At 67.8% G+C, this 113,858-nt stretch carries 106 protein-coding genes and 2 tRNA genes (1 of these 108 running past the window's edge); 67 read left to right on the top strand and 41 right to left on the bottom strand.

Annotated features, from left to right (window positions below; genetic code table 11):
* Positions 1-257 precede the first annotated feature (257 nt).
* Together A9977_RS18960 and A9977_RS18955 are read left to right on the top strand one after the other, a co-directional pair.
* Positions 258-3,155 (top strand): DNA methyltransferase, encoded by a 2,898-nt coding sequence (locus A9977_RS18960; RefSeq protein ID WP_220811907.1) that lies wholly within the window; start codon positions 258-260, stop codon positions 3,153-3,155.
* A gap of 27 nt (positions 3,156-3,182) precedes the next feature.
* Positions 3,183-4,364 carry a hypothetical protein gene (locus A9977_RS18955; protein ID WP_183026422.1) on the top strand — a complete coding sequence of 394 codons (1,182 nt, stop codon included), beginning with the start codon at positions 3,183-3,185 and terminating at the stop codon, positions 4,362-4,364.
* Between the two features lie 327 nt (positions 4,365-4,691).
* Here A9977_RS18955 and A9977_RS18950 read toward each other — a convergent pair whose 3' ends face one another.
* Together A9977_RS18950 and A9977_RS18945 are read right to left on the bottom strand one after the other, a co-directional pair.
* Positions 4,692-5,852 carry an IS30 family transposase gene (locus A9977_RS18950; RefSeq protein WP_183026508.1) on the bottom strand — a complete coding sequence of 387 codons (1,161 nt, stop codon included), beginning with the start codon at positions 5,850-5,852 and terminating at the stop codon, positions 4,692-4,694.
* Positions 5,853-6,447: 595 nt separating this feature from the next.
* Complete coding sequence (locus tag A9977_RS18945) at positions 6,448-13,020, bottom strand: NACHT domain-containing protein (RefSeq protein ID WP_183026421.1); 6,573 nt, start codon at positions 13,018-13,020, stop codon at positions 6,448-6,450.
* 1,217 nt (positions 13,021-14,237) lie between these two features.
* Here A9977_RS18945 and A9977_RS18940 point away from each other — a divergent pair.
* Positions 14,238-14,933, top strand: coding sequence for a competence protein CoiA family protein (locus A9977_RS18940; RefSeq protein ID WP_183026420.1), 696 nt, complete (start codon positions 14,238-14,240; stop codon positions 14,931-14,933).
* An 11-nt stretch (positions 14,934-14,944) separates the two neighbouring features.
* On the opposite strand, the gene A9977_RS18935 is transcribed toward A9977_RS18940, so the two are convergent.
* On the bottom strand, positions 14,945-15,490 hold the full coding sequence (locus A9977_RS18935) for a hypothetical protein (RefSeq protein ID WP_183026419.1): 546 nt from the start codon (positions 15,488-15,490) through the stop codon (positions 14,945-14,947).
* Between the two features lie 557 nt (positions 15,491-16,047).
* On the opposite strand from A9977_RS18935, the gene A9977_RS18930 reads away from it, so the two are divergent.
* Complete coding sequence (locus A9977_RS18930) at positions 16,048-16,242, top strand: hypothetical protein (RefSeq protein ID WP_220811905.1); 195 nt, start codon at positions 16,048-16,050, stop codon at positions 16,240-16,242.
* Between the two features lie 313 nt (positions 16,243-16,555).
* On the opposite strand, the gene A9977_RS18925 is transcribed toward A9977_RS18930, so the two are convergent.
* From A9977_RS18925 to A9977_RS18910, 4 genes are all read right to left on the bottom strand, one after another.
* On the bottom strand, positions 16,556-17,218 hold the full coding sequence (locus A9977_RS18925) for a hypothetical protein (protein ID WP_183026417.1): 663 nt from the start codon (positions 17,216-17,218) through the stop codon (positions 16,556-16,558).
* On the bottom strand, positions 17,208-17,462 hold the full coding sequence (locus A9977_RS18920) for a hypothetical protein (protein ID WP_183026416.1): 255 nt from the start codon (positions 17,460-17,462) through the stop codon (positions 17,208-17,210). The genes A9977_RS18925 and A9977_RS18920 overlap by 11 nt, the downstream gene beginning before the upstream one ends.
* The gene (locus A9977_RS18915; protein WP_183026415.1) at positions 17,459-18,610 is read right to left on the bottom strand and encodes a hypothetical protein; all 1,152 of its coding nucleotides are present in this window, start codon (positions 18,608-18,610) and stop codon (positions 17,459-17,461) included. Before A9977_RS18915 ends, A9977_RS18920 begins: the two co-directional genes overlap by 4 nt.
* Before the next feature lie 94 nt (positions 18,611-18,704).
* The gene (locus tag A9977_RS18910) at positions 18,705-19,187 is read right to left on the bottom strand and encodes a phage regulatory CII family protein (protein ID WP_183026414.1); all 483 of its coding nucleotides are present in this window, start codon (positions 19,185-19,187) and stop codon (positions 18,705-18,707) included.
* A gap of 639 nt (positions 19,188-19,826) precedes the next feature.
* Between A9977_RS18910 and A9977_RS18905 the strand changes: the two genes are divergently transcribed.
* From A9977_RS18905 to A9977_RS18840, 14 genes are all read left to right on the top strand, one after another.
* The gene (locus A9977_RS18905) at positions 19,827-20,246 is read left to right on the top strand and encodes a hypothetical protein (protein WP_183026413.1); all 420 of its coding nucleotides are present in this window, start codon (positions 19,827-19,829) and stop codon (positions 20,244-20,246) included.
* A gap of 373 nt (positions 20,247-20,619) precedes the next feature.
* Positions 20,620-20,931, top strand: a complete 312-nt coding sequence (locus A9977_RS18900) for a hypothetical protein (protein WP_183026412.1) — start codon at positions 20,620-20,622, stop codon at positions 20,929-20,931.
* Positions 20,928-21,749: a hypothetical protein gene (locus tag A9977_RS18895; RefSeq protein WP_183026411.1), complete on the top strand. Its 822-nt coding sequence runs from the start codon at positions 20,928-20,930 to the stop codon at positions 21,747-21,749. The genes A9977_RS18900 and A9977_RS18895 overlap by 4 nt, the downstream gene beginning before the upstream one ends.
* 298 nt (positions 21,750-22,047) lie before the next feature.
* Positions 22,048-22,206: a hypothetical protein gene (locus tag A9977_RS18890; protein WP_183026410.1), complete on the top strand. Its 159-nt coding sequence runs from the start codon at positions 22,048-22,050 to the stop codon at positions 22,204-22,206.
* Positions 22,203-22,379 (top strand): hypothetical protein, encoded by a 177-nt coding sequence (locus tag A9977_RS18885; RefSeq protein WP_183026409.1) that lies wholly within the window; start codon positions 22,203-22,205, stop codon positions 22,377-22,379. The genes A9977_RS18890 and A9977_RS18885 overlap by 4 nt, the downstream gene beginning before the upstream one ends.
* Positions 22,380-22,450: 71 nt before the next feature.
* Positions 22,451-22,597: a hypothetical protein gene (locus tag A9977_RS18880; protein ID WP_183026408.1), complete on the top strand. Its 147-nt coding sequence runs from the start codon at positions 22,451-22,453 to the stop codon at positions 22,595-22,597.
* A gap of 2 nt (positions 22,598-22,599) precedes the next feature.
* Positions 22,600-22,998 (top strand): hypothetical protein, encoded by a 399-nt coding sequence (locus A9977_RS18875; protein ID WP_183026407.1) that lies wholly within the window; start codon positions 22,600-22,602, stop codon positions 22,996-22,998.
* Positions 22,999-23,138: 140 nt separating this feature from the next.
* Positions 23,139-23,372 carry a hypothetical protein gene (locus A9977_RS18870; protein WP_183026406.1) on the top strand — a complete coding sequence of 78 codons (234 nt, stop codon included), beginning with the start codon at positions 23,139-23,141 and terminating at the stop codon, positions 23,370-23,372.
* On the top strand, positions 23,360-24,043 hold the full coding sequence (locus A9977_RS18865) for an HD domain-containing protein (RefSeq protein ID WP_183026405.1): 684 nt from the start codon (positions 23,360-23,362) through the stop codon (positions 24,041-24,043). Before A9977_RS18870 ends, A9977_RS18865 begins: the two co-directional genes overlap by 13 nt.
* Entirely contained in the window at positions 24,040-25,059 is a 1,020-nt protein-coding gene (locus A9977_RS18860; protein WP_183026404.1) for a phage Gp37/Gp68 family protein, read from the top strand. The genes A9977_RS18865 and A9977_RS18860 overlap by 4 nt, the downstream gene beginning before the upstream one ends.
* A complete protein-coding gene (locus tag A9977_RS18855) occupies positions 25,056-25,625 on the top strand; it encodes a hypothetical protein (protein ID WP_183026403.1) in 570 nt (189 codons plus the stop codon). The genes A9977_RS18860 and A9977_RS18855 overlap by 4 nt, the downstream gene beginning before the upstream one ends.
* A gap of 185 nt (positions 25,626-25,810) precedes the next feature.
* Entirely contained in the window at positions 25,811-26,095 is a 285-nt protein-coding gene (locus tag A9977_RS18850) for a KTSC domain-containing protein (protein ID WP_183026402.1), read from the top strand.
* Positions 26,092-26,910 carry a hypothetical protein gene (locus tag A9977_RS18845; protein ID WP_183026401.1) on the top strand — a complete coding sequence of 273 codons (819 nt, stop codon included), beginning with the start codon at positions 26,092-26,094 and terminating at the stop codon, positions 26,908-26,910. Before A9977_RS18850 ends, A9977_RS18845 begins: the two co-directional genes overlap by 4 nt.
* Positions 26,911-26,915: 5 nt before the next feature.
* Complete coding sequence (locus A9977_RS18840) at positions 26,916-27,080, top strand: hypothetical protein (protein WP_183026400.1); 165 nt, start codon at positions 26,916-26,918, stop codon at positions 27,078-27,080.
* Between the two features lie 41 nt (positions 27,081-27,121).
* Here A9977_RS18840 and A9977_RS18835 read toward each other — a convergent pair whose 3' ends face one another.
* Both A9977_RS18835 and A9977_RS18830 read right to left on the bottom strand, forming a co-directional pair.
* Positions 27,122-27,391, bottom strand: a complete 270-nt coding sequence (locus A9977_RS18835) for a hypothetical protein (protein ID WP_183026399.1) — start codon at positions 27,389-27,391, stop codon at positions 27,122-27,124.
* A 131-nt stretch (positions 27,392-27,522) separates the two neighbouring features.
* Positions 27,523-28,482: an HNH endonuclease gene (locus A9977_RS18830; protein ID WP_220811903.1), complete on the bottom strand. Its 960-nt coding sequence runs from the start codon at positions 28,480-28,482 to the stop codon at positions 27,523-27,525.
* A gap of 541 nt (positions 28,483-29,023) precedes the next feature.
* Between A9977_RS18830 and A9977_RS18825 the strand changes: the two genes are divergently transcribed.
* Positions 29,024-29,281, top strand: a complete 258-nt coding sequence (locus tag A9977_RS18825) for a hypothetical protein (protein WP_183026398.1) — start codon at positions 29,024-29,026, stop codon at positions 29,279-29,281.
* 10 nt (positions 29,282-29,291) lie between these two features.
* On the opposite strand, the gene A9977_RS18820 is transcribed toward A9977_RS18825, so the two are convergent.
* Positions 29,292-30,104: a hypothetical protein gene (locus A9977_RS18820; protein ID WP_183026397.1), complete on the bottom strand. Its 813-nt coding sequence runs from the start codon at positions 30,102-30,104 to the stop codon at positions 29,292-29,294.
* A 270-nt stretch (positions 30,105-30,374) separates the two neighbouring features.
* On the opposite strand from A9977_RS18820, the gene A9977_RS18815 reads away from it, so the two are divergent.
* On the top strand, positions 30,375-31,724 hold the full coding sequence (locus A9977_RS18815) for a cytosine permease (protein ID WP_183026396.1): 1,350 nt from the start codon (positions 30,375-30,377) through the stop codon (positions 31,722-31,724).
* Here the strand turns inward: A9977_RS18815 and thiD are convergent.
* Positions 31,663-32,535, bottom strand: a complete 873-nt coding sequence (gene thiD / locus A9977_RS18810) for a bifunctional hydroxymethylpyrimidine kinase/phosphomethylpyrimidine kinase (protein WP_183026395.1) — start codon at positions 32,533-32,535, stop codon at positions 31,663-31,665. The genes A9977_RS18815 and thiD overlap by 62 nt on opposite strands.
* A gap of 47 nt (positions 32,536-32,582) precedes the next feature.
* On the opposite strand from thiD, the gene A9977_RS18805 reads away from it, so the two are divergent.
* From A9977_RS18805 to A9977_RS18775, 7 genes are all read left to right on the top strand, one after another.
* Complete coding sequence (locus A9977_RS18805; RefSeq protein ID WP_183026394.1) at positions 32,583-33,674, top strand: FAD-dependent oxidoreductase; 1,092 nt, start codon at positions 32,583-32,585, stop codon at positions 33,672-33,674.
* A complete protein-coding gene (thiS, locus tag A9977_RS18800) occupies positions 33,671-33,868 on the top strand; it encodes a sulfur carrier protein ThiS (RefSeq protein WP_183026393.1) in 198 nt (65 codons plus the stop codon). Before A9977_RS18805 ends, thiS begins: the two co-directional genes overlap by 4 nt.
* A 4-nt stretch (positions 33,869-33,872) precedes the next feature.
* Entirely contained in the window at positions 33,873-34,691 is an 819-nt protein-coding gene (locus A9977_RS18795; protein WP_183026392.1) for a thiazole synthase, read from the top strand.
* Between the two features lie 4 nt (positions 34,692-34,695).
* Positions 34,696-35,613 (top strand): thiamine phosphate synthase, encoded by a 918-nt coding sequence (locus tag A9977_RS18790; RefSeq protein WP_183026391.1) that lies wholly within the window; start codon positions 34,696-34,698, stop codon positions 35,611-35,613.
* A gap of 37 nt (positions 35,614-35,650) precedes the next feature.
* Complete coding sequence (locus A9977_RS18785; protein WP_183026390.1) at positions 35,651-37,804, top strand: TonB-dependent siderophore receptor; 2,154 nt, start codon at positions 35,651-35,653, stop codon at positions 37,802-37,804.
* Between the two features lie 60 nt (positions 37,805-37,864).
* Positions 37,865-37,940, top strand: a tRNA-Asn gene (locus A9977_RS18780).
* Positions 37,941-38,081: 141 nt separating this feature from the next.
* Positions 38,082-38,157: transfer RNA gene (locus A9977_RS18775), tRNA-Asn, on the top strand.
* A 93-nt stretch (positions 38,158-38,250) separates the two neighbouring features.
* Here A9977_RS18775 and A9977_RS18770 read toward each other — a convergent pair.
* The gene (locus tag A9977_RS18770; protein ID WP_183026389.1) at positions 38,251-39,273 is read right to left on the bottom strand and encodes an AraC family transcriptional regulator ligand-binding domain-containing protein; all 1,023 of its coding nucleotides are present in this window, start codon (positions 39,271-39,273) and stop codon (positions 38,251-38,253) included.
* A gap of 114 nt (positions 39,274-39,387) precedes the next feature.
* On the opposite strand from A9977_RS18770, the gene A9977_RS18765 reads away from it, so the two are divergent.
* Positions 39,388-40,866 carry an NAD(P)/FAD-dependent oxidoreductase gene (locus A9977_RS18765; protein ID WP_183026388.1) on the top strand — a complete coding sequence of 493 codons (1,479 nt, stop codon included), beginning with the start codon at positions 39,388-39,390 and terminating at the stop codon, positions 40,864-40,866.
* 26 nt (positions 40,867-40,892) lie between these two features.
* The gene (locus A9977_RS18760) at positions 40,893-41,831 is read left to right on the top strand and encodes an alpha/beta hydrolase (RefSeq protein WP_183026387.1); all 939 of its coding nucleotides are present in this window, start codon (positions 40,893-40,895) and stop codon (positions 41,829-41,831) included.
* On the opposite strand, the gene A9977_RS18755 is transcribed toward A9977_RS18760, so the two are convergent.
* Positions 41,817-42,563 carry an alpha/beta fold hydrolase gene (locus A9977_RS18755; protein WP_183026386.1) on the bottom strand — a complete coding sequence of 249 codons (747 nt, stop codon included), beginning with the start codon at positions 42,561-42,563 and terminating at the stop codon, positions 41,817-41,819. The genes A9977_RS18760 and A9977_RS18755 overlap by 15 nt on opposite strands.
* A gap of 18 nt (positions 42,564-42,581) precedes the next feature.
* Positions 42,582-43,736, bottom strand: coding sequence for a hypothetical protein (locus A9977_RS18750; RefSeq protein WP_183026385.1), 1,155 nt, complete (start codon positions 43,734-43,736; stop codon positions 42,582-42,584).
* A gap of 160 nt (positions 43,737-43,896) precedes the next feature.
* Here A9977_RS18750 and A9977_RS18745 point away from each other — a divergent pair, with 160 nt between their 5' ends.
* Positions 43,897-44,988 (top strand): LacI family DNA-binding transcriptional regulator, encoded by a 1,092-nt coding sequence (locus A9977_RS18745; RefSeq protein WP_183026384.1) that lies wholly within the window; start codon positions 43,897-43,899, stop codon positions 44,986-44,988.
* Here A9977_RS18745 and A9977_RS18740 read toward each other — a convergent pair.
* Genes A9977_RS18740 through A9977_RS18725 form a run of 4 tightly spaced genes read right to left on the bottom strand, consistent with a single transcriptional unit; the run spans position 44,921 to position 49,080 of the window.
* Positions 44,921-45,985, bottom strand: coding sequence for an ABC transporter ATP-binding protein (locus tag A9977_RS18740; RefSeq protein ID WP_183026383.1), 1,065 nt, complete (start codon positions 45,983-45,985; stop codon positions 44,921-44,923). The genes A9977_RS18745 and A9977_RS18740 overlap by 68 nt on opposite strands.
* Positions 45,986-45,999: 14 nt before the next feature.
* Complete coding sequence (locus A9977_RS18735) at positions 46,000-46,866, bottom strand: carbohydrate ABC transporter permease (protein ID WP_183026382.1); 867 nt, start codon at positions 46,864-46,866, stop codon at positions 46,000-46,002.
* Positions 46,863-47,801, bottom strand: a complete 939-nt coding sequence (locus A9977_RS18730; protein ID WP_220811901.1) for a carbohydrate ABC transporter permease — start codon at positions 47,799-47,801, stop codon at positions 46,863-46,865. Before A9977_RS18730 ends, A9977_RS18735 begins: the two co-directional genes overlap by 4 nt.
* Positions 47,746-49,080 carry an ABC transporter substrate-binding protein gene (locus A9977_RS18725; RefSeq protein WP_259652037.1) on the bottom strand — a complete coding sequence of 445 codons (1,335 nt, stop codon included), beginning with the start codon at positions 49,078-49,080 and terminating at the stop codon, positions 47,746-47,748. Before A9977_RS18725 ends, A9977_RS18730 begins: the two co-directional genes overlap by 56 nt.
* A 352-nt stretch (positions 49,081-49,432) precedes the next feature.
* Between A9977_RS18725 and A9977_RS18720 the strand changes: the two genes are divergently transcribed.
* Positions 49,433-50,719 carry a porin gene (locus tag A9977_RS18720; RefSeq protein ID WP_183026381.1) on the top strand — a complete coding sequence of 429 codons (1,287 nt, stop codon included), beginning with the start codon at positions 49,433-49,435 and terminating at the stop codon, positions 50,717-50,719.
* Positions 50,720-50,800: 81 nt separating this feature from the next.
* Here the strand turns inward: A9977_RS18720 and A9977_RS18715 are convergent, their stop codons facing one another.
* Entirely contained in the window at positions 50,801-51,724 is a 924-nt protein-coding gene (locus A9977_RS18715) for a LysR substrate-binding domain-containing protein (protein WP_183026380.1), read from the bottom strand.
* Between the two features lie 121 nt (positions 51,725-51,845).
* Here A9977_RS18715 and A9977_RS18710 point away from each other — a divergent pair, with 121 nt between their 5' ends.
* The 21 genes from A9977_RS18710 (at position 51,846) to A9977_RS18605 (ending at position 74,873) form a co-directional block, all read left to right on the top strand.
* On the top strand, positions 51,846-53,006 hold the full coding sequence (locus A9977_RS18710) for an alpha-hydroxy acid oxidase (protein ID WP_183026379.1): 1,161 nt from the start codon (positions 51,846-51,848) through the stop codon (positions 53,004-53,006).
* A gap of 40 nt (positions 53,007-53,046) precedes the next feature.
* Positions 53,047-53,937 (top strand): SMP-30/gluconolactonase/LRE family protein, encoded by an 891-nt coding sequence (locus tag A9977_RS18705; RefSeq protein WP_183026378.1) that lies wholly within the window; start codon positions 53,047-53,049, stop codon positions 53,935-53,937.
* A gap of 49 nt (positions 53,938-53,986) precedes the next feature.
* Entirely contained in the window at positions 53,987-54,955 is a 969-nt protein-coding gene (locus tag A9977_RS18700; protein WP_183026377.1) for a tripartite tricarboxylate transporter substrate binding protein, read from the top strand.
* An 8-nt stretch (positions 54,956-54,963) separates the two neighbouring features.
* Entirely contained in the window at positions 54,964-56,358 is a 1,395-nt protein-coding gene (locus A9977_RS18695; protein WP_259652036.1) for an FAD-binding oxidoreductase, read from the top strand.
* A 56-nt stretch (positions 56,359-56,414) separates the two neighbouring features.
* Positions 56,415-57,401: a tripartite tricarboxylate transporter substrate binding protein gene (locus tag A9977_RS18690; RefSeq protein WP_183026375.1), complete on the top strand. Its 987-nt coding sequence runs from the start codon at positions 56,415-56,417 to the stop codon at positions 57,399-57,401.
* Positions 57,398-58,402, top strand: a complete 1,005-nt coding sequence (locus tag A9977_RS18685) for a tripartite tricarboxylate transporter substrate binding protein (RefSeq protein WP_183026374.1) — start codon at positions 57,398-57,400, stop codon at positions 58,400-58,402. Before A9977_RS18690 ends, A9977_RS18685 begins: the two co-directional genes overlap by 4 nt.
* Positions 58,403-58,529: 127 nt before the next feature.
* Entirely contained in the window at positions 58,530-59,852 is a 1,323-nt protein-coding gene (gene hisD / locus A9977_RS18680; RefSeq protein WP_183026373.1) for a histidinol dehydrogenase, read from the top strand.
* A gap of 2 nt (positions 59,853-59,854) precedes the next feature.
* Positions 59,855-60,616 (top strand): SDR family NAD(P)-dependent oxidoreductase, encoded by a 762-nt coding sequence (locus A9977_RS18675; protein ID WP_183026372.1) that lies wholly within the window; start codon positions 59,855-59,857, stop codon positions 60,614-60,616.
* Positions 60,613-61,704, top strand: coding sequence for a LacI family DNA-binding transcriptional regulator (locus tag A9977_RS18670; RefSeq protein WP_183026371.1), 1,092 nt, complete (start codon positions 60,613-60,615; stop codon positions 61,702-61,704). The genes A9977_RS18675 and A9977_RS18670 overlap by 4 nt, the downstream gene beginning before the upstream one ends.
* Positions 61,705-61,735: 31 nt before the next feature.
* Entirely contained in the window at positions 61,736-62,734 is a 999-nt protein-coding gene (locus A9977_RS18665) for a tripartite tricarboxylate transporter substrate binding protein (RefSeq protein ID WP_183026370.1), read from the top strand.
* 38 nt (positions 62,735-62,772) lie between these two features.
* Positions 62,773-63,804 (top strand): tripartite tricarboxylate transporter substrate binding protein, encoded by a 1,032-nt coding sequence (locus tag A9977_RS18660; RefSeq protein ID WP_183026369.1) that lies wholly within the window; start codon positions 62,773-62,775, stop codon positions 63,802-63,804.
* Between the two features lie 10 nt (positions 63,805-63,814).
* Positions 63,815-64,513, top strand: coding sequence for an RraA family protein (locus tag A9977_RS18655; RefSeq protein WP_183026368.1), 699 nt, complete (start codon positions 63,815-63,817; stop codon positions 64,511-64,513).
* Positions 64,514-64,556: 43 nt separating this feature from the next.
* Positions 64,557-65,351, top strand: a complete 795-nt coding sequence (locus tag A9977_RS18650) for an HpcH/HpaI aldolase/citrate lyase family protein (protein ID WP_183026367.1) — start codon at positions 64,557-64,559, stop codon at positions 65,349-65,351.
* A 16-nt stretch (positions 65,352-65,367) separates the two neighbouring features.
* A complete protein-coding gene (locus A9977_RS18645) occupies positions 65,368-66,291 on the top strand; it encodes an SMP-30/gluconolactonase/LRE family protein (RefSeq protein ID WP_183026366.1) in 924 nt (307 codons plus the stop codon).
* Positions 66,292-66,299: 8 nt separating this feature from the next.
* Positions 66,300-67,112, top strand: a complete 813-nt coding sequence (locus A9977_RS18640) for an N-acyl homoserine lactonase family protein (protein WP_183026365.1) — start codon at positions 66,300-66,302, stop codon at positions 67,110-67,112.
* 99 nt (positions 67,113-67,211) lie between these two features.
* On the top strand, positions 67,212-68,189 hold the full coding sequence (locus A9977_RS18635) for a tripartite tricarboxylate transporter substrate binding protein (protein WP_183026364.1): 978 nt from the start codon (positions 67,212-67,214) through the stop codon (positions 68,187-68,189).
* Between the two features lie 189 nt (positions 68,190-68,378).
* Complete coding sequence (locus tag A9977_RS18625) at positions 68,379-68,762, top strand: hypothetical protein (RefSeq protein ID WP_183026363.1); 384 nt, start codon at positions 68,379-68,381, stop codon at positions 68,760-68,762.
* Between the two features lie 44 nt (positions 68,763-68,806).
* The gene (locus tag A9977_RS18620; protein ID WP_183026362.1) at positions 68,807-69,388 is read left to right on the top strand and encodes a DUF2760 domain-containing protein; all 582 of its coding nucleotides are present in this window, start codon (positions 68,807-68,809) and stop codon (positions 69,386-69,388) included.
* 58 nt (positions 69,389-69,446) lie between these two features.
* Positions 69,447-71,261: an Hsp70 family protein gene (locus A9977_RS18615; protein WP_183026361.1), complete on the top strand. Its 1,815-nt coding sequence runs from the start codon at positions 69,447-69,449 to the stop codon at positions 71,259-71,261.
* Positions 71,261-73,990: an Hsp70 family protein gene (locus A9977_RS18610; protein WP_183026360.1), complete on the top strand. Its 2,730-nt coding sequence runs from the start codon at positions 71,261-71,263 to the stop codon at positions 73,988-73,990. The genes A9977_RS18615 and A9977_RS18610 overlap by 1 nt, the downstream gene beginning before the upstream one ends.
* 82 nt (positions 73,991-74,072) lie before the next feature.
* Complete coding sequence (locus tag A9977_RS18605; protein ID WP_183026359.1) at positions 74,073-74,873, top strand: aspartate dehydrogenase; 801 nt, start codon at positions 74,073-74,075, stop codon at positions 74,871-74,873.
* Between the two features lie 24 nt (positions 74,874-74,897).
* Here A9977_RS18605 and A9977_RS18600 read toward each other — a convergent pair whose 3' ends face one another.
* Positions 74,898-76,088, bottom strand: a complete 1,191-nt coding sequence (locus tag A9977_RS18600) for an aminotransferase class V-fold PLP-dependent enzyme (RefSeq protein ID WP_183026358.1) — start codon at positions 76,086-76,088, stop codon at positions 74,898-74,900.
* A 255-nt stretch (positions 76,089-76,343) separates the two neighbouring features.
* Between A9977_RS18600 and A9977_RS18595 the strand changes: the two genes are divergently transcribed.
* The 3 genes from A9977_RS18595 to A9977_RS18585 all read left to right on the top strand — a co-directional run bounded on the left by A9977_RS18595 (position 76,344) and on the right by A9977_RS18585 (position 80,363).
* Complete coding sequence (locus A9977_RS18595; protein ID WP_183026357.1) at positions 76,344-77,381, top strand: amino acid ABC transporter substrate-binding protein; 1,038 nt, start codon at positions 76,344-76,346, stop codon at positions 77,379-77,381.
* Positions 77,382-77,528: 147 nt separating this feature from the next.
* Positions 77,529-79,622 carry an ABC transporter permease subunit gene (locus A9977_RS18590; RefSeq protein ID WP_183026356.1) on the top strand — a complete coding sequence of 698 codons (2,094 nt, stop codon included), beginning with the start codon at positions 77,529-77,531 and terminating at the stop codon, positions 79,620-79,622.
* 99 nt (positions 79,623-79,721) lie between these two features.
* A complete protein-coding gene (locus A9977_RS18585; RefSeq protein WP_183026355.1) occupies positions 79,722-80,363 on the top strand; it encodes a hypothetical protein in 642 nt (213 codons plus the stop codon).
* A gap of 28 nt (positions 80,364-80,391) precedes the next feature.
* Here A9977_RS18585 and A9977_RS18580 read toward each other — a convergent pair whose 3' ends face one another.
* Entirely contained in the window at positions 80,392-80,835 is a 444-nt protein-coding gene (locus A9977_RS18580; protein ID WP_405054691.1) for a winged helix-turn-helix transcriptional regulator, read from the bottom strand.
* Between the two features lie 67 nt (positions 80,836-80,902).
* On the opposite strand from A9977_RS18580, the gene A9977_RS18575 reads away from it, so the two are divergent.
* The 5 genes from A9977_RS18575 to A9977_RS18555 all read left to right on the top strand — a co-directional run bounded on the left by A9977_RS18575 (position 80,903) and on the right by A9977_RS18555 (position 84,560).
* Positions 80,903-81,847 carry an aromatic alcohol reductase gene (locus tag A9977_RS18575; protein WP_183026353.1) on the top strand — a complete coding sequence of 315 codons (945 nt, stop codon included), beginning with the start codon at positions 80,903-80,905 and terminating at the stop codon, positions 81,845-81,847.
* A 232-nt stretch (positions 81,848-82,079) separates the two neighbouring features.
* Positions 82,080-82,235, top strand: coding sequence for a hypothetical protein (locus tag A9977_RS18570; RefSeq protein ID WP_183026352.1), 156 nt, complete (start codon positions 82,080-82,082; stop codon positions 82,233-82,235).
* Between the two features lie 134 nt (positions 82,236-82,369).
* Positions 82,370-83,044, top strand: a complete 675-nt coding sequence (locus A9977_RS18565) for a class I SAM-dependent methyltransferase (RefSeq protein ID WP_183026351.1) — start codon at positions 82,370-82,372, stop codon at positions 83,042-83,044.
* 195 nt (positions 83,045-83,239) lie between these two features.
* A complete protein-coding gene (gene xth, locus A9977_RS18560) occupies positions 83,240-84,025 on the top strand; it encodes an exodeoxyribonuclease III (protein WP_183026350.1) in 786 nt (261 codons plus the stop codon).
* A 4-nt stretch (positions 84,026-84,029) separates the two neighbouring features.
* Positions 84,030-84,560, top strand: coding sequence for a hypothetical protein (locus tag A9977_RS18555; RefSeq protein WP_183026349.1), 531 nt, complete (start codon positions 84,030-84,032; stop codon positions 84,558-84,560).
* Between the two features lie 137 nt (positions 84,561-84,697).
* Here the strand turns inward: A9977_RS18555 and ntrC are convergent, their stop codons facing one another.
* From ntrC to A9977_RS18495, 12 genes are all read right to left on the bottom strand, one after another.
* Positions 84,698-86,218: a nitrogen regulation protein NR(I) gene (ntrC, locus tag A9977_RS18550; protein ID WP_183026348.1), complete on the bottom strand. Its 1,521-nt coding sequence runs from the start codon at positions 86,216-86,218 to the stop codon at positions 84,698-84,700.
* 22 nt (positions 86,219-86,240) lie between these two features.
* On the bottom strand, positions 86,241-87,317 hold the full coding sequence (gene glnL, locus A9977_RS18545) for a nitrogen regulation protein NR(II) (RefSeq protein WP_183026347.1): 1,077 nt from the start codon (positions 87,315-87,317) through the stop codon (positions 86,241-86,243).
* 1 nt (position 87,318) lies between these two features.
* Positions 87,319-87,822, bottom strand: a complete 504-nt coding sequence (locus A9977_RS18540) for a hypothetical protein (RefSeq protein ID WP_183026346.1) — start codon at positions 87,820-87,822, stop codon at positions 87,319-87,321.
* A gap of 250 nt (positions 87,823-88,072) precedes the next feature.
* Entirely contained in the window at positions 88,073-89,488 is a 1,416-nt protein-coding gene (gene glnA, locus A9977_RS18535) for a type I glutamate--ammonia ligase (protein ID WP_183026345.1), read from the bottom strand.
* Positions 89,489-89,638: 150 nt separating this feature from the next.
* Positions 89,639-90,439, bottom strand: coding sequence for a molybdopterin-binding protein (locus A9977_RS18530; protein ID WP_183026344.1), 801 nt, complete (start codon positions 90,437-90,439; stop codon positions 89,639-89,641).
* Complete coding sequence (locus A9977_RS18525) at positions 90,436-91,326, bottom strand: EI24 domain-containing protein (protein ID WP_183026343.1); 891 nt, start codon at positions 91,324-91,326, stop codon at positions 90,436-90,438. The genes A9977_RS18530 and A9977_RS18525 overlap by 4 nt, the downstream gene beginning before the upstream one ends.
* 58 nt (positions 91,327-91,384) lie before the next feature.
* Complete coding sequence (locus A9977_RS18520; RefSeq protein WP_183026342.1) at positions 91,385-92,356, bottom strand: sterol desaturase family protein; 972 nt, start codon at positions 92,354-92,356, stop codon at positions 91,385-91,387.
* A gap of 27 nt (positions 92,357-92,383) precedes the next feature.
* The gene (locus tag A9977_RS18515) at positions 92,384-93,181 is read right to left on the bottom strand and encodes a polysaccharide deacetylase family protein (RefSeq protein WP_183026341.1); all 798 of its coding nucleotides are present in this window, start codon (positions 93,179-93,181) and stop codon (positions 92,384-92,386) included.
* Positions 93,168-94,169, bottom strand: a complete 1,002-nt coding sequence (locus A9977_RS18510) for a YncE family protein (protein ID WP_183026340.1) — start codon at positions 94,167-94,169, stop codon at positions 93,168-93,170. Before A9977_RS18510 ends, A9977_RS18515 begins: the two co-directional genes overlap by 14 nt.
* A 96-nt stretch (positions 94,170-94,265) precedes the next feature.
* The gene (locus A9977_RS18505) at positions 94,266-95,006 is read right to left on the bottom strand and encodes a pseudouridine synthase (RefSeq protein ID WP_183026339.1); all 741 of its coding nucleotides are present in this window, start codon (positions 95,004-95,006) and stop codon (positions 94,266-94,268) included.
* 52 nt (positions 95,007-95,058) lie between these two features.
* Positions 95,059-96,678, bottom strand: a complete 1,620-nt coding sequence (gene ggt / locus A9977_RS18500; RefSeq protein WP_259652049.1) for a gamma-glutamyltransferase — start codon at positions 96,676-96,678, stop codon at positions 95,059-95,061.
* Between the two features lie 161 nt (positions 96,679-96,839).
* On the bottom strand, positions 96,840-98,435 hold the full coding sequence (locus A9977_RS18495; RefSeq protein WP_183026337.1) for a methyltransferase regulatory domain-containing protein: 1,596 nt from the start codon (positions 98,433-98,435) through the stop codon (positions 96,840-96,842).
* A gap of 235 nt (positions 98,436-98,670) precedes the next feature.
* On the opposite strand from A9977_RS18495, the gene A9977_RS34345 reads away from it, so the two are divergent.
* Complete coding sequence (locus tag A9977_RS34345; RefSeq protein ID WP_259652035.1) at positions 98,671-99,243, top strand: hypothetical protein; 573 nt, start codon at positions 98,671-98,673, stop codon at positions 99,241-99,243.
* A gap of 19 nt (positions 99,244-99,262) precedes the next feature.
* Here A9977_RS34345 and A9977_RS18485 read toward each other — a convergent pair whose 3' ends face one another.
* On the bottom strand, positions 99,263-100,258 hold the full coding sequence (locus A9977_RS18485) for a tripartite tricarboxylate transporter substrate binding protein (protein WP_183026336.1): 996 nt from the start codon (positions 100,256-100,258) through the stop codon (positions 99,263-99,265).
* 97 nt (positions 100,259-100,355) lie between these two features.
* Between A9977_RS18485 and A9977_RS18480 the strand changes: the two genes are divergently transcribed.
* Entirely contained in the window at positions 100,356-101,441 is a 1,086-nt protein-coding gene (locus A9977_RS18480) for a LacI family DNA-binding transcriptional regulator (RefSeq protein ID WP_183026335.1), read from the top strand.
* Between the two features lie 18 nt (positions 101,442-101,459).
* Here the strand turns inward: A9977_RS18480 and A9977_RS18475 are convergent, their stop codons facing one another.
* The gene (locus A9977_RS18475) at positions 101,460-102,353 is read right to left on the bottom strand and encodes a LysR substrate-binding domain-containing protein (RefSeq protein ID WP_183026334.1); all 894 of its coding nucleotides are present in this window, start codon (positions 102,351-102,353) and stop codon (positions 101,460-101,462) included.
* 155 nt (positions 102,354-102,508) lie between these two features.
* Between A9977_RS18475 and argH the strand changes: the two genes are divergently transcribed.
* From argH to hmpA, 4 genes are all read left to right on the top strand, one after another.
* Positions 102,509-104,053 carry an argininosuccinate lyase gene (argH, locus tag A9977_RS18470; protein ID WP_183026333.1) on the top strand — a complete coding sequence of 515 codons (1,545 nt, stop codon included), beginning with the start codon at positions 102,509-102,511 and terminating at the stop codon, positions 104,051-104,053.
* A gap of 19 nt (positions 104,054-104,072) precedes the next feature.
* Positions 104,073-105,035: a tripartite tricarboxylate transporter substrate binding protein gene (locus A9977_RS18465; protein WP_183026332.1), complete on the top strand. Its 963-nt coding sequence runs from the start codon at positions 104,073-104,075 to the stop codon at positions 105,033-105,035.
* A gap of 96 nt (positions 105,036-105,131) precedes the next feature.
* Positions 105,132-106,265, top strand: a complete 1,134-nt coding sequence (locus A9977_RS18460; protein WP_310936164.1) for a porin — start codon at positions 105,132-105,134, stop codon at positions 106,263-106,265.
* Between the two features lie 177 nt (positions 106,266-106,442).
* Entirely contained in the window at positions 106,443-107,630 is a 1,188-nt protein-coding gene (gene hmpA, locus A9977_RS18455) for an NO-inducible flavohemoprotein (RefSeq protein ID WP_183026330.1), read from the top strand.
* Between the two features lie 17 nt (positions 107,631-107,647).
* Here hmpA and norR read toward each other — a convergent pair whose 3' ends face one another.
* Both norR and A9977_RS18445 read right to left on the bottom strand, forming a co-directional pair.
* Positions 107,648-109,210, bottom strand: a complete 1,563-nt coding sequence (gene norR / locus A9977_RS18450) for a nitric oxide reductase transcriptional regulator NorR (RefSeq protein WP_183026329.1) — start codon at positions 109,208-109,210, stop codon at positions 107,648-107,650.
* Between the two features lie 67 nt (positions 109,211-109,277).
* Positions 109,278-109,727: an ABC transporter substrate-binding protein gene (locus A9977_RS18445; RefSeq protein WP_183026328.1), complete on the bottom strand. Its 450-nt coding sequence runs from the start codon at positions 109,725-109,727 to the stop codon at positions 109,278-109,280.
* A gap of 250 nt (positions 109,728-109,977) precedes the next feature.
* On the opposite strand from A9977_RS18445, the gene A9977_RS18440 reads away from it, so the two are divergent.
* On the top strand, positions 109,978-110,166 hold the full coding sequence (locus tag A9977_RS18440) for a hypothetical protein (RefSeq protein ID WP_183026327.1): 189 nt from the start codon (positions 109,978-109,980) through the stop codon (positions 110,164-110,166).
* A gap of 14 nt (positions 110,167-110,180) precedes the next feature.
* On the opposite strand, the gene A9977_RS18435 is transcribed toward A9977_RS18440, so the two are convergent.
* The 4 genes from A9977_RS18435 to A9977_RS18420 all read right to left on the bottom strand — a co-directional run.
* Positions 110,181-111,308, bottom strand: coding sequence for a sensor histidine kinase KdpD (locus tag A9977_RS18435; RefSeq protein WP_183026326.1), 1,128 nt, complete (start codon positions 111,306-111,308; stop codon positions 110,181-110,183).
* A 149-nt stretch (positions 111,309-111,457) separates the two neighbouring features.
* Positions 111,458-112,612: an iron-containing alcohol dehydrogenase gene (locus A9977_RS18430; RefSeq protein WP_183026325.1), complete on the bottom strand. Its 1,155-nt coding sequence runs from the start codon at positions 112,610-112,612 to the stop codon at positions 111,458-111,460.
* A 63-nt stretch (positions 112,613-112,675) separates the two neighbouring features.
* Complete coding sequence (locus A9977_RS18425) at positions 112,676-113,302, bottom strand: ANTAR domain-containing response regulator (RefSeq protein WP_183026324.1); 627 nt, start codon at positions 113,300-113,302, stop codon at positions 112,676-112,678.
* Positions 113,283-113,858, bottom strand: partial view of a transporter substrate-binding domain-containing protein gene (locus A9977_RS18420; RefSeq protein ID WP_183026323.1) — the 3' portion only. It continues 594 nt past the right edge of the window; 576 of the gene's 1,170 nt are visible here — the last part of the coding sequence; its start codon lies beyond the right edge, outside the window — the gene reads right to left on this strand; its stop codon occupies positions 113,283-113,285. Before A9977_RS18420 ends, A9977_RS18425 begins: the two co-directional genes overlap by 20 nt.

The following is a 113,858-nucleotide window of genomic DNA, read 5'->3' as shown; positions in this document are numbered from 1 at the left end:
GGGTCCCGGTAAGGGTCGGCGTCCAAACACTTCCTGCGCGACCAAGCCGCTCCGGCCAACCACGAGGTTCCACAGATGGGATAAGCCCAGAGCAGCTAGATGGCTTCCACCACCACGCCTCCAGCACTCGGGTTAGTCAAATCGTTCCTGTACAAGCGATTGCGAGCGGCAAGGTCGTAAAGAAATGTTGCATGATCGCCGGGTTAGCGCGCAGAGCGCCAGCCGGATCAAGCCGCATTTCCCAACACATAACTCGAATGACTCCCGCCCAATTCATCGCCCGCTGGCAGAACAACAAGCTCAACGAACGTGCCGGAGCGCAGGGCCATTTCGACGATTTGTGCGATTTGCTCGGCGTCGACAAGCCCCGTGACCACGAAAACTATTGCTTCGAGCGAGGCGCCAAAAAGGCAGGCGGCGGCGACGGTTGGGCCGATGTGTGGAAGCGGAACCACTTCGCATGGGAGAACAAAAAGCCGGGCCGCGACCTCGGCAAGGCGCTCAAACAGCTGACCGACTACTCCCTCCAGCTAGAAAGCCCGCCGCTGTTGGTTGTCTGCGACCGCGAGCGCATCATCATCCACACCGCGTTTACCGGGTACCCAGACGAACCGCGCGAAATCCGAATCGAAGATTTGGCGGATGACGGCAAGCGGCAAATTCTGAAATGGGTCTTTACGGAGCCGCTGAAGCTGCGGCCCGAGAAGTCCACCGCTGCCGTAACCGAGGAAGCCGCCCAGCGCTATGCCGCACTGGCCGACACCATGCGCCAACGCGGACTGGACAGCAATCAGGTAGCGCACTTCCTGGTGCAGTGCCTATTTTGTATGTTCGCCGAGGATGAAGGGTTGCTGCCGGAGAAGATTTTCACCGGCCTCCTCGCCGCCGCCAAGAACGACGTAGTCAAGGCCGCAGACCGCATCACGAAGCTGTTCAAGGCGATGCAGGCGCCGAAGGGCGCTTACGGCAACGACGACATCGCTTGGTTCAACGGCGGCCTGTTCAAGCACATCGCGGTTCCAGCGCTCACAGCCGACGACCTCGAAACGCTACGGTCCGCCTCGGCCGACATGGACTGGCGCGCGATTGATCCCACAATTTTCGGCACGCTGTTCGAGCGTGGCCTCGGTAGCCGCCGCGCGGCTCTAGGCGCGCACTACACCGACACAGACACCATAGCGAAGCTCGTAGAACCTCTCGTGCGCGATCCGCTCTTGCTTGAGTGGAAGGCCGTGCGTGAAAAAATCGCCAAGGCCGCACCCAAGTTCGGCATGGTGAAGGCCGGCAAGAAGTTCCGGCCAAATGCCGCCCTGCAAGAAGGCCAAGGGCTCTATCAAGGCTTCCTACTTCGTCTGGCCGAATTTCGGGTTCTGGACCCGGCCTGCGGCAGCGGCAACTTTCTCTATTTGGCGCTAAAGGCCCTACGCGATGTTGAAAAGCGGTCCCAGGTCGAAGCGCAGGAACTTGATCTTCAGGCCGAGGTCAGTTTGCAGACCGGCCCGCACAACATTTTGGGCCTGGAAATCAACGAGTTCGCAGCCGAACTTGCGCGGGTGACGGTGTGGATTGGCGACATCCAATGGTGCCGGCAGAACGGGTGGCAGCACGCGAGCGACCCAATTCTCCAGTCCCTGGACGGAATCGAGCACCGCGACGCCCTGCTGAACGCCGATGGCAGCGAAGCCGTGTGGCCTAAATCAGATGTGATCGTCGGAAACCCTCCGTTCATCGGCAACAAGAGGATGCGCGGCGAGTTGACTGGGGCGTACGTGGACGCATTGCGCCTAGCCTATCGGGACCACAACCTGGATGGCGTGGACTTGGTTTGCTTCTGGTTTGAAAAGGCACGGAAGCAGATTGAAGCAGGCGCCGTGCAATCGGCAGGCTTGGTTTCCACAAACTCCATTCGAGGTGGTGCGAACCGCGAAGTTCTCAAACGCATCTTGGAGAAGTCGCGCATCTTTCTAGCGTGGAGCGATGAAGAGTGGTGGGATAACGGCGCAGCTGTGCGCGTCTCGATGACCGGATTTGGGCAAAGCGCGATGAAGCCGCGGCTTGATGGCCTTGAAGTGCGGGCCATCCATGCAGACCTCACTTCAGACATTGATGTGACGAAGGCACCTAAGTTGCCCGAAAACTTGAACCGGTCATTTCAGGGCGTGACGCCATCAGCCTCGGTGAGGCCAGCACTGCGGGAAAAACTCGGCCTTGCCAAAGCCAGCTTTAACCTGCCAGGAAACGAAGCAAGAAAAATGCTGCGAGAGCCCGCAACGATGAACGGGGAGCCTATGGCCGCTGTTGTTCGTCCCTATTTGGGTGCGGACGACATCACGTCGCGGCCGCTGGACAGGTTTACAGTCAATTTCGTGGGCCGCGATGAGAAGGCTGCGGCCATGTTCGACAAGCCGTTTGCTGCCATCTCGAATGTCCGCTTGCATCGGCGGCATACTGATCGCTTCAACGACTTCAAGAAGTATCCGTGGTGGCAGTTCGGTTGGCCGCGACCAGAAATGTTCGCAGCGCTCAAAGGACTTTCACGCTACATCTCCATCCCGCGTCACGCCAAACACTACCTCTGCGCATGGACACACCCTGCTGTTACGCCTGGAGATGCGCTTGTCGTTGTCGCTCGCGATGACGACACGAGCATCGGAATCCTTCAATCCCGCATTCACGAAGTCTGGGCGTTAAGGAGGGGTAGCAGCTTGGGAGTAGGCAATGACCCGCGCTACACACACACAACTTGTTTTGAAACCTTTCCGTTTCCTGAAGGCTTGACTCCAAACACCCCTTCTGCCGCATATGCAGGCGATCAAAATGCACATGCAATCGCAATATCGGCGCAGGACCTAATTAGGCAACGCGACCACTACCTAAGCCCGCCTGAGTGGACTGATTGGGACCTCACCCCTGAGGAACAAGCAGCAGGTTTCCCAAAGCGACCTGTCGCCAAGCCGGGGCATGAAGACGACCTGAAGCAGCGCACTCTCACAAACCTCTACAACTCCAGCCCTGCGTGGTTGACGTTGGCACACGAAACCTTGGCCAATGCTGTGGCCGCTGCTTACGGCTGGAGCGACTACACGCCGCAAATGTCCGATGAAGAAATCCTGCGCCGCCTACTTGCGCTGAACGCACAGCGCGGCGGGAAATAATGCCTCAGCCCCAGGGAGAGCGCCACCTTGTTTGAAAGCATCGTACTCAGGAACAGTCGGGACGCCGGCAACATCACGCTAGGCGCCATCGCTGAGGCGCTTCTGTTCTACCAGAACAGTCGCGTCATCTTTAATCACGGGACTCTAGTTACTTTGGCGAAGACAGGCGACCTCGGCCATATCGTGGCGCTAGTAAAAGAAGGACGACTACAGGCAGTGCATTGCGAAGAAACGCTAGGCACGATCACCAACTCTCACGGCATATCTCAAGCGCACGACTTCGGCGCATTCACATTGGTCGGCCACGAGGCAGACAAAGGAAAGAACCGCGCGGAACGTATCGAGATAGGGTTGCGCACCAGCGGCGGCCTCGACCGCGCCAAGGCGAAGGCCTTAGCAAAGTCGTTCGCTGATGCTGTTCCGCTGAAAAGCCTGACGAAAGATGACTATGTGAAAGGCGGCATCCTGAATGCAGCCCGGATAGATGCAAAGGATCACGCAACGCTGAAGGGGCTCTTGCGAGCAGGACTCGCCGCAGTACCAGGCGGATACGACGCGGGAGACAGTCTTGAGGCCGACTATGTTCAAAGCGACCTGGGATACTTTCTTTTTACCAACATTGACTTCGCGGCGGTCAACGAGCGTAGGGCCAGCATGAATCCTACGCTGGAACCGCTGACGCCAGCTTCTTTGTTCAATCTAATCTTGGAATCGCGAGCCGACATGCACTTGGCCGCGTTCTACGGGGGAGATTTCGTTACGACAAGTGCAAATTCGGCGCTAGTTCGGTGGCGGCAAGCATACTTGTTCGAGCGCGCAGACCGCAATAGTGAAGCGCACGAGCAGTTCTCGGAACTTGTTCTGGCCGACTACCCAAGCATCAGGGACGTCATCGACAGCGGCGAACAATCCTTCTTTGAGTTCCTGAAGCTCTTGGAAAAGGCGGAAAAGTTCAAAACTTGGTTGGCGAAGGCCACTCCAGATCAAAAGCTAGTAAGTCAATACATAGAAGCTCTGAAGGCAGACACTTGGGCCGACAAGGCACCGGCTAAATTGCTTCGCTATCTCGTCTCCCTCGGCGCAGGACTCTTCGATCCGACTTCCGGCGTTGTATCTGGAGCCGCCGATGCCTTTCTCGTGGATCGAATTCTCAAAGGCTGGCGCCCGAACCATTTTGTGGATGATCGACTGAAGCCATTCCTGAGTTAGCGCGTGGATTTCCGCGTGAGATTCGTCGCCGCACGCGGCAAGTACCGCGCCGCCTACATCTAGAGGTTCAAGGGATTAACGTCTATTGCGTTTAGGGAAACCACCGCGCCGCCCGCATGTGGAGGTATTGATGGATAACATTTAAGAGCCGGCTCGCTTGCCCGAATAGGTCGGCTCAAGATGACCGCTGCAGCGTTGCTGCAGACATCTAGCCCGCAGATGCCCAATGTCCGCTTCTGGCCGAATCCTGCCACAGGATCGCCGGCGCGTTTGGCCCGAAGCGTTCTGTCGTGAACATTGACCGACTGACCGGTATGCAGGGCGGATTCAACCGGTCGACGCAACACATTCGCTGAACATCTCAGCGGGTGTGTGGAAGCCGAGTGTCTTGCGCGGCCTCTCGTTCAATTGTCGCGCGATCGCGTTGAGTTGGAGCTGTGAGTAGCCGGAGATGTCGATGCCCTTCGGCATGTACTGCCGCAGCAGCCCGTTGGTGTTCTCGTTGCTGCCGCGTTGCCAGGGGCTCTGTGGATCACAGAAGTAGACCTGGATGTCGGTGGCCATTGTGAATCGCTTGTGACCGTGCATCTCCGTGCCTCGATCCCAAGTCAATGACTTGTAGAGCTCCTGCGGCAACTTGCGTGCGTTCTTGATCAGCGCGTTGACGACCGACTGCGAGTCCTTGCCTTCGAGTTTGACCAGCATCACGTATCGCGTTTGCCGCTCGACCAACGTGGCGATTTGGCTGTTGCCACTCCCGAAGACCAAGTCTCCCTCCCAATGGCCAGGCACCGCCCGATCTTCGACAGATGCAGGGCGCTCCCTGATCGACACGGCATCAGCAATCTGCCCATGGATCGCCGTCTTCTGTGTGTAGGAACGAGAGCGTCGCATGCCGCGTGTGCGTCTGAGATGCTCCAGCAGTTCCTTCTTCAACGCGCCACGCGCTTGAATGAACAGGCTGCGGTAGATGGTCTCGTGTGACACATGAAGGCCCGGGTCGTTCGGATAAGTATGCTTGAGCCAACCGCCGATCTGCTCCGGCGACCACCGCATTCGAAGCAGGTCCGCCACGACGCCAGCCAGCGCCCGATTCTTGACCAGTTTGCAGCGCTTCGGCCGCAGGGCTCGGTTCCAGGCTGCTTCGTCGGCGACGCTCGCCCGATAGCATTCTTGCCCTGCGTTGCGACCGATCTCGCGGCTGATGGTCGACGGTGCCCTGCCAAGTCGGGCGGCCACCGAGCGCATCGATTCACCGATCACTAGAGCACGAGAGATCTCTTCTCGCTCCGCCAGGGTCAGCGCCTTCGCGCTGCGCCGCCGGTCCGGTGGTCGAATGCCACCGGTCTTCGACAGGATGGTGTGGATCGAGGTGTGAGGTCGGTCGAACAGATGGCCGATCTGATGCAGAGTCCAGCCTTCCTTCCAGCGCTTCCACATCAATGCCTTCTGGGCGTCCGTGTAGTGGGTTCGCGTCCGATACTTCAACTGCAACACTCCTTCTGCCTCAGCAGTGGTTATTGTGTTGCGTCGACCGGTTGAATCCGCCAGCGGTTTCGGTCTGTCAGTCGTCGCGCCCCTGCTCACGCTGACCAGCACCAAGCGGACTTTCGGGCCGACGAGTGGTACGGAGTAAACGGCTGCGGTAGCAGGCCCGCCGGTTGTAAGACCTCGCGGGACAGGTTACGGTCTCTGATCGCTGCCTCACGGCGCGAACAAGCCAATAGCAGAGAAGCCGGCCATACGTGTAGTCAGCCAGCACCACGTGGCCACTGCGGCGGGGTGCATCACACAGTTGATGTACCCCGACCTGATCGATAGCTAGCCAGGCCATCCCAGTGCCTGAACAATTCGCTCGCCGCCCAACCATGGTGCCGTTCGACCGAGCGGGCGTTAAAGGCGCGACGCGGTTGTGATTCGCACCTGCGCCCGCGGCCCTTTCGCTGCACGAGATGAAGATCATCGCGCATAAACATGACCCGGTGACTTTGCTCATGCTCCCGCGCGGGGGCCAGCGTCCGGCAGCCGTTGCACGAACGCGGCCGTCCCAGCCGCTGACACGCGCTACCGCATCGGAAGCACGCTAGAACTTCGATTCTTCCATTTCATTCGACCGGCCCAACGTATAACTCACCTCGAGCGAGGCACTCATCCGGATGACAGCAGTGGTATGCCAATAGCGGCTGCGCTCTCTGCCGTGGCCTGTGTCGTGGCGGCGCAGGCGCACCAGCCACATCAGGTCGGCGTCGCGAGCCTCCAGGTACGCACGCACGACGTCAGTGCGGCACCACAGACGTGATCCTTCGCTCGCAACTTCCTCATGCCGGGCGGATTCGATCCACGCGTCGGCCCGCACCACCGTCTCGCCAACCGTGTTTTCCCAGGTCCGGTTGAACGGATCGACAGATCGCAGCTTGGCGAACGCGGTGACGTCCTGGCTCAAGCGCGGGCGCTGCATCGCGCCATCGGCGCCCAGGACGTCGGTTTCATCCAGGCGCGCATAGGCTTCCTTCCGCACGATCCACGGCAGGTAGGGCGCATCACGGTTCAATGCCACCCCGTCGTCTTCGTGCATCTGTAACTGCGGTACATAGGCTTGGAAAGGCCCCTGAGCGGCGAGCTCCTCTGCCAGTGCGGCGCTCCGGTCCCGCGGCGCCAGCGCCGACATCACCCGGATCTCGACGTTCTCGTTGGAGTGCCAAGTGCCATCGACGGTGAGCCAGCATCCCACCGAATCGCCGATCCCGAGCAACGACTTCAAGGCGGCCGGATCCGCGGTGAGGTCCATCGCGGTGTCGCCCATGGTCATCAGGGAGACCCAGGCGTCCAGCGGTTGGCGGTCCATTCCGTCCGCGAGCCACAGGCCCGCCGGATGCGTCACGACCTCGCGTGAAAGCCAGTCTGCCCACGGATCTTCCTCCTCGTAGCCGCGCCAGACCACCGAGTGCGTGGCGAGCAGATCGCCGGCCACCGAGAACATGGCGTGCCAGGCCAGCTGCTCGCCGTAAGCCTGGTACTCGGCATCGATGCCGCGCGTGTAGTGGTCACGTCCTGGTCGCGACCGCCCTTTGCGATCGCTCATAAAGGCGATATCGGCGTCGTGTCCACGCACCTTTGCGACGAGGGCATCCACCGTTTTCCGATGCGTCCGTCCGAACAGGCTCGCCAAGTGCGCAACGTCGTCCTTGCTGAAGTCATAGTCCAGATGCAAGTCGGGCTCTGGCTCGGCCATGCCCTTGGGGCGCACGAGAGAGAAGTCGCTCCCGTAGTAGTCCTTCTCCTTCCGGGCAGCGAAGCTCGATCGATTGACGCGCTGCAGCTTCTGGACCCATGCCTTCGACAGGCGCACCTCACCTGCATTCACACAGGCAAGCAGGGCCTGCGCCGCGAAATGCCGTAGAAGCACGTGGCGGTTTACAGCGTGCAACGCGATGGCTTCGAGAAAATCGGCATGCCGAGCGACCACCACGGGTGCCTCCAGTGCGATGCGCGCCATTGTGATCAGCAACCATAGCTGGGCGTGCTGGTAGAAGAATGGCAACTCCGGCGCCTGGAACGGGACCGCGTCGCGGCGCCGATACTTCGCAACGACCCCATCCAGTACCCCGGCACGTCCGAGACGAACCGCCGTACGCAGGCTGTGGGCGGCGAACCATCGCTGCCGGGTGATGGGCGAACCGAGCTGGAACCAGGTGATTGCCGCGACAGCCTCGACCGCATCCCCGGTAAAGGCCATCGCGGTCTGCCATGGCCCGTCCTCCGTGTTGGACGCGAGCTTCGCCGGCCCGCTTTGCAGCAGGCGCGTTAGCGCCGCCTCGCCCACGCCGTGCGACGTCTTTTCGTTGAACTCCGCCGCGAAGTTGAGCCACACCGAGGCCGGCACCGGCATCTTGGGACGGGTGAACTCGCGGATGAGGAGCATCAGCACGTCGCGGCGCGCCAGACCACAGATCTCCTCGAGAGCGCGGACGTGTGAACCAGACAGGTAGTCGAAGGAAATATACTCGAGTGAATTCACCCGCGCGATGACCGGTGCGCAGGCCTTCAGCGCGTCGGCTACCGCGAGCGAGGAGCCGATCCATTGCTCCTTGCAGATGCGCAGCTCCCGCTCTTTCTCGTACAGGTCCAACATCTCGAGCCGCGCGATCAGCGCGAGATAGTCAGGCCATTGTTTGAACGCCACCTTCGCTCGCAGCGCATCGAGGACATCGCCCGAGAATCGCGTGTTCCGGTGCTGCGTGCGAGCAGCATCGAGGATGCGCCCCACCGCAACCTCTTCGAGCGGATCGGTGGCCGCGGCGAGCTGCAGAACGTCCGCCTTCGCCTCGGCCTGCTCGTATTCCCAGGTTCGAGGCGCGACGTCGGCTCCGGGCGCGCGCCAGTTGACGCGCGTGTTCCGGTCGTCGCGCTTGACGTCGATCCGATCCGCGGCCGCGTCCAGATACTGGCGCTGCCAGGCATCCTGGCCCAGCACCGCGCCCGCGAAGCGGGCGAGTGCGCGGGGCGTTTCCGAGCCCAGTGAACCGGGGTTGTTCTGCAGGTATTGCGCGACGAGCTCGGTGACCACGGCGGGCACGCGTGCGGACGGCTTGGATTCGAGCGTGGCGACCAGCTGCGTGGTCCCGCACACGTAGAGCTCGGCGGGATTCGACAGTCGCAAGAGCGTCAGGGCGAGCTCGGCGTCGAGCTTGTCGTCCTCCAGCAAAGCCCGCACGTACGGCAACAGCGTGTAGTCCAACGAGATTCGCTCGCGGTCCTGCCACCGCGCCAGCCTCGCGAGCCCGACCACACCGGCTACCCGGCTCATCGCGGCGCCGTAGGAACCCCAGCCGAACTTCCGCTCCTCGCCCAAGTTGAGCTCGCAGATGTTGGACAAGGTGTGGCTCTCGCGCTGGTCGAGACCTTCGCCGGTCAGTGCGCCGGCGAAGTGCATCAGCCCCTCGACGAAGCGGTAGTCGCCCGAGCCGATCGCGTCCATCTGCTCGAGCCCCATACGGAAGTACGCGACCGCCTCGGCGGGACTGGCCAACGTGACCGCCTGCCCGAGTCGCGCGAAGTGCCCGGCGCGATCGGTGACATCTTGCTCCTTCTCGATGGCCGCGCTCGCCTTCATAGCGAGGGCGCCGGCCATGGCATGGAACGCCGGCCAGGACGCCAGCAAGGCGACAAGCCCGATCAGGTTCGGCACGGGCGTGGTGTCCGGTTCGCTGGCAGCTTCGAGGTGTGCCGTGACTTCGCCCGCAGGAAATGCGTCATTCGCCGTGAGAGCCATAGCTAGCAAGCGCTCACCGACCGTGTTGTGCTGCTGTTGCGCCGAGCGGCCACCCGAGTGGTAATCGTCGGTGTTGCGCAGCGTGATCCACCGGGCTGTCAGTGGCGTCAAGCTAGGTGCCGCGGAGCCGGAACCGACAACAGCCTGTGCGAAGTCACGCGCGATATCGAGCCAGCGCGGCATGCGCTTTTGGAGGAACTGCACGGCAGATGCGTGGTCGCTGTGCTCGTGGCGCGCATCTTCCTTCGCGTCTTGGGCGGCCTTGGCCTTCGCCTTGTAGTCCGCATCCAGTGCCTCCTTGAGCGCGGTGAGGAACTCCGCATCCTTAAGATTCGGCGTCAGAGTAGCAGCGTGCTCAGCCAATTCGCGCGGCAGCAGGTCGCGGGGGCCAATTGGTGCGCCGGACGCGCAGCAGGCGATGACCTGCCGCGCAATGTACGAGGCGATCTCACCAGTCCCGTACGACGAGTCCATGAACACGTGCAGGCTCGGGGGCACCAAGGGCAGCACCGCGAGGATCGCGGTGGCCTGGGCGGGCATCCCCAACCGCAACGCCTTCGCCGCGGCCTCCACTATGCCTTGTATCACCGGGCGTTCGTCGGGTCGGTAGTGATCAAGAAGCTTCACCGGGCCGTTCGCCGTGCATGCCGCCGCGAGCGACACGAGCTGCGCGCGTTGCTGCTCCGGGCTGCCGGCGGTGTGACGAATTGCCGCGGCGATCGGCCCGATCGAGGCCAACGCATCGACACAGGCCCGGATCACCTCGGGCGGGAGCAAAGGCGCGACCTCGGGACGGCGCGCCAGCTGAAACATCGCCTTGGCGATCTCGTACCCGTCCTCGGCGCTGACCCAACCCGATACGTCTTGAGCCGCCGCCTTGCCGTCGCCCTTGAGAAGGTTGCAGAACGGGAGCGCCGCCAAGTCCAGCACCGTTGGGTGCGCGCGGTCATGCGCGCCGCTATCCTGGTCGAAATAGTGCTGCAGCCACTCAGCGACCCACCGGGCGTGCCAGATTGCCTCGGCGGTCTCGCCCATCAATCCATGCGCAATCGCCAGGCGGGCGTGGCGGGAGCCGGGCCACTGGGTTCGTGCCTCAAAGATGCGCCGAAGCGAATCCTGATCGGCCGAGGCGACCACGAGATCGGGGTAGTCCAGCAGATACGTCGTTCCCCGCTGGTCCATCGCGGCGAGGGTCGACAATTCGACCAGCAGCGGCACGAGGTGATCGAGGTCGTTGACGCGAACGGCGTGCGCCACGGCGGCGCGAAGTCGCGCATGGCGAATTGTCTGCTGACCCACGGTGCCGGTGATGCTTGCAGGCAGCCGCTCGTCAAAGGCCAGCTGGAAAAGCTTCTCGCCATCCTCCAGCTGCAGCAGCAGGTCGGGCAGCGTCGTGGCGGCATAGACCGACTCGCTCTGCATGGCGAACAGGTTCGTTGCCAGCTCACGCAGCGGCGCCGCGTCGCTGGCGTAGTTGCGCCGAATGAGGGTTTCGGTGGGCTCGTCACGGAACATCAGGCCATGCTTGGTCTGCTCCAGCAGTGGCGACAGGTCTGCCGCGAAGCTGACGACCGCGCCTTCGGCCATGCCGTTGACTTGCGCGAACTCCTTGAGCGGCACGGGCGGCGGCAAGGTGGCCAGACCCGCTAGGAAGGCGCGAATGCTGCGGGCGGCATTGCCCAGCTTTCGTGCTTCCACCAAGGCTTGATCAATGCGGTGCTGGATCAGATCGTCCAGCGCGATCGGCTTGTCGATCTGGCTCGGCGCCAGCAGGGTAGGTTCCGCGGCCAAGTGTTCCAGCACACGAGCATTGCCCTTGGACCGCGCCTGGCCCACTTGGACCATCGTCTCGGTCAGCTTGCTCACGCGGGCGCGCAGAAACGCACGTGTCTCTCGCTCGACGAACGGCGCCAATTCGAGCTCCTCGGCTGAGATCTCGCCGGTTGCGCTGAGCAACCGGTGCGTTCGGGCACTGACGACCACCTGCAGACCCGCGATCGCTGTGCCGTGCTCCAAGCTCTGCAGCAACAGCCGAGGGAACGAATCCTGATTGCGATCGCGTGCAATCTCGCTGGCGTTATCGATAGCGTCGAGCAGCAGGACCAGTTGCCGGTCCGCGGAACCGCGGCGCAAGGTCGCGACGGCTTGCTCCAAGCGCACTCGGAAGGCGCGAAGGATGTCTTCGCTGTTGCTGGTCGAGGGCAGCATGGGGTCGCACAGACCTCGACAGGAGAGTTCATTGGCGACATGCACTAGACCGCGGCTTGGCAGGTGCCTGCTGTCGTCGGGGGCGCGGTATTGGCCCATGCCGAAGCAGTCGAACAGGATCGTCTCGTGCTCGTGACCCAGGCGGGCTGCCAGCGAGTTCATGAAGACCGTCTTTCCGAACCCGCCTTCGGCATGCACGACCAACGGCCGGGTGAGACGCGGGATGCGGTGTACGGTGTCGTCCAACTGCACGCGATCAATCACTGTTCCGATCGGCGGGAAGCTTGTCGGCGCCGGGAGCAGGTCCCGGTCGTCGGACAGGCCCAATGCAGCCAGCACGTCCGTGCGCACGATGACGTTGCCGTGCTGCTTAATCAGACCGGCCTTGTCGCGTGCCATCTCCCGGATATCCGAGAGACGGCGGCGGGCCATGTGGTCCCGCGCGTCTGACCAGTCCACCAGGGTAAGTGCCAGCTGCTGCTTGTTCTCGCGCAGGTCGCCGGTCAGGCCGATCATTTGCAGCCGTGCGGCGAATTCGGCAAGGTCCTTCCCCGTCAGCTTGCAGGCCTCCGCCACCTGCTTCGCCTGCCTTTTCGCGTCGCCCTTGAGCGGGCTTTGCGCCGCCAGACCTTCGATGGCCTCAAGCAGCGCGGGTTCGATGGGCCGGTTGGTGACCAGCTCGAACCGCAACTTTGCCCGCGCCTTGTCGGTCCCCAGCGACGCCTTGCAGGCGCGATACGTGCGCGCGAACTTATCGATCGTCTTCTTCGCATCCGCCGCCCGGAACGGCTTGTGCTCGGCCGCCTTGGAGTACTTCACCTGGACCACGACAACGCGCTTGGCGTGCTGCAGGTTCGCCCGGCCTCCGAAGTACAGGACCGCATCGGCGATTTCGTTGCCTTCGTTCGAGACGCCGCGCTGGTCTTCGTTGGCGAAACCTTCCACCGCAATGCCGACCAACTCGGCCCCGGGCAGGAGCAAGCCCAGGCTCTTTCGAGCGACCCAGGCTTCGTGGAACTCGTGGCCGTCGCGGGAGGCGCGGACGGTGTCTACCGCCGGGCGCGTTCGGGGGTTGACCATCCTCTTGGACTTGGGCAACGCCTTGGGCGTCGGTATGGCCTTCCGCGGGGTGAGCGTTCTGCGCGTCGTCGTGTACTTCTTCGTCGCCATTGCCATTGCCCGTTCCGCCGAGACATGATCCAAAGATGCCGTGATGGTCTCACATCAAGTTGAAGGGCCTCCGGATCGCAGCGGGCTGCGATGATTGGGGCTCAGGTTCCGGGAACGCGCTTGAACTCACGGTCTCGGCCAACAGCAGCCTTCAGCCACGCTGCAACGAACGACTGCAACCAGTCTGAAGCGGTCGTCTGCCACCTGGCGCCGAATGACCGCTTGTGGCCGAATCCTCCCACGGGGTCGCTGGCGCGTTTGGCCCCAGAGTGGGCGTTCGCCGATCCTAGGGAAGGTTCATTCCGGAGCAAGACCTTCTCTCATTGATGAGCAACCGCTGTCCTCAGCACGCCGCTTAACTCTCTCCTTCTGCCTTGGAGAGGTAGTGGTCGAGTGAAATCGAAGAGGTCGGCATGAGCGTGGAAAAACCTGCCATCACTGGTGCCGTTGACCCCCGGGGGGGTAGTTTTCGTTCCCCATAAAAATACAGATAGGGGCTCGGTTTCCGCTCGAATCTTCCAGACTTTTACCCCACCCCTCCCCACTAATGGCGTTGGTCTAGAGTCCTGCAGAAATGCCGATCTTCGCTGTGCCGCCGATGCCGGAGCAGTGGGCTCAAGGGGCGGAAACCGCCTAGCTGCGCATCTTTTTGCACTGCGGCCTTTTCGACGACGCCGTTTGACGCGCAGCCATCTCGAGTCGGTATCAACGGTACCCTCAGCTACGATGGCTGCTAACGGCCCGCGTCACGAGATGGCCCAGCATAGCCTTCGACTTCGCGCGCGCCATCAGGTGATCGGGTGAACGTATAGTTCGCTCCTCCACTTGAGGCCCACCTGCAGGCAGGGCAGCAGGGGACGCGGGTCTTCCCCCACAGCAGGCGACGCACAACCCAGATCTTCCGGCGATTCGCCATTGCAGAGACTTCCCGTCGAGCGCATATCCGGTCCACGCGAGGCAATCGCCCGCTTCCTCCATGCGCCAGCAGGTTCGCCAATCCGAGTCCGGCAGCTCGGATTGGGCAGGTCCTGCGTGCGCGCTTCACTTTAGGCGCGTCGCTGCTTTGGGGGGCTTGGGACCCTTGCGCTCCTCGGCGCTAGCATTCATATGAAACATGATCTGCACCGGGTGTCTGCAGGGGGAACCAGTACGGGTGAGTGGAATACCACCGGCTAAATTTGACCCCCGCCGCCATGATCGCCGGAAACCCAGGAGGACTCTGCATGCCAGCCTACGCACTAGACCGTTTTGACACCCCTATCGATGCGAGCAGCATCCCTCCCGCTGATTGGGATATGTTCAAGCAGCGGCCCACGGGAGACTTCCGAATGCTGTGCTGCCGAGCGCCCGCAGTTCTGAAGAACAGCCAGCTGAACACCCAGTTCTTTTCGCACCTTAACGACGAATGCGCAACAGCACCCGAAACAGCCTGGCACATTCAGGGCAAGACGATGGTGCTTGAAGGCCTGAGCCAGCTCGGGCTGACTCCGCGAAGTGAAGAACCAGGGCGCTCGGGGACCCAAAAGTGGTGCGCGGACACGTGGGTGCAGTTCGAGGGGCGAAACATAGCGATCGAGCTTCAACGCTCCTATCAATCTCTCACTGAGTTCCGCAGAAGACAGGCCCGGTATCTTGCTGGCGGTGTGGAGTGCTACTGGCTGACCCGGCCTGAAGTTTTCGCGACGCTTGCAAAGTCGTGCGCTCAGTACCGAATCCGCACCGAGTTCGGAGGCAAATTTCCACCTGCTGGCTACCTCTGGCCTCTTCTAGCTGAGCTTCCAGTTTGGGCTTTGGAGAGTGGCGATGAACCGCGAATCTACGGCGCGAAGAAGACGACAGCATCCGTCCCCGAACTCTTGAAAGCTGTGCTGGCGCGCCGCTGCCGATGGGAAGACGGCGTCTGGCTGATCACGTCCTGAAGGCCGTGAAACTACTGCTCTCGAACGAACTCCACCATGCGCTTAAGCGCTTCCTTGTCTATGTCCGGAACGCTAAGTGGCTCGCGCCCCGCTTCAGCCTGGTGGAAGTTCAGCGCGCGCCACGCGGCAAGCACAGATCGATAGAGCCTGTCGCCGGTCAAGCCAGCGTCTTTCCACACGTCTGCCGGCGCCTCCACACTTTCAGCTCCAATGTGGAAATGTGTTCTATCTCGGATCACCTTGAGACCGGCGGCTACGGCGCGGATCTCGTCGACCGGCATGCCCTCGGCGTTCAGCGATGCGGTGACGTGCGGTGAGGCGGCCAGCACGCTCCAGAACGTTGCGACCTTGCGCGTGTCTTCGAAGACCTTCATGCAGTTGGCAAGGTAGTCGTTCTTAAGCGAGGCATGGATCACGTGGATCGCAAAGGGGGCACCCTTGGCCAGCTCGAGCCCACGCATCACCTCGTAGTTGAGGATGGCGCGTTGCAGGTGCGCCAAATTGCGCCGAGTGGTTGCGGCAAGCCGCTCGGGGGTAGGTTCAGGTTTCTTCGCCATGCCCAATTCTGCCGCGCGTCGCTCTCCAGAGATTGCAAGGGGGGCGCATCAACTCTGTCCAGCGCAGGATCTACAGCGGGGCTTCACCGGACAGGTTGCACCACACAATGCGTGCATGGGTCCACTCGCCCAAGAACGTCCGCACGGTGATCCTCGGCGGGTCGACAAGAAAGGTCGATCGCCTCGTCGAGCGCGTCGGCTAGCGGCGGCGCCGCTGATGCGGTCGAGCATGCGCTCGACCCGTCGGTCCCACTTGCGGCTGGCGCCGCATACGGCAGCGACCGGTTGGTCAGCAACGCGCAGACTTCGTAATTCGCGGCGCCCTCGCTCGACATGACGTGTACACCAAATTGTTGGTCGGCTGCACATTGGTGGCCGCCATGGGCGTGCCGCTCGCGGTCGGTTAAGCACGACAAGGTTAGCGCATGGGCTTTCTCCAGCTCGGCCAAGCTACAAGCCAATTTTCGCGAGAACTTGGCGTCCAGATACCCAGCACCACCTAGCTTACGGGCGCGAGCGCAGTCTTGTGAAACGCCGCAACCGTCTTGAAGTCATTGGTGCTGAAGGCCTTGATCAAGGCGCTGACCAGGCGGCCAGTACTGTCGTTGTCCGCGCTCACGTCCGTCATCGCGGTGTTCGGCGGCACCGAGATCAGGGACTCGAGCGCGGGAGGCAGGATCTTCGCGCCGCTCTTCCTGGATGCGGTAGTGCAGCCCGCCTTTCTCGTTCGGCTCGCCCATTGCCAAATCTGAGCTCTCCACTGAAGTCACGAACCGCGCAGAAAAAAGCATGATCAGCGCTGCGATCGCGCCGACGAACAGCTGAAAGCGAAGGCGATCCTTGGTATGACAAACTCGGGCATCACCGCGTTTTCCGTCCGGGAGCAAAAGTTCCCCGCTAAGCGAGCGCCGGGGCTGGCCGAGCTCTTCCCGAAGCAAAACGTCTGTCAGGATCGCTAGTGGCATCGGCGCCAGACCTCCCACTCTCGGAAATTAGCCACTGTACGTTGGACGCTGCCAAGTGCGCTCGATTAGCCCGCCGTCAGCCTCAAGCCAAACCGCGTTGTCAGGCCCGCAAGCGCCGTTGCAACGAGCTTCGCGCGTTCGACACGCAGTCGTCCATGTAGTTGGCGATGCGCCGTCCATCCTGCCCGAGAGGCACCGGCGCGGCCCCGCTGCCACCGCATGCACGGCACGTCTTGGTCGACAACGCCGGCGTGCCCGCCACCCGCAGGAACTTCAGACCGTGGCATTGGTGGCACGTCTGGTCGAGCCAGTAGGCAATGATCGCAGGCACCTTCTCCGCAGCGTCCTCGATGCGCGACTTCGCGACGAATTGGGAGAGTTGCTCGCGAACGCTGGCCAAGCTCAACAGCTTGCCCACCGCCGCCCCCATCTCACCCATGTACCAGGCCTGTGCCTGAGCTCGGGCCATCTCGTGCCGCCTGGACTTCGATAGCTGCTGCACTGTGCCATCCCCCCGCTTGAGGTTCTCGGGCATGGTCGCAGCCAGCGCGTGAATGGCTTCGGTCGTGGGCTTGCGGGGCTTGTTCGCCCGGTCCCATTCGGAGTGCAGACGCAGCAGGGCCATCCCCGTGCGCGACTTGTTCCAGCCTGCGGCGATGATCACATCCGCATCGTTGCGGTACTCAGCTTGAACCCGCAGGTTGGAGGTGTTGCCGGCGGCGAGGTAGTTCTCCTCGACGCAGCGTTGGTCGTCATGCAGCATCTACTGTTTCCCTTTGATTCGTTTCATTCGTGCGCGGTGCACGAGGCGTGTGCGACGCGTTTTGCGAGCACACTCGGTACCACCGCGTGCGTCGGTTGTTGACCCAGGTGATCCGGCCGGCCTCGATCTCGGCGTCGAGCACGCTCTGCACTTCGGCACGCGGCCAGCCGCAGGTTTCCAACAGGTCGGGGGAGCGCAGCTCTCCCAGCGCGAGCAGCTTGCGCATCGCCTCGGCGCGGGTCATGCGGGTACCCCATGGGCCATGCGTGGCGCCTGCTGGGCATGGCCGGTCTGTGCGCCCTGCTCCGCCCTTCCGCCCTGCTCTGCGCGTCCGCCCTCCTCCACCCTGCGGCGCACCCGCTCGGTGTACGCGAGGAAGTTCTCCCTCCCGGGGCTCAGGTCGTGCTCGTTCCACGGCGCCATGCCCAGCTCTCTGGCCTTGGCTTCGATGCTGTCGCGCCCGGCATCCCAGGCCTTCGCCTGGAAGCCCACGGCCGAGGCGATCACTGCGGCCTCGCCGAGCTGGCGCTTCACGATGCCGAGCAGGTACGGCATGCCCTTGGGCGGCCGGGCTTTGGTGCAGGTGTCGGCCGCGGACTCGAAGGTCTCGCGCGTCACGCCCTTGGCGATCAGCGCCGCGAGCTCCGGATTCGATGGATTCGCGTCCGCTACGCCGCGTGCTCGGATCGCGCCGCAGATCTCGTCTGCCGTGCTTGGCGGCGTCGATGCGATCGGCGGTGACGCTCCGTCCGCCTGTGACGTCACACCCTGCGGGGGGTTGGGGGGTGTATTTCTATCTTCTCTATTCTTCTCTTCTCTGTGGTCACGCTGTGACGTCACAGTGACGGCGCGTGACGCGTCACGCTCCAGCCTTTTGCGCTCCCTGTATTCCTTGGTCCGCTCGGCCCCGGTTTTCGCCGAGCTGCCGCGCACCCGGCCCACCGTGTTGTGCTCCTCGAAGTTGGTGAAGCAGACGCCCTCCCCATTGGGAAGAATCTCGATCCAGCCGACCTTGGCAAGCGCCCTTCCGATGCCCGGCACCCCGCAGATCGTGTCGAGCACCAAGGTGTCAGCCCCGGACAGCACGCCATCGGGTGACGCGCACTCGTTGACCATCGACCATAGGGGCAGCAGAGCCCCGACCGTCACGCGTGTGACGACCGGCAAGAGCGCGAGCGTCACGCCCGTGACGGGCTGTGACGCCGCGCCGTGACGCTCCGCGTCACCTGTGACGTCACGCGTGACGTCACGATCTGTGTTCTGCGTGACACGTACACCAGGTGCACCCCAGCCCGACCATGCCAGGAACTCCGCATCCTGCAGCAGCGCTCGTGCCACCCCGATGACCTTAGGGTTCGTCAGCAGCGTGCCGCGCATCTTGATCCAGCTCATGTCGCATCCTCCGTGAACAGACCGCCGAGCGAGTGCCGGTGACGGCGTGTCGTCACCGTCACCGGCGTCACGTGCCCCCGGCGAAGCGAGGCATTCACGTCGGGCCCACCGGGGGCTTGCCGGCCAGGTTGCGCTCGGCCATCACGCGGCGCATACCCTGCAGCGCGGCGACCAGATCGCTGCTGGCGCGGTCGACCGTGCGCAGCTCGTTGTCGCTGACCTTCCCGTCGGCGAGCGACGAGACGGCCGCCGCGATCAGCTCGGCCGACTCCTGGGAGGTCTGCGCGACTGCGCGCAAGCACTCGTCCTCGCTCAATTCCAGGCCCACAGGCAGCGGCACGAGCATGCAGCCCATGTGCGCAGCGACCGCGTTCGCGTACGCGCTGGCGTGCTCAGTGCCCAGCTCCATGCACATGGCCGAGATCTCAGCCGCATCGTCCGCGCCCAGCTTGAAGCCGGACGCGCCGCGCAACTCCTTTTCCAAGGTCGAAGGCGACTTCGCGAGCCGCAAGGCCACGGCTTCGATGCCGCCGGGATAGCTGCGCGCCATGCGGCGCACCGTGTCGAGGATGTTCATATCCGCCTCAAAAACTACGCGCCATGGCGCTGTGACGGCCCCATGCCGACACTCTGCCCATGGCGCAACACAAAGAACCTCGCCGCCCCGGCGCACCAAGGACCACGCACCTGCCCGCGCGTGGTCTTCGAGGAGACAGCAAATGGCAAAGCAGCGCGCCGGTTGGAACGGCGGCGAGGTTGGAAACTCCAGGGCAACCGCACTCGCCAGGGGTGGAGCCCGATGACCGCCTCGAAGGCCTTGCGGAGGGCAAGCATCCTGGCGCCACAACGCAGTACTCGAGCGAAGTCACCCTGCTCCTACGCATGCGTTTTTCTACCCGTCGAACGCGATGCCGCATTGCCGACATCGACGGCGGCAGAGAACTCCGTGACGAGTTCGCCCGCAGTCAATCTGTCGTCAGCGCTCACGAGCTTCGCAAGCAACTCAACGGTGGGCTTCTTTCCTCGCCAACGTGTCGCAAGCTGCCAGAGATATGCGGGCGAGATGTCGCACTTTTTCGCCAAAGCAGTTCTTTCCTGGCGTGGGAGTGATGAATGCAGTTCAGATAGACGCATGCCCAATGATAGCGCCGCGCTAAGATTTATCAATAGCGCCGCGCTACGCCACGCAAGTAGCGGCGCGCTATCCAATGGCTGCATGAAAACTGTCGAGGAAGTCCGTCGCCTGAGGTTGCTGGAGCTCCGCGCGCGGTACGGTTCATTCGCTGCAATCAACAAGGCACTGAATCGCACCGCTACTGACTCAACGCTGAGCCAGATTACGAATCAGTCGGACGGAAGCAAGACGAAGAAGCCTAAGACGATGGGCTCGCTGCAAGCCCGCGCGATCGAACTCGCGCTTGAGCTGGAAGTCGGGTGGATGGACACCGACCCAGAGCTATTGGGAGCTGCGCCTTCCTGGCCTTTCCCCGGGATCGAATTCAGCCGTTTTTCCCGCCTAGAGGATGCCCAGAAGATGGAAATACAGGGAGCTCTGCGCAATCTCATCCTTGAGTACGAGAGAACAAAGCCAGGCAATGGAGGGTCACAGGGAAACGACTCGGCACTGGCAGCGTAAGTGGAGCGACCGTCTATCAATGGCCAAGCAGGTCTCGCAGGACACCGGCTGCTACGAGGCCAAGCTCTTCCGAGGGAGCGGCTGCGGTCATCTACCGCCTCGACTCCATACGCTGTGGCCGGTAGCCTCCAGTCGAGAACTTCTCTGGTGCAAGGCAGCCCCAATCAAGTAGATTAGCGCTGCGCTATTGACATAGCTTAGCGCCGCGCTATTATGCCTTCGTCTCAACGACGGAGGTCGAATGTCAGCACCCTCTCCCGCCGCGCAGCCGGCACCGTCCAGCGGCGGACCCGCTTGCGAGATCTGGATCCGTAGCGTTGGCCATCGCCGCCAAGCGTTCTATCGCGAGCCCCACGTTCGCCAGTGGCGCCCCATGCAGGTCGCACACGCCGACAAGGCGCTGCGCACCGGCGTCCTCGATCTGCGCGGCCTCGGCACCTTCGCCGTTGTTCCACGCGAAACCACTTCCTCCGAGACCCCTGCGGTCCGCGCCTTCGAAGAGATAGCGCAATGGCTTGACCGCCCACAGGCACCGGCACCAAAGATCGATGCGCGCCACATCAAGCGCAGCGAATCGCGGGCGATGTCGAGCCCAGGCGTCACGCGGCGCGCCGTGCGCTCACATCACGGCGCCAAGGTGGTTCTCACGTCCGCCCCTGGGGCAGCTCTCGGAGGTGCGGCATGAGCGCATCGACCCGCCAGCTCGTCACGGCGCAGAACCACTTCTGTCTCGGCGTGGATACCGGCGTCGATACCGGCGACATCGTGGCCACCATCCGCGCATGCGATCTGCCGCTGGTCCTCGTCTCCCTCAGGCTGCGCAAGTCCACAGGCGGGCGGACGTGCCAGCTTTGCGCGCTCAGCGAAGGGCCTCTCATCAGCGTCGACTGCCACGAGAGCCAACGAGTGCGCGAGCGGGCCAAGGCCGAGGCTCTGCGCTACGGACGCAGCAGAGCGCGCGTCATGCCCATGCAGCGCGCACGCTTGATCGAGCGCGTGCAGCGCACGCATGACGTCGCAAGACCCTTCTCACCTGCGGCGCGGGCAGGCGCGCCCTCCTGCAGGAGCCGCGCTACGTGCTCAACGGCGGGAGCGATGCATGAGCACACTCAATACCTTCGCCCTGCTCGCCCTGCCAGTCCTGCTGCCCGTACTGCTCGCCGCAGCGATCGCCTTCGGCTGGAGCGCGCCATGAACGCGGCACTGTCGCGATTTGCCGATGAGCTTCGTCGGCTGTTCGCGCTCAGCACCGTCCAGCGCCGGGCCTGCGCAAAACAACAGCCCGAGCTGGTGGGCGATCGATCTTCCACCAGCGATCTTCGCCAGAGCCCCATCCGAGTCCTGCGGGACATCGGCGCCGCAGGCCTGGAGAGCTCGGTCGCGGGCGCCTGGGACGGCAGTGCGCCGCCGATCACGCTTGTCGGAATGGTCGTGAATGGACTCGCGAGGTCGGTCCCGCATGGTCAGGACTCGACGCGTCTCCACGAAAGGACCGGGGCATGAAGGCGCGGTTTTTTCAGCGGCGCGCGCCCTCGCGTGTCGCATCGCCCGCAAGCGCTACGGCTGTACCCACAGTCCGCGCTCCCATGCTCGAGCCCATGTCCCGAGAGGACTTCGAGCGCAGCGTCTTCGTGCTCGAACTGACGCCCGAAGAAGCCGACCGCGAGTGCGCCCGACTCAAGGTTCAGCCGTTCCATCGGCGCGCTGCCGCCTTGTCGCCTTCGGCGTCTGCGACCTCCGCGTCGCCAGCCCCGTCCGCATCGCGCAAGTCACCCACCGCACCTGAGCACTGGAGTCTCGTATGAGCCCGATGGCCACACGCAACCACCAGCTCACCCGCTTCGCCCACGTCGTCCATGCCGCCGGGCGCACCTTGCGCAACGTGGCGATGCTCGCCGCGCCGGCCGTCCTGGCGATCGCGATCGCCGCCCTTTTCATCTACGGCTGGAGCCTGCCATGAGCCTCGTCGTCATCAAGCCCGCGCGCCTGCGCCGTCCTGTTCCCTCGCAGCCCATCGGCCCGGTCGGCGGGCTGCTCGATCCACGGTTCGTCTATTTGCCTGGCGTGGCGACCAACGTCGCGCGGACCTTCCCGCGCGTGCGCGCCGAGCGCGCCAAGGGGCTTCGGCTGTGAGCGCGCAGGACTGCTCAACGGCTCGGCGAGGTGCGCCCTGCGATACGGCCGACGAGATCGAGGAACGCCTCATGGCGCACCTGCGCAGCACCGAGCGCCTGCAGCACGAGCAGTTCGCCTCTTGCCTTCTCTCGCGACTTCTCGCGCTGCTGTTCTGGCCGCTGTCGACCGCCGCCTGCATCGCCCTGTCCGTCTACATCGTCATCGCGAGGACCTGACCATGCCCACGCTCACCTCCGGCCTCTTCTTCGTCGGGCGCGCGTCCCCTGCGCGTCCTGCGGCCATCGCGCACCGCGAAGACGACGGCACCTTCGCGCTCACCCTGCGCGTCGTCGACAACCAAGGCCCTCGCGCGGTGGAGCCCTATCTGGTGCGCTGGCGCGGCCACGAGGCAGAGGCCTGGTGGAGCACACACGGACCACTTAAGGCGGGCGATGCGCTCCAGCTGGAGCTGGTGAACCCGCGCGCACACGCCGGCCTGCGCATGCCGGAGATCCATGCGCAGGTGCGCACCTGTCGCTTGCTGCCGCCGCGCTCGTTCACGCCCAGCGCTGCGGGCGCATCCCCGGCCGCGCCGGCGCCCCTGCGCGTCCCCGCTGCGATGTCTGCGCGCGCCTGAGCGTGCAGCTGCATCGCTGCCGCCCCTCTTTCCCAACCCATTGGAGCCATATCCCATGAAATTCTTTGCCGTCCGATTGACGGACCTCGCCGACCTGCTGCCAACAGCCAAGGTCGCCGGCTGACCCGGACATCAGAACGATGGATTGCACCGAAGTGATCTCTGTGGCGCGCATCGAGCGCGAGGCCAAGGCTGCAGCCTTTGCCTACGTCTCGCTTGCCGCCGCGTGCCCTTATCCGTTTGCCAGCGACGCCGGCCGGCGCTTCAAGGCGGCCTATCGCCTGGCACTGGTCGAGACCCGGCCCGTGCCGGCCGCCGCTGGCTCCGTTGCCTCGCCCTCCACGCTCCCGAAAGGCGCCCCATGTCATTCATGATCACGGCCACCGGCGCCGAGTACCACCTGTGCGGCCTCGCCATGCTCGACCCGGCCGCCTGCGAGATCCGCATCGAGGACATCGCCCACCACCTGGCGCAGATCAACCGCTTCACCGGCGCCTGCACCCGTCCGTACAGCGTGGCCGAGCACAGCCTGCTGGTCAGCGAGATCGCTCAGCGCGCTGGCGCGAGCGTCTACGTGCAGTTCGCCGCCCTGCTGCATGACGCCCACGAGGCCTTCGTCACCGATGTTTCCAGTCCGGCGAAGGAGGCGGTGAACTACCTCGCCGGCCTGAGCGGCGGGACACGGGCCTGGGCGCAGTTCGAAGGAATCCATGCGCGTCTGGTGCGCCAGCGCTTCAAGCTCACCAGCGTCTTCGCGGGCAACCAGCATGCGCTGCGTCTGTTCGATCTGCAGGCGCTGGCCACCGAACGGCGCGACCTGACCGCCTGGCGCGAGGGCACGCATGCGCCATGGGGTGTACTCGGTGATGGCCAGGACCCCGCAATGCGCATCGCGCCGATCGACTGGATACGCCTGGATGCGCCCGAGCGCGAGCGCATGAGTTGGTCGGACTGGCGCGCGGCCTTCGCCGATCGGTTCGACGAGCTCACCTTCGCGATCGAGCTCGCGCAGGGCGGCGCCGTGCAGGGGGCCGGCCATCCATGAGCGCGAACACCAAGATCGAGTGGGCCGATCACACGTTCAATCCGTGGGAAGGCTGCCAGAAGGTTGGACCCGGTTGTGACCACTGCTACGCCGAGACGCGCAACGCGCGCTTCCACGGTGGCACCGCGATCAACTGGGGACCGGGCGCGGCTCGCCGGCGCACGAGCGCCGCGAACTGGTACCTGCCGACGCGCTGGAACGCCCAGGCCGCAACCTTCCTCGCGCAGCACGGCCGGCGGCAGCGCGTCTTCTGCGCCAGTCTGGCCGACGTGTTCGACAACGCCGTCGAGGACGAATGGCGCGCCGACCTAGCCACGCTCATCAGCGTCACGCCGGATCTCGATTGGTTGCTGCTGACGAAGCGCATCGGTAACGCCGCCTCCATGCTGGCTGAGATGTTCCTCGACGGTCCGCCGCCCAACATTCGCATCGGCGCGACCATCGTGAACCAGGAAGAGGCCGTGTGCGACATCCCGAAGCTGCTGCGCCTGGGCCTGCCGAACTTTCTGAGCCTGGAGCCTCTGCTGGGTCCGGTCTGGATCGAGCAGTTTCTGTCGCGTCGGTGCACCCTCCACGGGAAGATGGCGGCGGATGACCTGTGCGACGTTCGCCATGCGCGAGGAATGTGGGACGACTACGGCCCGCGCGAGATAGGACCGGCGCCGGCAGTGCCTGGCATTAACTGGGTCATCGTCGGCGGTGAGAGCGGCCCCCACGCGCGGCCCATGCATCCCGACTGGGCGCGCGCTCTGCGCAATCAGTGCGAGGCGGCCGGTGTGCCGTTTCTGTTCAAGCAGCATGGCGAGTGGGCTCCGGGCAGCGGTGACCCGGGGCGCGGAGCGTTCAAGACGGCTGCCATCGACTGGAACGGCCGCGTGGTGCGCGGTGGCTACGAGGCACCAGAGTATCCGAAGGGCATCACGTCGGCGGATGGCTGGGCCATGGTGCACCTTGTCGGGAAGAAGGCTGCCGGCCGGCTGCTGGACGGGCACACGCACGATGGGGTGCCGTCTTGAAGCGGTACGGCTCCATCCCCAGCGCAGAGAAGGCATGCGCCAAGATCTACACGGCGCACAACGCGCGCGGCGCTGTGGTCTTCGATGTGGAAGCGACAACGCAGCTTGAGCGCGTGCTGAGGATCGACACCGCCTCCGGGGAGGTCGTATGCGCGCACCAGCCCGCGCGCATCGACCAACGCGGCGAGCTGCAGACCGTCACCCTGCGCTTCCGCGCCATCCATCCGATCTTCGCGGGACAGCTGCAGCCGTGCCTGTTCCATTGCTACGGCCGCATCGAGACACCTTCCGCCCCGGCCGACTCTGCGCACTCGGATGAAAACCCCAGCGAGGCCCAGGCAGAGGATCCATTGCAGGAGAGCTCGATCTGCTACCGCATCGAGTGGCCCGAAGGATGGCCGCAAGCGGCTGAGCGCCCCCGGTTCACAACCAGCTTCGAGGTGGCGAAGACGCGGTGCCGGCAGGGCGCCGTCGTAACGCCGGTGCATGAGCCGTTGGAAGCAGCAGGAGCCTGTAAAGAGAGCGCAAAGCCGGATTCGCGCTTGCGCGAGGAGTGCGTCCAATGATGCGCCACGCCTTCAGCGCCGCATTCCTCTCCGAGCGCGGCTTCGAGCCCGCGCATCGACGGCGCGCGCCGCTTCTACCGCGACAGCGACCTGACGCTCATCGGCCAGGCCATCGCCAACCACCCCCTCCTCGTCAACCAACTGCAGGCCGTCGCCGCCTCACCGCCCCACTTCGAAAGCACGCCATGAGCAAGACCTACACCGCCGCCGCCGCCTTCGCCGACGAGCAGCCGCTCGTGATCAACATGACGCCCGTCGCATCGAACCAGGTGGCGGCCATCGGCTACGACACCGGGACCAAGACGCTGGCCGTGACTTTCGCGCGGGGCGACTCGCTGTACCAGTACCCCCACGTCGAGCCCGAAGTGCACGCCGCCTTCATCGCTGCCGAGTCCATCGGAAAGTACTTCGGCGTGCATATCAAGGCCCTGCACTTCAAGAAGTTCAAGCTCCCCGAGGTGGCAGCATGAGCTCGCTGAACAAGCTGAATGCGGCGAAGGTGATTCGCCGGCCCGACACCGGGCCCGTGATCCGCTTGTCCGCGCTGCGCGTGCAGGACGGCTTCAACGAACGCACGCCCGGCCCAGAACTGGAAGCGCACATCGAGGCGTTGAAGCGCCACAAGCTGGCCGGTGGCACCTGGCCGCCCATCCTGATCTCACTCGAGGAAAAGGGCGGGCTGATCCGCGATGGCCACTGCCGCACCGAAGCGACGCGCCGCGCCCTCGCCGAAGACACCAGCATCGCTGACGCCGATGGCGAGGTCTGGGTGCGGTTTGACGTTTTCGCTGGGAATGATGCGGAGGCAGTCGCCGCGATCGCGCAGACCAACGCCGGCCTCAAGCTGACCCCGTTGGAGCTGGGCCGCGTCTACAAGCGGCTGGCTGCCTTTGACTGGCCGACCTCCCGCATCGCCACCAGCATGCAGAAGAGCGAGGAGCATGTCCGCCAGATGCTCCTCCTGGCCAACGCGAACACCGACGTGCAGCGCATGGTCCAGGCCGGCACGGTGAGCGCGGCCGAAGCCGTGAAGGTGGTCCGCAAGCGTGGTGTCGATGCCGGCCACGAGTTGGCTGCGCGGCTGGAGGAGAGCAAAGCGAAGGGCGGAGCCAAGGTCACGGCGATCAACGACGGTCAGCTGTTCCGCGCGCTGGAGCGCCACATGAAGATCTTGCTGGGTGACGCGACAGGCGGCGTCATGGTGCTGAAGGTCGAGCTGCCAAACGGCGCGCCGGCCGAGAACCTTCGAGCGATCGCGGCTGCACTGGTGGGGGCCGCAGGGTGAACATCGTGGCAAAGCACCGAATCATCAACGAGTACGTGCGGTCGCGAGAACTGGCGCCGAGCCACGAGGCCGCATGCGAGGCCGTGGCCCAGCTCACCGGGCTTGAATTCGACACTGTGCTCGCTGTCGTCGACGAGCACCTGGCGCTGAGCCACGAGGAGCTAGCGTGAAGCGCAGCCACCTCTCAGGCGACGTGAAGGCGTCATCCCCGCTAAGCGGGTCCAAATGTCCCGCTTTTCACATCTGCGACAGCCGGTGCAATCCAGTCGCTGCCGCTAGAGCCGTCGTACTGAAAACCAATCGGCTTGCCTTTCACGGTGCGCGTGATTACGACAGTTCGTTTGATTGGCCCCGGTTCGTTGGGAATCGTCTCCGTCGCGGAGACCATGAAATCTCCCTGGTTGAATCCCGCCGCCGCACACTCGCGCCAGAAGTCCTGAAGTTCGTCACTCGGCATCGTCGTATTGCCAGTGGAAGCCATCGTCATCTCCTCGTTGTGGAGTCGGCAGTATGACCACATACGGCTTCATCGCCCTGTTTAGCGTCGTAGCGCGCACGAAGACCCAGGCCTACCTCGCGCAGCGCACAGCTACTGCTGGCATGGCGCGCATCTCAGCTCACCAGGCGAAAGCTCTTTCGGAAGACGTTTTCGCGATGGTAGGAGAGGTACGCGCGCTGCCGATCGCTGAACGAGCGCATGCCCGCGGGTGGCACGACGACGCCCCACGCGGCCAGCACGGCGCGCGCGTCGTCATTGGCTACCATCAGGTCGCCTGCATCCGAGAAGCTCACCCACCCTCGATCGAACAGGCGGTCGACGTGTGGGGCGAGCAGCAGTCCGTTGTGCCCGTCGAGGCGCTCCTCGTTCGTGCACACGGCCCAGGGCTTGATGTGGCTGGCCACGAGAAACTGCTCGAGCTCGACGTGCGTGAGTCGGCAGCGCTTCTCGACCTTCAGAAGGTTGAGCCGGAAGCGGCCCTGCCCACGGCGCGCGCGCACCAGCTGCTCGATCTCAGTCGGGCCCAAGTGCGGCGCAGACTCGATTTCAGCCTGGACAACATCGGCCGCAGCATCGGCGGATCGCTCCTCGGCGACGTCCAATACCTCGCGATCGGGAATCTCCGTCAGGCACTGCAGCAATCGCCCCAGCTCGGGACTGATCGCCGCGAGGTAGCAGCCCTGGTTCCCGTCACCCGTCTCTTTCCGGATCGGCGAGTGTGCCTCTGGCAGCAGTGGGCCGATGCTGCCCAGGTGCTGCTTCGGAACGATCGGCGACTTGAGCATCTGCCATTCGATCGGCACCAGCCAGCCGAGGCTGTCCCAGTTGGAGCCACTCGCACCGAACTCCTCCGGCTTCTGCGCGATGCGATGGCGAGACGTCGCAATGCCAAGCGCCATGAGCTTGCCGCTGGCGTACGAGAAGACAACGTCGCCAGCCTCGACCTTGGTGAGGTTGAGGTAGGTTGCATTGGCCTGGCCGTTGGCCTTCTTCTGTGGGCTCCAGATGTAGCCGCCGTCAATCTCGGCCGCGTGCGTTTGCTTGTGGTTCACCCACCAATAGCTGATCGCCATGTCGCTCCTCCTTCTGTTCTGACGAGGAGTATGCCGTGCGGTGCCCACGCCCTCAGCTTGCAACTACGGGAAGGAGTCAACACCATCAGGACCCGCATTGCCTCAATCTCTGGCAGGCCTTCATTCAGCCTTATCGACCTGGATGAGCGAACCAACCTTGTAGAAATCGAAAACCACGTACGAATGCGTCGAATTGGTCGCTTCCGAACGCATCGGGAGTGGGGAGCTTTTGAGGTTCCTCAGATGGCTTTTGAACGTACACGTGGTACGGCCAGGTGTCGTTGGTTGCGTCATAACCGGTGGCGACCATTACTTTGTCGCCTTGAAACGAGCCTTCTTGAACGTATCTCGGACCATTTTCGGTCTGAACAACATGGAACTGTTGGATGTAGTTTGACAAGAGCGCTCCTTAAATTGGAGGCCTCAGTATGAACGGCACAAGGAGCCTGTCGCAGTTTTCCTATGGCCGAGCAACGGCGACAGGGAGTATTTCCATTTCACTCGACCAAGGTAGTACAGCAGCGCCGTGGAGGGAATCCACATGATCGGCCAGCAGCCCACCGGTGCCATCGAAGGCGTCGTGATCTCGAAGGTCTCGCACGAAAGCCTGCGCGTGAGCGTCAACGGCAAGCCCGCTAGGCTCGCGATCGTCCTCGACGACGGGACGATCGTTAGCGCTGGCGACGACGTGGCGCGGGAAGCGGAGGCCGTCACGCTCAACTGCTATCGCAACGTGCTGCAGGGCAAAGGCTTTTTACGGGTAATGAGCTTGCCCCTCAGCTTCGAGGAGAAAAGTTAACCGCGAACCTCTAAATCCTTCGAAGCGTCACGAACACGCCCTTGGCATGGCGCTCGTGCGTGAGGCCTATACCAAATCCATACTGATAGTCGTCTGCCAACGCCTTCAGCTCGGCCTCATCTGATTCCCAAAGTGTGAAGGCTAATTTTTGTTGTCGCACCTCTGCTTGCTCATCGGATCTACAAAGAATCTGCACGTCATAGTCACCGGCCTTCCAGCAAAAGTTCGCCTCGAACATGGACTGCGCCTCTTGCAGCAGCCGTGCATCGAGCGTCACCATTGAACCCAGCGGCGCAAACGAATCGCGGTTTGCCTGTGCAAGCTCGACTTTCTTGCCTATATCAACCCGCACCCTGGACGCGAGCTCACTTAGTTTTCGGTCCTTATCTCTAGGGAGCTGTTGATAGGCGTTCATGCTTCGCGTCACTTCGACGCCAGCCGCGACGGAAAACGGCATCAGCAGTAGCGCCTGCGCGTTGCGCGGATCGGGATGGAACTCCAGGATCGGGGCATCAAGAAGATCCTCTCCATTTCTCCGAAACTTGATGCTCAGAGAGGTGATGCGCGCCGCTTTGCTTCCGGCGTTTCGGATGCTCAGCACTACTCCCGCAGCTGCGTAGCCTGCTACATGTGTGATACGCATTTGGTTTGGCAACTCAAGGACAAGCCTCGGCTTGCCGAACCAGCGCACGATCGGAGGCGCTTGTGATAGCGCTATGGCTAGCAACGACGATGCAAACGCCCAGAAAGTCCAGTCGAGGTAGAACGGGTTACTCATGCTGTTTTGCATCTTTTTTTTGTTAGCTGCGGCATTTTGACCCATGCGGAGATTCGCAACCGCGCGCTGCAGAGGCTTAGAATGCCCGCTCGCTAGGGGTGCTGTGTCGGTTTACCGACACGGCTGAGAAAGTCCCTTTGAACCTGATTGCGCCACTTTTTGTAGGTTTTACATAGGTGGCCCGAGGTAATCCTCGCGCAGGGAAGCCGGTCCGAAAACCGTCACGTCGCCACGCCCGCTCCTTGGAGCCCCGGCGCGTGCCATGCGCATTCGGGCCACGCCCACCTGCCAAAGAATTTGCACTGGAGCAAATGAATGGCAACGACTCCGACGACGACTTCTTCCGCCCCGCGGCCCGCCGCGCCGGGCGGCAACGAGGCGCCCCTGCCCCTGTCCAGCCGCGTGTTCGGCTGGCACGACCATGCGGCGCTGTGGTTCAGCCTGGGCGTGGGCCTGCTGGTGATGCAGATCGGCGCCTACCTGGTGCCGGCCGTGGGCACGCGCGACGCGACGGTCGCGATCCTCGTGGGCTCGTGCCTCGGCGCGGCGCTGCTCGCCTGGACCGCGCGGCTGGGCTGCGAGAGCGGCCTCGCGAGCGCGGGGCTGATGCATGCGACCTACGGCAGCGCCTTCGCGCGGCTGCCGGTGCTGCTCAACATCGTGCAGCTGATCGGCTGGACCACCTTCGAACTGGTGGTGATGCGCGAAGGCACGCAGGCGCTCGCGCAGCGCGCCTTCGGCCTCGATGCCGGCGGCCTACTCGGCACCGCGCTGACCACGCTGCTCTGGGGCGGCGTGCTGCTGGCCCTGCTGGCGGGCTCGATGGTGACGCTGGTGCGCCGCTTCGTGAGCCGCTTCGGCCTGCCGCTGGTGGTGCTCTCGCTGCTGTGGCTGAGCTGGCAGTTCGCCTCGCAGCTCCACGCGAAGGGCTTCGACGCCTTCTGGTCGCGCCCCGGCAACGGCAGCATGGGCATGTTCGGCGCGCTCGACCTGGTGATCGCGATGCCGGTGTCGTGGCTGCCGCTGGTGGCCGACTACGCACGGCACGGCCGGCGCGCGGGCCGCGGCCTGGGCGGCGCCTTCGGCGGCACCTGGCTGGGCTACGGCATCGCCAACGTCTGGTGCTATGCGCTGGGCGTGATGGTGGTCAGCGTGGCGGAGCCGGGCACCAACCTGGTGACCGCGCTGCTGCTCGCCCAGGGCGGCCTGCTGGCGCTCGGCCTGATCCTGATCGACGAACTGGACAACGCCTATGGCGACGTCTACTCGGGCTCGGTGTCGGCCCACAGCCTGCGCCCGCGCTGGAGCGTGCGGCGCTGGGGCCTGGTGCTGGCGGCCGTGTGCATCGCCTTTGCGCTGGTGCTGCCGATGCACACGCTCGAGCCCTTCCTGCTGATGCTGAGTTCGGTCTTCGTGCCGCTCTACGGCGTGATCCTGGGCCGGCTGGGCACGGGCGCATCAACGGTGACCACGCGCCGCATCGACCCGGTCGCGGCCGGGCTGTGGCTGGCCGGCATCGCGCTGTACCACGGCTGTGCGGCCTGGGCGCCGCAGTGGGGCTCTGCGCTGCCCACGCTGGCGCTGAGCTTCGTGCTGGCCTGGCTCACGCGGCCGCGGTCGCCCGCGCAAAGCGATGGGTCGGCACTGGCGCGAAGCCATGGTTGAGCGGACCATGGCCCGCGCCCACCACCACGTCGACGCCGGCCGCCATCGCGCCGAGCACGTAGGCGCGCGCCAGCGCCACGGCCTCGGGCAATGCGTGACCGAGCGCCAGGTGCGCGGCGATGGCCGACGACAGCGTGCAGCCGGTGCCGTGCAGGTTGCGGCTGGCGATGCGTGCCGATGCATGGCGGTGGCGCGCACCGCCGCGCAGCGCCAGCACGTCGACCACCTCCTGGCCCGGCAGATGGCCGCCCTTGAGCAGCATGGCGCGTGCGCCGAGCGCGAGCAGTTCGTCGCACGCGCCGTCGAGTGCATCGATGCCGCCGATCGCATGGCCGATCAGCAGCGCGGCCTCGTCGAGGTTGGGCGTCACGACCGTGGCGCGCGGGAACAGCTCGCGCACCAGCACCTCGACGGTCGCGGGCGCGATCAGGCGGTCGCCGCTGGTGGCGATCATCACCGGGTCGAGCACCACGTTGGGCAGCTGGTAGTGGTCGATCGCCCAGGCCACCACCTCGACCACCTCGGGCGCATGCAGCATGCCGAGCTTGACCGCATCGACGCCGATGTCCTCGACCACGGCCTGGATCTGCGCCTTGAGGAAGGCCGCCGGCACGCCGTGGATGCCACGCACGCCGAGCGTGTTCTGCGCGGTGAGCGCGGTGATGGCGGTCATGCCGTAGCAGCCCAGTGCCGCGAAGGTCTTGAGGTCGGCCTGGATGCCAGCGCCGCCGCCGCTGTCGGAGCCCGCGATGGACAGCACGCGGGCATAGCGTTGGGCAGAAGGAGGCACGGAGGTCGATGGGTTGGTCATGCCGAAAATTATGGGCGATGGCGGCCCGTCGCCTGGAGGTCGATGCGATGAAAACACTGCCTTTCGATGCCGCCAACGTGCTCGGCGCCGGCCTGATGGGCCGGCTGATGGCACTCGCGCTGGCGCGTGCCGGTTGCCGGGTTGCGTTGTTCGATGCGGGCGGACCGGAGGCCGATGGCGCCGCCGCGCGCGTGGCCGCGGCCATGCTCGCGCCGCTGGCCGAGTCGGCCGTCGCGCCGCTGTCGGTGGTGCGCATGGGGCGCTACGCGCTGGACCGCTGGCCCGCGCTGCTGGCCTCGCTGGCCACGCCGGTCTTCTTCCAGCGCGAAGGCACGCTGGTGCTGTGGCATCGGCAGGACGCGGCCGAAGCGGCGCGCCTGGCACGGGTGCTCAAACGCACCGAGGCCCAGGTGCCCGAGCTGCCGGCGATGCAGCGCGTGGACGCGGCCGGCATCGCGGCGCTCGAGCCCGCGCTCGGCACGCGCTTCGCGCAGGGCCTGTTCCTGCCGGAGGAAGGCCAGCTCGACAACCGCGCGCTGCTGCTCGCGCTGCGGACCGAACTCGAAGCCTTGCCCAACGTGCAGCTGCACTGGCACGCACCCCGCGCGCCCGCCGACTTCACGCCGGGCCCGCACGAGCGCGTGATCGATTGCCGCGGCCTCGGCGCGCTGCCGCAATGGCCCGCGCTGCGCGGCGTGCGCGGCGAGGTGATCCGCGTGCATGCCCCCGAAGTGGGCCTGACGCGCCCGACCCGGCTGGTGCATCCGCGCTACCCGCTGTACATCGCGCCCAAGCCCGGCGGCGTGTTCGTGATCGGCGCGACCGAGATCGAATCGAACGACATGTCGCCGGCCAGCGTGCGCTCCACGCTCGAACTGCTGAGCGCGGCCTATGCGGTGCACAGCGGCTTCGGCGAGGCGCGCATCCTCGAGATCGCCACCCAGTGCCGCCCGACGCTGCCCGACAACCTGCCCGCGCTGCGCCAGCCGGCGTCGCGCGTGCTACAGATCAACGGCCTCTACCGCCACGGTTTCATGCTCGCCCCGGCGATACTCGACATGGCGATGGAATGGCTGGCCGACGGCCGCTCCGCGCTGGCGGAACGCCTCGGCCTCACGACCACGGAGACCCTCGCATGAACGTGCTGATCAACGACATTCCGCACACGCTGCCCGCACCCGCCACGGTGGCCGATGCGCTGGCGGCCCTGAAGGCCGTGCCGCCCTTCGCGGTGGCGGTCAACCGCGCCTTCGTGCCGCGCTCGACCTATGCCGAACATCCCCTCCAGGACGAGGACCGCATCGAGGTCATCCGCCCTGTCACCGGAGGCTGAAGCCATGAACCCCGCCCCATCCGACGATCCGCTGGTCCTGTACGGCCAGACCTTCCACAGCCGCCTGCTGCTGGGCACGGCGCGCTACCCCTCGCCCGACGTGCTCGCGGCCGCGGTCGAACGCGCGCGGCCCGCGATGCTCACCGCCTCGCTGCGCCGGCAGACCGCGGCCCAGGCACCCGGCGCCACCGACGACCACGGCTTCTGGGCGCTGCTGCGCCGGCTCGGCGTGCCGGTGCTGCCCAACACCGCGGGCTGCCACGGCGTGCAGGAGGTCATCGCCACCGCGCAGATGGCGCGCGAGCTGTTCGACACGCCATGGATCAAGCTCGAACTGATCGGCGACGACTACACGCTGCAGCCCGACACGCTGAACCTGGTCGAAGCGGCCTCCTACCTGATCCGCGACGGCTTCCAGGTGCTGCCCTACTGCACCGAGGACCTGGTGCTGTGCCAGCGCCTGGTCGACGTCGGCTGCCAGGCCGTGATGCCCTGGGCCGCGCCCATCGGCACCGGCCGCGGGCCCGTCAACCCCTACGCATTGCAGCTGCTGCGCGAGCGGCTCGACGTGCCCATGCTGGTCGATGCCGGCCTGGGCCTGCCCTCGCATGCCTGCCAGGTGATGGAGTGGGGCTACGACGGCGTGCTGCTCAACACCGCGGTGGCACTGGCACAGGACCCGGTCGCGATGGCCGGCGCCTTCTCCGATGCGGTGCAGGCCGGCCGCGCCGCCCACCGCGCCGGCGCCATGGCCGCGCAGGATGCGGCCCAACCCAGCACGCCGGTTCTCGGCACCCCCTTCTGGCATCACGAGACCCAATGAACACATGAAGCACGACGACACCCCTGCCCCCGCCACCCTCGCGACCTGCAGCGAACGCCTCGGCACCCTGGCGGCAACGGCTCCGGTCGACATCCCGACCGAAGCGGATGTCTACGGCACCGCAAAGCAGAACTGCCTCAAGCTCGGCTTCATCGACGTCGATGCCGACTGCCTGGCCCGCGCCTGGCAGGCCCAGACCGCGCGCACCGGCCACTTCGATGCGCAGGCCTGGCCCGATGCGCCTGAAGACTTCGGCATGTCGCCCCTGCCGCCCGCCCGGCGCCCCAATGCCTTCGCGGCCTGCCCCGAGCGGCTGGGCCTCTACGCGGTGCTGCCCGACGCCGCCTGGGTCGGCCGCATGGCGCGCGCGGGCGTGCCCACGGTGCAACTGCGTTTCAAGTCCGAGGACGCGGGCGCCATCGCGGCCGAGACGCGGGCCGCGGTGGACGCGGTGCGCGGCACCGATGCGCTGCTGTTCATCAACGACCACTGGCAGGCCGCGATCGATGCCGGCGCCTATGGCGTGCACCTGGGCCAGGAAGACCTGGATGCGCTCGCACCCGCAGACCTGCAGCGCATCCGCAGCGCGGGCCTGCGCCTGGGCGTGAGCACGCACGGCTATGCCGAGATGGTGCGCGCCGATGCGGTGAGCCCCAGCTACATCGCGATGGGTGCGGTGTTCCCGACCACGCTCAAGAAGATGGCCACCGCCCCGCAGGGCCTGGCGCGCCTGGGCGCCTATGCGCGCCTGCTGCGCGGCCAGTCGCTGGTGGCCATCGGCGGCATCGATGCCGAACGGCTGCCCGCGGTGCTGGACACCGGGGTGGGCTCGGTCGCGATGGTGCGCGCGCTGATCGCCGCCGACGATCCCGAGGCCACGGCCGCGGAGCTCACCGCCGCGGTGGCCGCCGGCGTTCACTGACCCCTCCTTCTTCTTTTTCCAGACTGCTCCCGCTTCCATGTCCGTCGCTCGCTCTCCTGCCTTCTCTCCCCTTGCCCTGGCCGTCGCCGCGGCCCTGTTCTCGATGGCCAGCACCGCCCAGGCGCAGCCACAGGAGGCCACGCTGGCCCCCGTGACCGTCGACGCGCGCAGCGCCGCGCCGCAGGCCGACATCGCCGGCTTCGGCGACCTGCCGTTGAAGGAGGTGCCGCTGTCGGCCACCATCGTCGACAGCCGGCAACTGCAGGCCAGCGGCGCACGCCGGCTGGCCGACCTCACGCAGTTCGACGCCTCGGTCACCGACGCCTACAACTCGGCCGGCTACTGGGACTACCTCACGGTGCGCGGCTTCGTGCTGGACAACCGCTTCAACTACCGGCGCGAGGGCCTGCCGATCAGCGCCGAGACCGCGATCGCGCTCGACAACAAGGAGCGCGTCGAGATCCTGCGCGGCACCAGCGGCATCCAGGCCGGCACCAGCGCGCCGGGCGGGCTGGTCAACTACGTGGTGAAGCGGCCCACCGAGAACGACCTGCGCGAAGTGCGCGCCGAAGTCTCGGGCCGCGGCAGCGTGCTGGGCGCGGTCGACCTGGGCGGGCGCTTCGGTGCCGAGCGCCAGTTCGGCTACCGGCTCAACGTGGCGGCCGAAGACCTGAAGCCGCGCACCTTCGCACTCGACGGCCAGCGCCACATGGCCTCGCTGGCGGCCGACTGGCGCATCACGCGCGATTCGGTGATCGAGGCCGAGATCGAATACAGCAAGAAGACGCAGCCCAGCCAGAACGGCTTCAGCCTGCTGGGCAGCACACTGCCCGCGCCGATGGACCCGCGCATCAACATCAACAACCAGCCCTGGTCGCAGCCCTCGGTGTTCGAAGGGCTCACCGGCACGCTGCGCTTCACGCAGGCCATCAACGCCGACTGGCGCTGGAGCGCGCAGATCGGCCAGCAGCGCCTGAAGAGCGACGACCGCCTCGCCTATGCCTTCGGCTGCAGCGCCGAAGGCAACTACGACCGGTACTGCTCCGACGGCAGCTTCGACCTCTACGATTTCCGCAGCGAGAACGAGCGCCGCACGCAGACCGCGGGCAGCCTCAACCTCAAGGGCCAGGCCATGACGGGCAGTGTGCGGCACGACCTGTCGATCGGCCTGTTGGCGAGCCGCGTGCGCAACCGCTTCCAGGACCAGACCAACACCTTCCTGGGCACGCCCGGCAACATCTGGGGCACGGCCGTGGTGCCGCTCGAGCCCGCGGTCTACGACCCGAACACCAACCGCGACGAGCGCTCGACCGAACTCTCGCTGCAGGACGCGATCCGCTGGAACACGCAGCTCACGACCTGGGTCGGCCTGCGCCACACCCGGCTCGACCGCGACAGCGTGCGCACCGACGGCTCGCGCCCGACCGGCTACAAGGACGGCATCACCACACCCTGGCTCGCCATCAGCTATGCGCTGCAACCGGGCCTGATGGCCTATGCGAGCTGGGGCGAAGGCGTGGAGTCGCAGATCGTGCCCAACAAGGCCTCGCAGTACGCCAATGCGGGCGAAGCGCTGCCGGCGCTGGTCTCCAGGCAATGGGAGGTCGGCTTCAAGGGCGGCCAGGAGAACTTCAACTGGCAGGCCGCGTGGTTCGACATCTCGCGCCCCATGAGCAACATCGACGCCTGCAGCAACGCCGGCGCCGACTGCATCGGCCGCAACGACGGCAAGGCCGTGCACCGCGGCCTCGAGCTCAGCGCCGAAGGCCGCACCGGCCCCTGGCGCCTGGGCGGCAGCCTCACGCTGATCGACGCCAAGCGCGAAGGCAGCGAGTTCTCGCCCGCCATCAACGGCCAGCGTCCCACCAACGTGCCCCGGCAGGTGCTGCGCGCGCAGGCCGCCTACCGCATCGCGGCCGTGCCGGGGCTCGAAGTGCAGGGCCTGCTCTCGCACGAAGGCCGGCGCAACGTGCTGCCCGACGGATCGATCACGCTGCCCGCCTGGACACGCGTCGATGCCGCACTGCGCTACGACACGCGCATGGGCGGCGTGGCCACGCGCTGGACGCTGGGCATCGAGAACGTCGCCGACAAGCGCTACTGGAAGGAATCGCCCTACCAGTACGGCCACGTCTACCTGTTCCCAGGCGCGCCGCGCACCCTGCGGCTGGGCGTGAACGTCACGCTGTGAGACGCGGCGCGAATGCGTTTCAAGACAGCACCCAAAAACACGCTATAATCTAAGGCTTGTTCCTCGATAGCTCAGTCGGTAGAGCGCCGGACTGTTAATCCGTAGGTCCCTGGTTCGAGCCCAGGTCGAGGAGCCATGAAAAAGCCGCAAGGCCACTGGATGCCCCGCTACTCTCAAGGTAGTGGGGCATTTTCATTGGTACCGATGCATCGGTGATGAAAATCAGATGCGCGCACGAGGAAATCGGCGATTTCATTGCATATAATTTGAGGCTTGTTCCTCGATAGCTCAGTCGGTAGAGCGCCGGACTGTTAATCCGTAGGTCCCTGGTTCGAGCCCAGGTCGAGGAGCCACTACAAGCCTCAAGGCCTCTGGAGAGCCCGCTGTCAGAAATGGCAGCGGGCTTTTTTTCGTCGGGCCTTTGGGTCTCGTCCGGCTGCCAGCAATCAGGGCCTCCGGCTGCGCCGCAACTGCCGGGGCGCGGCGCCAAACCAGCGCCGGCAGGCGCGCGTGAGAACCGATTGGTCCGCGAAGCCCAGCAGGTTCGAGATCTCGCCGAGGCTCAGGCCGGGCTGGTCGAGCAACTGGCGCACCCAGGCCCGTTTTTCGGCATCGCGCAGATCTTCGAAGACCACGCCCTCGGCGCACAGGCGGCGCTGCAGGGTGCGCGGGTGCTGATCGAGCACCCGCGCCACGGCGCCCAGGTCGGCGATGCCCACGCGCATCAGGTTGCCCAGCACGCCACGCACCTGGTCGGCCATCGACGCCTCCCGCCCCGACGGCAGCCCGAGCAGGAAGCGTTCGACGAACTGCTGCAGCAGCCGGTTGTGCAGCGGCAACGGCCGGCGCCAGGCCAAGGGGTCCATGGCAATGCCGTCGAACGCAGCCCGAAAGTGCGGCACTTGCCCCATGTGGCGCCGGTACTGCGCGCTGCTGCCCAGGGGCGCATGCCGCAGGTGGATCGCGACCGGGTGCAACGCGCCTTCGGACAGCAGGTCGATCAGCCGGCAAAGGTAGGACACGCAGATCTCCGTGACCTGCGGCATCTCGGCCAGCGGCTGCAGCCGGTGGATCACGCCCAGGCATTCCAGCCCTTCGCCGGGGCTCATGAAATTGCGGAAGGTGAGCGCGGGGTTGTGGAAGTGGATGTACTTGTCCACCTGCATCATCCCTTCGCGCACGGTGGGTGCGGACTGGATCGCCAGGCTGAGCAGGCCCAGGGTTTCCACGCTCTGCAGCGCACACAGGCGCAGGCCGAAGTCGGGCGCGGCCAGCGCGCGCGGGGCCTCCTCGATGGCCTGCGCCACGCAACGGTACGGCAGGTAGCGGTCGAGGTCCTTCAGATCGTCCAGCCCGAGCCCACAGGCCCGCAGCAGGACCGCGGGATCCCCGCCCAGCGAGCGCACCAGTTCATCGAAATGGGCGAGCGCAGCGGCGCGCACGAGGCTCGCAGAGGAATCGACTGGCATGGCTGGAGGGCTTCCGGTGTGTCGCGTCAGATCAAGATTCTGTCGCGCAAACACAAGCGGCGCCTGAGGGCAAAACCTAGCATGACCCTGCCACCCACAACAGGAGACAACCTCATGGCACAGCATGTCGACTTTCTCATCATCGGCGCCGGCGTGTCCGGCATCGGCGCGGCCTGCCACCTGCGCCGGCATTTTCCGGACGGCAGCTTCGCCATCCTCGAAGCCATGGACGGCATCGGCGGCACCTGGTGGACGCATCGCTACCCCGGCGCGCGCTCGGACAGCGACCTGTTCACCTACGGCTACAGCTTCAAGCCCTGGCGCGGGAAGTCGATCGCGACCGCGGATGAAATCCGCCACTACCTGGACGAGGTGATCGAGGACAACGCGCTCGCGCCGCACATCCGCTTCCAGCACCAGGTCGCGTCCGCCGACTGGTCGTCGCAGGACAAGCGCTGGACGGTGAAGGTCACCCGCGGCGACACGGGCGAGACGCTCACCTACACCGCCGGCTTCCTCTGGATGTGCGCGGGCTACTACGACCATGGCAAGGGCTACACGCCCGAGTGGGAGGGCATGCAGGACTTCCAGGGCCGGATCGTGCATCCGCAGCACTGGCCGAAGGACCTGGACTACGCCGACAAGCAGGTGGTCGTCATCGGCTCGGGCGCCACGGCGGCCACGCTGATCCCGAACATGGCGAACGAGACCGCGCACGTGACCATGCTGCAGCGCTCGCCCACCTTCTTCGCGTGCGAGCCCTGGGCGCATCCGCTGGAAGAGCAGCTGCGACCGCTCGACCTGCCCGACGACTGGTTCCACGAGATCATGCGCCGCGCCTTCATCGCCAAGACCGATGAAGTGGTTCGGCTGGCGCGCGAGCAAAGCGACGACCTGCGCGAGGTCCTCCTGCAGGAAACCCGCACCCGCCTGCCCGAGGGCTACGACGTCGACACCCATTTCAACCCCCGCTACAGGCCGTGGCAGCAACGCATCGCAGTGATCCCCGATGGCGACCTGTTCGCCGCCATCCGCAGCGGCAAGGCATCGGTGGTGACCGACACCATCGAGCGCTTCGACGCCACCGGCATTCGCCTGCGCAGCGGGCGGCACCTGGCGGCCGACATCGTCGTCACCGCCACCGGCTTCAACATGCAGTTCCTGGGCGGCGTGCCGTTCCGCCTGGACGGCAAGCCCGTGGACTTCACGCAGCACATGACCTGGCGCGGCATGATGGTGCAGGGCATTCCCAACATGGCCCACACCATCGGCTACTTCCGCTACAGCTGGACCTTGCGTGCCGACCTGGTCAGCGACCTGGTGTGCCGGGTGCTCGCGCACATGCGCGCGACGGGCCACGAGGTGGTCGTTCCCACGCTGGGCGCCGCGGACGCCGACATGCCGCGCGAGCCCTGGACCGACCCCACCACCGTGAGTGCCGGCTACATGCTGCGCGCGCAGGACAAGCTGCCGCGCCAGGGCAACCGCTCGCCCTGGCAGGCGCCCTGGAAGCAGATGCACGAGTACGGCGACGAGCGCACCGCCCTGCCCGCCCTGCAGCCCGCCACCGAGGCCACCCTGAGCTACCACTGAACCCACCACAAAAGGAGACTTCGACCATGCCACTCGATCCCCACATCGCCGGCGTCCTGCAGATGATGGCCGCATCCGGCGCCAAGCCCATCCACGAAAGCACGCCCGAAGAAAGCCGCGCCGGCTATCTGGCGCTGACCGCGGGCTCGCTTACGCCCGAACAGCGCGTGCCCGTGGCCAGCACGCAAGACACCACCGTGCCCGGTGCAGCGGGCGCCCTCCCCGCACGCATCTACCGCCCGCAGGCCGCGGGCCCGCTGCCCACCGTGGCGTACTTCCACGGAGGCGGCTACGTGATCGGCGACCTGTCCACGCACGACAACATGTGCCGGGAGATCTGCCGGGGGGCGCAGGCCGTGGTGGTGTCGGTGGACTACCGGCTCGCGCCCGAACACCCCTTTCCCGCCGGCATCGAGGACGCCGTGGCGGCCACGAAGTGGATCGTGGCGCATGCGCGCGAGCTGGGCGGCAACGACACCGTGGCGGTGGCCGGCGACAGCGCGGGCGGCAACTTCGCCGCCGTGGTGACGCAGCAGCTGCGCGACGCCGGCCTGCCGCTGGCGGCGCAGCTCCTGATCTACCCGGCCGTGGACCATGCGGCGGCGACGTATCCCAGCATCGAGCAGAACGCCAAGGGCTACTTCCTGGAACTGGACACGATGGCCTGGTTCATCGACCACTACCTGGGTGGCTACACCGAAACGATGGACCCGCGCCTGGCGCCGCTGCAGGCCCGAAGCCTCGCGAACCTCCCGCCCGCCGTGGTCCTGACGGCCGAGTTCGACCCGCTGCGCGACCAGGGTGCGGCCTATGCCGAGGCGCTGCGCGCCGCGGGCGGGCAGGCCGAGCTCATCGAAGGGCCCGGCATGATCCACGGCTTCTTCGACATGGGCCGCTGGTCGCCGGCCGCGCAGGCGCTCATCACGCAGAGCATCGAGCGCTTCGGCGTGCTACTGAAACGATAGCTTCGCGTTGCGATCGGCGTCGACCCGATCAAGCCATAGCGCCATGCGTTCGGCGAGTTCGGCCGGCGCTTCAAGGGGGACGAAATGGCCCGCGTGCTTCACCTGATGCCACTCGGCACACGGCAATGCACGCGCCATCTCTTCCTGCCTGTCGGGCGGGTTGATGCCGTCTTCGTCGCCGCCCACCACCAGGGTGGGCCCGCCGATGTCGCGCAGCCTCGGTCGGCTGTCGGAGCGATTCGATGCGATGTCCGATTGCGCCAGGTACGCATCGATCCCTGTGTCCACGGCCATTCGGCACACGAGATCGCGCAACGCGCGGTCCTGCGCATGCGCGGAGCCGAAGTAGCGGCACAGCAGTTCATCCCGCACATGCGCCTCGATGCCGGCCGAGCGGGCCCGGTCCACGGCGGCCCGGCGAGAGGCGGCATTTTCAGGCGGATCCGGGCGTGCATTGCTCGCGACCAGCGCCAGGCCGAGCACCCGGTCGGGGGCCTGCGCAGCCATCTCCAGGGCCACGATGCCTCCCAACGAGAAGCCCGCGATCGCGCAACGGTCCGGCATGGACTCGAGCAATGCCGAGGCCATCGCGGCCGCGCTCCGGTGGCCTTCCAGCGCGACCGTCCGAATGTCGCGCCGGCCTTCACCCGTTGCCGATGCCCATCCATCCAGCACGGGCGCCCAGACCCGTTCGTCGCACAGCGTTCCGGGCAGCAACAGCAACGGCGTCATGCCCTGGCCGCCCATGGGTCAGGCCGCGACACCGACGTCCAGCGCCGACAGCGGAAGCAGCCTGCGCTGGACGATGCATCCGTTCGGATCGACCGTGAAACCGCGGGCGTCCGCCGCGTCGACCACCTCCTGCGCCCACACGAGCCGTTTGCGGTGATCGCCCGCGGTCGTCACCGTCAGTTCGCAGGCCTGCTCGCCCAACGATCGCAGTTCGCGCCAGACGTGTGCAGGCACCGAGTAGACCTCGCGCTCCTCCAGCCGGACGACGACCTGGTCCGGCCCGCGGTTGATCAGCAGTTCGAGGCTGCCGCGCATCACGCAAAGCACCTGTTTGTCGCGCGAGAGGAAGGCACCGGTCGAACCGGCAGCGCCGAGGCGCAGCCAATCGATGGAGAACCCATGCGCCCCGGTGATCGGGGCCACATGGCCTCGACGTTCGGACATGCCGTAGCCCAGGGCCGGCGCCAGTGCGCATTCACCGCTGGACAGCACGGCACCGACCAGTGCACGGTCGGACCACTCGCGCGCATCGGCGCGGACCATGAATGCCTGCATCTGCTCGGCCGTGTAGACCGGCAGCGCCGACAGGTCCTCCGCGTCGAGCGGCTGCGTCAGCTCATCGGGCGCAGGACGCGGCGCACCGCCTGAGACGTCGACCAGCATGTTGTCGCGCGTGAGGTGGAGCCCATGCTCGGCGGCCGCCGCCAGCACCTCGGGATGCCAGATGATGCCGCCGGTGTTGTCACCGCCCAGCGCCGTCACGATCCAGCCATCGTCGCCGCCCACATTGGAGAAGCCGCGAAAGATCCAGGTCGGCATGCTGAGGACATCGCCGGGGCCGCCGAGCACCTCGCCCTGGCTTTCGCCGTGGCCCCAGCGGAATTTCCAGGTGCCCTGCTGGACCATGAAAACCTCCGCCGTGAAATGCATGTGCAGGTTGTTGGTCACGCCGGGCGGCATCGCCGCGACGCCGAGGCTGAAGCCGTGCGGCTCGACGAGGTTCACCACCTGGTCTTCGGACTGCGTCACGCCGGCACCGATGAGCGAGTAGTTCTCCTTCTTGTCGGAGCCCGGCAGCTTGCAATCGATGAAGGCCAGCTTGCAGGCGACCATGTCGGAGCGATGGATGGCGCGCGCGTATGCCGCCTCGGGTTTCAAGGTCTCGGTGTGCATGGGAAGTTCCTTTCGGATGGGGTTTCAAAAGACATCGCGCTGGTTCTGACGCGAGTTATGCATTCGAATGCATTCTGCATAGCTTGCAAGGTATTCACAATGACCCTTTGGCCTTCCACCCCGCACCGCCGGGCTTTTTTTGTGGGTAAAGTTCACTGCCTTGACCGATCCTTCCTCCCTCCCCCGCCACAACCGCGCCACGTCCTACGACGTGGCGGCCGCCGCTGGCGTCGCCCAGTCCACCGTGTCGCGCTGCTTCCAGCTCGGGAGCAACATCTCGGAGAAGACCAGGGCGCACGTGCAGGCGGTCGCGGCCCGTCTGGGCTACACGCCCAACCTGCTGGCGCAGTCGCTAATCACCGGCCAATCGCATGCGGTGGGCCTGGTCATCACGCGCTACACGCTGCACGGATCGCCGGGCCTGCTGTATGCCCTGGGCGACGCACTGAGCAAGGCCCGCAAGCGGCTCGTGCTGCTGGCGGTGGACGACGACGAGGCGGTGGCCAGCGCGATCGCAGACATCCAGGGGTACCCGTTGGACGGGCTCATCAGCTGCGCGACGCTGGAAGACAGCTTCGTGACGCGGTTCCACACGCATGGTGTGCCGGTGCTGTTCTTCAATCGCCTGCCGGGCCGGGTGAAGGCCGACAGCATTTCCACCAACCACGCCAAGGGCGCGGGCGAGCTGGCCGAGGCGCTGCTGGCGGCGGGCCACCGGCGCTTCCTGTGCGTGGGGGGCCCGGCACAGGCGCCGGTGAACGTCGCGCGCATGGAGGGATTCCTCGCCGCGCTGCGCAAGGCGAATGTCGAACCGATCGGTGTCCTGCACACGGATTTCTCCTATCAAGGTGGCCACGACGCGTTCCTCGAGGCCGCCGCCTCGGGCGTGCGGCCGGACTGCGTCTTCTGCGCCAACGACGCCATGGCCATGGGCGTGATGGACGCCTGCCGCTTCTCGCTCGAGTGGCGCATTCCGGACGACCTCGTGGTCGCCGGTTTCGACGATGTGCCCGAAGCCGCGCGACCCAGCTATCGGCTGACGACGGTGCGGCAACCCATCCAGCGCATGGCCGAGCAGGCCGTGAGGCTCCTCGAGGCACGCATCAAGCAGCCCGCGGCCGCCGTTCAGACCATCCTCGTGGACGGTGCCGTCGTCGCGCGGGCGTCGGCGCCCCTTGCGCCCATCAGCCCAGCTGAAGGCGCTTCTGCGTCTGGCCGTCGAAGAAGTGGCAGTGCTGCGGGTCCAGCCTGAGGCCGATCGCATCGCCGATGCCGTGACGCAGATGCCGGTCTCCGCGCACGCAGATGCGTGAGCTCCCGACGTCGACCGTCACCAGCACGGCGTCGCCCGTGAGTTCGAACATGTAGACCTGACCGCGCAGATCGGCTTCATCGGGCGGCACGATGACCAGGTCCTCCGGCCGGATGCCCAACACCAGATCGGCGCCGTGCGCGACAGGGACGGGGACAGCACCGACGGGCTGCCCGGCAACGCGAAGGAGCCCCTCCTGCGCAACGGCTGGCATCAGGTTCATGGGCGGTGAACCCACGAAGCCGGCGACGAACAGATTGGCCGGCTGGCCATAGACCTCCGCGGGTGTGCCGACCTGCTGGATCACGCCCCCTTTCATGACCACGATCCGGTCGGCCAGCGTCATCGCCTCGATCTGGTCGTGCGTCACGTAGATGGTGGTGATGCGCAACTCCGCCTGCAGGCGCCGGATCTCGGCGCGCATCGATACGCGCAGCTTGGCGTCCAGATTGGACAGCGGCTCGTCCATCAGGAAGACCTGCGGCCGGCGCACGATCGCCCGGGCCAGGGCCACGCGCTGGCGCTGGCCGCCGGAGAGATCGCGGGGCCGCCTCTCCAGCAGGTGCTCGAGCTCGACCTTGCGCGCGACCTCCAGCACTTTGGCCTTGCGCTCGCTGCGGCCCTGGCCGCGAATCCGCAGCGGATAGCCGATATTGTCGCCCACCGTGAGGTGCGGGTAGAGACCATAGTTCTGGAACACCATGGCCACGTCGCGGTCCTTGGGCAAGGCATCGGTCACGTCGCGGTCGCCGATCCAGATCTCGCCGCCGGAGGGCTCCTCGAGCCCGGCCACCATCCGCATGGTGGTCGTCTTGCCGCAGCCCGAGGGGCCGAGGAAGACCATGAATTCGCCGTCGGCGATCTCCAGGGATTGCCGGGCCACGCCCACGACGTCGCCCCAGCGCTTCTCTACATTGTTCAGTCTTACTGCTGCCATAGGGCCTCCCCGGATCAACGAACCGCGCCGGACACCAGTCCGGCGACAAAATAGCGCTGCACATAGCGCGAGATGACCAGCATGGGGGCGATGATGAACAGCCCCATGGTGGCCATGATTTCCCAGGCATCGCCCTGCTCGGACCGGGCGCTCATCAGCGCCACCGGCAAGGTGACCGCGTGATCCCTGGTCAGCACCAGCGCATAGAAGAACTCGTTCCACGACACGACGAACGAGAAGATCGCCGCCGTGGCGATGCCCGGCACCGCGACCGGCACGACCACGGACCACAACGCCATCAGGCGCGAAGCACCGTCGATCTGCGCCGCCTCTTCCATGTCGACCGGCAGCCCGTCGAAGAAGCCCTTGATCATCCAGGTCGCATAGGGAACCACGAACGACAGGTTCGCGATGACCAACGCCAGGCGGGTGTCGAGCATCCCCAGATTCCGGAACACCACGAAGAGCGGGATCACGATGATCACCGGCGGCAGGAACTGGGTCGCGAGCAGCACCAGCGGCGCGGCCGATCCGCCCGGAAAGCGGAAACGCGAGAAGGCATAGGCTGCGGCCGTCGAGACGGGAATCGCGATGGCCAGGGTGCCGGCAGTCACCAGGATGCTGTTCAGCAGCCGCGAACCCAGCAGGTAGGGCACGCCGAAGGACGCGAACAGATTGGAGAGCGTCGGCTTGAACCACAGCGCGAGCCCGGCCGCCTCGGAAGGCGGCTTGAAGGCCGTCGCCATGATCCAGAGCACCGGCAGCACCCACAGCACGGTGATGAAGACGATGGCGGCATTGCGCAGGCTGCGGCCGTTGCGGCGGTGTCGGCGGCCGTCGATCTTCAGAGACGAAATGCCAGGGTTCACATACGCGGTCATTTGGAACTTCCCATCACGAAGCGCGAATAGAGCATGGCCAGCCCCATCATCACGACGGCCAGCAACCAGGCCATGGCCGATGCGTAGCCGATGTCGTAGAAGCGGAAGGCGGTGGTGTAGACCATGTGCGGCAAGGTGTCCGTCGCCACGCCGGGGCCGCCCGCGGTCATGGTGACCACCTGGTCCAGCATCTTGAGCGAGAAGATGGTCTTCAACAGGATCGCGATCGTCAGCACCGGCCACAGTTGCGGCAGCATGATCTCGAAGAAGATCCGGACTTTTCCCGCACCGTCGACCTGCGCGGCATCCACCGTATCGCGCGGCAAGGCAGCGAGTGCACCGATGAAGGTCAGCATGAAGTACGGCGCCCAGTGCCAGACATCGACGGCAATCAGCGCCGCCATGGCCAGGACCGGATCGGACAGGATCGGCACGGGGCTCAGGCCCGGCAGGAACCATCGGACCACGGCATCGACGACGCCGAATTCCGGGTTCAGCATGAAGCGCCATGAGATGCCGATCAATGCCGGCGACATCGCGAACGGAATCACGAGCAAGGTGCGCGCGTTGACCTGCAGCCGCCCGCTGTCGGCGAGCAGCAGCGCCATCGCCATCGCCACGACGATCGTCAGGGTCACGGAGGGCAGCGTGAACAACAGGGTCACCTTGGCGCTGCCGAGGAAGTCGGGGTCGCGCAGCAAGGCCATGTAGTTCGCCAGGCCGGCAAAGCCCTCAGGCGCCGGAGAGCGCCCGAGGTTCCAGTCCTGGGTCGAGTAGACCAGCGACTGCAGCAGTGGATAGAACAGCGTCGCCGCACACACCAGCAGGGCCGGCGCCAGCAACGCGTATTTCAGGTAGCGATCTTTCACGGGCTGCGCCTCATCCTCGGCGGCCGCCGGAGCGCTGGGTGATCCGCTCGACCTGGCGGGCGGCATCGTCCAGCGTCGCCTTCACTGGCTTGCCGTTCGAGACCATCTCGGAGATGGCCGTCTCCAGCACCGACGCGACCTGGGGCCACACCACGAGCTTGGGCAGACCCCGGGCGCCGTCGAGGCTCTTCAACGCGACCGCGGGCAGGCCGAAGTTGGCCTGGTTCACCTTCTCGTCGGCGAGCGTGGCGATGTGGGTCGCCACGATGTCCGCGGTGGCCGGGTCGCTCTTGTCCGTCACGATCGCGTGCTCGAGTTCGGGGTTGGTCACCCATTTCATGAACTCCCAGGCGGCCTCCTTCTGGCGCGACTGCCTGCTGATGCCGAAGGGCATGATGACCGCCACCGTGGGCGACTTGCCATCCTCGAAGCGCACCATGGGCGCGAAGCCCACCTGCTCCGCCTTCAGCTTGGAGCGCGCGCCGGTCAGCACCGAATAGGTCCACCACCAGACCATCATCGAGGCCGAGGCACCCTGCGCCATCGAGTTGACCATGTCGTACTCGTTGAACTGGGTCGAGCCCGGATTGGCGACCTTGTGCTTGACCAGCACGTCGACATACGCCTGGGTGGCGAGCACGCCGGCGGCATCGTTGAACCGCGGCTTGCCGGCCGCGTCCAGCAGATCCGATCCATGGCCCCAGAGGCAGTTGAACCAGAGCCAGAGGTTCTGGAATCCGCTGCCCTTGACATAGTCCATCGCGACACCGGGCACCCCGGTCTTTTCCTGGACGAGCTTCGCGCTTGCGATCATTTCCTGCCAGGTGCGTGGCACGGTCGCACCGGCCTGGGCATAGAGGTCCTTGCGATAGAAGAACAGCTGCGGGTGCGCGCGCACGGGCAAGCCGTAGTTCTTGCCTTCGTAGATCGACGCCGCGCTGAAGACCTTCGGATAGCGCGCCAGGTCCAGCGCATCGGCCTTGACGACGGCGTCGATCGGCTCGAAGTAGCCGGACAACGCAGCCAGCCAGCTGTCCTGGTAGGCGATGACGTCGTAGGCGCCATTGCCCGCCACCGCCTCGGTCGTGATCTTGTCCAGCAACTGTCCGTAGGGGACATAGCTGTAGACCACCTTGATGCCGGTGAGCTTCTCGAACTCGGCGAGACGCTTTTCCTGTGCGCGGAACTGCGAAGCCGGAGGCAGCAGCACGTTGAGGGTCTTGCCCGCATGAGGCTTGTTCGCTTTCAACGCGTACGGGAGGGTGGCCTGCGCGAACGCCGGCATGGCCGATGCGCCGGCAACGGCGGCAGCGCCTGCTGCCTCGATGAAGTGCCTTCTTTTCAAGTTTGTCCCCTTGTCGGATGTGTGAAGTTGAGCGGCTGGAACGGTTTCGCAGCGACGGAATCGGCAGCGGACCCGTCTGGTGCATTCGGATGCACTGTGTGGTGCTTGCATACGTATGCAAACCCCGGACAAACCCTATCTGGCGGCGTACTTCGGCCGCGCACGCCCGGGCTCGCATCACTTCCCGTCGCACCTTGAATTCGCCGCGCTTCTCGAGGGTTTTTCCGCGTTTGCATTCGAATGCAAGACCAACACAGTGCATTCGAATGCGTTGACCCGGTCAGCGCAGACCTGCCGGGCACGGAGAACGCTGTGCACCGGCCCCTCCGTTTCACCTTTCAAGAAACCTGCAATGAAAAAATCCCTAGTTGCGCTCGCCACCCTGGCTGCCGCCGGTGTGGCCTCGGCCCAGTCGTCCGTCACGCTGTTCGGCATCCTCGACGCCTCGGTCAGCCACTACGCGACGAAGAGCGTGTTCCAACCGACGAGCCCCTCGCAAGCGCCATCGCTCGTGCCCCCCGCGGGCCGCAAGCAGAGCCAGACCGTGCTGGCCAACTCGGGCTACAACACCAGCCGCCTGGGCTTCCGTGGCACGGAGGATCTCGGTGGCGGCATGGCGGCAGGCTTCTGGCTCGAAGCGGGCCTGAACAACGACGACGGCCGCGGCAGCAGTTCCGCCGGCGACCTGCAGTTCAACCGCCGCTCTACGGTTAGCCTGTCGGGCGATTTCGGCGAACTGCGCCTGGGCCGCGACCTGACGCCCACCTACTGGAACGACTGGACCTTCGATCCGCACGGCAACAACGGCGTCGGCACGACCCTGCTGTTCCGGGTGAACGCGAAGATTGCGTCGACCTACGGTCCGGGCTCGGCCATCGCCGCCTCCGACACCTACGTTCGCGCCGGCAACTCGATCGGCTATTTCCTGCCGCGCAACCTGGGCGGCTTCTACGGCCAGGCGATGTACGCCCTGCCGGAAACGATCAAGTCCAGCGACACGAACGGCAGTCCGTCGAAGAAGGGCCGCTACATCGGCGCCCGCTTCGGCTACGCCAACGGACCGCTCGACATCGCCGCGGCCTACTCGCAAAGCATCGCCGCCGACAGCGCGACGCCGGCGACCGGCACCGTCACCGCGACGCAGGACCGCAAGATCAACATCTTCAACCTCGGCGCCTCGTACGACTTCGGTCCCTTCAAGCTGATCGGTGAATTCGGCCAGACGCAGGACAGGAACGAACTGGGCGCGACGACCACGGTCGCCGGCCTGCCGACCTTCCGCACGACGCAGCAGACCGACAAGTACAACGGCTACCTGCTGGGCGTGACCGCGCCCATCGGCGTGGGGCTGGTCCGCGCTTCCTATTCGTCGGTGAAGTACAAGAACGGCGCGGCGCCGGCCACCAGCGCGAACAACGGCGATGCCCGGGCCGATCAATGGGCGCTCAGCTACGTGCACAACCTTTCCAAGCGCACGGCGCTGTACGCCGGGCTGTCACACATCAACCTGAAGAACGCCGCCAACAACCCGCTGATCATGGGTGTCGCGACCGGCGGGTCGCCGGCCTACCTGAACAGCGGCGGCTATGCGCCGAAGAGCGCTTCGGGCTACGACTTCGGCATCCGCCACGCTTTCTAGTTCGATGCCGGCGAAAGCCGCTTCGCGTCAAGAACCAAAGGCCATTCGACGGAGGTTGAATGGCCTTTCTGCTGGAAGCGCTCAATGCGGCAAGGCCACCTTCCAGGACCGCGCGTAGGCCAGCGCCGCATCGGCAAACAGCCGCGTCATCGGGTTGGAAAAGTCCTTGCGGCAAGCCATCCACATCTCGATGCGCGGCGCCGCGGGACCCGAGAGACGCCGGAACACCACGCCGTTCACCGGCTGGCTGGCGGTCGATGCGGGCACCAGCGCGATGCCGATGCCGGCACTCACCAGCGCCATCATCGCGTGGTGCTGCACCACGTCGTGCAGCCGCGCGGGCACCACGTCGTTCTGCGTCAGCCAGGTCATCATGAGGTCGTGCGCGTAGCGGCCGGTGCGGCGCTCGTAAGTGGCGAGCATCTCGCCGTGCAGGTGCTTCACGTGCACCCTGGCGCGCGTCGCCAGCGGGTGCGCCGCCGGCACGGCCAGCACCTGCGGCTCGGTCAGCAGGCAGCGCGCATCGAGGCGCGAGTCGACCACCGGCGGGCGCAGGAAGCCGATGTCGATCTCGTTGCGCAGCAGCGCGGCCATCTGTGCATCGGAACTGGTTTCCTTCAACGAATAGAGGATGCCCGGCACCTGGGTGCTGAAGCGCCGCAGCAGTGCGGGCACCAGCTCGAGCGTGGCCACGGGCGTGAAGCCGATCGCGATGTGGCCGACGTCCTCGCCGCGCCCGGCGCGCGTGACCATCTGCCGCGCGCGGTGCTCGGACTCGAACAGCTTCTCGACCTCGGTGCGCAGCACCTGCCCGGCCGCGGTGAGGCGCACGCTGCGCTTGGTGCGTTCGAACAGCTGCGTCTGCAGTTGCGCCTCGAGCTGCTTGATCTGCAGGCTCAACGGCGGCTGCGTCATGTGGAGCCGGCGCGCCGCCTGCGTGAAGCTGAGCTCCTCCGCGAGCACGAGGAAGGACTGGAGCACGCGCAGGTCGAGGTGGGCAGTCATACAGGATCTGTCTCAATCACATTCAATTTGAGTATTGGCAATATAACTGCCGACTCCAGAGAATCGGCCCTGACCACCGGCAGCCGCACCTTCGCGGCATCCAAGCCGGGACGAGACACGCATGGCCTTCTCCCATTTCCTTTCCCTGGACGACTTCGAAACCGCGGCGCGGCGCCGCTTGCCGCGCGCGGTCTTCGGCTTCGTCGCCGGTGGCGCCGAGGCCGAGCATTCGCTGCGCGACAACCGCGCCGCCTTCGCCCGCGTGGGCTTCGTGCCGCGCGGGCTGCGCGACGTGAGCCGGCGCAGCGCAGACGTCGCGCTGTGGGGCCGCAGCCATCCGCTGCCAGTCGGCATCGCGCCCATGGGCATCGCCGGCATGTGCCGGCACGAGGCCGACCTGGCGCTGGCGCAGGCCGCGCACGCGGCCGGGCTGCCCTTCATCCTCAGCGGCTCGTCCAACGTGCCGCTGGAGCGCATCCAGCAGCTCGCGCCCGGCACCTGGTACCAGGGCTACTTTCCGGGCGACACCGCGCGCATGGAGCGCATCCTGCAGCGGCTGCAGGCCGCGCGCACCGAGGTGCTGGTCGTGACCATCGACACCTGCGTCGCGGGCAACCGCGAGAACAACGCGCGCCGCGGCTTCACCGTGCCCTTCGCGCTGAATCCCTCGCTGATGCTCGACGGCCTGCTGCACCCGCGCTGGCTGCTCGGCGTGTTCGCGCGCACGCTGTACCGCGGCGGCGTGCCGCGCTGGTGCAACCTCTACGAGGAGATCGGCTGCCGCATCACCGAGGAGCCGGCGCACGGCTTTCGCACCGGACGCGACCTGCTGAGCTGGGAGCACATCGCCTGGCTGCGCGCGCGCTGGCCGGGCCGGCTGCTGCTCAAGGGCGTGATGCATCCGGCCGATGCGGCCGAGGCCGTGCGGCTGCAGCTCGACGGCGTGATCGTCTCCAACCATGGCGGCCGCCAGCTCGACGGCAGCCTGTCGACGCTGCAGGCGCTGCCGGAGATCGTGGCCGCGGTGCCCGAGGGTTTCCCGGTGATGGTGGACGGCGGCTTCCGCCGCGGCGCCGACGTGCTCAAGGCCGTGGCCTTCGGCGCCCGCATGGTCTTCGTCGGCCGGCCGCTGATGTACGCGGCGGCCGTGGGCGGCCAGGCCGGCGTGCGCCATGCGATCGGGCTGCTGCACGGCGAGATCGACCGCAACCTCGCGTTGCTGGGCTGCGCCCGGCTCGACGAACTGACACGCGACCGCCTGCGCGCCATCCCCGGCATCTGAGCGCGGCGCACTTCTTCCTTCCTTGCTCCCAGGAGACTCCATGACCATCGAATACTTCGACGACGCGGCCGCCGCCGTGGTCGCACCCGATGCACCCATCGAACGCATCGCCGGCGGCTTCGTCTTCACCGAAGGCGCGCTGTGGCACAGCCGCGACCAGTACCTGCTGTTCAGCGACATCGACGAGAGCCGCATGCACCGCTGGGACGCGCAGTCCGGCACGCGCGTGTTCCGCGAGCCCAGCCGCATGACCAACGGCAACACCTGGGACGCCCAGGGCCGGCTGCTGAGCTGCGAGCATGCCAGCAGCCGCGTGGTGCGCACCGAGGCCGACGGCACGCTGACCGTGCTGGCCAGCCACTTCGAGGGGCGCGAGCTCAACAGCCCGAACGACATCGTGGCGCGACGCGACGGCAGCATCTACTTCTCGGACCCGATCTTCGGCCGGCGCCTGCCGCACGGCACGGCGCGCGAGCCTGAGCTCGACCACAGCAGCGTCTACCGCATCGATGCGCGGGGCGCACTGCAGCGCCTCGCCGTCGACCTGGAGCAGCCCAACGGCCTGTGCTTCAGCCTCGACGAGAGCCTGCTCTACGTCAACGACAGTCCGCGCAAGCGCATCCATGTGCACCGCGTGCTGGCCGACGGCACGGTCGAGGCCGGTCGGCTGTTCGCCGAGGTGCCGGGCGACGAGCCCGGCGTGCCCGACGGCATGAAGGTCGACCTGGAAGGCCGCATCTACTGCTGCGGCCCCGGCGGCATCCACGTGTTCATGCCCGACGGCCGGCGCATCGCGCGCATCCGCTTTCCCGAGAAGGCCTGCAACTTCGCCTTCGGCGACGCGGACCACCACACGCTGTACGTCACGGCCTGCACCTCGCTCTACCGCATCCGCCTGCGCACGCCGGGCCGGCCGCAGTGGCTGGGCTGATGAGCGGTCGAGATTCCCCCGCCCCCCACCCCAAGAACCGGAGAACTCCATGAAGATCCTGAAGACAACGCTGCTGGCCCTGGGGCTGGCGCTCGGCAGCGGCCTGGCCATGGCACAGGCCTACCCCTCCAAGCCGATCCGCATCATCGTGCCCTTCTCGGCCGGCGGCATGGCCGACGCGCTGCCGCGCGCGGTCGCGGCCGAGCTGTCGAAGAAGTACGGCCAGCCGGTGGTGATCGAGAACAAGCCCGGGGCCGCGAGCATGCTGGGTGCCGAGTACGTCGCGAAGTCCGCGCCCGACGGCTACACGCTGCTGCTCGCCACCTCCAGCACCTTGGCCGTGGTGCCGCACCTCTACAAGAGCATGCGCTACGACAGCCGGCGCGACCTCGCGTCGGTGACCATGCTCGCGACCTCGCCCAGCATCCTGATGGTGACCAACGACCTGCCGGTGAAGGACCTGCCGGGCTTCGTCGCCTACCTCAAGGAGCGGCCCGCGCAGCTGTCCTTCGCATCGGCCGGCGTGGGCGGCGTGATCCACCTGCACAGCGAACTGTTCCTGAGCCAGACCGGCACGAAGATGATCCACGTGCCCTACCAGGGCTCGAACCTCGCGCTGGGCGACCTGCAGACCGGCCGCGTGCAGATGATGATCGACATCATCGGCTCCAACTACGGCACGGTGAAGGGCGGCAAGCTCAAGGTGCTGGCCGCGATGTCGGACAAGCGGCTGCCGCTGCTGCCCGAGGTGCCCTCGGTCGCCGAGCTGGGCCTGCCGGGCCTGGCGGGCGACATCTGGTTCGCCATCTCGGCGCCGGCCAAGACGCCGCCCGAGATCGTGGCCCAGCTGCAGCGCGACATCGCGGCCATCGCGCGTTCGCCGGCCATGCTGGAGAAGTTCGCGCCGCTGGGCGTCGAGATGGTCGGCGGCACGCCGGCCGAGATGGACGCGATCATCCAGCGCGACGGCGCCCGCTGGAGCCGCGTGATCCGCGAGGCCGACGTGCGGGTCGAATGACGATGCCCATGCATGCTCCCCCCCTGCCCGCGGGCATCGGCCGCGTGATCGACGCGCCCGAACAGATGGCGCCCTTCGTGCGCGACTGGTCCGGCCACCGGATCGGCACGGCGCGTTGCGTCGTGCAGCCGGGCCACACGGATGAGGTCGCCACGCTGCTGCGCTGGTGCAGCGCCCATCGCGTGCCCGTGGTCGCGCAGGGCGGCAACACCGGCCTGGCCGGGGGCGCCACGCCCGATGCCTCGGGCCATGCGATCGTGCTCTCGCTGGCCCGCATGAACCGGCTGCGCGCGGTCGACCTGGCCAACAACACGATGACGGTCGATGCCGGCATGGTGCTGCAGCAGGTGCAGGAAGCCGCCCGGGAAGCGGATCGATTCTTCCCCTTGTCCCTGGGCGCCCAGGGCAGTTGCACCATCGGCGGCAACCTCTCGACCAATGCCGGCGGCACCGGCGTGCTGCGCTATGGCAATGCGCGCGAACTCTGCCTGGGGCTGGAGGTGGTCACGCCCGCGGGCGAGGTGCTGCATGGCCTGCGCGGCCTGCGAAAGGACAACACGGGCTACGACCTGCGCAACCTCTACATCGGGGCGGAAGGCACGCTGGGCGTCATCACCGGCGCGACGCTCAAGCTCTTTCCCGAGCCGGCGGCACGGGTGACCGCGATGGCCGCGGTGTCGTCCGCCGCGCAGGCCATCCACCTGCTGTCCCTCGGCCAGCAGCTGCTGGGCGCCGAACTCACGGCCTTCGAGTTGATGTCGGCCTACTGCGTCGAGCTGGTCGGCCGGCGCTTCCCGGACACCCCCAGGATCTTCGCCGACGCCCACCCCTGGTACGTGCTGCTGGAATCGTCCGACCTCCAGAGCGAAGCCCACGCCGTCGAACGCTTCGAAGCGCTGATGACGACGGCCCTCGACCAGGGCGTGATCGTCGACGCGGCCATCGCGCAGTCGCAGGCCCAGTCGCTGCAGTTCTGGCAGCTGCGCGAGCGCATCGCGCATGCGCAGCCGCGCAACATCAAGCACGACATCTCATTGCCCATCTCGCGCATCGCCGAGTTCCTCGGCACCATGGAGGCGGTGCTGGTGCAGGCCTACCCGGGGATCCGCATCGTCGCGCTCGGCCACATGGGCGACGGCAACCTGCACTACAACGTGGAGCCGGCCCAGCCGCTCGCACAGGCGGATTTCGAGGCCCTCGAGCAACGTGTGCACCGGTCCGTGTTCGACGTGGTCGAGGCCATGGCCGGCTCGATGTCGGCGGAGCACGGCATCGGCTCGGCCAAGACCGGGGACCTGCGTCGCTACAAGCAACCACTGGCGCTCGCCCTCATGCGGTCCATCAAGCACGCGCTCGATCCCCTGGGGATCATGAACCCGGGCAAGGTCCTGCCGGAGGGCTGAAGTGCCCATTGCGGGGCCGGCATGCCCCCGCGTCAGAACAACGACAGGAGACAACGATGAGATTTTCCAGAACCTTTCACACCGCGCTGGCCGCCTGGCTGATCCTGGGCGCCAGCCTTGCGGCCGCACAGCCCGCCACGGCCTATCCGGCCCGCCCCATCAAGGTCGTCGTGCCCTATGCGCCCGGCGGAATGACCGACGTGTCGAGCCGAGCCGTCATGGAACGGCTGGGCAAGGAACTGGGCCAGGCCGTGGTGATCGAGAACAAGGCCGGCGCCGCCTCGACCCTGGCCAGCAACTGGATGGTGACGCAGCCGGCGGACGGCTACACGCTCTATGCCGCGCCGGTGTCGCTGGTCATCAATCCGATCCTGCAGGGCACGGTGCAATACGACGCCCGCAAGGACTTCGAGCCGATCTCCCTCATGATCGATTCGCCCTTCGTCCTGCAGGTCCATCCGGGGCTGGGCGTCCGGAGCATGAAGGAGCTGCTCGCACGGGTGCGCGAACACCCCGACCGGTACGCCATCGGCACCTCGGGCGCCGGCTCCGTCAACCATCTGGCGGCCGAGTACTTCCTGCGCGCCTTCAACCTCAAGGTCGCGGTCGTGCACTACCGCGGCGGCGCACCCGCCGCCCAGGACCTGATGGGCGGCACGATCCAGATGATGTTCTCCGCGGCCAATGAAGCCGCGCCCTTGATGCGCAGCGGCCGCACCGTCGGCATCGCGGTCACCACCACCCAGCGCCTGGCGCTGCTGCCGGACCTGCCGACCATGGAGGAGGCTTCGGGCCTGCGCGACTTCGAGGCGGTGTTCTGGATGGCCCTGGTGGCGCCCGCCAGGACACCCGCGCCGGTGCTCGCACGCCTGCGCGAGGCCATGCAGAAGATCGGCGCCGACCCCGAGCTGCGCGAACGCCTGGCCAGGCTCGGCGTGGAACTGGTCACCTCCACACCGCGCGACGTGCAGCGGCGCATGGACCGCGACGAAGCCAAGTGGGGCCAGTTGATTCGAGAACTGAACATCCAGGAGGGCACATGAAGGACCGCCGCATCAGCACGCTGGTCCGCTGGACGGCGGCCCTGTGCATCGCAGCCGGAAGCGCGCTCGCAGGTGCGGCCGAGCCTGTCGTGCAACCCGCGGGCTATCCCGGCGCGAACCGGGTGTCGCTGATCGTTCCCTTCGCGCCCGGCGGCACCACCGACCTGGTCGCGCGCATCGTGGCGCAGTCGCTGAGCGCGCGGTGGCACACCGCGGTCATCGTCGAGAACAAGGCCGGCGCGGGCGGCAACATCGCGGCCGAGTATGTTTCGCGGGCCCGGCCCGACGGCCTCACCCTGCTCATCGGTGCGACCTCCTTCGCCAGTGCACCGGCCCTCACCCGGCAGCTGAAGTACGACATCGCCAAGGACTTCGCGCCCGTCTCCATGATCGCGACGACACCCCTGGTGCTGATGGTCAGCAGGCAATCCGGCATCAAAACCCTGCCCGAGCTGGTGGCGGCCCTGAAGAAGAAGCCCGACGGGTTGAACTACGGCAGCAGCGGCATCGGCACGTCCATCCACCTGTCCACGCTCATGTTCCTCAATCGGATGGATGCCAAGGCGGTCCATGTGGCCTACAAGGGCAGCGGCCCGGCCCTGAGCGCCCTGGCGTCCGGCGAGATCGACATCCTGTTCGACAACTACGCGACGGCCCTGCCCTTCGTCACCAGTGGGCAGGTCACGGGGCTGGCGCTGACGGGACTGGACCGCGGCAAGCTGAAAGCCCCGCTGCCGACCCTGTCCGAGGCGGGCTTCGCACAATTCGAGTCCCTGACCTGGATCGGCATGCTGGCGCCCGCCGGAACGCCCAAGCCGCTTGTCGACTGGCTGAATGCGGAGGTCCAGGCTGTGCTGCAGGACGCCGAGACCGCATCCCGTTTCGAAGCCATGGGCTTCAGCACCCGGCCGACGTCGCCGGCGTCCATGCAGGCCTTCATCGCGAGCGAGTTGGCAAAAGCGCGGCTGCTGGTCAAGACCAACGCCATTCCCATCGAGTGAGCCCGCGCACCGCGCGACGTGTGCATTCCTAGGGTTTTCCCTGTTTGCATACGTATGCAAGCTTTCCACATTGCATACGTATGCAGCTGCCATCCCTCCCCTCTTCTCTTCTCATCAGGAAAAACAAATGATCCGATATCTCAAGCGCGGCAAGGACGTGCAGGTCCGTGCCGACGACGACGCCAAGGTGCGTGCCACGGTCGAAGGCATCATCAAGGACGTCGAGGCCCGCGGCGACCTCGCGGTGCGCGACTACAGCAAGCAGTTCGACCGCTGGGACCCGGCCGACTTCCGGCTGTCGGCCGCGGACATCGAGAAGGCCCGCAAGAGCCTGTCGGCGCGCGAGATCGAGGACATCACCTTCGCGCAGACGCAAGTGCGCAACTTCGCGCAGATCCAGCGCGACTCGATGAAGGACGTCGAGGTCGAGACCTTCCCCGGCGTGATCCTCGGGCACAAGAACATCCCGATGAACGCGGTGGGCTGCTACATCCCCGGCGGCAAGTACCCGCTGCTGGCCTCGGCCCACATGAGCGTGCTGACGGCCAAGGTGGCCGGCGTGAAGCGCGTGGTCGCGACTGCGCCCCCCTACCAGGGCGCGCCGCACCCAGCCATCGTCACCGCGATGTCGATGGCCGGCGCCGACGAGATCCTGGTGCTGGGCGGCGTGCAGGCGGTGGTGGCGATGGCGGTCGGCACCGAGTCGATCGCGCCGGTCGACATGCTGGTCGGCCCGGGCAACATGTACGTGGCCGAAGCCAAGCGCCAGCTGTACGGCCGCGTCGGCATCGACCTGTTCGCGGGCCCGACCGAGACGCTGGTGATCGCCGATGAAACGGCCGACGGCGAGATGTGCGCGGTCGACCTGCTGGGTCAGGCCGAGCACGGACCGACCTCGCCGGCCATCCTGCTCACCACCAGCGAGCAGCTGGCGCGCGACACGTTGGCCGAGATCGAGCGCCAGCTCCAGATTCTGCCGACCGCGGCGATCGCGGCCGTGAGCTGGGCCGAGTACGGCGAGGTGATCGTCTGCGACACGCAGGAAGAGATGCTGCAGAAGGCCGACGAGCTGGCCTTCGAGCACGTTCAGGTGATGACGCGCGACCCCGACTACTTCCTGCAGCACATGAGCAACTACGGCGGCCTGTTCCTCGGCCCGCGCACCAACGTGAGCTTCGGCGACAAGGTGATCGGCACCAACCACACGCTGCCCACCAACCGCGCCGCGCGCTACACCGGCGGCCTGTGGGTCGGCAAGTTCCTCAAGACCTGCACCTACCAGAAGGTGCTGACCGACGAAGCCAGCGCGCTGATGGGCGAGTACTGCTCGCGCCTGTGCCACATGGAGAACTTCGCCGGCCACGGCGAGCAGGCCAACCTGCGCGTGCGCCGCTACGGCAAGCGGGCCGAGGTGCCCTGGTACCAGCCGGTGCCGGCGCTGGAGCAGTGAGCATGCTGCCGCGCGCTCCCGACTTCCGCATCGACGGTCGCCGCGCCCTGGTGACGGGCGCGGGCCGCGGCATCGGCCTGGCTGCGGCCGCGGCGCTGGCGCAGGCCGGCGCCGAGGTCACGCTGGCGGCCCGCTCCGAGCCCGAGCTGCGCGAGGCCTGTGCGCAGATCCGCGCCGAGGGCGGCCGCTGCAGCCGCCTGGTGCTCGACGTGACTGATGCGAAGGCGGTGGAGGCCGCGCTGTCGACCGCGGGCCCGTTCCAGGTCCTGGTCAACAACGCGGGCCTGAACCGGCCCAAGCTGCTGGTCGACGTGGAGGACGCCGACATCGACGCGGTGTTCGACCTCAACGTCAAGGCCGCGTTCTACGTGACGCGCAGCGTCGCGCGCGGCCTGCTGGCCGCGGGCCTGCCGGGCTCGATCGTCAACGTCTCCTCGCAAATGGGCGTGGTCGGCAGCCCGCGCCGCTCGCTCTACTGCGCGAGCAAGCATGCGATGGAAGGCATGACCAAGGCCCTGGCCTGGGAGCTGGGCCACGCGAACATCCGCGTCAACACCGTCTGCCCCACCTTCATCGAGACCGCGATGACGGCCGGCATGTTCGCCGACCCGGCCTTCCGCGCCTGGGTGGTCGAGCGCATCGCGCTGGGCCGACTCGGCCGGGTCGAGGAGATCATGGGCGCCATCGTGTTCCTCGCGTCGGACGCGTCCAGCCTCATGACCGGCAGCGCGCTGATGCTCGACGGCGGATGGAGCGCCGCATGAAGCCGGGCCCCACCGCACAGGAGGTCGCGCGCCTCGCCAAGGTCTCGCAGTCGGCCGTGAGCCGCACCTTCACGCCGGGCGCGAGCGTGTCGGAGGACACGCGCAACCGGGTGATGATCGCCGCCAAGACGCTGGGCTACCGGCCCAATGCGATGGCCCGCAGCCTGATCACCGGGCGCAGCCGGATCGTCGCGCTGGTGATGAGCTACCTCGAGAACCAGTTCTATCCGCTGGTGATCGAGAAGCTCTCGCAGAAGCTGCAGAAGCAGGGCTACCACGTGCTGATGTTCATCAGCGACGGCGACGAGACCGACGGCGTGCTCGACGAGATCCTGCAGTACCAGATCGACGGCGTGGTGATGGCCTCGGCCATGCTCTCGCCGCACCTCGCACGCCAGTGCGCCGACGTCGGCGTGCCGGTGGTGCTGTTCAACCGCGTGCCCGATATCAGCGCCTTCGCGCGCCACAGCACGAGTTCGGTCACCTGCAACAACCACCGGGGCGGCGAGATGGTGGCCGAGCTGCTGCTCGAGCGCGGCCACCGGCGCATCGCCTTCCTGGCCGGGCTGGAGAAGTCGTCGACCAACCTCGAGCGCGAGCGCGGCTTCAACGATGCGCTCGCCCAGGCCGGCGCGGCGGTGTACCGGCGCGCGGTCGGCCACTACAGCTTCGAGCGTGCGCAGGAAGCGGCGCGCGCGCTGTTCGCGGGCCCGGGCGAGCGGCCCGATGCGGTGTTCGTCGCCAACGACCACATGGCCATCGCCGTGATGGACGTGCTGCGCCAGGAGCTCGGCCTGCGCGTGCCGCAGGACGTGAGCGTGGTCGGCTTCGACGACGTGCCGCAGGCGGCCTGGGGCGCCTACCGCCTCACGACGGTGGTGCAGAGCGTCGAGGCGATGGTCGAGGCCACCGTCGAGCTGCTGCACGAGCAGATGCGCGAGGATGCGCGTCCGCGCAACGTGGTGATTCCCTGCCGCGTGGTCGAGCGCGATTCGGTGCGCGCGGCGGGTGCGCCCGCGCCTGCACCCAAGCCACCGCCCAAGCCACGTGCCGCGCGGCGCGGCGCTGCATCCCGACCGGGCGCCTGAGCGCGCCCGCTTCCCCTTTCAGGAGACTCCCATGCGAATCCGATCCCGCGCGCTGCTGCCCGCAGCCCTCGCCCTGCTGGCCCTGGCCGGCCCCGCACTGAACCGCAGTGCACAGGCGCAGCAGGCGCCCGCCTGGCCCACCAAGCCGATCAAGTACGTGGTGCCCTTCTCGCCCGGCGGCGTGTCCGACGGCGTGGCCCGGCTGGTGGCGCAGCACCTCGGCGAGCGGCTGGGCCAGCCGGTCATCGTCGACAACAGGCCGGGGGTCTCGGGCATCCTGGGCACGCAGGTCGTGGCGCGCTCGCCGGCCGACGGCTACACGCTGATGGGCGGCACCATCACCACCCATGCGGTGAATCCCTTCTTCACCCGCAACCTCGGCTACGACCCGGTGAAGGACTTCGCACCGGTGAACCTGGTGGGCATGGTGAGCAACGTGCTGGTGGTGCCGTCGGAAAGCCGCTTCAACTCGGTGGCGCAGGTCATCGCCGAGCTCAAGGCCAAGCCCGACAGCCTGACCTACGGCACGGCCGGCGCGGGCACCTCGCAGCATCTGTCGGGCCAGCTGTTCCAGAACATCACGCAGACGCGCATGCGCCAGATCATCTACAAGGGCGGCTCGCAGGCCATGGTCGACCTGGTCGGCGGCCAGATCGACATGGTGTTCGAGACCGTGGCCGCGGCGCGGCCGATGATCGACGGCAAGCGCGTGAAGGTGCTGGGCGTGACCGCCGCGCGCCGCCTGCCCGACGTGCCGGGCGCACCGACGCTGGCCGAGGCCGGCGCGCCGAACTTCGAGATGCAGTCGTGGCAGGGCGTGTTCGCGCCCGCGGGCACGCCCAAACCCATCGTCGACCGCCTGAGCCGCGAGATCGCCGCCATCGTGGCGCAGCCCGAGGTGCAGCAGAAGCTGCGCAACCTCGGCGTCGAACCCGACGGCCGCACGGCCGCGGCCTTTGCCAGCTTCCAGCAGGCCGAGATCCTGAAGTGGGGCAAGGTCATCCAGGACGCGGGCATCCAGGCCGAATGAACTTCACGACGACGAACACCACGCAAAGAGACATCCCCATGACGAAGCCATCGCACCTCCTCCCCTCCTTCGCCCGCCGCCGCTTCGGCCAAGTGGCGGCCGCGCTCGCCACGCTGTCGCTGGCCGGCCTCGCCGCCGCGCAGGCACCGGCACCAGCCGGCCCGGGCGGCTACCCGCACACCGGCCGCGTGGTGATCGTGGTGCCTTTCGCACCGGGCGGCGCCACCGACATCGTGGCGCGGCTGGTGGCCGACGAACTCGGCAAACGCTGGAGCACCGCCGTGGTGGTCGACAACAAGGCCGGCGCCGGCGGCGGTATCGGCACCGAGTACGTGGCGCGCGCCAAGCCCGACGGCTACACGCTGCTGCTGGGCACGCAGACCGCACTGTCGGTCAACCCGACGCTGCTCAAGAAGATCAGCTACGACGTCGACAAGGACTTCGCGCCGGTCACGCAGCTCGCCAGCACGCCGCTGGTGCTGCTGGCGAGCAACAAGTCGGGCGCGCGCAACGTGCCGGAGCTGGTGGCCGCGATCAAGGCCAAGCCCGACGCGATCTCCTACGGCAGCAGCGGCAACGGCACCTCGCAGCACCTCACGACGCTGATGCTGCTCAACCGCGTGGGCGGCAAGGCGGTGCACGTGCCCTACAAGGGCAGCAGCCAGTCGCTGGTCGACCTCGCGGGCAACCAGATCGACATGCAGTTCGACAACATGACGACCGCGCTGGCCTTCGCCAAGAACGGCCAGGCCAAGGCGCTGGCCGTGACCAGCGCGGCGCGCTCGCCGCTGCAGCCCGACCTGCCGACTCTGGCCGAATCCGGCGTGCCCGGCTTCGAGGCCGTGACCTGGCTCGGCCTGCTGGCGCCCGCGGCCACGCCCGCGCCGGTGGTGGCATGGCTCAACAAGGAAGTGGTCACGGTGCTGGCCTCGCCCGCAGTGACGGCGCGGCTGGCCGCGCAGGGCTTCACGCCCAAGCCGATGACGCCGGAGGCCTTCCGCAAGTTCATCCAGGACGAGACGCTCAAGTTCGCCGAGCTCATCAAGACCAACCACGTCTCCATCGATTGAGAGCGCGGCCATGCTGACGCCCGAACTGATCCGCACGCTGCGCGCTGTCGACACGCCGACGGTCTGCAACGCACTCGAGCTCGCCATGGGCGGGCGCAGCGCGCAGGGCTTCACCTACGGCACGCTGGTGGCCGCACCCGCGCCGCTGCCGCCGATGCTGGGCTATGCGCGCACCGCGCGCATCCGGGCCATGGCGCCTTCGTCGCTGTCGCCTGCCGAGGCGCGCCAACTGCGGTTGGACTACTACCGCCACGCCGCGGGCAGCGCTGCGCTGCCGACCATCGTGGTCATGCAGGACCTGGACGAACGACCCGGCACCGGCTCCTTCTGGGGCGAGGTGAACTCGGCCGTGCACCAGGGGCTGGGCGTGGCGGGCGTGCTCACCAACGGCTCGGTGCGCGACCTCGGCGACCTGTCGCCGAGCTTCCCGATCCTGGCCGGCAGCATCGGCCCGTCGCATGCCTTCGTCCACCTGGTCGACATCGGCACGCCGGTCGAGGTGTTCGGGCTGCGCGTGGCGCACGACGACCTGCTGCACGCCGACCACCACGGCGCGGTGCGGATCGCACCGCAGTACCTGCACGACCTGCCGCGCTGCATCGAGCTGACGCGGCGCAAGGAAGCGCCGCTGCTGGCCGCGGCGCGCAGCGGCGACTTCACGCTGGACGCACTCGCGCAGGCGATGCGCAACGCCGACGACATCCACTGACACCGAACCATCGCGCGACCCGCGCCCACGAAAGAGACACCCCATGGACACCCGCCATCCCCTCGACAACCGCCTGCCCGGCATGCTGCGCAGCGGCCAGCCCCTGCGCGGCGTCTTCAACTCGCTGCCCAGCCCGGCCATCGTGGAGATGTGCGGCTACGCCGGCTTCGACTTCATCATCATCGACAACGAGCACGGCAGCGCCGGCTTCGAGACCACCGAGAACATGCTGCGCGCGGCCCGCGCCAGCGGCATCGTGCCGGTGGTGCGCTGCCTGCGCCACGACATTTCGCGCGTGCTCGACATGGGCGCCAGCGCGGTGCAGATCCCGATGGTGGCCAGCGCGGCCGAGGCGCGCGACCTGGTGCAGCAGGTGCGCTATCCGCGCGCCGGCCGCCGCGGCAGCGCCTTCAGCCCGCGCGCCGCGGGCTACGGCGCCTTCCCCGGCGTGGCGCATACCGAGCGCAGCAACGCGGGCATCGCGTTGATCGTGATGATCGAGACGCCCGAGGCGGTGGCCCAGGCGGCCGAGATCGCGGCCGTGGACGGCGTCGACGCGGTGTTCGTCGGGCCCAACGACCTGTCGCATGCGATGGGCTTCGACAACGACTGGCAATGCCCGCAGGTCGAGGCCGAGATCGAACGCGCGCTGCGCGCCATCAGCGGTGCGGGCAACTGCGCCGGCGTGATCGCGCTCACGCCCGAGGACGAGGCCAAGTACGGCCAGTGGGGCGCGCGCTATTTCGCGGGCGTGACCACCGGCCTCATCACGCGCGCGCTGCAGCAGGCCTCGGCGGCCGGCGGGCGCCTGGCCGCGGCGGCCAAGCTGTCGTACTGAGTTCGCCGGTGCCACGATGAACACGCCCCGCATCGCCGCCAGCGGCCTGCTCTTTCCCGAGGGCCCGGTGGCCCTGCCCGACGGCGACATCGCCGTCTGCGAGATCGCGCGCGGCACCGTGTCGCGTGTGGCGCCCGATGGCCGCGTCACGGTGATCGCCGAGACCGGCGGCGGGCCCAACGGCATGGCCCTGGGCCCCGACGGCGCGCTCTACGTCTGCAACAACGGCGGCATGCGCTGGCCGCCGGTGCAGCCCGGCAGCTGGTTGCGGCCGCTGCACGGCACGCCCGCGGACTACAAGGGCGGCAGCATCCAGCGCGTCGACCCGCAAACCGGCGCGGTGCGCACGCTCTACACCCACTGCGGCGACGTGCGCCTGTGCGGCCCGAACGACCTGGTGTTCGACCGCAGCGGCGGCTTCTATTTCACCGACTTCGGCAAGTCGCGCGAGCGCGACCGCGACATCGGCTGCGTCTACTACGCGCAGCCCGACGGCTCGCGCATCACCGAGGTGGTCGAGCGCATCCTCAACCCGAACGGCATCGGCCTCTCGCCCGACCAGCAGACGCTCTACGTGGCAGAGACCGAGACCGCGCGGCTCTGGTCCTTCGGCATCGAGGCGCCGGGTGTGCTCGCGCGCCGCGCCTCGCCGGCCCCGCACGGCGGCCAGCTGGTCTGCGGGCTGGGCGGCTACCAGCGCTTCGACAGCCTGGCGGTGGAGGCCTCGGGCAACATTTGCGTGGCCACGCTGGTGACCGGCCAGGTCACGGTGATCTCGCCGCAGGGCGAGCTGCTGCGGCAGGTCGCGATGCCCGACCCGCAGACCACCAACCTCTGCTTCGGCGGCGAAGACCTGTCGACCGCCTGGATCACGCAATCCTTCAGCGGCACGCTGCTGGCGATGCGCTGGCCCGCGCCGGGCCTGGCGCTGAACTTCTGAGGCCGGCCATGACCTTCGTTGCAGACACCGACGAGACCTACGAGGTCTTCGCCATCCGCTATGCCGGCGTGCAGCGCCGGCGCATCGACAACTTCATCGGCATGGACGTGCACGACGGCCCGATGGCGATGGACTTCTACGTCTGGCTGCTGCGTTCGCCGCGGCGCACGATCCTCGTGGACACCGGCTTCACCGCCGCCACCGCGCAGGCCCGCAAGCGTGTGCTCGACCGCTACCGCTGCCCGATCGACACGCTGGCCACGCTGGGCGTCGACCCGACCACGGTCACCGACGTGGTGCTCACGCACCTGCACTTCGACCATGCGGGCAACCTCGCCAAGCTGCCGGCGGCGCGCTTCCACCTGCAGGACGCCGAGATGCACTACGCCACCGGCCGCTGCATGTGCTTCGCGCCCATGCGGCATGCGTATTCGGTGGAGGACGTGGCCGAGCTGCTGCGCAAGGTGTATGCCGAGCGCGTGGTGTTCCACGACGGCGACGACACGCTGGCCCCGGGCGTCGAGCTGATGCTGATCGGCGGCCACACGCGCGGCCTGCAGTCGGTGCGCGTGCGCACCGCGCGCGGCTGGGTCGTGCTGGCCTCGGACGCCAGCCACTACTACCAGAACCACGAGGAGGGACGGCCGTTCCCGATCGTGCAGGACATGCAGCAGATGCTGGCAGGCCAGCGCCGGCTGCTGGCCGCGGCCGACTCGCCGCGCCATGTGGTGCCCGGTCACGACCCCGAGGTGCTGCGGCGCTATCCACCGCTGGACGGCGACACCGACACCGTGTGCCTGCATCTCGCGCCGGTCGACTGACACGCACCTTCCCGTTCCCGTCGAGGCCTTCCCGCGACGACGGCGCGCAGAACCGCTGCGGGCGCGACCTTTCTTTTTCCAATTCACAGGAGACACACCATGAACTTTCACCAACTCGCCCGCCTCGCGCTGCTGTCGCTCGCTGCGCTGTCCACGGCCCTGTCCGCCAGCGCCCAGAGCTATCCCGACAAGCCGATCCGCATCGTCGTGCCCTACCCGCCCGGCGGCTCGGCCGATGCGATCGCACGCCAGCTCGGCGTGCACCTCACGCAATCGCTCAAGCAGCAGGTGGTGGTCGACAACAAGCCGGGCGGCAACAGCGTGATCGCGGCGCAGACCGTGTCGAGCGCCCCCGGCGACGGCTACACGCTGCTCATCAGCGACCCTACCGCGCTGGCCATCAACCCCAGCCTGTTCCACAAGCTGCCCTACGACCCGGTGAAGGACTTCCTGCCGGTGAGCCTGGTCGCGCGCTACTCCTTCGTGCTGCTGGTCAACGCGGCATCGCCCATCCGCAACGTCAAGGATTTCGTGACGGCCGCGCGCGCCAACCCGGGCAAGATGAACTACGGCTCGGCCGGCACCGGCACGCCGGTGCAGCTGGCGACCGAGATCTTCAAGGACCTGGCCAAGGTCGACCTCACGCACGTGCCCTACAAGGGCGCGGCGCCCGCGGTGAGCGACCTGATGGCTGGCCAGATCGACGCCATGTTCACCGACCTCGCGAGCGGCTTCCCCTTCATCCAGTCGGGCAAGGTGCGCGCACTGGTCATCACCAACGCGCAACGCGTGCCCGCCCTGCCCGAGGTGCCGACCCTGGCGGAGTCGGGCTACCCGGGCTTCCAGCTGGCCGGCTGGTACGGCATCTCGGCGCCGAAGAACACGCCCGCGCAGGTGGTGGGCATCCTCAACACGGCGATCCGCAATGCGGTGGCGAGCCCGGCCTTCAACCAATGGATCGTGACGCAGAACTTCGAGCCCAAGACCACCATGCCGGCGGAGTACGCCGAGCTGATCCGCACCGACACGGCGCAATGGGGCGCCACGGTGAAGCGGCTGGGCATCAAGATCGACTGAGCGCGCTGGCAAGTCGTCGCTCGCGACTTTGCAACGGAGATCGGAGAACCCGGAAAGGCACGTGAGAGCCGACGTGCTTGCGAATGCACGATCATCGATAGCTTGAGCCCGATACGATCGCCGCGCTCGGCGTCTCCGGCGGGACGCCCGAACAGGACGCCGCGCTCGCGCGCGCAGCCACGGCCTGAGATGTCGACGCCTCCCTCCCTCCTCTGCGCCACGGCGCTCGTCGCCGCCCTCGCCGGCTGCGCCACTGTGCGGCAGCCCGACCTGGATGCCTGGGTCGGCGCACCCGTGGAAGCCATGGACACCCATCCGCTCTTCCTCACGATCCCGATGTACCGCACGCTGACCGACAGCGGTGTCGAGATCCGCAACGACGTCAACAGCCAGGAAGCACAGCAGTGCTTCACGCGCGTCGATGCCCACCACAGCGATCAACACGCTCGCGGTGACCGGCGCGTCACGCGGCAAAAGAGGCTTCGCCCCCTGGCAGCGGCGCGTGGAATCCTCGTGTTTTTCAGTTGCTCTTCCGTATTGAAGACAATAGCGGCAGCGCGCCCCGGCGTTTGACCGGCCCACCGCCCTGTTGCGCCCCGCCGGGGCCCCTTTTTCCCATGACCGAACCACAATCCCTCCCCTTCTTCTCCCGCCTGTCGATCGCCATCGGCAGCTTCTTCGCGCTGCTGGGCGACGGCCGCCTGGCCGCGCGCGTGCAAACGCTGCGCAACGGCGCTCCGCTGGCCAGCGAGGTGCCGCCGCCCGCACCTGTGCAAACGCCGCCGACGCCACCGACGCCGGCGCCCGTGCGAGCGACCGCCAACGTCGACGCCGCCCTGCAGCTGCTGGCCCTGCTGCAGCGCGAGTCGCGCTTTGTCGACTTCCTGCGGGAAGACATCGCGGCCTATTCCGATGCCGATGTGGGCGGCGCCGCGCGCCTGCTGCATGGCGGCGCGCGCAAGGTGATCGAGGACACCTTCGACCTGGAGGCCGTGCGTCCTGAAGCCGAAGGCAGCCGACTGACGCTGCCAGCGGGCTTCGACGCCGCCGCCGTGCGCGTGACCGGCAACGTGGTCGGCCAGCCGCCGTTCACGGGCACGCTGCAGCACAAGGGCTGGCGCGCCACGGCCGTGCGGCTGCCCGCGCTGACCGAAGGACATGACGCGCGCGTGATCGCACCCGCGGAGGTCGAGCTGTGAGCGCCGCCCGACCGACAGCAGGTGCTCGCAACGCAGCGCGTCGCGCGAGGGTTTTCGCATGAGCCGCTACGCCATCGGCATCGACCTGGGCACCACGCACAGCGCGCTGTCCTGGGTCGACCTGCAGACCGAGGACACAGCGCCCGAGATTCTTCCCGTCGCCCAGCAGAGCGGGCCCGGCGCCGTGCAGGACTTCGCCCTGCTGCCGTCCTTCCTCTACCTGCCGCATGCCAGCGAGTTCGCTGCCGACGACCTGGCCCTGCCCTGGAACGCCGCGCCCGACCGCATCACCGGTGAATGGGCGCGCAGCCACGGCGCGCTGACGCCGATCCGCCTGGTCTCCAGCGCCAAGAGCTGGCTCGGCCATGCCGGCGTGGACCGGCGTGCCGGCATCCTGCCAGCCGACGCACCGGCCGAGGTCGAGCGCATCTCGCCGCTGGCCGCCAGCACGCACTACCTTCAACACCTGCGCGATGCCTGGAATCACCGCCATCCCGAAGCGCCGTTCGAGCAGCAGGCCATCACGGTCACCATTCCCGCGTCGTTCGACCCGGCTGCGCGCGAGCTCACCGCCGAGGCCGCCCAGGCCGCCGGCTACCGGGACATCACGCTGCTGGAGGAACCCCAGGCCGCGCTCTACAGCTGGATTGCAGGCAGCGCCGGCGACTGGCGCAAGCAGGTGCAGGTCGGCGATGTGATCCTGGTCATCGACGTGGGCGGCGGCACCAGCGACTTCTCGCTGATGGCCGTGACCGAGGACGCCGGCAACCTGCAGCTCAACCGTGTGGCGGTGGGCGAGCACATCCTGCTGGGCGGCGACAACATGGACCTGGCGCTGGCCCACGGCGTGGCACGCGGACTGGCCGCCGAAGGCAAGCAGCTGGATCCCTGGCAGATGCGCGCGCTGACCTATGCCTGCCGCCTCGCCAAGGAGCAGCTGCTCGGCGACGCCGATCTCCAGAGCGTGCCGCTGGTCGTTCCCAGCCGGGGCTCCAAGCTCATTGGCGGCTCGATCCGGACGGAGTTGAAGCGCGAACTGCTGACCGCCCTTCTGCTCGACGGCTTCTTCCCGGCCGTGGAGAGCAGCGCCCGGCCCGTCAGCCGCCCGCGCGCCGGCCTGACCCAGATCGGCCTGCCCTATGCGCAGGACGCCGCCGTCACGCGCCACCTGGCCGCGCTGCTGGGCCGACAGCTCGGCGCCACGGCGCAACTCGCGGGCTTCACGCAGCGCGATGGCGCGAGCTTCCTGCATCCCACGGCGGTGCTGTTCAACGGCGGCGTGTTCAAGTCGGAACTGCTGGCCGAGCGCGTGCTGTCCACGTTGAACGCCTGGCTGGCCGCCGACGGCGCGCCCGCCGCACGGCTGCTGCAGGGCGCCGACATGGACCATGCCGTGGCGCGCGGCGCGGCCTACTACGGCCAGGTGCGCCAAGGCCAGGGCATCCGCATCCGCGGTGGCACGGCCCAGGCCTACTACGTGGGCATCGAGTCGAGCATGCCGGCCGTGCCGGGACTGGAGCCCCCCGTGCAGGCGCTATGCGTCGCGCCCTTCGGCATGGAGGAAGGCTCCGAGGCGCCGCTGCCGCCGCAGCAGCTGGGCCTGGTGGTCGGCGAATCGGTGCGCTTCCGCTTCTTCGGTTCGTCGGTGCGGCGCGAAGACCGGCCCGGCACGCTGCTGGACTTCTGGTCGCCCGAGGAACTGCAAGAACTCGCCCAGATCGAGGCCACGCTGCCGGCTGAAGGCCGCGCGGCAGGCGAGGTCGTGCCCGTGCAGCTGCGCGCGCGCGTCACCGACATCGGCACGCTGGAGTTGCTGGCCGAAGCGGCAGGCGGCGTGCATTGGAAGGTGGAATTCGACGTCCGCGACGCGTGATGGCCGCCGCCTTCCGCATCGGCATCGACCTGGGCACGACCCATAGCGTGCTGGCGTTCGCGCGGGTCGGCGAGGAGGACATCCAGGTCTTTGCGGTCCCGCAGAGCATCGCGGCCGGCGAGGTCGCGCCGCGGCCCCTGCTGCCTTCCTTGCGTTTCCATGCGGCCGAGGGCGCGCTGGCCGCGGCCGACCTTCCCTTGCCCTGGCCCTCGGACGAGCCGGCCATTCTGGGCGCCTTCGCGCGCGAACTGGGCCAGCAGACGCCAGGCCGGCTGGTGGCCAGTGCCAAGAGCTGGCTGTCCCATCCCTCGGTCGACCGCACCGCCGCCATCCTGCCCTGGGGCGCGCCGGACGAGGTGGCCAAGGTCTCGCCGCTGGAGGCCAGCGCCAGCTACCTGCGACACCTGCGCCAGGCCTGGGACCAGGCACACCCCGAAGCGCCGCTCGCGCAGCAACCCACGGTGCTCACGGTCCCGGCCTCGTTCGACGACGGTGCGCGCGCGCTGACCTTGCAGGCCGCCGCGCTGGCCGGCCTGGGCACCATCCATCTGATCGAGGAGCCGCAGGCCGCGTTCTACGACTGGGTGTTCGCCCACCGCGCCGACCTGGCACGGCAGCTGGCCGGCACGCGGCGCCTGCTGGTGGTCGACGTGGGCGGCGGCACCACCGACCTCACGCTGATCGAGGTCACGCTGGACGCGGCGGGCCGGCCGCAGCTCGCGCGCACGGGCGTGGGCGACCATCTGGTGCTGGGCGGTGACAACATGGACCTCGCGCTCGCGCGCTGGATCGAGCCACGGCTGTCGGGCGGCACGCCAGGACAACGCCTCAACGCCATCCAGCTGGCCCAACTCACCCAGCGCTGCCGCAGCGCCAAGGAGCGCCTGCTGGCCCCGAACGGACCGGCGCAGACCACGGTCACGCTGCAGGGCAGCGGCAGCCGGCTCATCGGCGGTGCGCGCTCGGCCACGCTCACGCGGGCCGATGTGGACCAGCTGCTGGTCGAGGGCTTCTTCCCGCAGGTCGCTGCCGACGCCCAGCCGCTGCGCGCCCGCGGCGCTTTGGTCGAGTTCGGCCTGCCCTATGCCAGCGATGCCGCCATCACGCGCCACATCGCAGCCTTCCTGCAGCGCCAAGGTGGCGACCTGCCCGACACGCTGCTGCTCAACGGCGGCGTGTTCCATGCGCAGGTGCTGCGCGAGCGCCTGCTGGCCACGCTGCGCAGCTGGCAGCCGCCAAGCGCGCCGCCGATCCGCCTGCTGGAAGCGCCGCGACTCGACGCTGCCGTCGCGCGCGGTGCGGTCGCCTACGCCATGGCCCGCGCCGGCAGCGCGCCGCGCATCCGTGGCGGCGCCGCGCGGGCCTACTATCTCGCGCTCGAGGACGGCCAGGGCGTCTGCGTGCTGCCGCATGGCACGCCGGAAGGCGAGGCGGTGCGGCTCGAAGCCCGGCGCTTCAACCTGCGCCTGGGCCGGCCGGTGCGATTCAACCTCGCCACGAGTGCCGTCGACCTGCAACACCGCGCCGGCGACCTGGTGGTGTTGCAGGACGCGCTGCAGCGCCTGCCGCCCATCGCCACCGTGCTGCAGCCCCAGGCTGGCGCGGCCGGCGAGGTGCAGGTGCTGCTCGATGCCCAGATCACCGAGGTCGGCACGCTGGAGATGCACTGCGTCGCGGCCCAGCCGGAGGCCGGCCGGCCGCGCCAGCGCTGGAAGCTCGAATTCCAGCTGCGCGGCGACGCGGCCGCGCCGGAGGCAGCGGCACCCGTCGCCGCGCATCCGCGCCTGCCCGAGGCGCTCGCCGCCATCGCCCGCGTCTATGGCGGCAAGAAGCAGGACGTGGACGCCAAGGAGGTGCGCCAGCTGCGCGCCACGCTGGAACGCCTGCTCGGCGAGCGCACCACCTGGCCGGCCGCGCTGCTGCGCACGCTGTTCGGCGCGCTGCTGCAGGGCAGCCGGCGCCGCCGTCGCTCCTTGCAGCACGAGCGCACCTGGTTCAACCTGGTCGGCTTCACGCTGCGGCCGGGCTTCGGCGATCCGCTCGACGGCTGGCGCATGGAACAGATGTGGGACCTGTTCGGCCCTGGCATCGCCCACAGCGACGACAACCAGCAGTGGTCCGAATGGTGGACGCTGTGGCGCCGCATCGCGGGTGGCCTGGATGCCGAGCAGCAGCAGAGGGTGTACGAGGTCATCGCCTACTACCTGCAGCCACCCGGCGGCACCGACATCGCCGCACCCGAAGGCCCCTCCATGCAGGCGCTCGACGAACTGCTGCGCATGGCGGCATCGTTCGAACGCATCCAGCCGGCCGACAAGATGCAGTTCGGCCGCTGGCTGCTGCATCGGCTGCGACAAGGCGCCGCGGCCGAACTCTGGTGGGCGCTGGGCCGGCTGGGTGCGCGCCAGCCGCTGTACGCCAGCCTGCACCATGTGCTGCCGCCCGCCATCGCGCAGGACTGGCTCGCGCAGATCGCCGACATCGCGCCGGACTGGGCCGGCCACGAAAGCGCGGCCTTCGCCGTGGCCCAGATCGCGCGGGCCACGGGCGACCGCGCGCGCGACCTGCCGGAGGCACTGCGTCTGCAGATCGCGGAGCAGCTGCAAGCCGCCCATGCCGCACCGAGCTGGGCCGCGATGGTGCGCGACGTGACGACGCTGAACGAAGCCGACCAACGCCGCGTGTTCGGCGAGGCACTGCCGCCCGGCCTGGTGTTGTTGCGCGGGTAGTCAACAGCGTGTCGTGCCTCCTGCGTCATACTGCCGGCGCCGCGCTTCTCCACCCCTACTGCTCAGCGACATAGCCCTTCCCATGCTCCGCGTTCCCCAGACCGTCACCCTGGTCGGCTTCGGTGCCGTCGGCCGGGCCGTGTTCCAGCGAATGCAGGAGGGCAGCGGCCCCCGCATCACCCACGTCGTGGTGCGCGAAGACCGTGTCGAAGCCACGCAGGCGTCGGTCGGCACCGCCGCGCAGGTCTGCCATCAGGTGCCGCAGGACACGCGGCTGCTGGTCGAATGCGCGGGCCACGGCGCGCTGGCCGCGCATGTGCTGCCGGCACTGGCCACCGGCATCGAATGCGCGGTGGTCTCGTCCGGTGCGCTGGCGGACTCGGGCCTGGCCGCCCGACTGGCCGATGCGGCCCTGCGCGGCGGCACGCAACTGCATCTGCTGGCCGGTGCCGTCGGCGGCCTGGACGCCATTGCCGCCGCCCGCGGTGCCGGGCTGGACAAGGTGCTCTACACCGGCCGCAAACCGCCCGCCGCCTGGCGCGGCTCGCATGCGGAGCAGTTGCTGGACCTCGGCGGGCTGCGCGCCGCGACGGTATTCCTCGACAGCAGCGCCCGCGAGGCCGCGCGCCTCTACCCCAAGAACGCCAACGTGGCGGCCATCGTGGCCCTTGCCGGGCTGGGCCTCGATGCCACGCGCGTGCGCCTGGTGGCCGACCCCGAGGCTGTCGACAACACGCACGAGATCGAGGTCAGCGGTGCCTTCGGCGAGATGCGCATCGTCGTCAACGGCAAGCCATTGGCCGACAACCCCAAAACCTCGGCGTTGACCGTGCTGTCGGTGGTCCGCTTCCTCCAGAACCGCGTGGCGGCGATCACCGTCTGAGGGCGTGCCGCGACGCCGAGGCCTTCAGTAGGGCCGGCTCGCGGTCGGCTTCAGCAGGTGCCGGCGCAGGTTGGCATCGCTCGCGAAGCGCCCGGTGATGTCCAGGATGCGCGCCACTTCGGCCGGCGTGTTGTAGCCGCCGAAGGACAGCCGCACCGCCCCCGTGTCCAGCAGGTTGGACACCACCCCTTCCATGTAGAAGTACTTGCGCAGCGCGAAGGACTCGGGGTGGCGCAGGCAGACGATGGAGCTGTTCGCGCCCTCGACGTCCGAGGAGAACAGCTCATAGCCCTGGGCGCGCAGGCCGCTGTCGAGCTGTGCCCCCAGGCCCAGCACCCAGGGCGCGAGCCGATCGATGCGCGCCTGCTCGATCATCAGCAGCGCTGGCGCCAGGCCGTAGACCGCCGGGTAGTTGATGTTGCCGCCCTCGAGGAGGCGCGCATCGCCGCCCGCGCCCGAGTCCAGCTGCCAGTCGGCGACGTTGCGCCGGACCTTGTTGACGACCGAGGCGCCGAGAAACGCGGGCTCGAGCTCCGCCAGCAGTTCGGGCGACAGGTGCAGAAAACCCAGGCCCAGCGGCCCCAGCAGCGGCTTATAGGCGCCGCAGGCCAGCGCATCGATGCCCCAGCCCTCCACATCGATCGGCAGCAGGCCCACCGCCTGGATGCCATCGACCACCAGCCGGATGCCGCGTTCGCGGCAGCGCGCACCCAGGGCCTGGATGTCGGCCCGCACGCCGGTGCTGTACTGCACATAGGACACCGCGATCAGCCGCGTCCTGTCGTCCACCCGCGCCCACAGCGCGTCCAGGCTCACATGCCGGTCCTGCGTGGCGGCCACGCGGACCTCGACGCCGCGCCGGCGCAGGTGGAGCCAGGGCACCACGTTCACGGGATGCTCCTGGTCGTCGATGACCATGTTGTCGCCCTCGCGCCAGGGGAAGCCCTGGGCCACGATGTTCAGGCCCTCGGTGGTGTTCTTGGTGAAGGCCACGCGCCGTGCGCTGCCACCGATGAGCCGTGCGACCTGTACGCGCACGCCTTCGGCCGTGGCCAGCCATTCGGGCTTGTCCGCGCGGGCATGCGTCACGCCGCTGAAGAAATCCTGCATCGCCTGGCTGACCCGCGGCGACAGTGGGCTGCTGTAGGCCTGGCAGGCGTAGATTTTTTCTTGTGTGATGGGGAAGTTGTCCCTGAACGCCTGCTGCCAATCCATGTCGGTACTGCCTTGTTGTAGCCGACGGATTCTAGAAATTCGCTGGCACGCTCAGCGCATAAGCATGGTTGAAATCCTTCTGAGCGAATGGCGCGACGCTTCCTAGAATTTCGCCTCACATCGCCCGGCGCCCGCCTCCGGCACCTGCCCCGTTCGTGCGGTCCGGCGCATCGCCTGGCCAGCGGCGTGGACACACGCTCCAAGCCGCATGCGCGCACCGTTCGCGCCTCACTCTTCCACCTGGACCTCTCTTTCATGCGCTTGAACTTCTCCACGCCCCTGCTTCGCGGCGCTGCCGTCTTCGCGCTCGCGGCGTGCACCGCGATGCTCGTCCATGCCGGCCCCACGGTCGACGCCATCAAGAAGCGCGGCCAGCTGGTCTGCGGCGTGAGCCAGGGCTCAGCCGGCCTCTCGCTGGCCGACAGCCAGGGCAAGTGGAGCGGCCTCGACGTCGACCTCTGCAGGGCGCTGGCGGCCGCGGTGCTGGGCTCGCCCGACAAGGTGCGCTATGTGCCGCTCAGTTCGCAGCAGCGCTTCCCCGCGCTGGTCTCGGGCGAGATCGACGTGCTCAGCCGCAACACCACCGTCACCTCGGGCCGCGACGCCGGCCAGCCTTATGTCTCCACCGCCGTGGTCTTCTACGACGGCCAGGGCTTCCTGGTGCCGCGCAAGCTGGGCGTCAAGAGCGCGACCCAGCTCAACGGCGCGCAGGTCTGCGTGCAGCCCGGCACCAACAACGAACAGAACCTGGTGGACTGGTTCGCGGCCCACAAGCTGAAGTACCGGCCCGTGGTGATCGAGAACCTGGTCGAACTCGAGAAGGCCTTCTACGCCGGACGCTGCGACGTCTACCTGTCCGACGCATCGACGCTCGCGGCCAGCCGCGCCGCGCGCGCCGCCAAGGCCGACGACTACGTGATCCTGCCCGAGCGCGTCAACAAGTCGCCGCTCAGCCCCTGGGTCCGGCGCGAAGACGGCAACTGGGCCGACATCGTGACCTGGACCGTGCATGCCGTGGTCGCCGCCGAAGAGCTGGGCCTGAGCTCGACCAACGTCGACAGCTTCCTGGAGAGCAAGGACCCGCAGATCCGCCGCCTGCTCGGGACCGACCCCGGCATCGGCAAGAGCTTCCAGCTGGAGGAACGCTGGGCCTACCAGGTGATCAAGTCGGTGGGCAACTACGGCGAGATCTGGGACCGCAACGTCGGGCCCCAGACGCCCCTCAAGCTCGAGCGAGGACAGAACGCGCAATGGAACAAGGGCGGCCTGCTCTACGCACCGCCCTTCCAGTAAGCCGCCGGACGCGCCGCCCGCGCCTGCGTCCCGGTTCCCCGGCGCGCCGCCCGCGACGGGGAACGTTCATCGTCTTCAGGCCGGCGCGCCGACGCCCTCGTTCATGGGCGATGGCGCCGTCGCACTTCGACCTCTCCGTGCATCGCCGTGCCTGATTTCAGTTTCCTGTTCCAACACGCCGGCTTCCAGATCGCCGAAAGCCTGCTCGACGCCGGCCCCACCGACACCTACCTCCACCTGCTGCTGGCCGGCCTGGTCAACACGGTGACCGTGGTGGCCGTGGCCCTTCCGCTGGCCACGCTGCTCGGCCTGGTGGTGGGCCTGCTGCGGCTCACGCGGCATCCGCTGCTCTATCGCGCCATGGCCCTCCTCGTGGAGCCCGTGCGCAACACGCCGGTGCTGTTGCAGCTGTTCGTCTGGTACGCGTTGCTGCTGGGCTTGCCGGAGGTGCGCGAAGCCTGGCAGCCGCTGCCCGGCGTCTTCATTTCCAACCGGGGCCTGGCATTGCCGATGCTCCAGGGCGCGGGCGCCCATGCCGGGTCGCTGGCCGTACTCGCGGTGTCGGCGGCGCTGCTGTGGCTGCTGCCCCTGCCAGCCCATGGCGCATGGCATGCACTGGGCCGCGCGAGGCAGCGCATCCGCTGGCCGGTGCTGGCCGCGCTGATGCTGTGGGCGGGCTGGCGCCTCGCTGCCTTGCCGAGCCCGGTGCTCGACCTGCCCGGATTCGCCGGCCTCGGCCTGGCGGGCGGCTGGGGCCTGAGCCCCGAGTTCACTGCACTGGTGCTGGGCCTGACGGTGTTCCACGCGGTCTACATCTCCGACATCGTGCGCGGTGCCGTGCTGGCCGTCCCCACGGGGCAGATCGATGCCGCCTCCGCGCTCGGCATGCGCCTGCCCGGCGTGGCGCGCACGGTGGTCTATCCCTATGCGGCCAGGGCCGCGCTGCCGCCCTTTGCCAACCAGTGCCTGATGCTGCTGAAGAACAGCACCCTGGCGATCGCCATCGGTTACCAGGAACTGACGGCCATCGTCAACACCACCATCACGCAAACCGGACGCGCGCTCGAAGGCATGGCCCTGGCCGCGGCCTGCTATCTCGCCGCGAGTGCCTTGATGGCCTGGGGCCTGGCGCGCTACAACGCACGGATGAACAGGCAGGGCATCGAGGGGGCCGGCATGAGCCGCCTGGGCCAGCGGCTGGGCGTGCCTGCCCTGACGGCCCGGGCCTTGTGGCGCACACCGCCGCGCGCCGTGCTCAGCACGGTGCTGGCCGTGCTGGGGGCGTGGGCGCTGTGGGCAGGCCTGCGCTGGGCCTTGCTGTCGGCGGTGTGGACCGGCGGTGCGGCAGCGTGCGAGAACGCAGGCGGTGCATGCTGGGTGGCCGTTGTCGCGAACTGGCCACTGCTCATGTTCGGCACGATGGCGCCACCGCAGCGCCCGGCCGCGCTGCTGGCCATCGTGCTGGTGGTCGCCGGCGTCGGCGCCGCCTTCATGCCACGCCGGGGCCCGCGCGCGCGTCTCGCAGGTGCGGGCGCGGCCTGGTTGCTGGCGGGACTGGTACTGGCCGGCGTGTTCGATGGCGCACCGCCGCTGCTGCCGGTGCAGTGGGGTGGCGTGCTGGTGACCGTGGTGATGTCGGTCGCGTCGATCGCGCTGGCGCTGCCACTGGCGGTGCTGCTCATGCTGATGCGCCGCAGCCGGCGGTCATGGCTCAGGGTGCCGGCCGTGCTCCTGATCGAAGCCGTGCGCGCCGTGCCCCTGATCACGCAGCTGCTGCTCGTGTCCTTCCTGATCCCCGTCTGGTGGGGCGGCGACTGGTCGTCTTCGAAGTTCCAGCTGGCGCTGGCGGCCCTGGTGCTGCACACCGCCTGCCTGCTGGCGGAGGTGCTGCGCGGGGCGTTGCAGGCCGTGCCCGCCAGCCAGGTGATCAGCGCGATGGCCTTGGGCATGCGGCCGGCCGCCGTGCTGTGGTCGGTGCTGCTGCCGCAGGCCAGGCGCATCGCGGCCCCGGCTGCGCTGGGCGTGTTCGTCGGTGCCGTCAAGGACACGTCGCTGGTCGCGGTGATCGGCGTGTTCGATGTGCTGAGCGCGGCCAAGGCCGTGGTGGCCGATACGACCTGGCGGCCCTACCATGTGGAGCTCTACGCGACGGTGGCGCTGTTCTATTTCCTCATCTGCCTCGGCCTGTCGCGCCTGGCCGAGCGCATGCGCCGGCAAGGCAGCGGCACGAAGGCCGCCTGAGCCGGCGCTCGCCGCGCCCCGCCGTCCACCCGCTCGGCACGGAGGCCCTCGACTTCATAATTCAGGCCCTTCCCAGCCACCCACCGAATCGGAACGCCCTTGAGTGCCGCAGACTTCCTCCTGTCCCCCGCCGTGCAGAAACTCATGCAGGTCGTGTACGCGGCGCCGGACCAGTGGCTGTCGTCGAAGGAGTTGACGCAGCGCACGAAGCTGGCGCCGGACGTGCTCGCGTCCACGCTCGAGCACCTGGTGCAAAGCGGCATCCTGGCATCGCAGGTGCTGCAGGCGGATCAGCCCCCCGCCTTCAAGGCCGACCCTTCCTTCGTCTTCTACCGCGAGCTGCGCAGCATCGCCTTGAAGTCCTTCGCCGCGGCCGAGCCGATCCGCGCCATGCTGCGCGCCAAGTTCAAGGACTCGGTGGTGCGCGCCTTCATCCTCGGCGAGGACGACAACAGCGTCATCGAACTCGTGGTCGTGCATGGCGCGGTGACGCCCGACGAGGCGGCCATGACGGCCGCCTGCACGAAGCTGTCGAAGAGCCTCCATCGCCACCTGCAGGTGCACGTGGTGTCGGCGAACCGGCTCAGCGCGCCGGCGCGTCACGATGCACTCGTGCACCGGCTGGCCGCGGCTTCGACCTTCGAGATCATCGCGCCCGGCGACACCAAGGCCCGCTTGCCGGCCGAGCGGCTCGGGCTGCTGCAGAGCGCGAAGAAGAAGCTGGCGGCCCTGTCCAGGTGAGCTCAGGCAACTGCGTGGCCTGAACCGGTTACGGCGCGCCTTCCTGCGGCACTGCACGCTCGGCAGGTTGCGCCGCGTCGAAAGCTCGGCGTTGTGCGCGGATGCCGTCGGCGTTCTCGATCACCCAGGTCCACAACGGGATCATCTGGCAGAGCAGTTCGCGGCCCAGGATCGTCAGCTCGTACTCGACGCGGGGCGGCGTTTCACGGTGGTCGAAACGCAGCACCAGGCCATCCCGCTCCAGCTGCCGCAGCGTGCGCGTCAGCATCCGCTGGGTCACGCCCGCCAGTCGACGTCCCAGATCGGCATGCCGGAGACGGCCCGACACGCCCAGGGTATGGACCACACCGAGCGACCATCGGTTGCCGGCGTGCGCGAGCAACTCGCGCTTGAGTCCGTCGTCGTCGTCGCTCAGCGCGGCGCAGACGGCATGCGACTGCTGGATCAACTGCTCGACTTTTTCTGGCGGTATCACGCGTGTGCCTTCTTTTGCCCGGGGGTTCCGGGTCCAACTGCCGATTTTCACAGGAGAAGAATCCATGCAGCATGGCCGCGCCCCCATCATCCCCCGCATCCTGGTCGTCGGCACCCGAGAACTGGGACTGAGCGTGATCCGCGCGCTCGCCGCCCGCGCGGGTCCGGCAGGCACCTGCATCAGCGCGCTGCTGCGGCCCGACGCGGCGCCCTCGCCCACGCCCGCCCGGCGCACGGTGCTGGCAGCGCTGGCGCAGCTCGACGTGACCCCGGTCTACGCCGACATCGCCACGGCGAGCGCATCGGCACTCGCCGAGGTCTTCCGGCCGTTCCAGACCGTGGTCAATTGCACGGGCTTCGTCGGCGGCCCGGGCACGCAGCTCAAGCTCACGACCGCGGCCCTGGGGGCAGGCGTCGAGCGCTACGTGCCGTGGCAATTCGGCGTCGACTACGACACGATCGAAGCCGGCAGCGGCGGCGGCATCTTCGACGAACAGATCGCGGTGCGCGCCCTGCTGCGCGCACAGCAGGCGAGCTGCTGGACCATCGTCTCGACCGGGATGTTCACCAGCTTCCTGTTCGAGCCGGCCTTCGGTGTCGCGAACCTCCAGCAGATGAGCGTCCATGCGCTGGGCAGCTGGGACACCCGCGTGACCGTGACGACGGCCGAGGACATCGGCAAGCTGACGGCGGACATCCTCTTCACCCATGCGCCCGACACGAACCGGATCTTCTTCACCGCCGGCGAGACCCTCAGCTACGGCCGCCTGGCCGACCTGGTCGAGCAGGTCTTCCAGACAAAAGTCGCGCGCACGGAATGGACGGTCGAGAGGCTCCGGCAGGACCTGGCGCGACAGCCCGAGGACGTGATGCGCAAGTACCGGCTGGCCTTCGCCGAAGAACCCGGCGTCGCCTGGGACCCGGGCATCACCTACAACGCCAGGAAGGGCATCCCGACCGATGACGTCGCGGCCTTTCTTCGCCGCATCGCGCTTGCGCAAGGCGTCTGAAAGGCTGCAGCACCCGGGAAAAAGTGCGCCCCGCGGTGCCGTCCGCGCAGGCCGATCCCGGCCCTTCGGCGTCGTCTCGGAACCGACATGTTCGTTACTTGAAGCTACGCTAGCATCGCGCCCCTTCTCCTGACAACGGTCAGGCAGGTTCAATCGGGAAGATGGCGAAATGGCGTTGCACAAGAAGTTTCCAGGGTTGAGATGCGCATGCGAGCCGGTCGCGGCCGACCGCATGGAACGCAGCTTCTGGATGAGGCTGCTGCCCGGCATCAGGGCCTACCGCTGCCGCACCTGCGGCACCGATTTCCTGGCCTCCAAACGGGCGATGGATGCGCTGGTGATCGCGCAGCGTCAACAGGCTTTCGAGAGCCGACGCGAAACCCGCTGAGGCCGCGAAGCCGGGCCAGGCCGTTTCTTGACATTCAGCGTTTGATGCAACATCATAAGTTGCATGATATTCAAAAGCCTCCGGACGCGCACTGTCACGCGCCACCTGCGCATGCCGTCGGAGGGCCATCTCGCATGACGCCGTTCTCCGATCCGACCCTTGTCTCGGGCTACGCCGACAAGACCGCGCGGCTGGTTCCCGGCCTGCGCGACCTTCACAAGATGGCAAGCGTGCTGATGGCCGAGCGTGCACCCGCCGATGCGCGGGTGCTGGTGCTCGGCGCCGGCGGTGGGCTGGAACTGAAGGCTTTTGCCGAGCTGCAGCCGGCCTGGCAATTCGATGGCGTGGACCCGTCCGCGGAAATGCTTGCGCTGGCGCGCACCACGCTGGGCCCCCTCGCCTCGCGCGTGCGTTGGCACGAGGGCTACATCGACAGCGCGCCCGAAGGCCCCTTCGACGCCGCGACCTGCCTGCTCACGCTGCACTTCCTGCCGGCCACCGAGCGCCGCGAGACCCTGGCCCAGATCCATCGCCGGCTCCGGCCCGGCGCGCCCCTGGTCGTCGCGCACCACAGCTTTGCCGACGACGATCCCGGCAAGGACCGATGGCTCGCGCGCAACGCCGCCTTCGCGATCGCCTCCGGCGTGCCCGCGGCGCGGGCCCGGAGCAGCATCGCAGCGATCAAGGAGCGCCTGCCCGTGCTCTCGCCGGAACAGGACGTGGCGCTGCTGTACGCGGCGGGGTTCTCGAACGTCGAGCTGTTCTATGCGGGACTGAGCTTCAAGGGCTGGACGGCCTTCAAGCCCTGAGGGCGCGCCGCTGTCGGCGGCCCTCACCCGGCCCATCGCTTCCAAACCTCCGGCAACCCGCACCTGGCGCCCGGGGAGCGCTAGGATGGGCGGGTGCCCGGCGCCCGCATCGGCCCACGAAGCGATGCGGCAGCCAGGATCGCTCCCTCGAAGATCGGTGCGTGCAAGCCATCGATATGCAACATCTTTTACGCCATGAAAATAGCCACCTGGAACGTCAACTCGCTCACCGCTCGCCTGCAGCACGTGCTCGACTGGCTGATCGCCAACCCCGTCGACGTGCTGTGCCTGCAGGAGCTCAAGATGAGCGACGACAAATTCCCGCTCGACGTGCTGCAGTCGGCCGGCTACCAGGCCGCCTACTTCGGCCAGAAGACCTACAACGGCGTGGCGATCCTCAGCCGCGCGCCGGTGAGCAATGTGGCGAAGAACATCGGCGGCTTCACCGACGAGCATTCGCGCGTGATCAGCGCCACCGTCGACACGGCGCACGGCCCGTTGCGCGTCGTCAACGGCTACTTCGTCAACGGCCAGGCGCCGGGCAGCGACAAGTTCGCCTACAAGATGCGCTGGCTCGACGCGCTGCGCGGCTGGCTCGCGGCGGAGATGGCAGCGCATCCGAACCTCGTGCTGCTGGGCGACTTCAACATCGTGCTGGAGGACCGCGACAGCTTCGACCCGGTCGGCCTGAAGGAAACCATCCACCACACGACCGAGGAACGCGATCACTTCCGCGCGCTGCTCGCGCTGGGGCTCACCGATGCCTTCCGACTGTTCGAGCAACCCGAGAAGAGCTTCTCGTGGTGGGACTACCGCATGCTGGGCTACCAGAAGAACCGCGGCCTGCGCATCGACCACATCCTGGTGAGCGCACCGCTGGTGCCGCGCGCCGTGGGCTGCATCATCGACCGCGTGCCGCGCAAGTGGGAGAAGCCCAGCGACCATGCGCCCGTCGTGCTGACGCTGGACCAGGCGGACTGACGCCATGCGTGCCACGCACGGCCGGCACCTTGCAGCAGTCGTTGCGATCGTGGCCGCCCTGCTGGCCGGCTGTGCGCCGCTGAGGCCCGCGGTGGCGCCGCCCGATGCAGAGGTCACGCCCGGCGCGGCCGCCGAGGCCGAGACCGCCATCGCGCCGACCTCCACGGTCGAGCCCGTGCGGCTGATCACCAACCAGACCCCGGCCGTGCGCGCCTACCGCAAGCTGGGTTCGGGCCAGATCTACAAGGCCTACCCGACGCGCATCTACAAGGGGAAGATCCCGCCCTTGGTCTACGCGGTGGTGGTGGTCGAGACCGACATCGACGCCACCGGCAAGGTGCTCAACGTGGGCTTCAGCCGGCGACCGAGCCATGCGCCCGAGGTGCCGGAGATGATTGCCGAACTGATCCGCAAGGCGTCACCGCTGCCCCCGCCGGGCAAGCTGGGCGCGCACACCTACGTCGACACCTGGCTCTGGGACAAGAGCGGCAACTTCCAGCTCGACTCGCGCACGCTGGGGCAAAGAAGCCGCTGAATTAGCCCACCCCCGAAGGGCTTCGCGCACTGCGTGTCGCTTCGCCCTCCCCCTCAAGGGGGCAACACCGGCGGCCCGGCGAAGCCGGTTCCGCGGTGTTCCACGCACAGGCGCACAGGTACCGAGGAAAAGGCGGATTACTCCAGCCCCAGCTCCTGGATCTTGCGGGTGATGGTGTTGCGGCCGATGCCGAGCTTCTGCGCGGCCTCGATGCGGCGGCCGCGCGTGTTGGCCAGTGCGGTGAGGATCAGGCGCGATTCGAAGCGACGCGACAGCACCTCCCAGACATCGGTGTGGCCAGCCGACAGCAGGCGCTGCGCCTCGAGCTCCAGCCCGCCTTCCCACTCCGCGGCGGTGGCGGTCTCGGGTGCGATGACGGATGCGGCCGGCGCCGCGATGGCGGCAAAGGGCGCGTCGCCGTCGTGCTCCGCGGCCAGGCCCGCCAGTGGCGGCACCGGGGCATGCAGCGCCACGGCATCGGCCGCGGGCGCGGCCATCACTTCGGGTGGCAGGTCCTTGGTCTCGATCAGCTGCGCCGGCGCCATCACGGTCAGCCAGTGGCAGATGTTCTCGAGCTGGCGCACGTTGCCGGGAAAGCCGAAGGTCGCGAGTTGCGCGAGGGCCGCATCGGAGATGCGCTTGGGCTCGACGCCCAACTGCTTGGCACTCTGCTGAAGGAAGTGGCGCGTGAGCGCGGGCACGTCCTCGCCGCGCTCGCGCAGCGCGGGCAGCCGCAGGCGGATCACGTTGAGCCGATGGAACAAGTCTTCGCGGAAGCCGCCGAGCTTCACGCGCTGCTCGAGGTCCTGGTGGGTGGCGGCGATCACGCGCACGTTGGCCTTGACCGAGTTGTGGCCGCCCACGCGGTAGAAGTGGCCGTCGCTCAGCACGCGCAGCAGGCGCGTCTGAAGGTCGAAGGGCATGTCGCCGATTTCGTCGAGGAACAGCGTGCCGCCCTCGGCCTGCTCGAAGCGGCCGCGGCGCATGGTCTGCGCGCCGGTGAACGCGCCGCGCTCATGGCCGAAGAGTTCGCTCTCCAGCAGGTCCTTGGGAATGGCCGCGGTGTTGATGGCCACGAAGGGACCGTTGGCGCGCGGCGAGTGCTTGTGCAGCGCGCGCGCCACCAGTTCCTTGCCCGAGCCCGATTCGCCGGTGATCAGCACCGTCACGTTGCTCTGCGCCAGCCGGCCGATGGCGCGGAACACGTCCTGCATCGCCGGCGCTTGCCCGAGCATCTCGGGTGCGGCGGCCATGCGCTCCTCGGCCACTTCCTCGCGCTGGCTCTCGCCGACGGCGCGGCGGATCAGTTCGACCGCGCGCGGCAGGTCGAAGGGCTTGGGCAGGTACTCGAAGGCGCCGCCCTGGAAGGCCGAGACCGCGCTGTCGAGGTCGGAAAAGGCCGTCATGATGATGACCGGCAGGCCGGGGTGCTTGGCCTTGATCTTGTCGAGCAGGTCGAGGCCCGAGCCGCCCGGCATGCGGATGTCGCTCACCAGCACCTGCGGGCCCTGCTGTTCGTCGTCGTCCGCGAGCTCGAGCGCGGCCAGCACCTCGCGTGCATTGGTGAAGCTGCGCGTGGGCAGGTCTTCGCGCAGCAATGCCTTCTCCAGCACGAAGCGGATCGATTGGTCGTCATCTACTATCCAGATCGGCTTCATGCAACTCCTTGTCGTCTTGCTGCTAGGGCAGCGGTATCAATATCTTGAAATCGGTCCGGCCGGGCACGCTGTCGCATTCGATCACCCCATGGTGCTGTTGCACGAAGGTCTGCGCCAGCGTCAATCCGAGGCCCGTTCCGCCGTCCCTGCCCGACACCAGCGGGTAGAAGATGCGGTCCTTGATGGCATCGGGTACACCCGGTCCGTTGTCGATGACATGCAATTCCAATGCCAGTCGATACCACTGCTTGTTGAAGATGACCTGACGCGCGATCCGCGTCTTGAAAGTGATGCGCGCATCGCCGGCCGCGCGGCGCTCGACCAGGGCCTGCGCAGCGTTGTGGACGATGTTCAGCGTGGCCTGGATCAACTGCTCGCGGTCGCCTCGGAACTCGGGGATCGACACGTCGAAATCGCGCTCGATGTGCAGGTCGCGCGGGAACTCCGCGAGGATCACCGAACGCACGCGCTCGCAGACCTCGTGGATGTTCACGTCGCCCACCACGTGCGGGCGGCGGTGCGGGGCGAGCAGCCGGTCGACCAGCGTCTGCAGACGGTCGGCCTCGTGGATGATGACCTGCGTGTATTCGATGAGGTCGCGCGACTCGACCTCCATCTGCAGCAGCTGCGCCGCGCCGCGGATGCCGCCCAGCGGGTTCTTGATCTCGTGGGCCAGGTTGCGGATCAGTTCCTTGTTGGCCTGCGCCTGGTCGATCAGCCGCTCCTCGCGGTCCTGGCGCACCTGCTGCTCGAGCGGCGAGAGCTCGATGATCAGTTCGCCCGGCTTGTCGCCCTGCGCCAGCGTCACCTGCACCGGCATCAGTTCATGGTTGACGCGCCGCAGGAAGGCCTCGTAGCGCAAGGTGGCGAAGTCGTTGCTGCGCGCGCCGTCGATGGCGGTGCGCAGCACCTGTGGTTCTTGGAAGCAGGCGCCGAACTGCGAGCCCTCGAGCGTGCGACGCGAGGTGCCCAGCGCATCCTCGAGCGCGGCGTTGGCGAACAGCACCGAGCCGTCGTCCTTGACCACCGCGATGAGCGTGGCCAGCAGGTCGAAGGGCTGGAAGCGTTTGAGCGAAGAGGCGGTCTTGCCGAAGGCCATGTCAGTTGGCCGCCGCAGGCAGGCGCCCGATCTCGCGGCGGATGCCGGCGATGTCGCTCTCGTTGCGCGCGATCTCGGCCTTCATCTCGGCCACGCGGTCGAGGTACTTCTGATAGTTGCGCGCCTCGCCACCCTGCTTCTCGGGCTCGCCGTTGTTGTAGTCCTTGAGCAGTTCGGCCTGGCGTGCCTCGGCCTTGCGCAGCTCCGACTGCAGCACCGAGCGGGCCTCGCCATCGCGCGCGCGCTGGTCCGAACCCTCGACGCGCGGGCTGCCGGCCGGCGCGCGCGCCGCGGCACCGCCGCCCGACGAGGCGGCCGCGCCCGGGGGCCGCGCGCCCTGGACGATGGTGACGTTGCCGCCTTCCATGACCTTGCAGCCGCGCTTCTGGGCGTCGGCGGCGTTGTTGGTGTATTCGTTGCCGCAGCGCCAGACGCGCTCCTGGGCCTGGGCCGGCAACAGGGCGGGCGGAAGAATCAACAGCAATGGAAAAAGTAGTTTCTTCATGGTCCTCGGGAAGTCTGGGCGCGAAGCAAAGGGCATTCTGATGCAATTCGAGCAAGGCCCGGCCCCGGTGTTCCCCTCCAACGAAAAAGGACGGCCGGAGCCGTCCTTTCAAATCGCCAGCGCCACACCCACGTGGCGCAAGCTCCCTTCGTGAGACACCGGGGAACCGGCTTCGCCGGTCCTCGGGTGTCGCCCCCGGCAGGGGGTGGGAGAAGCGACACGCAGTGCGCGAAGCCTGGGGGCGAGCCTGTTACAGCGAGTAGTACATGTCGAATTCGACCGGGTGCGTGGCCATGCGCATGCGCGTGACTTCCTGCATCTTCAGTTCGATGTACGCATCGATGTACGAGTCGGTGAACACGCCACCCTTGGTCAGGAAGGCGCGGTCCTTGTCGAGTGCTTCCAGCGCCTGGTCGAGGCTGTGGCAGACGGTCGGGATCAGCGCGTCTTCTTCCGGCGGCAGGTGGTACAGATCCTTGGTGGCGGCTTCGCCCGGATCGATCTTGTTCTCGACGCCGTCGAGGCCGGCCATCAGCAGCGCGGCGAAACCGAGGTACGGGTTCATCAGCGGATCGGGGAAGCGTGCCTCGACGCGACGGCCCTTGGGATTGGCCACGAACGGGATGCGGATCGATGCCGAACGGTTCTTGGCCGAGTAGGCCAGCTTCACCGGGGCTTCGAAGCCGGGCACCAGGCGCTTGTAGCTGTTGGTGCCGGGGTTCGTGATGGCGTTCAGGGCACGGGCGTGCTTGATGATGCCGCCAATGTAGTGGAGCGCGAATTCCGACAGGCCTGCATAGCCGTCGCCGGCGAACAGGTTCTTGCCGTCCTTCCAGACCGACTGGTGCACGTGCATGCCGGAGCCGTTGTCGCCGACGATGGGCTTGGGCATGAAGGTGGCGGTCTTGCCATAGGCATGGGCCACGTTCTGGATCACGTACTTCTGCAGCTGGACCCAGTCGGCGCGCTGGATCAGCGTGCTGAATTTGGTGCCGAGTTCCATCTGGCCGGCGTTGGCCACTTCGTGGTGATGCACTTCGACCGGGATGCCCAGGGCTTCGAGCACCAGGCACATTTCCGAACGCATGTCCTGGAAGCTGTCGACCGGGGGCACCGGGAAGTAGCCGCCCTTGACGGCCGGGCGATGGCCCGTGTTGCCGTGCTCGTATTCCTTGTCGGTGTTCCACGAGGCTTCTTCGGAGTCGATCTTGACGAAGCAGCCCGACATGTCGTTCTTCCAGCGCACGCTGTCGAACACGAAGAATTCGGGTTCCGGTCCGAAGTAGGCGGTGTCGCCCAGGCCCGAAGCCTTCATGTACGCCTCGGCGCGCTTGGCCAGCGAACGCGGATCGCGCTCGTAGGCCTTGCCGTCGGCGGGGTCGATCACGTCGCAGGTCAGGATCAGCGTCGTCTCTTCGAAGAAGGGATCGATGTTGGCGGTGTTCGGGTCGGGCATGAGCTGCATGTCCGAGGCTTCGATGCCCTTCCAACCCGCGATCGACGAGCCGTCGAACGCATGACCCGAAGTGAACTTGTCTTCATCGAAATGCGACACCGGCACGGTCACGTGCTGCTCCTTGCCACGGGTGTCGGTGAAGCGGAAGTCGACGAACTTGACCTCGTTTTCCTTGACGAGCTTCAGTACATCGGCGACGGTCTTTGCCATCAATTTCTCCTGGTTGAAAGGGTAGTGGTTGGAAATACGTGTGCAAGGGAATGCAGGTTCTGTGCCATTGCGGGGCATCCCCAAAGCGGCTCTTTCGGGGCTGGCGCCCCGTCAAAGCGATAAAAAAGCGCCAAGTTGGTGCAATCCATCCTAACGCACCATCTCGGGGCCAAGGCGCGCGTCAAAAGCGTGCAGGCCGTCGATCAGCTGGCGATAGGCGGCTTCGAGCCGGTCGGACGCCCCCTTGACACCCAGTTCGATGTGGCGACCGTACTCGGGATGGTCGACGCTGGGCAGGCTGAACACCTTGACGCCCTCGTGCGCCGCCTCGATGGCCAGCATCAGCGGCGTGAGGGTCGCCTCCATGGCACCGAAGACGATCACCGACTTCTCGGCCGCCTGGCCCTGGGCGAACAGCGGCGCGTAGCGCTCGTCGAGCACCGACTCGATCATCGGCCAGGCCATGACCGGGAAGCCGGGCACGAAGTGCACGTCGCCCACGCTGAAGCCCGGGATCTTGTTGTAGGGGTTTCGGATGATCTCGGCCGTGGCCGGGAACACGCCCATGTTCAGGCGGTGGATGTTGTCCGGGCGCTCGGGCTCGTAGACCGTGCCCTGCTCGCGCGCCGTGTCCTGCATGCGCTCGCGGATCAGCAGTTCGGCCTCGGGGTGCAGCACCAGCGGCACGCCGAGCGCGGCGGCCGCGCACTGGCGCGTGTGGTCGTCGGGCGTGGCGCCGATGCCGCCGGTCGAGAACACGATGTCGCCCGAGGCGAAGGCGCGCGCCAGCGCGGCCGTGATGCGCTCGGGCACGTCACCCACGTACTCGGCCCAGGCCAGCGAGAGGCCGCGCGCGGCCAGCAGCTCGATGACCTTGGGCATGTGCTTGTCCAGGCGCTTGCCGGACAGGATTTCGTCGCCGACGACGATCAGGCCGAATTGTCGATTCATGGGATGTCCGATCGCAGGGAAGGACCGGGCACCGCCACGGTCTCTTCGGAAGAGGAAGAAGAAGGAAGCAGGGGCGGCGGCACCGCGGCCGCGCGCTGCAGCCGCAGCTGGGCCAGCGCGTCGAGGCAGTAATGGGCGAACCAGAGGGCCGAGAAGGCGAACACCAGCGTGTAGATCCAGATCGCCAGCGGCACCAGCACGAAGAAGGCGGCGGCGAACAGCAGTCCCGACGCCCAGACGATGCTCGGCGCCGCGCCCAGGTAGCCGCACAGCACGCCGATGGTCAGCAGCGGCAGCCGGTGCTGGCGCAGCAGCGCCTGGCGTTCCTCGGGGTTGGCATGCTCGGCCAGCGCGTCGAAGCTCATCACGCGGTAGGTGAGCCAACCCCAGATCAGCGGCGGCAGGATCAGCACCAGCGGCGGAATCAGCCACAGCGGCATCGAGACCACCAGTGCGACCAGCGCCAGCACGGTGAAGGCCAGCGAGCGCAGCACGCTGCCGAGGAAAGACGCGCCCTTCTTGCGTTCCAGCGCGGGGAAGCGGCGCTCGGCCACCAGGCTGGTGAGCGGGCCGGCCATCATGCCGGCGACGATCAGCAGCGACACCAGCACGATCAGCGGCGTGGCGGCGAAGATCACCACCAGCGGCGCCAGCATGGCCGGCACATCGCTGGAGAACAGCCCGCCGATCCAGCCCCAGAAGCTCGACAGCATCGGCCAGGCGTCGAGCGCCTCGCGCGTCCAGGCCACGCTGGCGCTCCAGAAGAAGTAGCCGAAGCCCGCCGCCAGCAACACCATCAGGGCCAATGGCAGCAGCGACAACAGGATCACCCGGGGCCGCATGCAGTAGGCGACGGCACGCCAGAAGGAGTCGAGAAGGAGTGGCATGGCGTGCCGAGGATAACGCCGCCGCGCGACAGCGTCTCGAAGGGCGGCCGCGGCGGCCTCAGCCGCGGCCCGCCAGCCGGCGCAGGCCGCGCCACTGCTGCGACCAGAAGCCGCGGCCGTAGTCGCGCACCCGGCCCTGCGCATCGGGCTCGACCTGGTCGCGGATGCCGGTGGCGTCGTAGCGCGACTCGAAGTTCACGGTGCGGAACAGCATGTCCCACCAGGGCAGCAGCACGCCGAAATTGTGGCCACCGAGCGTTTGCGGCCCCTTCGATTCGTGGCCGATGCCGATCGCGTGGTGCAGCCGGTGGAAGCGCGGGCTGATCCACAGCCGCTCGCCGAGCGCGCCGAAGCTCCAGCGCAGGTTGGCGTGCTGCAGGCTTTCGCTGAGCTGGGTGAAGGCCACGATGGCGATGAACTGCCCCGGCGCCACGCCGATCAGTTGCGCCACGATCACGATGATCACGTCGTGGATCACGTCGTCGAGCAGGTGGTTGCGGTTGTCGCTCCACATGGTCATCTGGCGCTGCGAATGGTGCAGCGAATGCAGGCTCCACCACCAGTTGAAGCGATGCTGGCCGCGGTGGATCAGGTATTCGACGAAGTCCAGCACCACCAGGTACACCGCGAACGCGACCCAGGGCACGTCGGTGACGCCGGGCCAGAGTTCGTCCAGGTGCAGCGAGCCCCAGCCGGCGCCGCGCAGCAGGCCCAGGCCGTCGTCGAAAAAGGGCTGCAGCACGAAGAAGATGCCCAGGCGGAACAGCCCGAGCCGGTGGATCAACGTGTAGAGCACGTCGGTGCGGATCGCGCGCCGGTCGACCACCGGCTCGACCGGTTTCCAGCGCTGCAGCGGCCCGATCACCGCGATCAGGATCGCGATCTGGATCAGGCCGACCAGCAGCCAGCCGGTCGCGTCGAAGGCGTCCTCGACCCAGCCGCCCAGCCCGACGGCGTAGACCAGCGGCTGCACCACGGCCTCGAACAGCCATTGCTGGCAGCCTGCAAAAAGATCAGTCAACCATTCCATACCGGGTCCACGGGACGTTCAGGGGCGTCAGGGGTGTGAGGCGATCCAGGCAGCGTACTGCGGATGCTGGCGCAGCGTCTGGAAGCAGAAGCCCTTGGCCTTCAAGCCGACGATCAGCGGCTCCAGCACGGCCGGCGCCCAGGGGTCCTGGCGCGACCAGATGCCCAGGTGCGCCAGCAGGATGTCGCCGCTGCGGATCTTGTCGAGCGCCTGCTGCAGCAGCTTCTCGTTGCTGAATTTGTCGCTCGGCAGCTCGTCGCCCAGGAAGCCCGCGGGCGCCCAGCCCACGTGTTCGTAGCCGCAGGCCTTGGCAGCCGCCAGCAGCTTGGGCGAGGTCTTGCCGCCGGGCGCGCGGAACAGCGGCAGCGGCTTCTTGCCCGTGATGTGCTGCAGCCGGTCGCTGGCCTTGGCGATGTTCTCGCAGTACTTGGCCGCGCTCCAGGTGAACTCGCGCCCGGCCAGCGCGCCGGCCGAGGGCCGGATGCGGAACTGCGGCTCGGTGCCGCGCACGTCGCCGCGCCAGTAGACATGATCGTAGGTGTGCGAGGCGAACTCGTTGCCCTCGGCCGCCCTCGCCTTCCACCAGGCAGCCCAGTGGTTGTCGAGGCTGTCACCGTCGGCCTGCGTGCGCTCGGCCGCCGCAAAGAAGGTCACGCGCACGTCCTGCCGCTTGAGCACCTCGGCGATCAGCGGCGCCACGCCCATGTGGCCGGTGTCGAAGGTCAGGTAGAGCGGCTTCTCGCATCTGGCCTGGGCCAGGGCGCTGCCGCCGATGCACAGCGCCAGCAACCCGGCGACGACGCGGCGGCGCTCAGCGCTTGGCATGGTCCAGGGTCCACACGCCATGCGGCGAGCGCCCGACATTGACCTGCCGCACGAGCTTGCGGCTCACCAGGTCGATCACGCTGAGCTTCTTGGCCCAGCGCGAGGTGACGTAGAGCGTCTTGCCGTCGGCCGAGAGGTCCATGCAGTCGGGGCCGCCGGGCACGGCGTAGCTCTCGATCACCTGCAGGGTCTTGAGGTCGATCCGGCTCACCGTGTTGGCCACGCGGTTGCTCACGAACACGCTCAGGCCGTCGCCGGCCGAGCGGAAGGCATGCGCGCCCTTGCCGGTCGGGATCTTGCCGACGATCTTGGGCTGCGGGCCGGCCACGTCGAACACCTGGACGCCGTCGCTGCCGGTCAGGCCGACCAGCAAGGTGCGGTCGTTGTGGACGCCGAAGATGTCCGCCGGCATCGGGCCGGTGGCGGTGCGCCACTTGATGGTCTGCGTGGGCAGGTCGACCGCGATCAGCTCGTCGCTGTCCTGCATGGTCACGTAGGCGATGGTGCTGGTGGCGTCGATCCAGATGTGGCTGGGCGTCTTGCCGGTGGTGATGCGCTTGGCGAGCTTGAGGTCCTTGCCGTCCCAGCGGTAGATGTCGACATGGTTGAGCCGGTTGGCCGCCGTGACGAACCACTTCATGTCGCGCGAGAACTGCAGCTGGTACGGGTCGATGATGCCGTAGACCACGCGCTGCACTTCAGCCGTGCGGGGGTTGAGGAAGGTCAGCGAGTCGCCGGCCGAGTTGGCCACGATGACCGACTTCTCGTCGGGCGTCATGTAGATGTGGTGCGGCTCCTTGCCGGTCGGGATGCGCTGCTTCTCGGTCCAGGTGAGCGGGTCCACCACGCTGACCGTGGCGTCCAGCGAATTCAGGACGAACAGCGGGGGCGGCGGCGGCGGCGTGGCGGCCGCGGCGGGCAGCAACTGGAAGGCGCAGGCCAGGAAAAAGGCCGCGAAGCGGCCGGTCGGGGGTGCATTGAATCGCAAGGGAGAGCTTCCGTGACAGCAGTTCGAACGATAACGTACCAGCCTTGCCAGCGGCTGACCTCGCGCAAGCAAAAAGCGGCCGCGCCCCCTATTCCGTCACCCTTTGGGCCGGGCGGTGCGCAGGGCGTCCACTTCCTCGGCCGTGAGCCAGCGCCACTGGCCCGGCGCCATCGCCTCCGGCAGCGCCAGGCCGCCGATGCGCGAGCGGTGCAGCGCCTCGACCCGGTTGCCCACGGCCGCGACCATGCGCTTGACCTGGTGGTACTTGCCCTCGGTCAGCGTCAGGCGCAGGTGCAGCGGCCCGACCGCCTCGCAGGCCGCGGCGCGCACCGGCTTCGGATCGTCGTCGAGCACCACGCCGTCGAGCAGTTTCTGCACCTGGGCCTCGTCCAGCGGGTGCTTGACCGTGACCTCGTAGACCTTGGGCACATGGTGCTTGGGCGAACCCATGCGGTGGATGAACTGGCCGTCGTCGGTCAGCAGCAGCAGGCCGGTGGTGTCCTGGTCGAGCCGGCCGATGGCCTGCACGCCCTGCACCGCGCCCTTGTTGGGCCGCAGCCGCAGCGGCGAGGGCAGCAGGGTGTAGATGCTGGGCCAGGTCGAGGGTTTCTGCGAGCACTCGGTGCCGGCCGGCTTGTGCAGCAGCACATAAGCCTTCTCGTGGTATTCCCAGGCCGTGCCCTGCACGGTGAAGGGCATGCCCTCGGTCACGGCGATGTCCTGGCCGGCGTCGGTGACGGGCTGGCCGTTGACGGTCACGAAGCCTTGCTGGACCAGGCCGGCGCAGACGCGCCGCGTGCCGAAGCCCTGGGTGTAGAGGATGTCCTGCAGATGCATCGAAATAAAAGCGGCCGCGCGGGGCGGCCGTCGAACAGTTGAATGGAGAGGATCAGTAGCCGAGCGCCAGGCCCGAATTGCGCCGCGGATCGTTGGCGCCATAGAAGCGATTGTTGCCGACCGGCTTGCCGCCCAGCGAGGGCGCGCCCACGATGATCGCCGCCAGGTGGTTGGCCGGCTGCGGCACGCCCAGGTTGTGGCCCATGTCCGTCAGGATCTTGCGCGTGTCGGGCGACAGCGCGAAGGTCTCGACGTTGGTCACGTCCGGCAGCCATTGCTGGTGGAAGCGCGGCGCGTCGACCGCCTCCTGCACGTTCATGCCGTAGTCGACCACGTTCAGGATGGTGTGCAGCACGGCCGTGATGATACGGCTGCCGCCGGGCGTGCCGACCACGAACACCGGCTTGCCGTCCTTGCTCACGATGGTCGGGCTCATCGAGCTCAGCGGGCGCTTGCCCGGGGCGATGGCGTTGGCCTCGCCCTGCACCAGGCCGTACATGTTGGGCACGCCGATCTTCGAGGTGAAGTCGTCCATCTCGTTGTTGAGCAGCACGCCGGTCTTGGCGGCCGTGACCTTGGCGCCGAACCAGTCGTTGAGCGTGTAGGTCACCGAGGCCGCGTTGCCCCACTGGTCGGTGATCGAATAGTGGGTGGTGTTGCTGCCCTCATGCGGCGCGACGCCCGGCTTGATGTCCTTCGACACGCCGGCCTTGTTCGGATCGATCACCGCGCGGATCTTCTCGGCATAGCCCTTGTCGAGCAGCCGGTCGAGCGGGTTCTTCACGAAGTCGGGGTCGCCCAGGTAGCTGTTGCGGTCGACATAGGCATGGCGCATGGCCTCGATCTGGTAGTGCACCGACTGCGCCGAGCGGAAGCCCAGGTCTTTGAGCGGGTAGCCCTCGAGGATGTTGAGCATCTCGCAGATCACCACGCCGCCCGAGCTCGGCGGCGGCGCCGAGACCACGCGGTAGCCGCGGTAGTCGCATTCCACCGGCGCCAGCTCGCGCGTCTTGTACTGGTCGAGGTCGGCCTGCGTGAGGATGCCCTTGCCGGCCTGGCTCGAGGCCACGATCGCGCTGCCGACCCAGCCCTTGTAGAAGCCGTCGGTGCCCTTGGCGCTGATCGCCTTCAGCGTCTTGGCCAGGTCCTTCTGCACCAGCTTCTGGCCGACCGCGAAGGGCTGGCCCTTGTGGAGGAAGATCGCCCCCGACACCGGATCCTTCTGGAAATCGGCGGTGGCAGTCTGGAACATGTCGATGTCGCCCTGGTCGAGCGCGAAGCCCTTCTCGGCCAATGCGATCGAGGGCGCGATCAGCGCGGCGCGCGACAGGGTGCCGTATTTCTCGCGTGCGTATTCCATGCCCGACACCGTGCCGGGCACGCCCACGGCCAGGTGGCCGTGGGTGCTCAGGCCCTTGATGACGTTGCCGTCCTTGTCGAGGTACATGTTGGCCGTGGCCGCCAGCGGCGCCTTCTCGCGGAAGTCGAGGAAGGTCTTGCGGCCGTCGGCCAGCTGCAGCGTCATGAAGCCGCCGCCGCCCAGGTTGCCCGCGGCCGGGTAGACCACGGCCAGCGCGTAGCCCACGGCGACCGCCGCGTCGACCGCGTTGCCGCCCTTTCGGAGCACGTCGACACCGACCTGCGAGGCCAGGTGCTGCGCCGTCACGACCATGCCGTTGGGCGCGGCGACCGGCGCGACCGAGGCCGCGTGCAGCGGCGCCGCGGCGGCCAGCACGACCGCGGCCGCGACCGTGAGGCGCAGCGGGGAATTCCAGATGCGTGTCGTCATGTTGTCTCTTCCTTCTGGGTGGGTCACAAAAAACCGGGGACCTCTCAGGCGGTGAGCAGGCCCTTGCGCCGGAGGTCTTCGAGCGCGCGCACCACCTGCTGGTCGGCGAAGGGGCGCAGGGCGACGGGGTCGCGCAGCGGCACGCCGTCCACATGGAAGCTCAGGCGGTCCGCCCTCGCCTCGCCGGCCAGGTGCTCGGCCAGCGCGTCATGGTCGTGCGCGCCGTCGAGCAGGGGCAGCAGGCAGCGTTCGATCGGCGACAGCGCCACCTGCTCGTGCCAGAGATTGCAGGCCGAGGCCGAGGGGCCCGCGGAGAGCGGCAGGCCCGGGTCCAGGCGGACCGCGGGCAGCGCGCGCGGCTTCGCCGACACCTGCGCCGCCAGTTCGACCGGGCTGAGCCGCACGCGCACCGCGCCCAGGATCAGCAGTTCCTCGAGCAGCGCCATCACCGGCGCCTCGACCTGGGCCGCCGGCGCACCGGTGTGGCGGCACACCTCGGCGACCAGCACCTCGGGCGGCACCGCGGCGGGATAGTGCCGGTCGAGCACCTGCGCCACCACCTTGTGCAGCGGCACCCGCAAGCTGACCTTGATGTTGCGGATCGCGGTGCAGCGCTGCTCCGGCCCGTCGAGCGCGATCGCCGAACCATCGTCGGGCCGGAACACGCCCGCATAGGACAGCGCGCGCAGGCGCGCGAGCTCGGTGCCGTAGCGGATGCCGCCAGCGCGCTCCTGCTTGACCAGCAGCGTCTGGCGGAAGGTCCGGTTGACCAGGAAGTCGAGGTACTGCTCGATCATGATCTGGCTGCCGCCGCACTCGCGCAGCAGCGGCTCGCGCACTTTTTCGCCGTAGTTCTGCACGAACATGGTCGAGGGCTCGGCATCGGCCAGGTAGGCCAGGCCGTGGCTGCCGGCACGCTCGACGAACTGTTTGAAATAGCAGGGCGCGTTGCAGGGCTCGAGGAACTCGTGGATCAGGTAGGAGCTGTTGCCGGTGCGCACCAGCGGCAGGGTCTCCTCCAGCGTCTTCTTGAGCACGCTGTCGGGGCGCGCCGATTCCTCGAGGAAGTCGAGCATGCCGCGCGCATAGGCCAGCTTCTCCGAAGGCAGCTCGCGCGGCCCGCCGCGCAGGATCATCGCGTCGCGCACGATCTCGCGCGCCTTCCAGCCCGGGTAGACGTTGTAGCTCACGTAGGCCACGCCCTGGGGCGCGAGGTTCTCGGAGCACACGCGCAGGATCGCGTCCTGCACCGAAGGCGGCACCCAGCTGTAGACGCCGTGGCAGATGATGTAGTCGAACAGGCCGAAGGAGGCGTCGATCTGCGAGATGTCGAAGGCCCGCAGCTCGACGTTGTCCAGCCGCGCCTGGCCGATCGCCTGCACCCCCTGGGCCACCTGCACGCTGGACAGGTCCACGCCCAGGCCGCTGCCTTGCGGATGGCGCGCGGCGAAGGGCAGCAGGTTGCCGCCCGACGCACACCCCAGCTCGAGCACACGCGCCTGCGCTGGCGGCTTGCTCTCGAGCCCGAAGAGGAAGGCCAGCGCTTCCAGGTGTTCCGCGGCCGTTTGCGGAAACGGATGCGAGTCGTAGGGCACCGCGTCGTAGTAGTCGGTGAGCACGGCGGTCAGGTCGTCTGGCATGGGTCTCCTCCGTTGAATGAATCAATCTGGAATCCGCGCACTATAGCGGCAGCCCCCCGCCGTCGCGAGGCCCGCTGCGTCACCAACCGATGCTTTCGTTTACAGCCCATTTACCGCGCGGACAACTTCGAACACCCGCTCGGTGGCCCACTCTCTGCATGCACCCAAGCCCCTGCGCACCCGGTACGCCTGCACAGTGGCGCATCGCCTTCCGACACGGCATGGCGAGACGCCCATGCTGAGCAGCGCGAACGCCTCCGTCTTCACGGAGTTCCGTTTCTGGGCGCTGGTCTCGCTCTCGGTGCTGCTGCCCAGCGCCATCTTCTTCACGCTGTTCGTGCGCCGCGCGTTCTCGAAGACGACGGTGCTCGTCTTCGGCCTGCTGCTGGTGGCGATGGCCAGCGTGGACCTGGTGCTGCTGCGCGCGCTGTCGAGCGCCGCCCTGGCGACGCCCTCGCTGGCCGACGACCGGGTCTTCACCTCGGAACTCTCGATCGCGCTGTACATCCTGCCGGCGGCTTTCGGCACCCTGGGCATCAACATGGCCTCGCATGTGCTCATGCACTACCTGCGCAGGAAGGAACAGCGCTTCGAAGCGACACATGCGGCACCAGCCTCGCCGATCGGGATCCGGCCGACGCGCCCTCGCATCCGCCCGGGACGCGCGCTGCTGGCGTACAGGGCCCGGCCCCTGGCCCTGCCAGTCGATGCGCGCGAAGCGCCAAGGCGCCAGACGGGCGTGCCCCCCGCTCATCCCGCGGAACGCCAGCTGTCGAGGCGTACGGGAAGACGTGCGCGGCGCTGGTAGGTCCGCGGCGGCCCGCTGCCTACAGCGGCTCGATGCGCGCGGCCGTTGCCAGGGCCTGCAGCCTCGCAGCGTCCGCCGCATAGAAATGCGCAGCCTCGGCGAGCGACATCGGGGGCGGGACGCTGCCGCCCGCGGCATCGATGGCCTTGCGCACCTCCGGATCGCCGAGCGCCGCCACGGCGATCCTGTGCAGCCGCAGGCTGAGCGCCTCGTTCGTCGCGGACGGGATCAGCAAGCCCACCCAGATGCTCGGCCGCCCCAGGTCGGGGGCCGCGCGGCTTTCGTCGAAGGTCGGGACCGCGGGAAAGCGCCCGAGCCGATGCGCGGACGAGACGCCCAGCACCTTCATCCGGCCGCCCGCGACCATGCCGCCCAACAGCGCGTCCACGGGCAGCATCGTGAAGTCGATCACGCCGCCCTGGAGGTCGGTCAGCAGGGGCAGCCCGCCGCGGTAAGGCACGTGGGTGGCCTGCACACCCGTGGCCGACAGCAGCAAGGCCGTTACCAGGTGGAACAGGGATCCCTGCCCCGTGCTGCCGTAGCTCAAGGGCCGGCCGGCGCGCTGGCGCGACAGGGCGACGAGTTCGTCCAGATTGTTCGCGGGCAGGTCGCTGCGCGCGTACAGCGCCAGCGGCGAATCGTTGAGCAGTCCCAGCAGCCGGAAATCGGTGGGCTTGTAGCGGACCGCGCGCAGGGTGAGCGGCGCCAGCACGGCTTCGGAGGGAGAGCCCACGAAGAGCGTGGTCCCATCGGGCGCGGCCGCCAGCAGCCGATGGGCCGCGATGGAGCCGCTCGCCCCGGTGACGTTCTCCACCACCGTGACGCGCCCGAGCCCCCGCCCGAGGGCCGGCGCGACGGCCCGCGCGAAGACGTCCGTGATGCCGCCCGCGGGTTGCGCCACGAGAATGCGGAGTTGGCCGGCGCCCGCGCGGGCATGGGCAGGCAGGTACGGGGCGGCCACCAGCGACGCCGCGCGCACGCCCGACAGGCCGAATGCCCGACGTGAGATGTTCATGGGGAAATTCTCGACTCCTTTGCGGGCATCATCCGATCCGATGCCATGAAGTCCACGTCAGGCGCAGAATAATACGTATTGTGGATTGAGATCGCGCATGAAGAATCCAAAAACCAGTCCACCCGCCTCCGCCGCGGCCCGTCCGCGGGCCGCCGACGACGTCCAGCCCGCGCGCGCGCCGGCGCGGCGCCCGACCCAGCGCGACATCGCCATCGCGACCGGCCTCTCGCAGACCGCCGTGTCCCTGGTGCTCAATCGCGTGGAGCCCTGCACGGTCTCCGAAGAGGCGAAGCAACGCATCTTGCAGACCGCGCAACGGCTCGGCTATGTGCCCAACCGCATGGCCCGCAACCTCCAGTCGGCGCGCACGCGCACGCTGGCCTGCATCGTGCCGGACATCACCAACCCCATCTACCCGGCCCTGATCCGGGGCTTCCAGTCGGCCGCCGATGCGGGCGGCTACGACACCATGATCTTCGACACCGACGGCACCGCCGAGCGCGAGCACAGGGCCCTCCAGTGGCTCGCGCAGGGGCATGTCGACGGCGTGATGGCGATCTTCTTCCACGTCGACGACGCGGCCGTGCGGGAGGCCGCGCGCGGCGGCATCGCGATCGTCCAGGTCGCGAGCCAGGTGTGCAAGCCGTCCGAGGGCATCGACAAGGTCTACATCGACAACGCGGCGGCGGCGAAGGCCATGACCCAGCTGCTGATCGACAAGGGACACGAGCGCATCGCCATGCTCTCCTGCCCGATGGGCCCCGGCAAGGAACGCCAGCGCGGCTTTCAGGCGGCGATGAAGAAGGCCGGGCTCAGCCCCTGCATCATCGCGGCCGACGACTTCACGCAAGCCGCGGGCACGCGCGCCATGGCGGCCGAACTCGCGGGCGACTTTCACCACAGCGCCGTGTTCGCGGCCAACGACCTGCTGGCCGTGGGCGCCATGGCCGCGCTGCGCACGGCGGGTCGGCGCATTCCGGAGGACGTCGCCCTGGCCGGCTTCGACGACATCCCGGCCGCGCAATTCCTGCATCCGACCCTGACCACCGTGCGGCGCTCCGAACAGACCATGGGCCGCTTCGCCGCCGAACTGCTGCTCGCGCGGCTGGACGGCCCCGACGCGAACCGGCCCGGACGCGGCTTCGAACTGCCCTTCCAGATCGTCCTGCGCGATTCGACCTGAGGACCGCTGCGCGCGGCTTCAACGCCGCAATGCACCGAGCGTTTCGAAAGCGGCCCGCACGCAATCCGCCATCCGCCTGGCGAGGAAGCCCGCCGGGAAATGGTCGGAACTCACGCAATAGCTGTGGAACTCGGTCCTGGCCGAGAACGGGATCTCGCGCACGCCCGGCATGCGCAGCGAGCGCGACACCAGCGGGTTCACGATCGACACGCCGAGCCCCTTGCCCACCATGGCGCAGATGGTCGCGGCGTAGGGCGTCTCGATCGACAGCACCCGCGCATCGTCGACGAAGTGGCGATCGATGGTGGCCCGGTTGAAGCTGCCCGCGGGCAGGGAGATGAAGTTCTCGCCGGCGAAGTCGGCCGGCTTGAGCGTCTTGCGCGCAGCCAGCCGGTGCCCGCTGCCGACGATCGCCACGCCGCGCGCGGTGTGGATGCGCTCGTAGCGCAGGCCCGGCAGGTCGGTGGGGATCGAGCAGAAGCCGATGTCGCAGAAGCCGCTGGCCGACCACTTGGCGACGACGTCGGAGCCTCCCATCCGGACCACGATCCGGACGTCGGCGAAGGCCTCGCGGAACAGGCGGATGGCCTCGGGCAGCACGAACTCCGTGATCGATCCCACGGCGCCCACGCGCAACAGGCCGGTGCCGCGCTGCAGGATCGACTCGGCGCTCACGCCCAGCGACTCGAGGCCGATGAAGGCGCGCTCCACCTCGGAGTAGAAGGCCTCGGCCTCGGGCGTGGGCAGCAACCGGGTCCCGTTGCGCTGGAACAGCGCGAAGCCCACCTGCCGCTCGAGCAGCGCGATCCAGCGGCTCACGTTGGGCTGCGAGGTGTGGAGCAGCCCCGCGGCCGTGGTCATGGACCGCGTCTTCATCACGGCACGGAAGGCCTCGACCTGCTTGAAGTTCATCTCTTTCGCGCTCCTGAAGCCCTTTCCCCAAGGCCGTCGCACGGCTTTCCACGGGCGGCGCCAGCATATCAAAAATGCATGCATCGCACCGAGACGCTGATTTGACGCATGACAGGCGCGGCGAGAGACTGAGCGCTCCTACACGAGACAGAGCCATGGAATCCAAGATCAGCCGACGCCTGAAGCAGCCTCTTGCCAAAGAGGTCCTCCAATACATCTTCCTGCCGCGATTGAACCGGGAGTTCTTCGCCAACTTCGATCTGCTCACCCAGATCAATCTGGCGCACCTGCTCATGCTGCACGAGCAGGAAATCCTCGACGCGAACGCCTCGGTGCCGCTGGCGCAGGCCCTGCTCCGGATGCAGGCCGACGGGCCCCATGCGGTCGCACTCGACCCGGCGCGCGAAGAGGCCTACTTCAACTACGAAGCGCATCTGATCCAGCAGGTCGGCCCGGACCTGGGCGGCCGCCTGCACACCGCGCGCAGCCGCAACGACATCGGCGCCACGATCGATCGCATGCGTGCGCGGGACTTCGCGACGCGCATCGGCAAGGCCCTGATCGGACTCGCCGACGCCGCCCTGATCCGTGCCGGTGACTTCGCCTACTGCGTGATGCCCGGCTACACCCACATGCAGGCCGCACAGCCCATCACCTACGGCTATTACCTGTCGGCGCTCACCGATGCATGGACGCGCGATGTCGACCGGCTGCTGCATGTGCTGGAGACGACCGACGGCTCGCCGCTCGGCGCCTGCGCGCTCGCGGGCACGTCCTTTCCCATCGATCGCACCAGCACCAGCGCGATGCTGGGTTTCACCCGGCCGCTGGCCAACGCACTGGACGGCGTCGCCTCGCGCGACTTCGCGCTGGAGCTCAGCGCCACGCTCTCGATCATGATGATCACCTGCAGCCGCATGGTGCAGGACTTCTACATCTGGTCGACGCCCGAGTTCGGCTACCTGTCCTTTCCGGACAGCGTCGCGAGCACCTCGAGCATCATGCCGCAGAAGAAAAATCCGGTGGTGCTGGAGTACCTGCGCGGCAAGACTGGCCACCTGATCGGGCTGACCTCGGCCGCCTTCTCGACCGTGAAGTCGACCCACTTCACCCACTCGGGCGACAGCAGCCGTGAAAGCACCCGGACCTGCTGGGAGAGCTGCGAGGAAGCGCTGAAGGCACTCGAACTCATGCGTTTGCTGGTGGAACAGGTCGAGCCCGACCGCGCGCGCATGTTGTCCCATGCCGCCGAGGATTTCTCCGCCGTCACCGACCTCGCGGACCTGCTGGTGCGCAAGGGCGGCATCTCGTTTCGCGATGCGCACCATGTGATCGGCGCGGTGGTGCGCAACGCACTCGACCTCGGCATCCCGGCCCACGCGATCGACGCCGAGATGATCAATGCGGCGGCGTCCGAGCAGCTCGGACGGCCGGTGGTCCTGCAGCAGGCCGACGTGAGCCAGTGCCTGGATCCGGTGTCCAACGTCGCCGCGCGCCAGTCCCCCGGCGGCCCCGCGCCGCAGCAGGTCGTGCGACGCATCGAGGCGCAGAAGCTGGCACTCGGCGACAAGGCCGGGCGCTTCGATGCCACCGCGGCCCGCGTCGGCGCCGCCCGCGATGCCCTGCAACGACGTGCCCATGCGCTCGCCGCATCCGGCACCGAAACGCTCTCCACCACCTTCGGCGCCCTCGCCGATTGAAGCCATCAGGAGTCAAACCATGCTGAAACATGTCGCGGCGCTGGCCATCGCCCTCGGATCCTGCCTGGGCGCCGGCGCCCAGACCTACCCCACCAAGCCCATCACGCTGGTCGTGCCCTTCGCGCCCGGCGGCACCGTCAACCTGATGGGCCGCATCCTCGCGACGCGCATGTCGGAGCTGCTGGGCCAGACCGTCATCGTCGACAACAAGGCCGGCGCCGGCGGAAGCATCGGCGCCGCCTTCGTCGCCAAGGCGCCGGCGGACGGGTACACGCTGGTCTTCGCGACCCAGGGCCAGCAATCGATCCAACCCCTGCTGTCGAAGAAACTGCCCTACGACGCGCTCAAGGACTTCGCGCCCATCGCCCTGTTCTCGACCGTGCCGAACGTGCTGGCCGTGTCGCCCGACACGCCCGCGAAGACCGTGGCAGAGCTGGTGCAGTACGCCAAGGCCAACCCCGGCAAGCTCAACATGGCCTCGGCCGGCATCGGCTCCGTGAACCACCTGACGGGCGAGCTGTTCATGCTGCGCACGGGCGTGAACTTCACGCACACGCCCTACCGGGGCGCGGGTCCCGCGACGGCCGACCTGCTCGCGGGCCAGGCGCAGCTCATGTTCGCCAACCTGCCGAACGTGCTGCCCTACGTCCAGTCGGGTCGGGTCCGGGTGCTGGCGATCGCCAGCGACAAGCGCAACGCGGCGATGCCGGACGTGCCGACGCTGGCCGAAGCGGGCGTCAAGGACGCGACCGTCGAGTCGTGGTACGGCGTCATGGCGCCGGCGCGCACCGATCCGAAGATCATCAAGAAGCTGCAGGAAACGGTGCTCGCCATCGCCAACGAGAAGCCCATGGCGGCGCACCTCGCCGACCTCGGCGCGCGCCCCTTCCCCGGCACCAGCGAGGACATGGCCCGGCTCTCCAACGAGGAAACCAGGCGTTGGTCCGAGGTCATCAAGCACGCCAACGTCCAGATGAACTGATCGATGCGGACGCATCCGCGCCCGGCGCCACGCGGACCGACGGAACGGTCCGCGCATGGCGCAGCCATGCACGAAAAAAAATATTGGAGACACTCGGTGAAAAGAAATGCAATCCTCTCGGCCCTTGCACTGCTGGCCTGCGGCGTGGCAGGCGCCCAATCCTCTTCCGCAACGCTCTTCGGCGTGATCGATGCAGGCGTGGCACGCTTGAGCGCCACGGGCGGCGCGCACGCCACCGGCCCGGGGTCGGGCGGCAACGGCACCTCCCGCCTCGGCTTTCGCGGCACCGAAGACCTCGGCGGCGGATTCAGCGCGGGCTTCTGGCTCGAGGGCCAGCTGAACAACGACGTGGGGGCCGGCGCCACGCAAGGCACGGGACTCGACTTCGCACGCCGCGCCACGGTGAGCCTCGGCGGCCGCTTCGGCGAGCTGCGGCTGGGCCGCGACTACGCGCCGACCTACCTCAACATGAACCAGTTCGATGTCTGGGGTCAGCGCGGCCTGGGCACGGTGGAGACCACCGGCGCCGCGCGCGCGGGTGTGGGCGGTTATGCGCGCACCGCCAACGGAATCGCCTATTTCCTGCCCGCCGACCTGGGCGGCCTGTACGGCTCGGTGCAATACGCCTTCGGCGAACAGCTGTCGAACAAGGCCGTGGTCGCCAACGCGGCGGGCCTCTCGAGCGGCGCCGCCAACGCGGCCACCGAACGCACCGGCAACTACTACGGCGGGCGCATCGGCTACGCGCGCGGTTCCTTCGACGTGTCGGCCTCGTATGGCGTGTTCGAGGACGCGGTGCGCAGCGTGGGGACGGCCTTCTATGCCGGCGACTACCGGATCGCCAACGTCGGCGCGTCCTTCGATGCGGGCGTCGTGAAGCCCATGCTCCTCTATCAACGCGAACGCATCGACGGCCGCAACGCCGTGGCCGACTTCAGCTTCGAGACCCTGGCCATCGGCGCCACCGCACCGGTAGGCGCGGGCCTATGGCGGGCCCAGGTGGCACGCTACAGCCAGTCCCACACCCGCAACGACTTCGACAAGTACAGCGTGGGCTATGTGCACTACCTGTCGAAGCGCACCCAGCTCTACGGCGACCTGGCCCGGCTCCGCAACAAGGGCACGGGCACCGTGGCACTGACCAACCTCAGCGGATCGGTCAACGCGCCGGTACCGACCGCGGGTGGCGCGTCGATGGGCTACATGCTGGGCGTCAAGCACGTCTTCTGACCTGCAACGCAGGGCACGTCGATTCGACCGTGAAAAGTCGAATCGACAGCAGAAAATCCATGTCGATTCGACCTGAACACCCTCCAAGCCCTTGATTTCAATGAGCTCGGCCCACGGCACGCCCGTTGCAATGGACAAGGCATCCATTCCAACGGCTTCAACGCCCATCGCGCTTCCATGATCACTCCCGCCCAACGCGCCATCGTCTCGTCCACCGTGCCCCTTCTCGAACAAGGCGGCGAGGCCCTGACCACGCACTTCTACAAGCTGCTGCTGGCCGAGCATCCCGAGCTTCGCCTGTTCTTCAACGAGGCCCACCAAGCCAGTGGCGAGCAGCCGCGTGCGCTGGCCAACGGTGTGCTGATGTACGCGAAGAACATCGACCGGCTGGAGGCCATGGGCCCGCTGGCGGCGCAGATCGTCCACAAGCACGTGGCGCTGCAGGTGATGCCCGCGCACTATCCGATCGTCGGCGGCTGCCTGCTGCGCGCGATCCGCGAGGTGCTAGGCGCCGAGCTGGCGACCGACGAGGTGATCGACGCCTGGGCCGCCGCCTATGGGCAGCTCGCCGACATCCTCATCGGTGCCGAGAAGCAGCTGTACGACGCGCAGGCCGCAGCGCCCGGCGGCTGGCGCGGCACGCGGGACTTCAGCGTGGTGCGCAAGGTGCCCGAAAGCGCCGAGATCACCTCGTTCCATTTCGCACCCACCGACGGCAGCGCGCCGATGGACTTCACGCCCGGCCAGTACATCGGCCTGCAGCTGGAGGTGGACGGCAAGCGCATCCGCCGCCACTACTCGCTGTCGGCCGCGCCCAACGGCAAGACCTACCGCATCAGCGTGAAGCGCGAGCCCGGCGGCGTGGCGTCCAACCACCTGCACGACCAGGTGCGGGTGGGTGACACGCTGCACCTGCTGCCGCCGTCGGGCGACTTCGTTCTGGCCGCGAGCGAACGCCCGCTGGTGCTCATCAGCGGCGGCGTCGGCATCACGCCCACGCTGGCGATGCTCGAGCAGGCGCTGGCCACGGGCCGGCAGGTGGTGTTCATCCACTGCGCGCGCAACGGCGAAGTGCACGCCTTCCGCGAGCAGGTGGAGGCCGCCGCCGCGCGGCATCCGCAGCTGCGGCGCTTCTACTGCTACGACGAGGCAGCCGCCGATGCCGCGCCCGCACCCCACGCGGTCGGCCGGCTCGACAGCGAGCGGCTGCAGGCCTGGCTGCCCGCGCACACGCGCGACGTCGACGCCTACTTTCTCGGGCCCAAGCCCTTCATGCGGGAGGTGCGCCGCGGGCTCCGTGCCTGGGGCCTGCCGGACGCGCAGTCGCGCTTCGAGTTCTTCGGGCCGGCCTCGGCGCTGGAGTAAGGCCGCAAGGCGCGGCCTCAGCCGCGTGCAATGCCCAGCCGCTTCGCCATGCGGGCGAGGTTGGCCGGATCGATGCGCAGGGCGCGTGCAGCCGCGGCCCACTGCTGGCCGTGCTGTTCGAGCGCCTGCAGCACCATGCGGCGCTCCAGGTCCGCGACGGCATCGCGCAGGCCGACGCTGGCACCCGGCGCGCTGGCGGCCGCGTCGTGCGGGGCTGCGGCAGCGGCCGTCACTGACGCAGGACCGAGCCCGAGATCGTCGGCACCCAAGGTCAGGATGCGCGGACGCTGCGCATGCCGCCCCAGCGCCTTCACCACGCTGCGGCCCAACAGATGCTCGAGTTCGCGCACGTTGCCCGGCCAGTCGTAGGCCAGCAGCGCGGCCTGGGCACCGGCATCGAGCCGCACGCCACCCAGGCCCATGCGCGAGCGCGCCTCCTCGAGAAAGAAACCGCCGATCGGCAGCACGTCGCGCCCGCGCTCGCGCAGCGTCGGCACCTGCAGCGGGTACACGCTGAGCCGGTGGTAGAAGTCCGCGCGCAGCCGGCCCGCGCGCACCTCCTCGGCCAGGTTGCGGTTGCTGGCCGCGATCACGCGCACGTCGACGCGGTGCTCGCGGTCGGAGCCCAGGCGCTGCAAGTGCCCGCCTTGCAGCACCCGCAGCAGCTTGGCCTGCACCGGCAGCGGCAGCTCGGCCACCTCGTCCAGGAACAGCGTGCCGCCGTCGGCCAGCTCGAACTTGCCGCGCCGGTCGCCCACCGCGCCGGTGAAGGCGCCCCGCACATGGCCAAACAGTTCGCTCTCGACCAGGCTGTCGGGCAGGGCCGCGCAGTTGATGCTGACCAGCGGCCGCTTGGCGCGCGTCGACGCCGCATGCAGCGCCTGCGCCACCAGTTCCTTGCCGGTGCCGGTCTCGCCCTGGATCAGCACGCACAGCTCGGTCGGCCCCGCCAGCGCGATGTCCTTCATCAGACGCTTGTGCGCGGCGCTGTGGCCGATCAGCTGGCGTGGCCCGTGTCCGCCGGTCTCGGCATAGCTGTCGGCACGCAGGCGTTCGTCTTCCGCGCGCGCGGCCAGGCCCTGCATGCGCCCGGCCAGCGCGACGGTCGCCGCCGCGAGGCTCGCGAAGGCCTGCAGCACCTGCAGGTCCACGCGCGAAAAGCGCCCGACGTCGAGCGCATCGAGCGTGAGCACGCCCCAGGGCCGGCCGTCGACCTGCAGCGCGCAGCCCATGCAGTCGTGCACCGGCAGGTGGCCCTGCACGGCTTCCACCAGGCCGTCGAAGGGATCGGGCAGGCCGCAGTCGGCCGCGAATCGCACCGGTGCGCTCGCCGCGAGCAATTGCACGAAGCGCGGGTGCTCGGCCACGCGGAAGCGCCGGCCCAGCGTGTCGCCGCTCAGTCCGTCGACGGCCAGCGGCACCAGCCAGTCGCCGTCGAGCCGCAGCATCGCCGCCGCGTCGCAGGGCAACAGGACGCGCAGGGTTTCGAGCAAGCGCCGATGACGCTCGGCCTCGGGCAGGTCCTGCGCGAGGTCGGCCATCAAGGGGAGCAGAGCGGTCAGGAGGCGCGGCGGATTCATGGGCCCGGTCATTCTGACCGGAGTCGAAATCACCCACACGCAGGGCGGAGCCCGCCGCGCTGCGGCCTCAGCGCGTGGAGGCGCGCGCGGCGTCGGCCCGCGCCTTGGCCTCGTCGGCCTTCTTCTGCAGGTCGGCGGCTTCCTTCTCGGCGGCCTTGGCTTCGGCCTCCTTCGCGTCCTTTTGGGGCGATGCGATGGCGTTGCCGGCCATGGAGCCGACCGCGCCGCCGACCACGGCGGCACCCGCGATGCCCATCAGGCCGGGACCGCGCGCGGCCGGCGCGGCGGCCGCCGGGGCCGCTGCCGCGGGTGCTGCCGCAGCAGGCGCTGCGGGCGCTGCAGGCGCTGCAGGCGCAGGCGTCGCCGGTCGTGCGGCCGGGGCGGCCGGTGCCGTGCGCCCGAAGCTCTTGCCACCGCCCATGCGCTTGGCGTGGGCCAGGTTCGGGATGGCCATCGAGGCGAGGGTCACGGCAATGACGGCGGCGGCGGTGGAACGCAGGGAAATGGAGCGGCGCATGAGGTTGTCCTGGAGATTTTTTCGCCGCGCACACCGCGCGACGTTGGACCGATCCTAGAACGCCACCTCCGGCCCGGCGCCGGAAATACGCACTTTCTGGACGGGATTGCGGCGGGCGCAGGCATGCAGCTCAGGCTCTGGGGGGCCGCGGCCCTCGCCCAGGCCGATCCGCCACGTCGGACAACGCCTGTCCGCTGATTCGTGGTCTTCGCTTACGTGGACCGCCCCTTGGCTGCAGCACACTGCGCGCATGCATCAACGCCAGCTGGCCATCGCCCTCATCCAGGCACTCTCTGCCGAGGAAGGCAAGCGGCAACCCTCGGCCGTCGACTGGCTCAGGGAACAGGACCGACGCCAGCAGCGACCGGACCGGGAGGCACTCGAAGGTCGGATGCGGCTCGCGCCATGGCATCGTCGCTTTCCGCTGGCGGCTCCCTGAAGACGTTTCCCTGCTCAGGGCGGCGGCGCCAGCGTGTGGCGTGGCAGCGCGATGGTGAAAACACAACCTGTTTCCGGCACATCCCGCACCGTCAACGTGCCGCGCTCCGCCTGGATACTCTGCCGCGCAATGGACAGGCCCAGGCCCGCCCTGCTGTCGTCGTTCTCCTTGAAGGGGACGAACATCCGCGCGACGCCCCCCGGAGGCAACCCGCCGCAATGGTCTTCCACGTCGATCAGGACCTGCTCTCCCAGGGCATAGGCATTCAGTCGCACCACCGAATTCGGCTGGGTGAACTTGAACGCGTTCTGCAGCAGGTTGGCCAGCGCCGCATGCAGGAGCTCCCGGTTCGCACGGACCGCCAGCAAAGGATCCACCGCGCCGATATCGAGCGTGCTGCCGCTCAGGTTGGCATCGAGCCGGGCCGCCAGGCCGGCATCCGAGATGAACGAGGCGACCGAGAAGGTCTGGCCATGGTCCGCGCCGGTGCTGCTGACTTCGGCGATCGCCCTGCCGATCAGCAGGCCCAGCGTGGAGAGGCTGCGCTTGAGGATCGCGCCGGTCGCACCGCCGATCGCCATGTTGCCCAGTTCGAGCGCGCGCACGGCCAGGGTGGCCGTGCCCAGCGAGTTGCGCAACTCGTGGATCAGGAAGCCCAGGCGCTGCTTTTCGTCCGCCGCCTGCCGCGAAAAGATCTGCGCATCGCGCTGGGAGCTGAACTCCGTCACCGCATCGGCGATGGCGTTGTCCAGACAGCGGTTGAGCGTGCGGAACTCTCCCACCGCAAACGGCGCATCGCGCTCGAACGCCAGGTCGGTGATCGCCTGGCACAGGTCACCGTAGTCATGCACGACCTGGTCCACGGTGTACCCCAGATGCAGCAGTTCCTTGCCGTGCGCGGTGGCGCTCACGCCGATCTCGGACAGGGCCAGTGAATCCCCGCCGGACGGCCCCGAGATCCGGATGCTCAACTCGGGCCGGTCGTCGTCTTCCGCCGCAAGGGTGCGAGTGAGCTGGTCCAGGAACATCGGCACGCCATGGGCCAGCTGCGCTTCGGTCGCCGCGCGCTGCGGACGCTGCGCGACCTTGAGCTTGCACCGGGCGATGAGCTCATCGCGGTTGTTGGCGAGAAAACGGTGCATGCAGACCTCCTGGGTCAAAGACGAGACATCTGGGCGTGCCGGCAGCTCGTGCTTCGAGGGCTTGGTGTGACTATAGGCGCTCGAACCTGGCGCCGGCCTGTATCCCACGCTGCGCCAGGTGCCGTGGCTCCAGGCCGGAGCGCCGCGGCTCAGAACGCCAGGCGGTAGATCGCCAACGCGTCCGCCTCGCCCAGCTCGCGCGGGTTGTTGACCAGCAGCCGGGTCTGCTTCATGGCATCGGCGGCCAGCAGCGGCAGGTCGGCCTCGCCCACGCCATGGTCGCGCAGGCGCAGGGGCAGGCCCGTGGCCGCCGCCAGGCCTTCGATGTGCGCGATGAAGGCCTCGGTCTTCTCGCCGTCGCTGCCGCGCAGGCCGGGCCGCAGGGCTTCGCCCAGCTGCGCGTAGTGCGCCGCGGCGTGCGCCGCGTTGAAGCGCAGCACATGCGGCAGCACCAGCGCATTCGACAGGCCATGCGGCAGATGGAAATGCCCGCCCAGCGGGTAGGCCAGCGCATGCACCGCTGCCACCGGCGCGTTCGCGAAGGCCTGGCCGGCGAGCATCGCGCCCAGCAGCATGGCCTCGCGCGCCGCCAGGTTCCGGCCGTCTTCGCACGCCGGCACGAGGTGGTCGGCCAGCAGGCGCAGCGCGAGCAGCGCCAGGTGATCCGACAGGGGGTTCTTCAGGTGGCGGCTGGTGTAGGCCTCGATCGCATGCACCATCGCGTCGATGCCGGTGGCGGCCGTGATGGCCGCGGGCAGCCCGGTGGTCAGCGTCGCATCGAGGATCGCCATGTCGGCATAGAGCTGCCGCGCGACGATGCCGCTCTTGGTGGTCGCGCCGGTGGTCACGATCGCGATCGGCGTCACTTCCGAGCCGGTGCCCGCGGTCGTCGGCACCTGCACCAGCGGCAGGCGTTCGCCCTCGACCTTGTCGATGCCGTACATCTGCGCCAGGGGCTGCGTCGATCCCAGCAGCACCGCAACCAGCTTGGCCACGTCCATCGACGAACCGCCGCCGAGGCCGAGCACGACCTGGGTGCCGAATGCGCGCGCCCGGGCGGTGACGGTCTCGACGACATGGTCCGGCGGGTCGGCCTGCACGTCGTCGACCACCTGCACCTGCCAGCCCTGCGCCCGCAGGCTCTCGAGGGCCGGGGCGAGCAGGCCGCTGCGATGCAGGAAGGCGTCGGTGATCACGCAGACGCGGCCGACCGCGAAGCGGCTCGCCAGCAGCGGCCCGAGGCCGGCGGCGGCACCGCTCTGCATGACGATGCGGGGAACGGTCTGGAAGGAGAAGGGAGACATGGATGAGAGGCCCTTGTTGGAAGGTGTCGGGAAAAATGAAAGAGAGCGAACGCGGGTGTTCGTTCAGGGATAGGTCGCGATCACCGTCTCGGCGACCTCTTCGACGGTGGTGCGCCCGGCCATCGCGAGGCGCTGGATCTTGCGGTGCGCTTCCTGCTCGGTGAGCCCTTCGCGCGCGATCAGCAGCGTCTTGGCCATGGTGAGCTTGGACACCGTGGCATAGCGGCCCTCGAGCTTGCGGATGTGGGCCAGCGCGGCCGCGCGCTGGCGCCACAGGGTGCGCGCCATCAGCAGTTGCGTCAGCAGGCCGAAGGGCCGCAGCGGCCGCTCGATGACCGAGACCGCGCCGCTCTCGAGCACCAGCTGCAGCATCGAGGGGTTCTCGTAGCCGACGATGGCGATCAGCGGCGGGCTGAGTTCGCTGCGCGAGGCGACGAAGGCGGTGGTCGGCTGGCGCTGGTCGAGCTCGATCGCCAGCATCACCACGTCGAAATCCGCGTCCAGCCGTGGCGGCACGGGCCAGCGCTGGGTCACGACGCTGCCGATGCGCTGCAGGTGCGAGATCAGCACCCTGCCCTCGGCATCGAGCGGATGCAGCACCGCCACGCGCAGCCCGTTGAGCTCGTGCAGCAGGGGCCCGACGGCGGGCAGCGCGGGTGCCGGCCGCGGCTCAGGCGCCTTGGCTGTCATCGCCCTGCACGCCGGATTGGAGCGTGTGATCGATCATGTAGGGGCTGGGGCGCACGGCCTCGCTCGCGCTGGCGATGATCTCGAAGCGCCCGCTGGCCGCGATGCGCGCGATGCGCGGCCACAGCCAGGTGTGGTGGGACTCGGCATCGATGCGCACATGGCCCTGCGGCGCCTCGAAGCCCAGCCCGCCCAGCGCCTCCAGCAGCGCATCGGGACGCTGCGCCCCCCCCGCGCGGCGCGCCGCTTCGGCGAACAGGTGGACCTGGAAATAGGCGGCCTCGGCGCCCGCGGTGATCGGCGCGTCGGGACCGAAGCGCTGGCCGTAGCTGGCGACGAAGCGCTGGCTGGCGGGGGTGTCGAGCGTGGCGAACCAGGGCGCGGCGCTGAGGTGGCCTTCGGCTGCGCCGGGGCGCATCGCGGCGGCATCGGCCTCGTTGGTGGCCAGGCTCGCGATCGGCATCCGCGCCGGGTCGAAGCCCGCGCTCTGGTAGGCCTCGTAGAAGCGCAGCGTGTCGCTGCCCACCACCGTGGAATAGATCGCGTCGGGCGCCAGCGC

The sequence above is a fragment of the Variovorax sp. UMC13 genome, assembly GCF_014170375.1.
Taxonomy (GTDB): domain Bacteria; phylum Pseudomonadota; class Gammaproteobacteria; order Burkholderiales; family Burkholderiaceae_C; genus Variovorax.
Note: the sequence above shows the minus strand (reverse complement) of the source record. Positions and strands in the feature narration are given on the sequence as shown.

Coding starts and splice junctions, on each gene's coding strand:
- A9977_RS18820 (WP_183026397.1), bottom strand. CDS start 30,104: ATGGGTCAAAATGCCGCAGCTAACAAAAAAAAGATGCAAAACAGCATG.
- A9977_RS18785 (WP_183026390.1), top strand. CDS start 35,651: ATGTCCGTCGCTCGCTCTCCTGCCTTCTCTCCCCTTGCCCTGGCCGTC.
- A9977_RS18695 (WP_259652036.1), top strand. CDS start 54,964: ATGCATGCTCCCCCCCTGCCCGCGGGCATCGGCCGCGTGATCGACGCG.
- A9977_RS18860 (WP_183026404.1), top strand. CDS start 24,040: ATGAGCGCGAACACCAAGATCGAGTGGGCCGATCACACGTTCAATCCG.
- norR (WP_183026329.1), bottom strand. CDS start 109,210: ATGAATCCGCCGCGCCTCCTGACCGCTCTGCTCCCCTTGATGGCCGAC.
- A9977_RS18710 (WP_183026379.1), top strand. CDS start 51,846: ATGGCCTTCTCCCATTTCCTTTCCCTGGACGACTTCGAAACCGCGGCG.
- A9977_RS18740 (WP_183026383.1), bottom strand. CDS start 45,985: ATGGCAGCAGTAAGACTGAACAATGTAGAGAAGCGCTGGGGCGACGTC.
- A9977_RS18530 (WP_183026344.1), bottom strand. CDS start 90,439: ATGAATCGACAATTCGGCCTGATCGTCGTCGGCGACGAAATCCTGTCC.
- A9977_RS18870 (WP_183026406.1), top strand. CDS start 23,139: ATGGATTGCACCGAAGTGATCTCTGTGGCGCGCATCGAGCGCGAGGCC.
- A9977_RS18520 (WP_183026342.1), bottom strand. CDS start 92,356: ATGGAATGGTTGACTGATCTTTTTGCAGGCTGCCAGCAATGGCTGTTC.
- A9977_RS18830 (WP_220811903.1), bottom strand. CDS start 28,482: ATGGCGATCAGCTATTGGTGGGTGAACCACAAGCAAACGCACGCGGCC.
- A9977_RS18730 (WP_220811901.1), bottom strand. CDS start 47,801: ATGCCGCCCGCCAGGTCGAGCGGATCACCCAGCGCTCCGGCGGCCGCC.
- A9977_RS18565 (WP_183026351.1), top strand. CDS start 82,370: ATGACGCCGTTCTCCGATCCGACCCTTGTCTCGGGCTACGCCGACAAG.
- hisD (WP_183026373.1), top strand. CDS start 58,530: ATGATCCGATATCTCAAGCGCGGCAAGGACGTGCAGGTCCGTGCCGAC.
- A9977_RS18920 (WP_183026416.1), bottom strand. CDS start 17,462: ATGACCCGCGCCGAGGCGATGCGCAAGCTGCTCGCGCTGGGAGAGCTG.
- A9977_RS18795 (WP_183026392.1), top strand. CDS start 33,873: ATGAACCCCGCCCCATCCGACGATCCGCTGGTCCTGTACGGCCAGACC.
- A9977_RS18705 (WP_183026378.1), top strand. CDS start 53,047: ATGACCATCGAATACTTCGACGACGCGGCCGCCGCCGTGGTCGCACCC.
- ggt (WP_259652049.1), bottom strand. CDS start 96,678: ATGGTCGTGACGGCGCAGCACCTGGCCTCGCAGGTCGGTGTCGACGTG.
- A9977_RS18755 (WP_183026386.1), bottom strand. CDS start 42,563: ATGACGCCGTTGCTGTTGCTGCCCGGAACGCTGTGCGACGAACGGGTC.
- A9977_RS18430 (WP_183026325.1), bottom strand. CDS start 112,612: ATGTCTCCCTTCTCCTTCCAGACCGTTCCCCGCATCGTCATGCAGAGC.
- A9977_RS18850 (WP_183026402.1), top strand. CDS start 25,811: ATGAGCAAGACCTACACCGCCGCCGCCGCCTTCGCCGACGAGCAGCCG.
- A9977_RS18635 (WP_183026364.1), top strand. CDS start 67,212: ATGAACTTTCACCAACTCGCCCGCCTCGCGCTGCTGTCGCTCGCTGCG.
- A9977_RS18895 (WP_183026411.1), top strand. CDS start 20,928: ATGAGCGCATCGACCCGCCAGCTCGTCACGGCGCAGAACCACTTCTGT.
- A9977_RS18525 (WP_183026343.1), bottom strand. CDS start 91,326: ATGCCACTCCTTCTCGACTCCTTCTGGCGTGCCGTCGCCTACTGCATG.
- A9977_RS18880 (WP_183026408.1), top strand. CDS start 22,451: ATGGCGCACCTGCGCAGCACCGAGCGCCTGCAGCACGAGCAGTTCGCC.
- A9977_RS18595 (WP_183026357.1), top strand. CDS start 76,344: ATGCGCTTGAACTTCTCCACGCCCCTGCTTCGCGGCGCTGCCGTCTTC.
- A9977_RS18900 (WP_183026412.1), top strand. CDS start 20,620: ATGCAGGTCGCACACGCCGACAAGGCGCTGCGCACCGGCGTCCTCGAT.
- A9977_RS18700 (WP_183026377.1), top strand. CDS start 53,987: ATGAAGATCCTGAAGACAACGCTGCTGGCCCTGGGGCTGGCGCTCGGC.
- A9977_RS18935 (WP_183026419.1), bottom strand. CDS start 15,490: ATGGCGAAGAAACCTGAACCTACCCCCGAGCGGCTTGCCGCAACCACT.
- A9977_RS18570 (WP_183026352.1), top strand. CDS start 82,080: ATGGAACGCAGCTTCTGGATGAGGCTGCTGCCCGGCATCAGGGCCTAC.
- A9977_RS18615 (WP_183026361.1), top strand. CDS start 69,447: ATGAGCCGCTACGCCATCGGCATCGACCTGGGCACCACGCACAGCGCG.
- A9977_RS18885 (WP_183026409.1), top strand. CDS start 22,203: ATGAGCCTCGTCGTCATCAAGCCCGCGCGCCTGCGCCGTCCTGTTCCC.
- A9977_RS18655 (WP_183026368.1), top strand. CDS start 63,815: ATGCTGACGCCCGAACTGATCCGCACGCTGCGCGCTGTCGACACGCCG.
- argH (WP_183026333.1), top strand. CDS start 102,509: ATGGAATCCAAGATCAGCCGACGCCTGAAGCAGCCTCTTGCCAAAGAG.
- A9977_RS18875 (WP_183026407.1), top strand. CDS start 22,600: ATGCCCACGCTCACCTCCGGCCTCTTCTTCGTCGGGCGCGCGTCCCCT.
- A9977_RS18670 (WP_183026371.1), top strand. CDS start 60,613: ATGAAGCCGGGCCCCACCGCACAGGAGGTCGCGCGCCTCGCCAAGGTC.
- A9977_RS18790 (WP_183026391.1), top strand. CDS start 34,696: ATGAAGCACGACGACACCCCTGCCCCCGCCACCCTCGCGACCTGCAGC.
- A9977_RS18945 (WP_183026421.1), bottom strand. CDS start 13,020: ATGGCAATGGCGACGAAGAAGTACACGACGACGCGCAGAACGCTCACC.
- A9977_RS18750 (WP_183026385.1), bottom strand. CDS start 43,736: ATGCACACCGAGACCTTGAAACCCGAGGCGGCATACGCGCGCGCCATC.
- A9977_RS18435 (WP_183026326.1), bottom strand. CDS start 111,308: ATGCACCGTTTTCTCGCCAACAACCGCGATGAGCTCATCGCCCGGTGC.
- A9977_RS18905 (WP_183026413.1), top strand. CDS start 19,827: ATGAAAACTGTCGAGGAAGTCCGTCGCCTGAGGTTGCTGGAGCTCCGC.
- A9977_RS18425 (WP_183026324.1), bottom strand. CDS start 113,302: ATGACAGCCAAGGCGCCTGAGCCGCGGCCGGCACCCGCGCTGCCCGCC.
- A9977_RS18485 (WP_183026336.1), bottom strand. CDS start 100,258: ATGAACATCTCACGTCGGGCATTCGGCCTGTCGGGCGTGCGCGCGGCG.
- A9977_RS18675 (WP_183026372.1), top strand. CDS start 59,855: ATGCTGCCGCGCGCTCCCGACTTCCGCATCGACGGTCGCCGCGCCCTG.
- A9977_RS18505 (WP_183026339.1), bottom strand. CDS start 95,006: ATGCATCTGCAGGACATCCTCTACACCCAGGGCTTCGGCACGCGGCGC.
- thiD (WP_183026395.1), bottom strand. CDS start 32,535: ATGACCAACCCATCGACCTCCGTGCCTCCTTCTGCCCAACGCTATGCC.
- A9977_RS18440 (WP_183026327.1), top strand. CDS start 109,978: ATGCATCAACGCCAGCTGGCCATCGCCCTCATCCAGGCACTCTCTGCC.
- hmpA (WP_183026330.1), top strand. CDS start 106,443: ATGATCACTCCCGCCCAACGCGCCATCGTCTCGTCCACCGTGCCCCTT.
- A9977_RS18890 (WP_183026410.1), top strand. CDS start 22,048: ATGAGCCCGATGGCCACACGCAACCACCAGCTCACCCGCTTCGCCCAC.
- A9977_RS18575 (WP_183026353.1), top strand. CDS start 80,903: ATGCAGCATGGCCGCGCCCCCATCATCCCCCGCATCCTGGTCGTCGGC.
- A9977_RS18620 (WP_183026362.1), top strand. CDS start 68,807: ATGACCGAACCACAATCCCTCCCCTTCTTCTCCCGCCTGTCGATCGCC.
- A9977_RS18845 (WP_183026401.1), top strand. CDS start 26,092: ATGAGCTCGCTGAACAAGCTGAATGCGGCGAAGGTGATTCGCCGGCCC.
- A9977_RS18625 (WP_183026363.1), top strand. CDS start 68,379: ATGTCGACGCCTCCCTCCCTCCTCTGCGCCACGGCGCTCGTCGCCGCC.
- A9977_RS18910 (WP_183026414.1), bottom strand. CDS start 19,187: ATGAACATCCTCGACACGGTGCGCCGCATGGCGCGCAGCTATCCCGGC.
- A9977_RS18715 (WP_183026380.1), bottom strand. CDS start 51,724: ATGACTGCCCACCTCGACCTGCGCGTGCTCCAGTCCTTCCTCGTGCTC.
- A9977_RS18605 (WP_183026359.1), top strand. CDS start 74,073: ATGCTCCGCGTTCCCCAGACCGTCACCCTGGTCGGCTTCGGTGCCGTC.
- A9977_RS18690 (WP_183026375.1), top strand. CDS start 56,415: ATGAGATTTTCCAGAACCTTTCACACCGCGCTGGCCGCCTGGCTGATC.
- A9977_RS18475 (WP_183026334.1), bottom strand. CDS start 102,353: ATGAACTTCAAGCAGGTCGAGGCCTTCCGTGCCGTGATGAAGACGCGG.
- A9977_RS18660 (WP_183026369.1), top strand. CDS start 62,773: ATGACGAAGCCATCGCACCTCCTCCCCTCCTTCGCCCGCCGCCGCTTC.
- A9977_RS18815 (WP_183026396.1), top strand. CDS start 30,375: ATGGCAACGACTCCGACGACGACTTCTTCCGCCCCGCGGCCCGCCGCG.
- A9977_RS18960 (WP_220811907.1), top strand. CDS start 258: ATGACTCCCGCCCAATTCATCGCCCGCTGGCAGAACAACAAGCTCAAC.
- A9977_RS18610 (WP_183026360.1), top strand. CDS start 71,261: ATGGCCGCCGCCTTCCGCATCGGCATCGACCTGGGCACGACCCATAGC.
- xth (WP_183026350.1), top strand. CDS start 83,240: ATGAAAATAGCCACCTGGAACGTCAACTCGCTCACCGCTCGCCTGCAG.
- A9977_RS18540 (WP_183026346.1), bottom strand. CDS start 87,822: ATGAAGAAACTACTTTTTCCATTGCTGTTGATTCTTCCGCCCGCCCTG.
- A9977_RS18650 (WP_183026367.1), top strand. CDS start 64,557: ATGGACACCCGCCATCCCCTCGACAACCGCCTGCCCGGCATGCTGCGC.
- A9977_RS18770 (WP_183026389.1), bottom strand. CDS start 39,273: ATGCCAGTCGATTCCTCTGCGAGCCTCGTGCGCGCCGCTGCGCTCGCC.
- A9977_RS18760 (WP_183026387.1), top strand. CDS start 40,893: ATGCCACTCGATCCCCACATCGCCGGCGTCCTGCAGATGATGGCCGCA.
- A9977_RS18735 (WP_183026382.1), bottom strand. CDS start 46,866: ATGACCGCGTATGTGAACCCTGGCATTTCGTCTCTGAAGATCGACGGC.
- A9977_RS18685 (WP_183026374.1), top strand. CDS start 57,398: ATGAAGGACCGCCGCATCAGCACGCTGGTCCGCTGGACGGCGGCCCTG.
- A9977_RS18720 (WP_183026381.1), top strand. CDS start 49,433: ATGAAAAAATCCCTAGTTGCGCTCGCCACCCTGGCTGCCGCCGGTGTG.
- A9977_RS18480 (WP_183026335.1), top strand. CDS start 100,356: ATGAAGAATCCAAAAACCAGTCCACCCGCCTCCGCCGCGGCCCGTCCG.
- A9977_RS18645 (WP_183026366.1), top strand. CDS start 65,368: ATGAACACGCCCCGCATCGCCGCCAGCGGCCTGCTCTTTCCCGAGGGC.
- A9977_RS18445 (WP_183026328.1), bottom strand. CDS start 109,727: ATGCGCCGCTCCATTTCCCTGCGTTCCACCGCCGCCGCCGTCATTGCC.
- A9977_RS18555 (WP_183026349.1), top strand. CDS start 84,030: ATGCGTGCCACGCACGGCCGGCACCTTGCAGCAGTCGTTGCGATCGTG.
- ntrC (WP_183026348.1), bottom strand. CDS start 86,218: ATGAAGCCGATCTGGATAGTAGATGACGACCAATCGATCCGCTTCGTG.
- A9977_RS18765 (WP_183026388.1), top strand. CDS start 39,388: ATGGCACAGCATGTCGACTTTCTCATCATCGGCGCCGGCGTGTCCGGC.
- A9977_RS18515 (WP_183026341.1), bottom strand. CDS start 93,181: ATGCCAAGCGCTGAGCGCCGCCGCGTCGTCGCCGGGTTGCTGGCGCTG.
- thiS (WP_183026393.1), top strand. CDS start 33,671: ATGAACGTGCTGATCAACGACATTCCGCACACGCTGCCCGCACCCGCC.
- A9977_RS18865 (WP_183026405.1), top strand. CDS start 23,360: ATGTCATTCATGATCACGGCCACCGGCGCCGAGTACCACCTGTGCGGC.
- A9977_RS18925 (WP_183026417.1), bottom strand. CDS start 17,218: ATGCTGCATGACGACCAACGCTGCGTCGAGGAGAACTACCTCGCCGCC.
- A9977_RS18835 (WP_183026399.1), bottom strand. CDS start 27,391: ATGGCTTCCACTGGCAATACGACGATGCCGAGTGACGAACTTCAGGAC.
- A9977_RS18915 (WP_183026415.1), bottom strand. CDS start 18,610: ATGAGCTGGATCAAGATGCGCGGCACGCTGCTGACGAACCCTAAGGTC.
- A9977_RS18805 (WP_183026394.1), top strand. CDS start 32,583: ATGAAAACACTGCCTTTCGATGCCGCCAACGTGCTCGGCGCCGGCCTG.
- A9977_RS18640 (WP_183026365.1), top strand. CDS start 66,300: ATGACCTTCGTTGCAGACACCGACGAGACCTACGAGGTCTTCGCCATC.
- A9977_RS18495 (WP_183026337.1), bottom strand. CDS start 98,435: ATGCCAGACGACCTGACCGCCGTGCTCACCGACTACTACGACGCGGTG.
- A9977_RS18940 (WP_183026420.1), top strand. CDS start 14,238: ATGCCAGCCTACGCACTAGACCGTTTTGACACCCCTATCGATGCGAGC.
- A9977_RS18825 (WP_183026398.1), top strand. CDS start 29,024: ATGATCGGCCAGCAGCCCACCGGTGCCATCGAAGGCGTCGTGATCTCG.
- A9977_RS18665 (WP_183026370.1), top strand. CDS start 61,736: ATGCGAATCCGATCCCGCGCGCTGCTGCCCGCAGCCCTCGCCCTGCTG.
- glnL (WP_183026347.1), bottom strand. CDS start 87,317: ATGGCCTTCGGCAAGACCGCCTCTTCGCTCAAACGCTTCCAGCCCTTC.
- A9977_RS18600 (WP_183026358.1), bottom strand. CDS start 76,088: ATGGATTGGCAGCAGGCGTTCAGGGACAACTTCCCCATCACACAAGAA.
- glnA (WP_183026345.1), bottom strand. CDS start 89,488: ATGGCAAAGACCGTCGCCGATGTACTGAAGCTCGTCAAGGAAAACGAG.
- A9977_RS18465 (WP_183026332.1), top strand. CDS start 104,073: ATGCTGAAACATGTCGCGGCGCTGGCCATCGCCCTCGGATCCTGCCTG.
- A9977_RS34345 (WP_259652035.1), top strand. CDS start 98,671: ATGCTGAGCAGCGCGAACGCCTCCGTCTTCACGGAGTTCCGTTTCTGG.